This window comes from Spongiibacter sp. C9W, assembly GCF_057370015.1.
Map to the genome: position 1 here is coordinate 922747 of NZ_CM170672.1, position 113656 is coordinate 1036402.

At 54.8% G+C, this 113656-nt stretch carries 121 protein-coding genes and 2 tRNA genes (2 of these 123 running past the window's edge); 44 read left to right on the forward strand and 79 right to left on the reverse strand.

The genetic code is table 11. The features are described from left to right. The 11 genes from AC2Q8J_RS04365 to AC2Q8J_RS04415 all read right to left on the reverse strand — a co-directional run. Positions 1 to 1284: the 5' portion of a phage terminase large subunit family protein gene (locus AC2Q8J_RS04365; protein ID WP_486452203.1), read on the reverse strand. It extends 744 nt beyond the left edge of the window; only the first 1284 of its 2028 coding nucleotides appear in the window; the start codon lies at positions 1282 to 1284; its stop codon lies off the left edge, out of view. Further along, positions 1232 to 1747: a hypothetical protein gene (locus AC2Q8J_RS04370; RefSeq protein WP_486452204.1), complete on the reverse strand. Its 516-nt coding sequence runs from the start codon at positions 1745 to 1747 to the stop codon at positions 1232 to 1234. Before AC2Q8J_RS04370 ends, AC2Q8J_RS04365 begins: the two co-directional genes overlap by 53 nt. A gap of 112 nt (positions 1748 to 1859) precedes the next feature. Then, entirely contained in the window at positions 1860 to 2330 is a 471-nt protein-coding gene (locus tag AC2Q8J_RS04375; RefSeq protein WP_486452205.1) for a hypothetical protein, read from the reverse strand. Positions 2331 to 2339: 9 nt separating this feature from the next. Next, positions 2340 to 2684 (reverse strand): hypothetical protein, encoded by a 345-nt coding sequence (locus AC2Q8J_RS04380; protein WP_486452206.1) that lies wholly within the window; start codon positions 2682 to 2684, stop codon positions 2340 to 2342. Then, a complete protein-coding gene (locus AC2Q8J_RS04385; protein WP_486452207.1) occupies positions 2681 to 3169 on the reverse strand; it encodes a hypothetical protein in 489 nt (162 codons plus the stop codon). The genes AC2Q8J_RS04380 and AC2Q8J_RS04385 overlap by 4 nt, the downstream gene beginning before the upstream one ends. After that, a complete protein-coding gene (locus tag AC2Q8J_RS04390) occupies positions 3166 to 3630 on the reverse strand; it encodes a DUF5675 family protein (protein WP_486452208.1) in 465 nt (154 codons plus the stop codon). Before AC2Q8J_RS04390 ends, AC2Q8J_RS04385 begins: the two co-directional genes overlap by 4 nt. A gap of 253 nt (positions 3631 to 3883) precedes the next feature. Continuing rightward, positions 3884 to 4402, reverse strand: a complete 519-nt coding sequence (locus tag AC2Q8J_RS04395) for a hypothetical protein (RefSeq protein ID WP_486452209.1) — start codon at positions 4400 to 4402, stop codon at positions 3884 to 3886. Continuing rightward, positions 4399 to 5277, reverse strand: a complete 879-nt coding sequence (locus AC2Q8J_RS04400; protein WP_486452210.1) for a DnaT-like ssDNA-binding domain-containing protein — start codon at positions 5275 to 5277, stop codon at positions 4399 to 4401. The genes AC2Q8J_RS04395 and AC2Q8J_RS04400 overlap by 4 nt, the downstream gene beginning before the upstream one ends. After that, a complete protein-coding gene (locus tag AC2Q8J_RS04405) occupies positions 5265 to 5534 on the reverse strand; it encodes a hypothetical protein (RefSeq protein WP_486452211.1) in 270 nt (89 codons plus the stop codon). The genes AC2Q8J_RS04400 and AC2Q8J_RS04405 overlap by 13 nt, the downstream gene beginning before the upstream one ends. Beyond that, the gene (locus tag AC2Q8J_RS04410) at positions 5524 to 5862 is read right to left on the reverse strand and encodes a hypothetical protein (protein WP_486452212.1); all 339 of its coding nucleotides are present in this window, start codon (positions 5860 to 5862) and stop codon (positions 5524 to 5526) included. The genes AC2Q8J_RS04405 and AC2Q8J_RS04410 overlap by 11 nt, the downstream gene beginning before the upstream one ends. 199 nt (positions 5863 to 6061) lie before the next feature. Further along, positions 6062 to 6328, reverse strand: a complete 267-nt coding sequence (locus AC2Q8J_RS04415) for a hypothetical protein (RefSeq protein WP_486452213.1) — start codon at positions 6326 to 6328, stop codon at positions 6062 to 6064. 480 nt (positions 6329 to 6808) lie between these two features. Between AC2Q8J_RS04415 and AC2Q8J_RS04420 the strand changes: the two genes are divergently transcribed. From AC2Q8J_RS04420 to AC2Q8J_RS04500, 17 genes are all read left to right on the forward strand, one after another. Continuing rightward, positions 6809 to 7510 carry a LexA family protein gene (locus tag AC2Q8J_RS04420; protein ID WP_486452214.1) on the forward strand — a complete coding sequence of 234 codons (702 nt, stop codon included), beginning with the start codon at positions 6809 to 6811 and terminating at the stop codon, positions 7508 to 7510. A gap of 32 nt (positions 7511 to 7542) precedes the next feature. Then, complete coding sequence (locus AC2Q8J_RS04425) at positions 7543 to 8202, forward strand: hypothetical protein (protein WP_486452215.1); 660 nt, start codon at positions 7543 to 7545, stop codon at positions 8200 to 8202. Positions 8203 to 8381: 179 nt separating this feature from the next. Continuing rightward, positions 8382 to 8642: a type II toxin-antitoxin system HicA family toxin gene (locus tag AC2Q8J_RS04430; RefSeq protein WP_486452216.1), complete on the forward strand. Its 261-nt coding sequence runs from the start codon at positions 8382 to 8384 to the stop codon at positions 8640 to 8642. Further along, positions 8639 to 9127, forward strand: coding sequence for a type II toxin-antitoxin system HicB family antitoxin (locus AC2Q8J_RS04435; RefSeq protein ID WP_486452217.1), 489 nt, complete (start codon positions 8639 to 8641; stop codon positions 9125 to 9127). The genes AC2Q8J_RS04430 and AC2Q8J_RS04435 overlap by 4 nt, the downstream gene beginning before the upstream one ends. A gap of 25 nt (positions 9128 to 9152) precedes the next feature. Then, on the forward strand, positions 9153 to 9665 hold the full coding sequence (locus AC2Q8J_RS04440) for a hypothetical protein (RefSeq protein WP_486452218.1): 513 nt from the start codon (positions 9153 to 9155) through the stop codon (positions 9663 to 9665). A gap of 329 nt (positions 9666 to 9994) precedes the next feature. Then, positions 9995 to 10417, forward strand: a complete 423-nt coding sequence (locus AC2Q8J_RS04445) for a response regulator transcription factor (RefSeq protein ID WP_486452219.1) — start codon at positions 9995 to 9997, stop codon at positions 10415 to 10417. Beyond that, positions 10414 to 10602 (forward strand): hypothetical protein, encoded by a 189-nt coding sequence (locus AC2Q8J_RS04450; protein WP_486452220.1) that lies wholly within the window; start codon positions 10414 to 10416, stop codon positions 10600 to 10602. The genes AC2Q8J_RS04445 and AC2Q8J_RS04450 overlap by 4 nt, the downstream gene beginning before the upstream one ends. Further along, positions 10599 to 10820 carry a hypothetical protein gene (locus AC2Q8J_RS04455; RefSeq protein WP_486452221.1) on the forward strand — a complete coding sequence of 74 codons (222 nt, stop codon included), beginning with the start codon at positions 10599 to 10601 and terminating at the stop codon, positions 10818 to 10820. Before AC2Q8J_RS04450 ends, AC2Q8J_RS04455 begins: the two co-directional genes overlap by 4 nt. Then, complete coding sequence (locus tag AC2Q8J_RS04460; RefSeq protein WP_486452222.1) at positions 10817 to 11131, forward strand: hypothetical protein; 315 nt, start codon at positions 10817 to 10819, stop codon at positions 11129 to 11131. The genes AC2Q8J_RS04455 and AC2Q8J_RS04460 overlap by 4 nt, the downstream gene beginning before the upstream one ends. 8 nt (positions 11132 to 11139) lie before the next feature. Next, the gene (locus AC2Q8J_RS04465; protein WP_486452223.1) at positions 11140 to 11412 is read left to right on the forward strand and encodes a winged helix-turn-helix transcriptional regulator; all 273 of its coding nucleotides are present in this window, start codon (positions 11140 to 11142) and stop codon (positions 11410 to 11412) included. After that, positions 11409 to 11759, forward strand: coding sequence for a hypothetical protein (locus AC2Q8J_RS04470; protein ID WP_486452224.1), 351 nt, complete (start codon positions 11409 to 11411; stop codon positions 11757 to 11759). Before AC2Q8J_RS04465 ends, AC2Q8J_RS04470 begins: the two co-directional genes overlap by 4 nt. 16 nt (positions 11760 to 11775) lie before the next feature. Beyond that, positions 11776 to 12123: a hypothetical protein gene (locus tag AC2Q8J_RS04475; RefSeq protein ID WP_486452225.1), complete on the forward strand. Its 348-nt coding sequence runs from the start codon at positions 11776 to 11778 to the stop codon at positions 12121 to 12123. Positions 12124 to 12126: 3 nt separating this feature from the next. Next, positions 12127 to 12939, forward strand: a complete 813-nt coding sequence (locus AC2Q8J_RS04480) for a DUF2303 family protein (RefSeq protein WP_486452226.1) — start codon at positions 12127 to 12129, stop codon at positions 12937 to 12939. A 29-nt stretch (positions 12940 to 12968) separates the two neighbouring features. After that, positions 12969 to 13154, forward strand: coding sequence for a carbon storage regulator CsrA (csrA, locus tag AC2Q8J_RS04485; protein ID WP_486452227.1), 186 nt, complete (start codon positions 12969 to 12971; stop codon positions 13152 to 13154). 94 nt (positions 13155 to 13248) lie between these two features. After that, the gene (locus AC2Q8J_RS04490; protein ID WP_486452228.1) at positions 13249 to 13497 is read left to right on the forward strand and encodes a hypothetical protein; all 249 of its coding nucleotides are present in this window, start codon (positions 13249 to 13251) and stop codon (positions 13495 to 13497) included. Next, positions 13494 to 13775, forward strand: coding sequence for a hypothetical protein (locus AC2Q8J_RS04495; protein ID WP_486452229.1), 282 nt, complete (start codon positions 13494 to 13496; stop codon positions 13773 to 13775). The genes AC2Q8J_RS04490 and AC2Q8J_RS04495 overlap by 4 nt, the downstream gene beginning before the upstream one ends. 1 nt (position 13776) lies before the next feature. Continuing rightward, positions 13777 to 15219 carry a DNA cytosine methyltransferase gene (locus AC2Q8J_RS04500; protein ID WP_486452230.1) on the forward strand — a complete coding sequence of 481 codons (1443 nt, stop codon included), beginning with the start codon at positions 13777 to 13779 and terminating at the stop codon, positions 15217 to 15219. A 35-nt stretch (positions 15220 to 15254) separates the two neighbouring features. Here the strand turns inward: AC2Q8J_RS04500 and AC2Q8J_RS04505 are convergent, their stop codons facing one another. Then, positions 15255 to 15428, reverse strand: a complete 174-nt coding sequence (locus tag AC2Q8J_RS04505) for a hypothetical protein (RefSeq protein WP_486452231.1) — start codon at positions 15426 to 15428, stop codon at positions 15255 to 15257. Positions 15429 to 15628: 200 nt separating this feature from the next. Between AC2Q8J_RS04505 and AC2Q8J_RS04510 the strand changes: the two genes are divergently transcribed. From AC2Q8J_RS04510 to AC2Q8J_RS04545, 8 genes are all read left to right on the forward strand, one after another. Beyond that, a complete protein-coding gene (locus AC2Q8J_RS04510) occupies positions 15629 to 15832 on the forward strand; it encodes a DUF4224 domain-containing protein (RefSeq protein ID WP_486452232.1) in 204 nt (67 codons plus the stop codon). After that, positions 15829 to 16815 carry a tyrosine-type recombinase/integrase gene (locus AC2Q8J_RS04515; protein ID WP_486452233.1) on the forward strand — a complete coding sequence of 329 codons (987 nt, stop codon included), beginning with the start codon at positions 15829 to 15831 and terminating at the stop codon, positions 16813 to 16815. The genes AC2Q8J_RS04510 and AC2Q8J_RS04515 overlap by 4 nt, the downstream gene beginning before the upstream one ends. Before the next feature lie 10 nt (positions 16816 to 16825). After that, on the forward strand, positions 16826 to 17488 hold the full coding sequence (locus AC2Q8J_RS04520; RefSeq protein ID WP_486452234.1) for a hypothetical protein: 663 nt from the start codon (positions 16826 to 16828) through the stop codon (positions 17486 to 17488). 260 nt (positions 17489 to 17748) lie between these two features. Next, complete coding sequence (locus AC2Q8J_RS04525) at positions 17749 to 18771, forward strand: tyrosine-type recombinase/integrase (RefSeq protein ID WP_486452235.1); 1023 nt, start codon at positions 17749 to 17751, stop codon at positions 18769 to 18771. Then, on the forward strand, positions 18768 to 19469 hold the full coding sequence (locus AC2Q8J_RS04530; RefSeq protein ID WP_486452236.1) for a hypothetical protein: 702 nt from the start codon (positions 18768 to 18770) through the stop codon (positions 19467 to 19469). The genes AC2Q8J_RS04525 and AC2Q8J_RS04530 overlap by 4 nt, the downstream gene beginning before the upstream one ends. A 105-nt stretch (positions 19470 to 19574) precedes the next feature. Next, the gene (locus tag AC2Q8J_RS04535) at positions 19575 to 19940 is read left to right on the forward strand and encodes a hypothetical protein (RefSeq protein WP_486452237.1); all 366 of its coding nucleotides are present in this window, start codon (positions 19575 to 19577) and stop codon (positions 19938 to 19940) included. Next, positions 19940 to 20890, forward strand: coding sequence for a hypothetical protein (locus AC2Q8J_RS04540; RefSeq protein WP_486452238.1), 951 nt, complete (start codon positions 19940 to 19942; stop codon positions 20888 to 20890). The genes AC2Q8J_RS04535 and AC2Q8J_RS04540 overlap by 1 nt, the downstream gene beginning before the upstream one ends. 1023 nt (positions 20891 to 21913) lie before the next feature. Then, positions 21914 to 22615, forward strand: a complete 702-nt coding sequence (locus tag AC2Q8J_RS04545) for a hypothetical protein (protein ID WP_486452239.1) — start codon at positions 21914 to 21916, stop codon at positions 22613 to 22615. 183 nt (positions 22616 to 22798) lie between these two features. Here the strand turns inward: AC2Q8J_RS04545 and AC2Q8J_RS04550 are convergent, their stop codons facing one another. Further along, a complete protein-coding gene (locus AC2Q8J_RS04550) occupies positions 22799 to 23800 on the reverse strand; it encodes a hypothetical protein (protein WP_486452240.1) in 1002 nt (333 codons plus the stop codon). A gap of 1638 nt (positions 23801 to 25438) precedes the next feature. Beyond that, positions 25439 to 27925 (reverse strand): TonB-dependent receptor, encoded by a 2487-nt coding sequence (locus tag AC2Q8J_RS04555; RefSeq protein ID WP_486452241.1) that lies wholly within the window; start codon positions 27923 to 27925, stop codon positions 25439 to 25441. A 169-nt stretch (positions 27926 to 28094) separates the two neighbouring features. Between AC2Q8J_RS04555 and AC2Q8J_RS04560 the strand changes: the two genes are divergently transcribed. Further along, positions 28095 to 28427 carry a hypothetical protein gene (locus AC2Q8J_RS04560; RefSeq protein WP_486452242.1) on the forward strand — a complete coding sequence of 111 codons (333 nt, stop codon included), beginning with the start codon at positions 28095 to 28097 and terminating at the stop codon, positions 28425 to 28427. Between the two features lie 7 nt (positions 28428 to 28434). On the opposite strand, the gene AC2Q8J_RS04565 is transcribed toward AC2Q8J_RS04560, so the two are convergent. From AC2Q8J_RS04565 to gyrA, 14 genes are all read right to left on the reverse strand, one after another. Next, positions 28435 to 30207: an SLC13 family permease gene (locus AC2Q8J_RS04565; RefSeq protein ID WP_486452243.1), complete on the reverse strand. Its 1773-nt coding sequence runs from the start codon at positions 30205 to 30207 to the stop codon at positions 28435 to 28437. A gap of 1 nt (position 30208) precedes the next feature. After that, complete coding sequence (locus AC2Q8J_RS04570) at positions 30209 to 31180, reverse strand: DHH family phosphoesterase (RefSeq protein WP_486452244.1); 972 nt, start codon at positions 31178 to 31180, stop codon at positions 30209 to 30211. A 70-nt stretch (positions 31181 to 31250) separates the two neighbouring features. After that, complete coding sequence (gene pyrF / locus AC2Q8J_RS04575; RefSeq protein WP_288362913.1) at positions 31251 to 31952, reverse strand: orotidine-5'-phosphate decarboxylase; 702 nt, start codon at positions 31950 to 31952, stop codon at positions 31251 to 31253. 6 nt (positions 31953 to 31958) lie between these two features. Further along, complete coding sequence (locus AC2Q8J_RS04580; protein ID WP_486452245.1) at positions 31959 to 33122, reverse strand: lipopolysaccharide assembly protein LapB; 1164 nt, start codon at positions 33120 to 33122, stop codon at positions 31959 to 31961. A gap of 14 nt (positions 33123 to 33136) precedes the next feature. Continuing rightward, positions 33137 to 33427, reverse strand: coding sequence for a lipopolysaccharide assembly protein LapA domain-containing protein (locus AC2Q8J_RS04585; protein ID WP_204997051.1), 291 nt, complete (start codon positions 33425 to 33427; stop codon positions 33137 to 33139). A gap of 77 nt (positions 33428 to 33504) precedes the next feature. Further along, positions 33505 to 33798 carry an integration host factor subunit beta gene (locus AC2Q8J_RS04590; protein ID WP_027872800.1) on the reverse strand — a complete coding sequence of 98 codons (294 nt, stop codon included), beginning with the start codon at positions 33796 to 33798 and terminating at the stop codon, positions 33505 to 33507. 104 nt (positions 33799 to 33902) lie between these two features. After that, entirely contained in the window at positions 33903 to 35579 is a 1677-nt protein-coding gene (gene rpsA / locus AC2Q8J_RS04595) for a 30S ribosomal protein S1 (RefSeq protein WP_204997050.1), read from the reverse strand. A 140-nt stretch (positions 35580 to 35719) separates the two neighbouring features. Next, complete coding sequence (gene cmk / locus AC2Q8J_RS04600; protein ID WP_486452246.1) at positions 35720 to 36403, reverse strand: (d)CMP kinase; 684 nt, start codon at positions 36401 to 36403, stop codon at positions 35720 to 35722. Beyond that, positions 36400 to 37701, reverse strand: coding sequence for a 3-phosphoshikimate 1-carboxyvinyltransferase (gene aroA / locus AC2Q8J_RS04605; RefSeq protein WP_486452247.1), 1302 nt, complete (start codon positions 37699 to 37701; stop codon positions 36400 to 36402). The genes cmk and aroA overlap by 4 nt, the downstream gene beginning before the upstream one ends. Before the next feature lie 21 nt (positions 37702 to 37722). Further along, positions 37723 to 38619, reverse strand: coding sequence for a prephenate dehydrogenase/arogenate dehydrogenase family protein (locus tag AC2Q8J_RS04610; protein ID WP_424146724.1), 897 nt, complete (start codon positions 38617 to 38619; stop codon positions 37723 to 37725). Continuing rightward, complete coding sequence (gene hisC / locus AC2Q8J_RS04615) at positions 38616 to 39722, reverse strand: histidinol-phosphate transaminase (protein ID WP_486452248.1); 1107 nt, start codon at positions 39720 to 39722, stop codon at positions 38616 to 38618. Before hisC ends, AC2Q8J_RS04610 begins: the two co-directional genes overlap by 4 nt. Before the next feature lie 31 nt (positions 39723 to 39753). Continuing rightward, entirely contained in the window at positions 39754 to 40899 is a 1146-nt protein-coding gene (gene pheA / locus AC2Q8J_RS04620) for a prephenate dehydratase (RefSeq protein WP_286836916.1), read from the reverse strand. A 4-nt stretch (positions 40900 to 40903) separates the two neighbouring features. Beyond that, the gene (serC, locus tag AC2Q8J_RS04625; RefSeq protein WP_424146642.1) at positions 40904 to 41983 is read right to left on the reverse strand and encodes a 3-phosphoserine/phosphohydroxythreonine transaminase; all 1080 of its coding nucleotides are present in this window, start codon (positions 41981 to 41983) and stop codon (positions 40904 to 40906) included. A gap of 44 nt (positions 41984 to 42027) precedes the next feature. After that, positions 42028 to 44658: a DNA gyrase subunit A gene (gyrA, locus tag AC2Q8J_RS04630; RefSeq protein ID WP_486452249.1), complete on the reverse strand. Its 2631-nt coding sequence runs from the start codon at positions 44656 to 44658 to the stop codon at positions 42028 to 42030. A 242-nt stretch (positions 44659 to 44900) separates the two neighbouring features. On the opposite strand from gyrA, the gene AC2Q8J_RS04635 reads away from it, so the two are divergent. From AC2Q8J_RS04635 to AC2Q8J_RS04650, 4 genes are read left to right on the forward strand one after another with little or no spacing between them, the layout of a single operon-like run. Then, positions 44901 to 46229 carry a TRZ/ATZ family hydrolase gene (locus AC2Q8J_RS04635; RefSeq protein WP_286694884.1) on the forward strand — a complete coding sequence of 443 codons (1329 nt, stop codon included), beginning with the start codon at positions 44901 to 44903 and terminating at the stop codon, positions 46227 to 46229. Between the two features lies 1 nt (position 46230). After that, positions 46231 to 46950, forward strand: a complete 720-nt coding sequence (gene ubiG / locus AC2Q8J_RS04640; RefSeq protein ID WP_486452250.1) for a bifunctional 2-polyprenyl-6-hydroxyphenol methylase/3-demethylubiquinol 3-O-methyltransferase UbiG — start codon at positions 46231 to 46233, stop codon at positions 46948 to 46950. Continuing rightward, positions 46950 to 47612 (forward strand): HAD-IA family hydrolase, encoded by a 663-nt coding sequence (locus AC2Q8J_RS04645; protein ID WP_036255458.1) that lies wholly within the window; start codon positions 46950 to 46952, stop codon positions 47610 to 47612. The genes ubiG and AC2Q8J_RS04645 overlap by 1 nt, the downstream gene beginning before the upstream one ends. 11 nt (positions 47613 to 47623) lie before the next feature. Further along, positions 47624 to 48388 carry a YciK family oxidoreductase gene (locus AC2Q8J_RS04650; protein WP_286694881.1) on the forward strand — a complete coding sequence of 255 codons (765 nt, stop codon included), beginning with the start codon at positions 47624 to 47626 and terminating at the stop codon, positions 48386 to 48388. 12 nt (positions 48389 to 48400) lie between these two features. Here the strand turns inward: AC2Q8J_RS04650 and AC2Q8J_RS04655 are convergent, their stop codons facing one another. The 3 genes from AC2Q8J_RS04655 to AC2Q8J_RS04665 form a co-directional block, all read right to left on the reverse strand. Continuing rightward, positions 48401 to 49246 (reverse strand): HDOD domain-containing protein, encoded by an 846-nt coding sequence (locus tag AC2Q8J_RS04655; protein WP_286694880.1) that lies wholly within the window; start codon positions 49244 to 49246, stop codon positions 48401 to 48403. An 84-nt stretch (positions 49247 to 49330) separates the two neighbouring features. Further along, positions 49331 to 50506, reverse strand: coding sequence for a pyridoxal-phosphate-dependent aminotransferase family protein (locus tag AC2Q8J_RS04660; RefSeq protein ID WP_486452251.1), 1176 nt, complete (start codon positions 50504 to 50506; stop codon positions 49331 to 49333). Positions 50507 to 50604: 98 nt separating this feature from the next. After that, positions 50605 to 51990: an exonuclease domain-containing protein gene (locus AC2Q8J_RS04665; RefSeq protein ID WP_486452252.1), complete on the reverse strand. Its 1386-nt coding sequence runs from the start codon at positions 51988 to 51990 to the stop codon at positions 50605 to 50607. A gap of 104 nt (positions 51991 to 52094) precedes the next feature. Between AC2Q8J_RS04665 and AC2Q8J_RS04670 the strand changes: the two genes are divergently transcribed. From AC2Q8J_RS04670 to AC2Q8J_RS04680, 3 genes are read left to right on the forward strand one after another with little or no spacing between them, the layout of a single operon-like run. Then, positions 52095 to 52238 (forward strand): hypothetical protein, encoded by a 144-nt coding sequence (locus tag AC2Q8J_RS04670; protein ID WP_486452253.1) that lies wholly within the window; start codon positions 52095 to 52097, stop codon positions 52236 to 52238. A 12-nt stretch (positions 52239 to 52250) separates the two neighbouring features. After that, complete coding sequence (locus AC2Q8J_RS04675; RefSeq protein WP_486452254.1) at positions 52251 to 52829, forward strand: glutathione peroxidase; 579 nt, start codon at positions 52251 to 52253, stop codon at positions 52827 to 52829. A 20-nt stretch (positions 52830 to 52849) separates the two neighbouring features. Then, positions 52850 to 53875, forward strand: a complete 1026-nt coding sequence (locus tag AC2Q8J_RS04680) for a DUF3080 family protein (protein WP_486452255.1) — start codon at positions 52850 to 52852, stop codon at positions 53873 to 53875. A gap of 23 nt (positions 53876 to 53898) precedes the next feature. Here the strand turns inward: AC2Q8J_RS04680 and gspN are convergent, their stop codons facing one another. From gspN to AC2Q8J_RS04755, 15 genes are all read right to left on the reverse strand, one after another. Beyond that, the gene (gspN, locus tag AC2Q8J_RS04685) at positions 53899 to 54618 is read right to left on the reverse strand and encodes a type II secretion system protein N (RefSeq protein ID WP_424142979.1); all 720 of its coding nucleotides are present in this window, start codon (positions 54616 to 54618) and stop codon (positions 53899 to 53901) included. Then, on the reverse strand, positions 54615 to 55097 hold the full coding sequence (gene gspM / locus AC2Q8J_RS04690) for a type II secretion system protein GspM (protein ID WP_424142978.1): 483 nt from the start codon (positions 55095 to 55097) through the stop codon (positions 54615 to 54617). The genes gspN and gspM overlap by 4 nt, the downstream gene beginning before the upstream one ends. Further along, the gene (gspL, locus tag AC2Q8J_RS04695; protein ID WP_486452256.1) at positions 55094 to 56275 is read right to left on the reverse strand and encodes a type II secretion system protein GspL; all 1182 of its coding nucleotides are present in this window, start codon (positions 56273 to 56275) and stop codon (positions 55094 to 55096) included. The genes gspM and gspL overlap by 4 nt, the downstream gene beginning before the upstream one ends. Next, positions 56272 to 57252, reverse strand: coding sequence for a type II secretion system minor pseudopilin GspK (gene gspK, locus AC2Q8J_RS04700; protein WP_486452257.1), 981 nt, complete (start codon positions 57250 to 57252; stop codon positions 56272 to 56274). Before gspK ends, gspL begins: the two co-directional genes overlap by 4 nt. Beyond that, positions 57249 to 57857 (reverse strand): type II secretion system minor pseudopilin GspJ, encoded by a 609-nt coding sequence (gspJ, locus tag AC2Q8J_RS04705; protein ID WP_204997030.1) that lies wholly within the window; start codon positions 57855 to 57857, stop codon positions 57249 to 57251. The genes gspK and gspJ overlap by 4 nt, the downstream gene beginning before the upstream one ends. Continuing rightward, positions 57857 to 58219: a type II secretion system minor pseudopilin GspI gene (gspI, locus tag AC2Q8J_RS04710; protein WP_286694872.1), complete on the reverse strand. Its 363-nt coding sequence runs from the start codon at positions 58217 to 58219 to the stop codon at positions 57857 to 57859. The genes gspJ and gspI overlap by 1 nt, the downstream gene beginning before the upstream one ends. Then, positions 58216 to 58722, reverse strand: a complete 507-nt coding sequence (gene gspH, locus AC2Q8J_RS04715) for a type II secretion system minor pseudopilin GspH (RefSeq protein ID WP_374973552.1) — start codon at positions 58720 to 58722, stop codon at positions 58216 to 58218. Before gspH ends, gspI begins: the two co-directional genes overlap by 4 nt. Next, positions 58697 to 59140, reverse strand: coding sequence for a type II secretion system major pseudopilin GspG (gene gspG / locus AC2Q8J_RS04720; RefSeq protein ID WP_286694871.1), 444 nt, complete (start codon positions 59138 to 59140; stop codon positions 58697 to 58699). Before gspG ends, gspH begins: the two co-directional genes overlap by 26 nt. Positions 59141 to 59149: 9 nt before the next feature. Further along, entirely contained in the window at positions 59150 to 60367 is a 1218-nt protein-coding gene (gene gspF, locus AC2Q8J_RS04725; RefSeq protein WP_486452258.1) for a type II secretion system inner membrane protein GspF, read from the reverse strand. After that, entirely contained in the window at positions 60354 to 61835 is a 1482-nt protein-coding gene (gspE, locus tag AC2Q8J_RS04730; RefSeq protein ID WP_204997027.1) for a type II secretion system ATPase GspE, read from the reverse strand. Before gspE ends, gspF begins: the two co-directional genes overlap by 14 nt. Further along, positions 61835 to 64021, reverse strand: a complete 2187-nt coding sequence (gspD, locus tag AC2Q8J_RS04735) for a type II secretion system secretin GspD (protein WP_486452259.1) — start codon at positions 64019 to 64021, stop codon at positions 61835 to 61837. Before gspD ends, gspE begins: the two co-directional genes overlap by 1 nt. After that, positions 64018 to 64896, reverse strand: a complete 879-nt coding sequence (gene gspC / locus AC2Q8J_RS04740; RefSeq protein ID WP_027872825.1) for a type II secretion system protein GspC — start codon at positions 64894 to 64896, stop codon at positions 64018 to 64020. The genes gspD and gspC overlap by 4 nt, the downstream gene beginning before the upstream one ends. Positions 64897 to 65079: 183 nt before the next feature. Beyond that, positions 65080 to 65247: a DUF3012 domain-containing protein gene (locus AC2Q8J_RS04745; protein WP_204997026.1), complete on the reverse strand. Its 168-nt coding sequence runs from the start codon at positions 65245 to 65247 to the stop codon at positions 65080 to 65082. A 160-nt stretch (positions 65248 to 65407) separates the two neighbouring features. Continuing rightward, positions 65408 to 65581 carry a rubredoxin gene (locus AC2Q8J_RS04750; protein WP_027872826.1) on the reverse strand — a complete coding sequence of 58 codons (174 nt, stop codon included), beginning with the start codon at positions 65579 to 65581 and terminating at the stop codon, positions 65408 to 65410. Positions 65582 to 65718: 137 nt separating this feature from the next. After that, positions 65719 to 66579 carry a hypothetical protein gene (locus tag AC2Q8J_RS04755; RefSeq protein WP_486452260.1) on the reverse strand — a complete coding sequence of 287 codons (861 nt, stop codon included), beginning with the start codon at positions 66577 to 66579 and terminating at the stop codon, positions 65719 to 65721. A 37-nt stretch (positions 66580 to 66616) separates the two neighbouring features. Here AC2Q8J_RS04755 and AC2Q8J_RS04760 point away from each other — a divergent pair, with 37 nt between their 5' ends. After that, entirely contained in the window at positions 66617 to 67573 is a 957-nt protein-coding gene (locus tag AC2Q8J_RS04760) for a tRNA dihydrouridine synthase (RefSeq protein ID WP_486452261.1), read from the forward strand. Positions 67574 to 67580: 7 nt separating this feature from the next. On the opposite strand, the gene AC2Q8J_RS04765 is transcribed toward AC2Q8J_RS04760, so the two are convergent. The 10 genes from AC2Q8J_RS04765 to AC2Q8J_RS04810 form a co-directional block, all read right to left on the reverse strand. After that, the gene (locus AC2Q8J_RS04765; RefSeq protein ID WP_486452262.1) at positions 67581 to 68054 is read right to left on the reverse strand and encodes a DUF2505 domain-containing protein; all 474 of its coding nucleotides are present in this window, start codon (positions 68052 to 68054) and stop codon (positions 67581 to 67583) included. A gap of 76 nt (positions 68055 to 68130) precedes the next feature. Then, positions 68131 to 68541 carry a YeeE/YedE family protein gene (locus AC2Q8J_RS04770; protein ID WP_204997023.1) on the reverse strand — a complete coding sequence of 137 codons (411 nt, stop codon included), beginning with the start codon at positions 68539 to 68541 and terminating at the stop codon, positions 68131 to 68133. Then, positions 68538 to 68978, reverse strand: a complete 441-nt coding sequence (locus AC2Q8J_RS04775) for a YeeE/YedE family protein (protein WP_286837864.1) — start codon at positions 68976 to 68978, stop codon at positions 68538 to 68540. The genes AC2Q8J_RS04770 and AC2Q8J_RS04775 overlap by 4 nt, the downstream gene beginning before the upstream one ends. Before the next feature lie 98 nt (positions 68979 to 69076). Further along, complete coding sequence (locus tag AC2Q8J_RS04780; RefSeq protein WP_286694865.1) at positions 69077 to 70579, reverse strand: DUF3336 domain-containing protein; 1503 nt, start codon at positions 70577 to 70579, stop codon at positions 69077 to 69079. A 143-nt stretch (positions 70580 to 70722) separates the two neighbouring features. Beyond that, positions 70723 to 72033 (reverse strand): serine hydrolase domain-containing protein, encoded by a 1311-nt coding sequence (locus AC2Q8J_RS04785; protein ID WP_486452263.1) that lies wholly within the window; start codon positions 72031 to 72033, stop codon positions 70723 to 70725. Between the two features lie 159 nt (positions 72034 to 72192). Next, positions 72193 to 73854: a putative bifunctional diguanylate cyclase/phosphodiesterase gene (locus AC2Q8J_RS04790; protein ID WP_486452264.1), complete on the reverse strand. Its 1662-nt coding sequence runs from the start codon at positions 73852 to 73854 to the stop codon at positions 72193 to 72195. A 10-nt stretch (positions 73855 to 73864) separates the two neighbouring features. Then, positions 73865 to 75058: a sensor histidine kinase gene (locus AC2Q8J_RS04795; RefSeq protein ID WP_288362570.1), complete on the reverse strand. Its 1194-nt coding sequence runs from the start codon at positions 75056 to 75058 to the stop codon at positions 73865 to 73867. 2 nt (positions 75059 to 75060) lie between these two features. After that, positions 75061 to 76044: a DUF3369 domain-containing protein gene (locus AC2Q8J_RS04800; RefSeq protein WP_486452265.1), complete on the reverse strand. Its 984-nt coding sequence runs from the start codon at positions 76042 to 76044 to the stop codon at positions 75061 to 75063. Between the two features lie 4 nt (positions 76045 to 76048). Then, a complete protein-coding gene (locus tag AC2Q8J_RS04805; protein ID WP_486452266.1) occupies positions 76049 to 77266 on the reverse strand; it encodes a sensor histidine kinase in 1218 nt (405 codons plus the stop codon). Between the two features lie 149 nt (positions 77267 to 77415). After that, a complete protein-coding gene (locus tag AC2Q8J_RS04810) occupies positions 77416 to 78738 on the reverse strand; it encodes an ABC1 kinase family protein (RefSeq protein WP_486452267.1) in 1323 nt (440 codons plus the stop codon). A 176-nt stretch (positions 78739 to 78914) separates the two neighbouring features. Between AC2Q8J_RS04810 and AC2Q8J_RS04815 the strand changes: the two genes are divergently transcribed. Beyond that, positions 78915 to 79745, forward strand: a complete 831-nt coding sequence (locus AC2Q8J_RS04815) for an acetoacetate decarboxylase family protein (RefSeq protein WP_486452268.1) — start codon at positions 78915 to 78917, stop codon at positions 79743 to 79745. Here the strand turns inward: AC2Q8J_RS04815 and AC2Q8J_RS04820 are convergent. The 8 genes from AC2Q8J_RS04820 to AC2Q8J_RS04855 form a co-directional block, all read right to left on the reverse strand. Then, the gene (locus AC2Q8J_RS04820; RefSeq protein WP_286694857.1) at positions 79735 to 80406 is read right to left on the reverse strand and encodes a MarC family protein; all 672 of its coding nucleotides are present in this window, start codon (positions 80404 to 80406) and stop codon (positions 79735 to 79737) included. The two genes, AC2Q8J_RS04815 and AC2Q8J_RS04820, sit on opposite strands and share 11 nt — an antisense overlap. Continuing rightward, positions 80399 to 81427: a quinone-dependent dihydroorotate dehydrogenase gene (locus AC2Q8J_RS04825; protein ID WP_486452269.1), complete on the reverse strand. Its 1029-nt coding sequence runs from the start codon at positions 81425 to 81427 to the stop codon at positions 80399 to 80401. The genes AC2Q8J_RS04820 and AC2Q8J_RS04825 overlap by 8 nt, the downstream gene beginning before the upstream one ends. A 69-nt stretch (positions 81428 to 81496) precedes the next feature. Then, complete coding sequence (locus tag AC2Q8J_RS04830) at positions 81497 to 82126, reverse strand: phosphoadenosine phosphosulfate reductase domain-containing protein (RefSeq protein WP_286694855.1); 630 nt, start codon at positions 82124 to 82126, stop codon at positions 81497 to 81499. A gap of 133 nt (positions 82127 to 82259) precedes the next feature. Continuing rightward, a complete protein-coding gene (pepN, locus tag AC2Q8J_RS04835) occupies positions 82260 to 84911 on the reverse strand; it encodes an aminopeptidase N (protein WP_486452270.1) in 2652 nt (883 codons plus the stop codon). Positions 84912 to 84936: 25 nt separating this feature from the next. Then, positions 84937 to 85779 (reverse strand): DUF2797 domain-containing protein, encoded by an 843-nt coding sequence (locus AC2Q8J_RS04840; RefSeq protein WP_286837849.1) that lies wholly within the window; start codon positions 85777 to 85779, stop codon positions 84937 to 84939. Then, a complete protein-coding gene (locus tag AC2Q8J_RS04845; RefSeq protein WP_027872841.1) occupies positions 85779 to 86051 on the reverse strand; it encodes a YeaC family protein in 273 nt (90 codons plus the stop codon). Before AC2Q8J_RS04845 ends, AC2Q8J_RS04840 begins: the two co-directional genes overlap by 1 nt. 60 nt (positions 86052 to 86111) lie before the next feature. Further along, on the reverse strand, positions 86112 to 86954 hold the full coding sequence (locus AC2Q8J_RS04850) for a rhomboid family intramembrane serine protease (protein ID WP_486452271.1): 843 nt from the start codon (positions 86952 to 86954) through the stop codon (positions 86112 to 86114). Further along, entirely contained in the window at positions 86947 to 87840 is an 894-nt protein-coding gene (locus AC2Q8J_RS04855) for an NAD(+) kinase (RefSeq protein WP_027872843.1), read from the reverse strand. Before AC2Q8J_RS04855 ends, AC2Q8J_RS04850 begins: the two co-directional genes overlap by 8 nt. Before the next feature lie 66 nt (positions 87841 to 87906). Between AC2Q8J_RS04855 and AC2Q8J_RS04860 the strand changes: the two genes are divergently transcribed. Beyond that, on the forward strand, positions 87907 to 88800 hold the full coding sequence (locus AC2Q8J_RS04860; RefSeq protein WP_486452272.1) for a DUF1853 family protein: 894 nt from the start codon (positions 87907 to 87909) through the stop codon (positions 88798 to 88800). Here AC2Q8J_RS04860 and AC2Q8J_RS04865 read toward each other — a convergent pair. From AC2Q8J_RS04865 to AC2Q8J_RS04880, 4 genes are all read right to left on the reverse strand, one after another. Continuing rightward, positions 88737 to 89705 (reverse strand): 1-aminocyclopropane-1-carboxylate deaminase/D-cysteine desulfhydrase, encoded by a 969-nt coding sequence (locus tag AC2Q8J_RS04865; RefSeq protein ID WP_486452273.1) that lies wholly within the window; start codon positions 89703 to 89705, stop codon positions 88737 to 88739. The two genes, AC2Q8J_RS04860 and AC2Q8J_RS04865, sit on opposite strands and share 64 nt — an antisense overlap. Next, positions 89674 to 91020: a hypothetical protein gene (locus tag AC2Q8J_RS04870; RefSeq protein ID WP_486452274.1), complete on the reverse strand. Its 1347-nt coding sequence runs from the start codon at positions 91018 to 91020 to the stop codon at positions 89674 to 89676. Before AC2Q8J_RS04870 ends, AC2Q8J_RS04865 begins: the two co-directional genes overlap by 32 nt. A 181-nt stretch (positions 91021 to 91201) precedes the next feature. Then, positions 91202 to 91278: transfer RNA gene (locus tag AC2Q8J_RS04875), tRNA-Asp, on the reverse strand. A 23-nt stretch (positions 91279 to 91301) separates the two neighbouring features. Next, positions 91302 to 91377: transfer RNA gene (locus AC2Q8J_RS04880), tRNA-Val, on the reverse strand. A gap of 245 nt (positions 91378 to 91622) precedes the next feature. Between AC2Q8J_RS04880 and queD the strand changes: the two genes are divergently transcribed. After that, a complete protein-coding gene (queD, locus tag AC2Q8J_RS04885) occupies positions 91623 to 91988 on the forward strand; it encodes a 6-carboxytetrahydropterin synthase QueD (RefSeq protein WP_286694850.1) in 366 nt (121 codons plus the stop codon). 466 nt (positions 91989 to 92454) lie between these two features. On the opposite strand, the gene AC2Q8J_RS04890 is transcribed toward queD, so the two are convergent. From AC2Q8J_RS04890 to AC2Q8J_RS04925, 8 genes are all read right to left on the reverse strand, one after another. Then, positions 92455 to 93474, reverse strand: a complete 1020-nt coding sequence (locus AC2Q8J_RS04890) for a medium chain dehydrogenase/reductase family protein (protein WP_486452275.1) — start codon at positions 93472 to 93474, stop codon at positions 92455 to 92457. 75 nt (positions 93475 to 93549) lie between these two features. Then, positions 93550 to 95706 (reverse strand): PQQ-dependent dehydrogenase, methanol/ethanol family, encoded by a 2157-nt coding sequence (locus AC2Q8J_RS04895; protein WP_486452276.1) that lies wholly within the window; start codon positions 95704 to 95706, stop codon positions 93550 to 93552. A gap of 65 nt (positions 95707 to 95771) precedes the next feature. Next, entirely contained in the window at positions 95772 to 96347 is a 576-nt protein-coding gene (locus AC2Q8J_RS04900; RefSeq protein ID WP_486452277.1) for a lysophospholipid acyltransferase family protein, read from the reverse strand. A 126-nt stretch (positions 96348 to 96473) separates the two neighbouring features. Next, positions 96474 to 97304, reverse strand: a complete 831-nt coding sequence (locus tag AC2Q8J_RS04905; RefSeq protein ID WP_204997003.1) for a crotonase/enoyl-CoA hydratase family protein — start codon at positions 97302 to 97304, stop codon at positions 96474 to 96476. Continuing rightward, positions 97301 to 97864, reverse strand: a complete 564-nt coding sequence (locus AC2Q8J_RS04910) for a nitroreductase family protein (protein WP_286837744.1) — start codon at positions 97862 to 97864, stop codon at positions 97301 to 97303. Before AC2Q8J_RS04910 ends, AC2Q8J_RS04905 begins: the two co-directional genes overlap by 4 nt. Then, positions 97864 to 98376, reverse strand: coding sequence for an SRPBCC family protein (locus tag AC2Q8J_RS04915; protein WP_486452278.1), 513 nt, complete (start codon positions 98374 to 98376; stop codon positions 97864 to 97866). Before AC2Q8J_RS04915 ends, AC2Q8J_RS04910 begins: the two co-directional genes overlap by 1 nt. A 149-nt stretch (positions 98377 to 98525) precedes the next feature. Then, positions 98526 to 98951 (reverse strand): PilZ domain-containing protein, encoded by a 426-nt coding sequence (locus tag AC2Q8J_RS04920; RefSeq protein WP_486452279.1) that lies wholly within the window; start codon positions 98949 to 98951, stop codon positions 98526 to 98528. Positions 98952 to 99062: 111 nt separating this feature from the next. Continuing rightward, positions 99063 to 100943 carry a beta-ketoacyl synthase gene (locus AC2Q8J_RS04925; RefSeq protein WP_486452280.1) on the reverse strand — a complete coding sequence of 627 codons (1881 nt, stop codon included), beginning with the start codon at positions 100941 to 100943 and terminating at the stop codon, positions 99063 to 99065. 121 nt (positions 100944 to 101064) lie between these two features. Here AC2Q8J_RS04925 and AC2Q8J_RS04930 point away from each other — a divergent pair, with 121 nt between their 5' ends. The 3 genes from AC2Q8J_RS04930 (at position 101065) to AC2Q8J_RS04940 (ending at position 103476) form a co-directional block, all read left to right on the forward strand. Next, positions 101065 to 102084 (forward strand): GlxA family transcriptional regulator, encoded by a 1020-nt coding sequence (locus tag AC2Q8J_RS04930; protein ID WP_486452281.1) that lies wholly within the window; start codon positions 101065 to 101067, stop codon positions 102082 to 102084. An 88-nt stretch (positions 102085 to 102172) separates the two neighbouring features. Then, on the forward strand, positions 102173 to 103033 hold the full coding sequence (locus AC2Q8J_RS04935) for a CvfB family protein (RefSeq protein WP_486452282.1): 861 nt from the start codon (positions 102173 to 102175) through the stop codon (positions 103031 to 103033). After that, positions 103030 to 103476: a pyridoxamine 5'-phosphate oxidase family protein gene (locus tag AC2Q8J_RS04940; RefSeq protein ID WP_204996996.1), complete on the forward strand. Its 447-nt coding sequence runs from the start codon at positions 103030 to 103032 to the stop codon at positions 103474 to 103476. The genes AC2Q8J_RS04935 and AC2Q8J_RS04940 overlap by 4 nt, the downstream gene beginning before the upstream one ends. A 30-nt stretch (positions 103477 to 103506) precedes the next feature. On the opposite strand, the gene AC2Q8J_RS04945 is transcribed toward AC2Q8J_RS04940, so the two are convergent. Together AC2Q8J_RS04945 and AC2Q8J_RS04950 are read right to left on the reverse strand one after the other, a co-directional pair. Continuing rightward, positions 103507 to 106629, reverse strand: a complete 3123-nt coding sequence (locus tag AC2Q8J_RS04945) for an efflux RND transporter permease subunit (RefSeq protein ID WP_486452283.1) — start codon at positions 106627 to 106629, stop codon at positions 103507 to 103509. Next, a complete protein-coding gene (locus tag AC2Q8J_RS04950) occupies positions 106626 to 107876 on the reverse strand; it encodes an efflux RND transporter periplasmic adaptor subunit (RefSeq protein ID WP_486452284.1) in 1251 nt (416 codons plus the stop codon). Before AC2Q8J_RS04950 ends, AC2Q8J_RS04945 begins: the two co-directional genes overlap by 4 nt. 112 nt (positions 107877 to 107988) lie before the next feature. Between AC2Q8J_RS04950 and AC2Q8J_RS04955 the strand changes: the two genes are divergently transcribed. Then, the gene (locus AC2Q8J_RS04955) at positions 107989 to 108612 is read left to right on the forward strand and encodes a TetR family transcriptional regulator (protein WP_486452285.1); all 624 of its coding nucleotides are present in this window, start codon (positions 107989 to 107991) and stop codon (positions 108610 to 108612) included. Positions 108613 to 108631: 19 nt separating this feature from the next. On the opposite strand, the gene AC2Q8J_RS04960 is transcribed toward AC2Q8J_RS04955, so the two are convergent. Next, entirely contained in the window at positions 108632 to 111016 is a 2385-nt protein-coding gene (locus AC2Q8J_RS04960) for a CHASE domain-containing protein (RefSeq protein ID WP_486452286.1), read from the reverse strand. A gap of 359 nt (positions 111017 to 111375) precedes the next feature. Between AC2Q8J_RS04960 and AC2Q8J_RS04965 the strand changes: the two genes are divergently transcribed. The 3 genes in view from AC2Q8J_RS04965 to AC2Q8J_RS04975 are tightly spaced (at most 9 nt apart) and all read left to right on the forward strand, a layout consistent with a single transcriptional unit that may run on beyond the window. Then, on the forward strand, positions 111376 to 112509 hold the full coding sequence (locus tag AC2Q8J_RS04965; RefSeq protein ID WP_027872857.1) for an NAD(P) transhydrogenase subunit alpha: 1134 nt from the start codon (positions 111376 to 111378) through the stop codon (positions 112507 to 112509). 9 nt (positions 112510 to 112518) lie between these two features. Then, positions 112519 to 112803, forward strand: a complete 285-nt coding sequence (locus AC2Q8J_RS04970; RefSeq protein ID WP_204996991.1) for an NAD(P) transhydrogenase subunit alpha part 2 — start codon at positions 112519 to 112521, stop codon at positions 112801 to 112803. A 3-nt stretch (positions 112804 to 112806) separates the two neighbouring features. Beyond that, positions 112807 to 113656: the 5' portion of an NAD(P)(+) transhydrogenase (Re/Si-specific) subunit beta gene (locus tag AC2Q8J_RS04975; protein ID WP_286694835.1), read on the forward strand. It continues 518 nt past the right edge of the window; the window shows 850 of its 1368 coding nt (coding positions 1–850); its start codon is at positions 112807 to 112809; its stop codon lies beyond the right edge, outside the window.

A 113656-nucleotide genomic window follows, 5' to 3' on the forward strand; every position in this document is an offset into this window, starting at 1 on the left:
CCAGCTTTCAGCATCACGCCCCCATGCACGAATGATCACTGCCAAACGGTTGTGCTGAACGTCGATGCCGATCGTGACGAGCAGCCCTTTTTCGGGGCAGTGCAGTTCGTCGTGCTGCGAGTCAGGGTCTGCCAGCGCGCGCTCGCGATATACCTCAGCATCTTCGCGGCTGTCTTTCAGCTCGTAGGGCTTGCCGAGTTTTGAGTTCACAAACACGATCTGCTTGGTGTTGTCGCCAATCGCGGCGTAGTGCTCGGCTTCTAAGTAGTCTTTAACGAGCTCAACAACACCAACGCCTGGCAAGCAGCTGTACAGTTCGTTGAGATTGTAAAAGCCAGCCACACCGGCGAAGGGCTGCGTCGCCACCCAGCCGCAGTATGGGTCGCCCTCTTCCATGGCCGCTGCCACAGTGTTACGAATGTTTTCCTTGCGCTGGAAATCGTCCCACACGCTGCCGCAATGGGGGCAGCAGTACACCGCCATATCGGGGCGGTTGTAAGCATATATCGGGTGCTTCTCGCCGACGGGCTCATCGCCAGCTTGCCAACCATGAACGTATTCGAAGTCGAGTACGTGCTTTTCACCGCAGTCATGGCACGCGACGGGCAATTCGCGCTTGTCCGAAAGGTCTATGTATTGCCCAACTTTGCTGAATCCTTTCAGCGACGGTGTGCCGCCCAGAATTTTCTTTGGGTACCGAACGCGCTTGGTGCGCTCAAATAGCAGCTTGATCGAGTCGCCCTGATCGCCTACGTTGTCGGCGGCGTCATCAGGCTCTTCCACAAAAACGAAATCGGCAGTCGTCGACTTAACGTTCCCCGCGGCGTTGGACCCGAACATTTCCAGGAACCCGCCATCGAACTCTTTGCGCAGCATGCTGCCACCAGACTTGCGACTGCCGGTGAAATTGATACGACTAGCGATCTCTGGCGTTGCCTTGCCAATGGGGTTGAACTTGGTTTGGCTGAACTTCTTCGCAGCACTGTCGGTGGCAAACATCCCAAGAATGACCCCCGGGTGCCGACAAATGCGCTTAGCGATGTAACAAATAAGGGCTGTGGTCCACAGCACCTGTGCGGCTTTCTGGCAGTAAATCTCCGGTGTTGCCGGGTCATCAATTGCCGCAAAAATGCCGTACAAGTGAGGGCCGTAATACAGGTCAAACTCTCGCTGCAGTGCACCAGTTTCGCGAGGCAGCACAATGTTTTTCTGCGCCCACTGCGCCGTTGGCTCAGGTGGCGGTGGTACCAGCTGCTGTATCGTCTCCGATAATATCTTGGCCAAGTTCTGCCGCGCGTTTTGCAGCAGACTCAAGGGCAAGTCGGAAGGGAGCCCGGATAAACTCATCGTCAACGTCTAGCTGGTGCTGCGATCGCAGGCCTTCCAACACCTTACTTTCGGCGTTGCTCACCTGACTGCGCACCGTGCCAAATACCTCGCTCAAAATTCGGGAAACGTCCTCAGCGATTACCAGCGCACCCTCTCGCTCCAGACGGTCGTATTTCATAGCCAGAGTCTTTTCCCTGGACTCCTCGATTCGCGCTGTCGTCAGCTCACTAGCAGCCTCGCCCCCACGGCCGGCCGCCTCTTCTCTCAAGAGCTCGCAATAAACCTTCAGCCACTCTGCGTAGCTCAAGCCTTTCTTAAAGTCGCCCTTCTCACAGCGCTTTTGGATCGCCTGCCGGGAAACACCAACCAAGCCAGCGAAGCCAACTTGCGTTGCCTTGTCAGTCAGCGTGATCGACACCCAAACCCCCTCGCCATGACAACCCCCCTTAGGAGCCAGCCATTAATCAAAAAACGCGCCTCTTGCCGTCGAGGGGTGTGCCCCCGCCCGGAAGAACCTATACCCCCCCTGCCTACAGCTCTACACTGAAGACCAGCGCCGCACCCGCACCGAAATAGGCAAGCGTTGTCGACGCGTTATCGGAGATAGGTAATCGAGCCGTTGCCATTGCCCACGGGTGTAGCTTTTGCATTAATGGCCAGGCTTTGCCGAACTGACCGGCGAGCGCTGGGTTGACGATGTTGCTCAAGCTCGGCAACTTCTCTCGGTACCCAGTTACCAGCCCAACCTCACCACCCAACGCAACAGGCCCAACCGTCACAACGTGCAAATACCGCGTGAGTAAGAAGCTGTCCCAACTGTGTGAATTGCGCATGTAACGCAGATTCCAGTTACTACCAGCAATGCCCTCGCAGCCAATCAACGGGCCGTTTTCGTTGTAATCACCAGACTCAAAGTGAGTCACCAGCATGCCCACGTTCACCCGGTCACAGGCGAGCGTTGGCCCCGCTATTAAAAGCGCGAAAAGAATCAGAAATCGCATGGGTAACCTCTATGGTTTGACGGGAGCGCCGTATTGCAGAATGCGCAGAATGCGCTGAATGTCCTCTCGGGTTTGCCGCTGATGCTCGGCCTGGTTGGCCTGATTGGCCTTTATCGTGGCTACATCAATCTTGATGTCTTGCACATCATCACTAATGGCAGATTGCTTGCCGCTAAGCTCTGAGACCTTAGCCTCTACGCTCTTGATTGCCACCGCGTTCTGCTGGTCGCTCGCTGCCAACGCGTTGTAACCCATACCAAAAGCAAACGCCGCAGCAATAACAGCGCCAATGGTTTCAACGCTAAACAACCGCGCAAGGAAGCGCGTATCGGGTGAGCGGTGTGGGTTAGTCAAGACATCAGCCTCGTCTTCTCCGCACTGGACCGCGTCGTGCCAATCCAATACACAACGCTTGCCACCCACAGCGCAATGAGCTGACCACCGAAGTAATTCACCATATCGCGGTTCGCATCTGGCACATCCACCTGAAACAACGCCAAGCCATACACCAACGCCATCAGGGTCATCGCCAACGTAATCACCGCAGGCATCGGGCTGTGCTTATGATTCGCCCGTGCATTCTGCACATCCGCAATCTCAGCCTTTGCCAGCTCTACTGCCATCTGCTCAAGTTCGGCGCGATGATCCGCCTCAATTTGCTTGAGCTTAGCCACCGCATCAGGCCCACCAAGAGCCTTTGCGACAGACTCAGAACCACCATCAACACCAAGGCCAGCAGCAACAAGAGCACCAACAGTGCCGCCAGCAGGTCCAGCCAATACTGAGCCCAGCAGGGGCGCCACCTTGCCAATATCTTTTGCAATGCTCGACCAGCTCATGCCGCTGCCGCCCCCATATCTAAATCAACAAACGCAATCGTCAGATCGCCCTCAAACGCCGCGCCCACAACCATTCGATACAAACGCGTGTAGGCACTAACACTGGCCACCAGCCGCATTGCAGCGTGCGTGGTCACCACATCATCGCCCACCAGCAAGCACCCAGCCGTGTCCGCATCTGTGTTGCCGCAGTGGATCAAAATAAACTCAAAGCCAGGCACACCCTGCACATGCAACATGCCCTGATGAAACGCAGAAAAGCGCTTCGCATACCGGGCATGAAAACCGCCCACCGTTCGCAGCCCAACCGAATACACACCAGCAGGAATGCGCGTCTCGCCTGCCACCTTCACATCGCGCCGCTCATCCTCAAGGCCAAAGCACACCCGCTCGCCACCCACAAACACCTCAGACGCCGTCGAATCACCATCCGACAAAAAGCGCTCTACGCGAATATGCATGGCAAAGCCTCAACACAGCACAAATAAAAAAGCCCTCACGAAGAGGGCAATGGGGTCACACTGACAGACAGAGACGTTACAAACAAAAAAGCCCGACACGATGGCCGGGCTTCAATTACAACTCTTGCGAGCGTGCCTAAAAACTATCGTCTGATTCTCACATTCTCAACAGACAAAATGTCCGAAACTGTGGATAAGCAAGCTAAACCACTGAGCAACAACCAAGAAAAAAAACCGACTTTTTTCATAAACATCACGAATTAGCCACTTTACACCGGCTCAACTTGTCCTCCAGCGCAGCCAGCTCAGCATCCACACTCAACTCAGCGCTAGGCCGCAGAAGCCCCTCCAAGCGCTCATGAACCACATCCAGCCGCCTGTACATTGTCGCCAGCGACACACCCAGAAAACCCGCCTTCTCGTCGGCCGAGTGATAATCATCCACGTACACAACCTCAAGCAATCGCCGCCAGTCAGCCCCGAGGTCAGCACAAATCACCTGATCAAGCCGCTGCACATCCGCCGGCATCACCACCTTGCTTACCCCCTTACCAGGGCGCGTAGCCACCCCGTGCGCCGTTACCCCACCAGACAAACCAGCACGCAACACCGCCGCACGCTTGCGATCATTCCCGCGCCTTCGCGCCCGGCTCGGCTCCATCACCACCACCTGCGCACTCCCACTTGGGTACCCCAAGCCAGCCAAATCACACCCGCCCAAGCGATACGCTTCTGCCCAGCGCACCAACAACCGATCAATCCACGCGATCATTCATCCCCTCCCAAGCCATCAGCCCAACTTCGATCAGTGTGTTTATCAATAAATCCACCGCGCAGAACCTGCTTACCGTGAGCCAACCACTCATGACCGTTGCGCCTCCACTGCCATAAACAATGGCCCACAAAATGGCTGTCCCACGACACCCGCGTATCGCCTCTTGCTCCCCAGTAAAGCCGGTATTCAGTCAGAACCTCTTCCAGAAACGCCAACAACACCCCATGCGCCGCCAGCATCCCTCTCGCCTCATCCGAAAGCTCCCACTCATCAACCGGGTTTTTCACTACCGCAGCACGCCGCTGAAAATCGACAACATGCGCCCCAGTAGTAGAAGTAGTGTTTTTTAACGGAAGTACGGAGGTATGGGGCTCCTCCTGTGGTGCTGCTATGTGGTTGCTAGTGTTGTTGATGCCGCCAGAATCACACGCAACACCCTGATTACTGGGCACTTGTCGCGCATCTGCCTTTGTTGTTCCAACTGGGGTAGATGGTATGGGGTTCATATGGGGTTCCTCATGCGGACGGAACTCTGCATCACGGTTTGCAAGCGGCAGCCTGAACACCAATGGGTCGCTTCGACGCCGCTTCGGCAGGCGAACCACAAGGCCCGCCCGAACCAAACGCTCTACCTCGTTGCGTACCGCGTCCTTGCTTGGCATCGATCGCCCCCCAAGCCGACTCCCCCTCTCCGGCTCATACTCCAGCAGCTCTCTAAAACCCTGCAGGCATACGCGTCGCCGCAACCCCACTATGCCGTTCGAATAATCCATAAATGGCCGCAGCCCAAGCATATAAAGCACCCGAGTCGAACTGGGCAGAGCATCGAGCGCCTCTAACTCATCGTCATTAAGCCGTATTACGAAGGACATAACCGCACCTCCGCATCCGTCTCTAGCAGCAGCATGGACTTCTCCACACCGCCCATCAGCAGCTGCACCTCAAGCGCACTCAGCCCATTCGCCGACGCCGCCTTACCCAGGGCGTCATACACCACCTCGAGCCGGTTCATCGCCACAGTTTTGTACAACTGATAGGCGAGCCGCTCTTTATCCAACTGCGCCTGCAAGGCCTCCACCGTATTCAGCGCACCCTCAAGCACGCGCGGATCACTCTCTTCAACACTCACTGGCAGCCTCCAAACGCTTCACGCTTCGCCGCAAATCCTCTGCACCATGCCGTCGCACCGCCGCCTCGGTAATTGCCTGTGCCGCTCGCTCAGTGAGCGCCGCCGCCTCCGCATCGAGGGTGTCAGCCAATTCAGTAATTGCCGCCAACGCCGGATCGCAATCTTCGTCGATCACCCGCGCATCACCGTACTGAACGAAGTTCACAGCACCACTGGGCTCTCGGCTCCGATACTCACCGCCGGCATCACCCAGAAATGGTACGGCCTGCCCCACTAACTCCGCATACCACCGCATTGGGTCGACGCACTGCGTAATTAGCAGCCGCATCAAAACACCCCGCGCCGCTTCGCCGTATCCATGGCATCCTCAACAGCCTGAATGCGCTCGTTTTGCCTTGCCCATGCCAATGTTCGCGCCGCATGCCCTGTTGTCTGCAAATCCGGCCAAAGCGAAATATCATGTAACGCCGCAAGCGACCTCGCGCACGTCGCCGCAGAGGCCCTAAGTGGTTTTTTCGCCAGGCTTGTCATACGGCCTCCGCCATCAATTCAACCGCGCAATACACCTCAGCAGGCTCACTGCCGTGCGCCTTCCGCTCCGGGTCCAAACAGCTACCTACGTGCTTAGCAAGACCCTTCCGACAAAGCTGACGAATGGCGTTCTGCACCGTACCGTTGTGAACATTGCCGCCCAGCCCCATTCGCACCTCGTAAGGCGTAGCGCCCTCCGGGTATTTCAATAGCTGCCGATACACCCGCCGCTGTGCGGGAGTAGTAAGTTGAGACGTCGTCACGCGCCCTCCTTGATTGTCCAAAAATACGTAGAAACGCCACCACGAATTAGCGAACCGCTATTCAGGGACTGACGCCGAGACGCTAGAGATGAGTAAACTGGCTTCAAATTTGAAGGACTAGGTTGCCGCATGACCACCACCCGCATAGAGATCAGGCCTGAGCATCACGTCAGTAATCCGCGGGTCAGCTCCCTTCAACCGCGCGCAAATGCTGACCCCGGCGCGGCAATTGCCGTTGGCTACCTGCGACAAATACACGTACGAAGTGCCGGCATCTTTGGCCAAAGCCATCTTTTGATCACCACTCAAGCCCTTCCAATACTGGTAGAAACCGTCAGGCCTCCAAGCCAATTTTTTCGCCACTTCCACTGCGCCCCGCATAATCCAACACAGAAACACTTTAGTGTGCGCTTAACTTAACGTCAATAACTTTAGTTGACACTAATTGCTTGGAAGCACAATAGGGATAAAAATTCTCCAATGGCAAAAAACACCACCACCCGAGAAATTCGGCGCCTGCGCCTTCTAGCTGCTCTGAGGGAGTACGATGGAAGACAACGCGAGTTTGCCGACGCAGTTTTTATTTCCGAGAGCTTTTTAAGTCAGATGAAGAAATCAGCTGACGCCAAAGGCAGCGCCGCCGTGCCCGATGATGTAGCAAGGCGCATTGAAGGCATCATGGAGAAACCTCTGTTCTGGATGGACACCCCTACGGAACAACCGGTGTCTGGGGTTCGCGAAACGCCACGAAGCTATCAAAATGTCAGCGAAGCTCCTGAAACAAAGGGGTTTGTACCGATTATTTCTTGGGTTCAAGCAGGGCAATGGCAGGAAGCCGAAGACATGTACCAACCAGGGTACGCAGACGAGTTCATCCCCTGCCCAAAGCACCATAGCCTCCACACCTACGCACTGCGAGTCCAAGGCGACTCGATGACTGCACCCGTTGGTCGCAGCTACCCCGAGGGCGCGATCATTTATGTTGACCCAGACCAGCGAGGCAGCGCATCCCCAGGGGATCGCATCATCGCAAAACTGAAAAGCAGCTCTAGCGTCACCTTCAAGCAGCTTGCACAAGACGGTGATCGAGTGTATTTGAGAGCACTAAACCCGCACCACCCGCCACTTTTCGACGAGTTCAAGATACTTGGCAAAGTGATAGGTATGTGGGTAGACGACTAGACCACTACAACTCATGCGAAGGAGCGCATCCCATGCAACTTAGAAAGACACTTTTCGTGTATGCCCTCACGCTAACGCCCTTGCTGGCGGGTTGCGCCACCCACCCACCAACCCCCAAAAGAGAAATAACGCTCAACATCACCAGCAACATCGACGGCGCCCAGATTTTAGCCAAGATCAAGGGCAACACATCAAGCGTTGGGACGACCCCATTTAATGGAATTGCCTCATTACCCGCACAAACCTTCACCCTATTAATCGATGCTGACCCTCGGGTGTTCAGCCCAAAAACGACAAACAAGATTCTTGTGCCTGCAGGCACTGAGACAATAGAATTTCATGCGGAATTTACAGACTTGGCAGAAGTGGCCCGAGAGCGGAAACGGCAAGAAGTGGCCACACTGACGGCAGAATTTAACAGTCTGAGTGTGCCAATTAGAATGAAAGTAATTGAAATAATTGACGCATATGCAATAACCGCGTCTACCCCAAACTACTTAGTCAAGTCCAAAGCCAATGAGGCGAAAATGCTGCTAAATCAAGCTGCTGTAGAGTTCCCCGAGCTACGAACAACAAGCTTCTTTACGCATTTAAAACGCCTTCACACCAACGTCAACCTCTCGCTATTCTTAAAATCGGACGAAATCACACCGGCCATCGACTTTCTCAAGAAAATCACAGGCCAGCTATAGCGCCACTCTCCAACAACGCGAAGTACACAGGCAGCTATTTGCCAGACAAACCATTGAGGAACAGCACCGCGTGAACGCAGCCCCTCGGAATGTACATATTTGCAAGCCAGGTTGACTTTAGCTATAACTTTCAAGGAGAATCGCGCTGCAACTGAAATCTAGTTGCAGCCATGACACGTATGTCTAGATACAGCAAAATCAGGGAGAAGCTGTTTGCAGCAACGCCGCCGCGCAACTTCACATGGGAAGAGCTGAAGTACCTCTTCTGCAGCAACAGCTATGAAGTGCGCAATGGCGGGGGCTCCCGGCGAAAATTCGTCAACCAAGAAACTAAACATGTCGTCAATTTTCACAAGCCACACCCAGGGAATGAGCTAAAAGCGTACATGGTGAAGCTAGCCAAGGAAGCGGTACAAGAAATGGAGGAACGGCAGAAATGAAGAAAAACTACCTCAAATACAAAGGATATTTAGGCTCAACGGAAGTCTCGCTTGAAGACGGCGTTATGTTCGGAAAAATACAGTTCATCCGAGACATCGTCACCTACGAGGGAACAACAGTACCCGAACTAAAAGAGGCATTCGAAAGCGCGGTTGATGACTACTTGGCCGACTGCGAAGAACTCGGATTCAAACCCAATAAGTCGCTATCGGGAACGTTCAACATTCGCATAGGCGAGGCTCGCCATCAGCAGTTGGCTGAAGCCGCCTTCAAGAACGACAAAACCATCAACGACCTGATCTGCTCACTAATTGATTCAGGCCTGGACGCCAGCAACCATAAAGAGGTGCACCTGCACTTTCACAGCAAAAAAGAAATTCCTTTTAATACAGTTGGCAGCACCAGCAAGCGCCTACCTAAGCAGCCTACAGCCGCATCCGAAGGGCGCATGAGCTCTGAAATACCCTACAGCAGAATGCAGTAACTGCCCGTATTAGCAGGAATAAACAATGAGCAAAAACAGCCTTGACTGGCACACACTTTCCACTGGCACCGAGCACCTAAAAACGCTATGCAATGAGTTTAATGCAAAGAACACTGCATTCAGCCCAGAGAGCAACGGAACCGGACGGCTTCTGATTGACGTAAGCTCAGACCGAGTCCAATTCAAAGACGCTCTTTCATGTTCAGACGAATCTGAAGGCGAAGACTGCAAGCTGCGCCTGAACACTAAGATCAGCCTCGTCGGTGAAGACCAAGAATCTGACGACCAAGTATTCAATATCGACGCAGACTACACGGGGCTATGGCTTGTCCATAAGGAGATTGCAGAAAAAGCCAGCGAAAATGAGCGATGCCGCGAGGAGCTCATCAACTTTTTCGTATACCAGCTTTATACAAGCGTAAAAAGACACCTGGAGAATCAGCTAGAACACTTTGGCATTTCATTCCCGGGCACAGGCCTCCCCTCGTCACTCCCTCCCGAGGATGAATTTACCAGCGCGGTGGAATCCGACGAATAAACCAAGCCTCACCGCATAACACTACAACGAAACAAAGCCGCCCACCGAGGCGGCTTTTTTACACCAGCCCCACCCCAAAATAAGCAAGAACTAAAAAAACAGCACTAATCTCTTGCCTAAAACTTTAGTGTGCGCTACATTTTTTAGCGTGATTTAGTAAAGGCACCCATGGCAGATGGGGCGCAGCAGGCAACCAGCGCAGAGCCGCACCCCTTTTGCGGCGTTTTAACGGCTGGCACCGCCAATAATCTGCAAGCCGGAATTGAAGTTTTCCATAGCCGGTAGCCCCGCCGGTGGCGACAGAGGGGCAAAACTTAAGGAGGAGTTTTATGCACGAGCACACAGAGCAACACCTCAACTACCAGCCAGGCTATCGGCTGGCACCGCGAGAAGGCGAAGCGCTGGTATTAGGCGCCATCGGCAAAACCACCAAAGAAGCCGCAAAGATCATGAACGTAGCGCCCGCCACCGTGAAGGCCTACCAAGACCGCGCCCGAGAGAAGCTTGGCGCCAAGAACATTGCCCACGCTGTGAGCATCGCCTGGGAAAAAGGCCTGCTTACCGCAAAGCACCTGATGGTTAGCGCGCTGATTCTGTCAGCCGCCTTCGCACCGCTCGACGACAACAGCGACGACCTCCGAAGCAATGGCCGCGTAGTGCGCACGCAGCGCCAAGGCCGCAGCGGCCGCCGTCGCGAGAGAACATTCGACTTCTTGCCACCCGAAATTCAGCCAGAGGAATCGCCAGCATGAACCGCTCTCCCCTTACCCGAGGCACCACCAAGAAACTTGTGGGCAACAGCATCAGCGTTGAGCGCCAGCTGGCGCACCTGGAGCAACAGCAGAAGCTAATGGGCGCGGTATATGTTCGACGCCCCGGCGACCGCGTCAGCATTGTGTACGCCGAAGTGGCCAGCCACGGAGCCGCCCACAATTGAACCCAGAGCTACAAAGAGTGCTTAGCCTGCTGCATACAACCGCAGAGCGCATGGAAGCCATCGAGCGACGAATGGGCAGCCTGGAGCGCGGCCTGAGCCGCAACAAGCTAACAAGCAAAAGCGCTGAAAGAGAAGTAATGACACTGCGCCAGCAAGTCGCGCACAACAGCGAAATGATAACCCTGATTACCAAGGCAACAACGGAGCAAAAACCATGAACGCAGCACCGTTACCCCTACTGAAATGCGTGTGTGAAATGCACAACCTGCGCCACCGCGCCGTGGTAAACCGGCTAAAAAAAACGCGCTACCTCAAAACCGGTCAATTTGGCCTGGTGCCCGACTATGCCAACAGCGCCACCAGCGACCACTTCATCACCCGAACCGAGAAATACTGGATCCCCATGCCCGGGGGCAACCGCAAGTACTGCGAGCGCACCGTCATTGCCTGCACACCCGCAGGCCAAGAGCTGGTCGCCAAACTCTGCGCTGACCTCACCAAGCCAGACCAAAGCAGCGAATGCGCATAGGGGCCCGCATGTCACAACACGCACCCAGTACAACCCAAAAAGCCCTGATCAAAGCGCTAGAGCGCGCCGGCACCGCTACGCAAGCCCAGCTCTGCCAGGCCGTAAACCGGCGCCCCGCAACCGTGTCTGCAGCCATGACCCAGCTAGAACAAGCGGGGCTCGTCAACGCCACATGGCAAGGCCGCCCACGCGAAAAATATTACCGACTACCCCAAGCCAAGAACGCGCGCCGCATCGCTCGCAGCCCTTGGATCAACCCTCAATGGATGGAGGCAGTATGAAACCCCTAGACACCACAGAAAAAGCCTGTGTCGAAACCGCACTCAGCAAACTCTTGAATGGCTCCACCTTCTACATTTCAGACCTGAATAAAATCGGCGAAATGCTCGGTGTAGACCCCCAACGCTCACCGCGCCACAAATTTTTGGACGGCTTGCACTGCATAAAGTACGCGGAAATGAAGCCGGAGCTACGCAGAAAAATCCCCGAACTGGTATTGGAGTGCCTGCGCCCCGAGCTCATTGACCCAGCACAATTCCTTTTTGCCGTACTCGCAGAAGGCCGCCAGCTCCCAACCATAGAAGACCAATACATCGACCAACTACCCAGCCCCAAACAGGCTCACTAACCCGAGGACAGACACCATGAGCACGGACGTACACGAATTTATCTCAGATCTTAATGGCGGCGTTTTCGAACAGATGCTGTCGCGATGCCTAAGCGATGTAGCAGCAGGCGTCGTTGACCATGAAAAGAAGGGGGTCGTTCAAATCACCTTCAGCATGGAACGCATCGGCGGCAGCCAACAGGTCGCCATCGCCCATAAATTGAGCTACAGCCAACCAAAGCCTAACGGCAAGGTGGTCGAGGAACACACTACGAAGACCCCCATGCACGTTAACCGCGGAGGCAAGCTAACCCTTTTCCCCGAAAACCAGCACCAAATGTTCGACAAATCTGGTGCACCAAAAAGCCACAACGAGGAGCGCTAACCCATGGATAAATCAGCTATTGAAAAAATTCAGGAATCTGCACTACTGCCCGACCTGATCAAGCGAATTGACAACACCAACACGCCAGTCATCGCACTGCCAGACAATTTCAGACTGCACGACCTTGAGCAATACCTAGAAGCGCCCACTGCATTTCGCGGACTGTTCAAAACCCGTTTTATCGAAGAATTTGTATCGTACATCGATGCGCAAGAAGGTACTGAAGCGACTTGCTTTATCAGCGACAGCGACATGACCGCGTCAATAAAATTTGACCTGGGCGACATCAACTACCCTGGTCACGGGCACCACGAAGCAGCGCTGAAACTGGAAAAGACCGCACCGTTCGAGGCGCTACTTGAGTTCGCAGACTCGCACCATAACCAAAAACGTGTCGCAGAATGGCTGGAAGACTGGGCCCACTTGCTATCCGCTTACGCACCTAACGGCGATGTACTGGACATCAAGAAAGTAATCTACGCCGTCCGGAACATCAATATTGAAGCCATGCGGAAAGCCGCAAGCGAAGTACAGCAACTCTCAGAAAGCCGCTCCTCGCTAGAGTCGATTGAAGTTAGCAGCAAAGAGCAGCTACCCGCCCAAATTCACTGGCACAGCGAAACCTACCAAGGCCTGTCTAGCCGCACTATTGCCATGCGCCTGAGTATTCGCACATCAGAAACACCAACACTCTGCCTGCAAACAATCAAGATGGAAGAATGCAGAGAGGTAATGGCGCGAGAGTTTGCAGAGACCATCGCCAAAGAAGTGGGCGATGCCGCCAAAGTGCTCATTGGCACCTTTGGCAAGGGTTAAGCAAAAACCACCAACGGAAGGTAACCACCATGCTCATACTCACACGCCGCATTGGCGAAACCCTAATGGCCGGCGATGAAATCACCGTCACCGTGCTAGGCATCAAAGGCAACCAAGTGCGCCTGGGCGTAAACGCACCCAAGCACATCGCCGTGCACCGCGAGGAAATTTACGAGCGCGTGCAAGCCAACACCAACAAGGACACCGCAGCATGATCCCCGCGGCCTGCCTCGCAGCGCTTGTCTGGCTATTCGCCTGGCAAGCCTGTCGGTTGGCCGCAAAAGCGGACCGCACAATGGAAAACGAACAATGAAAATTACCGACGACACAGACTGCCTGCTTTTCGACGACCAGAACCCAAAGTGCAACCTCATCGTCGCCGAAACCCAAGGCCAGCTATTTGCCTTTGTCACATGCCTGGACCTCGGCCTGCCCCACAACCGCCTGACCGCCCCGCACCAAAAGCGCTACTGGGGAAAATTCGACTGGGCGCAACAGGAAGCGAGCATTCGCGAAATCATGCACTACGGCAGCAAATGGCCGGAGCTGCCGCAATGAAACCCATCGCCGTCTACCGGGGCACCACCAACCACGATGGCAAATTCGTCGGCCCCATCCAGCACCCGGGTAAACGCCGGTACCGGTACCGCGTAGACCTTTGGATAAAAACCGGCAACAGCGCCCTGCTGCGCGACGAAATCAGCACCAAAGAGCCCGTGCGCCTAAACGACCTGCTGCAAGACCAAGTGCTACCCAACATCGACAGCCTCATTGCCGAAGCCGACCAAGAAGGCGGTACCCAGCAATACGGCTTTGAAATTTATAAGTGGGGATGAAATGAACTACCGAACCACACCACAATATTCGATGAGCTTTGACGAGCTGCTGGTTGACAACTTCGCCGGAGGCGGCGGCGCCAGTACCGGCATTGAGCAAGCACTGGGGCGCCCCGTAGATATCGCCATCAATCACGACGAGCAAGCCATTAGCATGCACACCGTCAACCACCCCACTACCACGCACTACTGCGAAAGCGTGTGGGATGTAGACCCTCGCGAGGTGTGCAAAGGCCGCCCCGTTGGCCTAGCGTGGTTCAGCCCCGACTGTCGGCACTTCTCTAAAGCCAAGGGCGGCGCACCGGTGTCGCCACGAGTAAGAGGCCTCGCATGGGTCGTGTTGCGCTGGGCAGCCACCGTCAAACCCCGCGTAATCATGCTGGAAAACGTCGAAGAATTTACCACCTGGGGGCCACTTGTTCGCGACGAAAATGGCGACATGCGCCCCTGCCCAAAGCGTAAAGGACAAACCTTCAAAAGCTTCACCAATGCACTGAAGCGCCAAGGCTACCAGGTGGAATATAAACAACTGCGCGCCTGCGACTATGGTGCCCCCACCATTCGCAAACGCCTATTTATGATTGCGCGCCGCGACGGCCAGCCAATCAATTGGCCTGCACCAACGCACGGCCCCGGCTTAAAACCCTATCGCACAGCCGCCGATATCATAGACTGGAGCTTACCCTGCCCCAGCATATTCGCGCGCAAAAAACCGCTCGCAGAAAACACCCTCAAGCGCATCGCCAAAGGCATTCAACGCTTTATTATCGAGGCAGAGAAGCCGTTTATCACGAACGACGTAGCCCCCTTTTTAACCGAACACGCCAACGGCTCAGGGCAGCGGGTGTTCAATACTGAGGAGCCATTGCGCACTCAAGTCAGCAGCATTAAAGGCGGGCATTTTGCCCTATGCTCAGCATTCCTCGCCAAACACTACAGCGGCGTTACCGGCCACGGCGGAGAACAACCTATCGGCACCATCACCCAGCAAGACCACCACAGCGTCGTCACAAGCCACATGCTCAAACTACGGGGCAGCAATGTAGGGAGCCCGACCGACAGCCCCCTGCACACCGTCAGCGCGGGCGGCACTCACCACGCCGAAGTGCGCGCTTTCCTGCTCAAATACTACGGCACCAACATCGGCCACGACCTGCGCGAGCCCCTGCAAACCGTTACCAGCAAACACCGCTTCGGGCTCGTTACCGTGCGCGGCGAGCAATACCAAATCGTCGACATTGGCATGCGCATGCTGCAACCGCACGAACTGTTCGCCGCCCAGAGCTTCCCGACAGACTACATCTTCGACCGCGACGCCACCGGCAACGCCATCACCAAAACCCAACAAATAGCCAAATGCGGCAACAGCGTCTGCCCCCCAGTCGCCGAAGCATTAGTTAAAGCCAATATGGCAATCGCCATCCAACGTGAGGTCGCAGCATGAATTCGCACTCCAAACGACCGCTAGGGCCTGCGGCATTACTTTTCACCCGCTTCGGGGATTCCGTTTCTGCGACCCCAGTCTGCAAGTTCCTCGTGGTTTGTAATCACCTCTACCACAACTGGCGGAGCGTTCACAAACCGATCTTCGACTTGCAAGACTCCTCCAGAGTCGATCAGCGACAAGCTATCGTTGTATACCTCACTAAGCATGTATTCGCTCCCTTGAGCGCGCATATCATGGATGTCGTTTATATCGATACTTACTTTTTTGCACATATTTTTTTCCTCTCTAATAAATGGGCAACAAAATGCTGCCTGAGAGTATTTATGCAACCTAAGCGGTTAAATCGGCTGAAACCGCAAACATTACAAAATTTTAATTTTTAGATTCATGACAGCAGGCTGAAGCGATGATTTTTCTCACACCGCTAGAATTGGAGACATTGACTGGCTACGCGCCTAATCAGCGAAAGCGGATTTGCGGGTGGCTCGATCATCACGGGTACCCATACACTACCAACCGCCTAGGCCACCCAGTGGTGCTGCGCTCAGACGTAGAAAAGGGAAAATCTAGCTCCACCGAACCACGACTTGACTGGTTAGAATCCGCATGAGCCCGAAACGTAGCAAAAAGAACACTGGCCTACCCCACCGCGTAACACACAAAAACGGCGCCTATTACTACTTAAAGCCAGTAATTAAAGACGGGAGAAGCAGCACGCAGTGGATCAGGCTCGGCAAAACCGAGCGAGAAATGCACTTACGCATGGCAGAGTTAGCGTCAGAGGGAGTCGGCCTGACCTCAGCCATTATCCAACGCTACCGCGAAGAGATATTGCCCAAGAAAGCGCGAACCACACAGAGTGCACAGAACAAGCAACTGGATCGCATCAACAAAGCATTTGGCCACATGCGACCCCGCGATATCCGGCCAGCTCATATCGCCAAGTACCACGACCTTGTAGGCAAAACCGCCCCATATCAGGCAAACAGAGAGCTCGCTTTAATCACCCACGTGCTCAAATATGCCGTACGCTGGGGTAACCTGGACGAGAACCCTGCCCGAGAAATACAGCGCTTCCCAGAAGCTGCCAGAGAACGCTACGTAACACACGAGGAATACGTTGCCGTGCGCGACGCAGCACCGATCTGGATTCAAATACTAATGGATCTCGCCTATATCACCGGCCAACGCCGCGCCGACCTACTTACTCTCACCCGCAGCCAGATCGCGGATGACGGCCTCCTGATAAAGCAGAGCAAGACAAAAACCAACCTACTCATTGAATGGACAAGCGACCTGAAGGGAATTATCACCCGAGCACAAACCGAGCTTGCGCCGCCAGGTGTTTCGTCGGTGTACATAATCTGCGACAGCAAAGGTCAACGCCGCCGCGATGCAGCGTTCACAACCGCTTGGACAAGGCTAATGAACCGGTGCATTGAGCAAGGCATCATCAAAGAGAAATTCCAATTCCGCGACCTGCGAGCCAAAGCTGGCTCAGACAGCTCAGGCGAGCACCTAGGCCACAAATCCACTACCATACTGAATCGACACTACAAACGCCTGCCGAAGCGGGTGAAACCGACTCAGTGAATGGACTCGAATGAAAAAAGCTGAATACATCGGAGTTGCATTGCTATCAGCGTTAGCTTTTACCGTCATTGCCACTTATTTCGCAAATTTCCACGCAGGCTTCTCCCGCGACCAAGGAGATTGGGCAAGCTTTGGAACCTACTTGGGCGGCACGCTCTCCCCAATATTCGCTGCTGCCGCAGCCTATATGGCGCTTTTAACGCACAGAAACCAGCAGAACCGGCACGCGGCGGAAGAGTTGAGAGACGCTGTTGAGAAGCAAGAGGCGATGATAGAGAAAGAGCTTTCTCTGACTGACATAAACATCGCTGGCAAAAGACATTCGGAGGAATCGCTGCTGACTGTCCTAACGCATCCCACCGCGTATATGGACTATGTGGAAGCACTCCCCAAGTTCGAAGACTATCAGTCGGCCTTAAAATCTTTGGAGCAAGGCCACGCGACCAGCTTTAAGGCCGGATATGCGGAACTCGTTTACTCTCTCACAGTTCTTTCGGCCAGGCTTCGTCACTTCGACCAAATGCTTCTAGCTCTCACCAAGGTCTCAAAGAGCAACGCTCTCGAAACTATATATCGATATAAGTACGCGCCGACCATCCGTGCCTTGCAAAAGCGAGGGTGGTACAAAGGCGAGTGGCTGAGAGAAACCAAATTGCCCCCAAATTCTGTCTAATAGCGAAAATCATCCCGTGTCAAATCAATGCTTTATAATCCCCCACCCATTAGACAATTTCCGCCTAAGCTGCTGATTTTGCAGAATAGTGACAATAACTGTTAATCATTGGGTCGCTGGTTCGAGCCCAGCAGGCGGAGCCAAATTTCTGAAGTAAATTCATAACCTTGCGGTTATTTGTTCGTTTTGGCATTCGATCAAATTAACCGGCCATCACAAAACCAACACAGTTGGTGCTGTGGGCCATAGTGAGGTGACGAATGGCTTCTATTCGAAAACTTGCATCTGGTAACTATCAGGTGCAAGTTCGCAGGGCGGGTATGCCTCCCATTACCCGCACCTTCCCTACCAAGAAACTAGCATTAGCATTTGCCGCGAAAGTCGAAGGTGACAGCGCTCTAGCACGTGCTCTCGGCAAAGCCCCCGCGTATATTCCCGATTTTCGCCAACTCAGCGATATGTACGAAAAACAATATACTGGTCGGGATGCCAGCAATCTTGGCCGCCTCAAGTGGTGGCGGGATCGGCTTGGGGACATCCCCGTCACCAAGATTGATGAGTTTACTGTTGATGATGCCCTGATGGAGCTTCACGCCAAGGGGTTAACAGGCTCAACACTCAATCGCTACAAAGCTACCGCTTCAGCAGCATTTAACTACTTTATTCAACACCCAGATTTCAAACGCGCAGGATTCACAAACCCGGTACGAAAGGAATCAGTAACGCGCTTCAAGGAAAATCCCAGCAAAGACCGTTTCCTGAGCAAGGACGAGCAGCAAAAGCTATTGCAATCGTGTCGCGAGTCTAACTGGGATAAGCTTTATCTTCTCGTGCTGATGGCCCTCACCACGGGAGCCCGGCGAGGAGAGCTGCTTGGGCTAGCGTGGTCAGATATTGACTTAAAGTCACGAGTGGCATCCTTGAAAGAAACCAAAAACGGAAAACCGAGGCTCCTTCCAATAACAGGAGCAGTGGTCGAAGAATTACTCGTACATAGGAAAGTAGGCAGTGGGCTAATCTTCGAAAGCACCGTCAGCCCAGACAAGCCTTACGAAATCAAAAAGCCGTGGGCTAAGGCGTTGTCCGCTGCTGGGATTGAGCACTGTCGATTCCACGATTTACGTCACACCGCCGCGAGTAATCTGGTACGGGCTGGAAGGTCACTGTTTGAAGTAGGAACGCTTTTAGGCCATTCATCAGCAAACATGACGGCAAGGTACAGCCACCTTGCGATACATGACACGCAGACTATGGTCGATTCTGTAATGGGAGAATTAAAATGAATAAAGATCCAGCGGGTAAGTCACATGGTACGAATACCTTTTGGTCGATACTGGAGCTAATACTAGATGACGACCCCACCACCAGCATAGGCATGGATATTTCCGATTTAGCTACTGCGGTTGAAACCAGCACATTTTACATTTGGGATCGTTTCCAAAGGTTCAGGCAAATAACTCCAGACACAACCGACGAGTACTTGATTCGATACCGAGACCAAGTGCTCAATGAACTTGCTGGAGGCATTGAAGGTGTTGAATATAACGAAAATTACTATAGAGGGCTGCAAGATACCGCCTGCTACCTAAATTTAAGTGGCTGGAGGGTTAGCGACCTACCAGACTTTTCCGCGCTCAGGAAATCATGGCAGAAAAAAAATGCTGGCGGGCATTTACCCCCTCCGAAGCCGAAACTTCCCCGATCTGATGCCGGGATTTATAAAATTACATATTCGGCTTTACTGTATGCCACCGATGGTGACGTAGATTTCTTGAATGAAATCGCGGACGAAAAAACCCACTCTGGCAATACCGAGACTCTGAAGAAAAAACTAAATCTCGGGCAAATGGACTATGACACTTTCAAGCCGTTTATCGATAAAGCTGTAGCTCACGGAAAAACCGATTTTCCCAAAGACCAACTCGACGAACTACGGACGCTGGGTAAACACAGGGATAAGACGAAAATATCAAAAAAATAACCCGAAGTTCGGAGATACCTTCATACCTCCGGACTCATCCTCCTCCATTCCAAGCAAACTAACTCCTGCCAAAACGGACAATAAACCGTAAACACAGGAGTAATCATGAATAAAGACGAGTTTGAACTGCCGCCTGAGGCAAAAGCAGCTGCTTGTTACCCAAAAAGCGATGGCGCGCCGAAAGGACTTGAGTACTATATTCAACTGGCTCAGAAAAAAATGGAAACAAATGACCGTTTAGCGAAGGAGCATCTTACCAGTAGGCAGCTATCCATCTCCTTGGACGAGTTAGAAACTTTCCCAGAATTCCACCAGAAACGTCCGAATATTTCCCAAAACCAATTGGAATGGATTTACCGCCATCGAAAGCATAATGGCTTTGCTAAGGCCTTCAAAAAAATTGGCAAGCTTCGATATGTCATTGTGCCAGTTTTCACTGCGCTTCTACTGAGCAATGAAGGTGACGGCTGATGGAAACAAAAGTCGACTCCAAAACAGATTTTCTAGCACTTTCCCGGTATCAATCTCATAAGCAAATACCGGAAGAAATACGTAAGCAACTAGAAAATGATATTCGCAACCTTAGCCGAACCCAGCTTCGCCACAAATATAGTTCTGAGTACAACTCATGGAGAAATGCAAAACAGCGGTGTCGCAACGGCAAATGTACGTTTTCTGAAGATTGGGTAGAATTTCCAGCCTTCCTATGGAGCGAAGGCCCTGCACCAGAGGGACAAACGAGCCTCGATAGAATCGATAATGGCAACCTCCATTACGGCCCCGGTCTTTGTCGCTGGACTAGCCCCTCAGTTCAGAATTCCAATAAAAGCAACAATGTCTACATCGAATACGATGGCCGCATCGAGAACGTCGCCTACTGGTCAACGCAGACAGGTATAGCGGTATCAACACTGTATCAGCGAAAAAAAAGCGGGTGGTCTGATCGTGAGGTAATTGAAGGCAAAGGAGCAGAGAATCGATCATCTTCTAATCGCCCTTGGCCAGAAGATAATCACGAGGTATGGGAGCGACAGTTTTTGCTAAGGGTGATGCGTGAGCCTATGAGTCCTCTGAGATTCTTGTCAGAAACCGCTATGGCAGCGCTCGAACGTCTCAGCAACTTCTCGGCCAGCATCCCTCCAGACCCGGAGACCGGACGACAACCCGACGATATTGCCGATTATATCGACAAGGCGACGAACCTGTGGATAGCACGCTACGAATTAGCTCAAACCCACACGGACTACAAGCGCTGGGAAGCCAAGCTGAAACGCCTGAGCGCCAGCGGAGAAGCTGGTATCTCCATGAGGGAATTTCATCAACTGAATCCCCCGCCAGACATTACAGCTTTTCATCGCCTGACGGGTGACCTCCCCAAGGATAGGCCAGCGGCCTTCAAGGAGGTGTACCCACCACGATAGGACATACTGCGGGACACCGCGTAGGACATACACAGAAACCTAACTACCTATTTTACATGAGGATTTTCCAGATGACTGGGACACCGAAGAAACCAAAATCAACCACATTCTCACCCGAGTCTGTCGAGAAGTACGGTGAAATGTATAAGTACAAGCTCAAGGGTTATTGTGACCATGAGCAGGTCGAGCTTCTGACCGATTCACCATCGAAACTGGAGGAAGGACGGCGAAGACTTTGGAAGACGATGTATGGCTCAGAGCCCCCTGTTCTCAGCTAGGCTCCAAGGTATGCACTCAATTGCACTGGCGCTTTCCAATGGCTAGTGCAATTGGGACTGCCAGATGAGCTTGTTTACCCTGACGAGAAAGGCAGTAAACCGTTTGACGAACACCGCCAATACCGCAACAATCACCCCCCAGTTTCAGCCAGTCGCTGGGGCATCGCACCGCTGGGGTTTCATCCCCCTGCACGATGGGAGAAGGAGCTACCCTGACACCCCGCCGATAGTGCGTCCCGCGCGCGCTGCATTGCAAAATCATAAGACAAGCCCGACAGTCGAGCGGAGGTACCACCCCCGCCATGTTGGGCAAAATACGAACAATCTGGGGATACCACGTGTCACGACTAACGGACTTGATAGCGCAGGCCAAGCCTAAAGACCCGCAGCTAGGCCATGACCTTGAGCGGGAGTTCAAAACCCTGTCTTCCCGCCTACCTTTCGGGCTGAATTTCGAACGCCATCGCCCGGAGATGAGGTGGACGTTGTATCAACGTAAAGCGGACGCGAAGGGTTTGTATACTCGTATCGCAACATCCATAACAACCGGGGTAGTCTTTGCTAGGCATAGCGCACCAAGCCAGTGATGAATACAAGATCATGCACCCGGACTTCCTATTTTTCGCTAGGTGGTGATAGGGAGATAGTGGTAGACAAGATCAGCGGAACTCTGCGGGCCTAGACCTGAAAAACGGAGATGTACGTGCAGCGATCATATACTCTAACCCAACCATGAGGGAGCGATATGGGCAAAATTTGCAAGAAATGTGGGTATGCGAGACTTCCCAGCGATAACGTGCCGGATTATGAATGTCCGAAATGTGGGGCCATCTACGCAAAGGTCGATGAGTTTCTGAGGAGAAAGGCCGCAGAGGAAAAGGCGAAGGCCGATGCTGACGCAAAGAAAAAGGCGGCAAAAGAGGAGGCGCAACAACAGCTACAGGCACTTAAAAAGGCAGCTAGTGAGCTAAAGAGTGGTCTTTCTGGCGCGGCGGAAGCTCCCAGTGACGCAGGCTCTCCGCGAGTTGAGGCACAACACTCTCGGCCCCGGCAAGCACTGGTCACTAAAACCTATAAAGGCAGCCAAGAGAAAGCGACCGCTCTATTTCAGAAAGATGCCGAAATTATGGCAAGGCAAGGCTATTTTCCGACCTCCCAGACATGGGCGCCGGGACAGTATGGATGTGGCGCGTTTTTACTTGCATTATTTCTCTGCCTAGTAGTGATTGGTTTTGTTGTTTTTGTATACATGTTGATAGTTAAACCTGACGGCACGTTGACAGTGACGTATGAAGCCAGAGGGCAATTAGGCAGTTCGCAACGCGAAAACCTAGACTCATCTGAAACCAAAACCTGCCCTAGATGCGCTGAGGATATTAAAGCGGCAGCGGTTGTATGCCGATATTGTGGGCATGAATTTGGCCATTCAGCCATTACCCCCAAGTGAGGTATTAGGTCACTAGTGGAGTTAGCACTATCTCGAAATTTCGACTGTACAGGCTATACGGTTCAGTCGGCACCCTAAATAACTAACATATTTGGTCAGGGGTGGGAGGGGCCAACCAAAAAACACTCAAGTCTCAACATGGTACGATAACCCTGAATATGCCGGAGATCGATTAACCTACTACTATTCTCCGTCATAGGTAGCATAACCTATGACTCGGTAGGCTGATACTCCATTCATTGTTGCTGTCGCGAGGACATAAGCGCAGTCATGATAATCCCAAATTACTATCAGGGTTTCATTCCCTTGATCGTCTACCCGATCACCATAAACTATAGGACGACGTGGAACCTTGCCTCTTATACTTAGCAATGTGTCAGAAGTTTCTCCAATCTCCACCAAATCATTCCCTAACTCGCCCTTCATACAGTCATCATACTTTGATGCATAAATGCCTTCGTCAGTGATATAAACGCCGACCTGAAGCATACGAAGTTCCCTCTGCTTTTGGCGTTTTAGCTCCGCCAAGCGGCGCTTACTTTCATTTTCCCGGTTTTCTCTCGCGATGGCCTTCAGTCTATCGCCTTCCCTCTGGTTCGCTTCTGCGGCTAGTTTGCGACTTTTTTCTTCGTCTAGTATCAATTGGTAACGGATGGCTGGCTTTTCTAAACGTGCAATCAAGGAGATTTGTTCGCACAGCTCGTTTACGCCGTTATTGCACAGGTGTGACCAAGGGCCATAAATGTACCAAGCGTCTTCGTCAGATAGCTGGATGAGCTTTTTTACCGGCTTATCGTAGCTCGAGAGACCGTACTTATCTGGTGGGGATAGCTCATAGTTAGCTATTTGCTTTTCCTTCAGCTTTAGATACCGGCTCAAATCTGCCAGCATTGGCTCATCTGTTTGATTTTTATGTATTTTTTCAACGACACGAGACAAATGAGCAATTTCATTTTCTGGATCATCTCTGCCCACACCTTTGGTTGTTTGTGACTCACTATCGACGATTAATTGTCTACTCTCTACTTTGGAGCATGGGGTGGATTGATATACCGTGGTAGTCTCGCCATTGGTCGTGACTTTGCAAGTGTAGACTACTGCGGCATCCACTCCCGATGACGTCGAGAGTAGAAATGCGCATAGAGAAATATAGTTGAGGAAAATCTTTCTGATATGTGAAGTCATTTTGAGCAGCATACCTTTGCAGCGGGGAGTGTCCTTACAAATTGGGGTAGCCTGATTATCTCAATGAAAGCTTGCCTCCCGCAACAGCAGCACATTTCCATCACACAAACAGGCCCTGACAGAAACAATTACCCTCAAGCCGACTCTCGCAACTTGTTGAAATTGCTGAGGCTGAAGGAGTATGCTTGAGCCGGAATGTGCCAAAAGCGGACTGTTAATCATTGGGTCGCTGGTTCGAGCCCAGCAGGCGGAGCCAAACAAGTAAAAGGGCTACATCGCAAGGTGTAGCCCTTTTTTGTTGTTTGTCTAATAGCTGTCTAATAGACAATCCAAAAAGTGCTCATTCTCCCCCCAAAGCAAAAGCCTCTCCGCTGGTCTACTATCAAGGCAGATCATGAAGGATCGCAGATGCTATTACTCGCCAGACGTCCAGGCGAAGCGCTCGCATTAACGGCAAATCACTACGGCTCAAAGCAGTCCAACCGGACAGGGTTGAATCGGAAATAGAGACCTTGAAGAGCCTCAGACCAAGCAGGAGAGCATGGAAGCCAAAGAACTGCTCCCAACGCTAATCGATCACGACGCAAAAACACCCCAAACTAAGCGCTGGCGCCAACCTTATATCAACGAAAATCCAGTTTTACTGGCAAATACACCAGCAGTAAGTCGGTAATCACGTAGCGTTTTATTTGCGGATCGAAGTAGATGACCAAACAAAACGACTGGTAACCTAAAGACGCTGAATCAGGAAACTGAGTCGGCAGAATTGAAAAAGGGAGCCGCCCGCCAAGACCGCTCCCTTTTCATGAAGTGCGATGGTTACAAGGGGTTTACCCATTGCAACCACACATCCTTTCAGCCATCGAGTATAGGTCGATGCGTGTGGCTTAGCAAATTCACCCCTCCGCCAACCTGGAAGAACCCAGGTTTAAGAATCCGGAGATGATTATGCGTAAGTGTAATGAACCAAAACTCGTGGAAGTAGCACCGTACTCTCGTCGTCGACTTGGTCGCTGGGAGAGCGTTGTGGGACACACTCGAGGCTATCCAAGACGCTAAGCACTCTCACCAGGGCAGTTTACTGCCCCTTCCAACTAGCACCAAGATACTTTTTTGCCGCCATAGTACTTGGCAACACTGAATTATTTGTGGCTCTGGCGGCCTCTTTTTCCGCCAGGCATTTCCCCAGCAGTTCGGGCGTGTCGATGCTCTTTATTCTTATGAGCATGCTCTCCCAAATTATCGCTGATCAAACCTAAAGTTTGCTCTAAATGGGGAGAAGTCGTAGAGGTGTTCAGCAAGCTCAACCATTAAAACCATACTCGTTAGGCCGAGAGCGCACGCGGATTATCAACAAAAAAGCTGTATCCATCCCATCAAAGGTTGGCAGAACACTTCGGAACGCACGATTGCTCAATTTTTAATAGTTAGTCAGCCTATTTTTTACCCCGGACCTCACCTGCACAAAACCGACGGTATCGTACGCGGGCTTCCGAAAACTCCGCGGACAATACGACAATCTTGCGCTAAAACGGATTTTTTCCGATTTTTATACGCGCTCGATACCTCGCATCAGCTTATAAGACGTCAGCATAGTAACGTCGGGGATTCCACAAGCACTGCACTACCGCAAACTTTTCACCAATGATAATTCGCCTGCAAGGCAATGCTGCGGGGTGATTCGAGAAAGGCGTAGTGCCCCTTTGAACCGAATATCGTGTAGGACGTGGGGGTATCGCTGGCATAGGTGATAACGGTTTCATCCGTGAGGTTTTTACCCACGAGAGCGACATCCCAGGTTTCATCAATAGCGCCAATACCAATGCGCCCATTCCATTTCACATAGCCGTCTTGGTCTACTGCAGGATCGAGGTTTTGCGCCGGGTTGTAGTCGTCGGTAAATATCGCGTCCAGGCTAATTGCCATACCCAGCGTATCGCTGATGGGCACCCGCCATACCGCTAGCAGATTGCCAGCCCAATCGGCAACGTACTGGTTAGTCATGCCGCTGTAATCACAGTTAATACCATCAGCAGCGGTGGGCGCCTGGCCCGCCAAACACTGACCGTTTTCGTAGTCTTCAAACTCGAAATCAAGCAGTGCGAGAGCGCCAGCCAACATCAGAGTCTCGGTCACCTGCCAGCGCCCGTCGAGCTCTATGCCCTGAGTTACCGCACTGGCGGCATTGCCGACATTAAAGCCGAGTGTGCCGTCAAAGATGCTGACTTGAAGGTTGTCGTAGCGGGTATTGAACAGTGCGATATTAAACTCTGCGGCGCCGTCAAACAGTGACATTTTTGCGCCAAGCTCAATACTTTCCGACTCTTCTTCTTCGTACTCAAAGGTACCAATCAATACCGGACGAGGACTCGGATCCGCTGGAGCATTGGGGTTGCGCGGAACCGGCTCTGCACTGGGCGAGGCGTTGGAACGAGCGTCGTATCCACCAGATTTGAAGCCCCGGCTCCAGGTGATGTAGGTCATCACATCCGGGGTGACGTCGAACTGGAGGTTAATGGACGGCGATAGCTGGGACTCCGTTCGCTTGCCGCTAAGGTCGTGGCGCTCGGCGGCAAAGCTGATCGCGGCAACGGTATCGGTCTCGCCGAAAGGGCGGTCGCTGTAGTCCAGGTTGCCGAAGCGAAACTCGCGGCTACCGGTCTTGCGCTCATAGGTGTATCGCCCACCAAACGTTAGGCGCAGGTCGTCGCGCAGCTTCCAGGTCGCTTGCATAAAGCCTGAGCCCAGCAGGGAGTCGCTGTTAAAATCACGTGGTGAGGTTAAACCCGCTATCGCATTACCGGCATCACCAATGCCGAGAATTTCCTCCGGCGAGCCACCCAAGGGATTTGGGTCGCGATCACCCCGCGCGCCCCCTTCTGTGGCATCAGCAGCGTTGAGCAGTTGCACGATCAGGTCTGAGTCAACGATGATGCTGTCGAAAAAATACAGCGAGTTCTTCTGAAAATACAAGCCAGCGATGTATTCCCAGTTGCCGTCGATGGGGGACATCCAACGAAACTCCTGACTGAACTGCTCATAGTCTTCCTGTAGTACCAGCTTAAAGCCCTCGGCGGCGGTAAAGTCACAGTCGCAGAGATCGTCGTATTCATAGGCAACGTAGGCCGTCGTCGCAGTAAACTGATGGCCACCGCGAAACCAATCGGCATTGACCGTCACATTGATGGTGTCGTTGTTGCTGTAGTCACCGTTTGAAGAGCGCTTAAAGTCCTGGAAGTTATTGCGTACAGAGTCGTGACTATCAATATCCAACACTCCCGGTACTTGGGTGCTATCGGCTATCTCGGCGTAAGTACGCCCGGTAAACAACGGATTTGTGCTTTCGGAAGGCTGGTCGTTAATGATCTCCACTTGCCGGCCGAGCACATCAAAACTACCAATCTCGATTTTCGCACTCAGGCTCAGCTCGTCTGAGGCTTCCCAAAGTACTTTGAGGCGGACGGTTTCTTCTGAATAGTTAGGCTCGTCTCGACCCAAGGTGAGATTTTCTATATACCCACCAAACTCGCGTTTTCGCGCTGCAAAGCGCAAGCCTATCGCGTCACTGATGGGCCCGGACAGGGCAAGATCGATAACCTCCTCATCAAACTCCGGCTCGTAGACCGCCGACACAAAACCCTCGAATTCGTCTCCCGGGCTGGCTGTGATAATGCTAATCGCCCCGGCAATACTGTTTTTTCCGTACAGGATATTCTGCGGGCCTCGCAGCACTTCAACGCGGGCAAGGTCCAAAAACGGCGCTCTCGCTAACTGGGCGCGGCCGTAGTAAACGCCATCCAAATACATGCCCACCGACTGTTCAAACCCCTGATTAATTCCAGAGCCGATACCGCGAATATATATGGCTGTGCCAATACCGTTCTCTGACATGGTCAGATTCGGCACATAGGCTTGGAGGTCTTGAATCTTATTCAACCCTGCCTCCAACAGTTTCTCGCCGGATACCGCATTGACTGAAACAGGCACATCTTGAAGGCTCTGCTCTCGCAGCTGCGCTGTCACGATGACCTCTTCCAAGGTCGCGGAATGCAAGCTAAATGACAGAGGAAACAAAATAGCGGCGCAGGCCAAGCCCTGCACGACCGATAGCAATCTAGGAGACATAGTCACTCCACAACGGTTTATTGTTATTGTTCAGTGGTGGGGATCAGTATAACGACACAATAAAAGCAATCAATGCCATAGCAGCCTCAAACTAGTCTCCGCTGTGGAGGCTCCCGGTTCAGGCACTAACGCGGTACACTGCCCCTGGCAATGGGCTGCTGAGGTAGGAATGAAATATCTGATAATAACGATGGCGCTGCTTCTGCCGTATTCAGGAATGGCAGAGCCCACCTTTAGCGACGGCCATACGGCGATGCAACGTTACTTTGAAAATACCCCGGCCTTTGCTACTCACAAGGCCGTATGGCTTCGCTACAACCGGCTGATGCTCAGCGCGAATACTGAGCGGATCAAAGCCAAAAGCCTGGCCAAAACGGCCTGCCAGCTACTGGTACAAAATGGCTTCACGAATATTGATGTCGCCGTTGCCGTGACCGACCATCGTAAACTCGAGCAAAACAACAATGTTAAGGGCGTTACTGAGCGATACTGCCAGCGCTGAACAGCGATTAAAACGGCCAGACGAGTGGGACGATCAGCAGCGTCATTGCGCCTACCAGCGCCGTTAACGGCACCCCCATTTTGAAAAAATCGGTAAATCGATAGTTCCCAGGGCCGTACACCATCAGGTTAGTTTGATAGCCAATCGGCGTGGCAAAACTTGCCGATGCAGCCATCATCAAGGTTACCGCAAAAGGTAATAGACTGACCTCTAGCTGCTGACTGGCCGCCAGGGCGATGGGGAACACGATAACGGCCGCAGCAAGATTGGAAATCACCGCGGAGAACAACGCTGTCACGAGAAAAATTGCCGCCAATGTCGCGACCGGCGAACCCGCAGCGATGTTAACGAGACCTTCCGCTATGGCTGACGCCGCGCCGGTTTTATCCATCGCCCCACCCAAAGCAATCGAAGACGCGATTACCAATAGCACCTGCCAATCGACACTTCGGCGGGCTTCATTCGCCTGTATGCATCGTGTCAGGATCATTAAACTCGCTGCCAAAAATGCGGCTTTAAGCATCGATAACCAGCCAAATGCGACACTGAGAACCATCCCCAACATGATCAGCGAAGCACGCAGGCGATGCTCATGACGAACAGGGCGAGAATTTTCAATGGCGCTCACCAATAGAAAATCGCGCGAATAACGCTGGTTGCTAACAAAGTCCTCATGGGCTTCGAGCAAAAGCGTATCGCCCGCCTCCAGCTCGATATCCCCTAACTTTCCCTTTAGTTGCTCGCCATTGCGGGACACCGCGATAACAACGGCACCATAATGATTACGAAAGCGCATATCACGCACGCGCCGCCCCAGTTGAGGGAAGTTGTGCGAAATCACCACCTCCACTAAGCAGCGGTTTAGATTGCCGGCCTCAAGCTTAAAGACCTGTTTCTCCGCCAGTTTTAAACCGTGAACATTTTTTAAGTCAACAACGGAACGGACGTCTCCAGCAAATACCAACTGATCATTCGCAAGCAATTTTTCATTAGGCGAAACAGCGGTGATTATTTGCTGAGCACGCACGATCTCGACGAGAAACATACCCGGCAGTTGCCGCAGTCCCGCTTCTTCGATGCTTTGCCCCACCACTGGACTCCCCGGCTCGACCAACATTTCGACGATGTATTGACGAGTATCACCAAAGCGCTCGTCCTGGCCACCACGATCAGGCAGTAACCGCCTAGAACATAACAGTATGAACAGAATCACCAGCACGGTGCAGGGCACACCGATCCAGGCCAGTTCAAACATGCCCAGCCCTTGCTCGGGGAGTACCTGCAGCATCATGCCGTTCACCACCAAGTTGGTGCTGGTGCCAACCAGGGTACAGGTACCGCCAATAATGGCGGCGTAACTCAGCGGCATCATCAATTGTGAGGCCGACAAGCCATTGCGCTTTGCCCAGTCCCGCACCGCGGGGATTAACATCGCGACTACCGGCGTGTTATTCAAAATACTGCTAAATACCGCCACCGGCGTCATCAAACGCAGCTGTGCAGCACCGGCCGATTTGGGGCGCCCCAGCACGTTGTTGGAAATCCAGCTCACCACACCGGTCTCTGACAGCGCTTGGGCGACAATAAACAACACGCCCACTGTGACCATACCCTCATTGGACATGCCCGCCAGCGCTTCTTCCGGCGTTAGGACGCCCAGCAGCAACAGCACGGTGACACCACCACACAGCACCATGTCAGCGGGTCGCCGGCTGAAAATCAGTGCCGTCAAACAGGCGGCGATCACTGCCAGTGTCAGCCAAGCATCCAGGGTGAGCATTTTAGTCAGCTAGGCTCCGGTAGAATGTCTCGAACTGCTCGCAAAAATGTTCGAGCGTATCACCGGCCAAGTCGTTAATACCCGCCGCTGCGGCTCGTCCGCCACCTGTTGGGAATTGACGGCAAAACTCATCAGCGCCGCGCTTGTTGTTGAGCGGCGCGCGAATGCTAACCAGATAGTTACCATCGGCTTTTTCAGTGAGCACCGCATGGGCCCGGTCCGGGTGAGCGTTGGCAAGGTCGTTGCTGTATACACCACTCACGCGGCGCGCCCAGCGCTCATTGGGTAATACGTAAACCGCCGCAATATCACTGCTGCGAACCGGCGGCAATTGCGCGGCGGCGGTCATATCACTGTGGTAGCCCGACTCCAGCTTGCTATACGTGCCTGCCGAATCGGCAATAAAGTCGAGGGGATTGCTGAACGGTAGCAACTCTGCAAACAGCTCTGTGGGTGTGAAATGGAGATCATCCAAACTGGCGCCGTAGCCGTTGTAGTTGAGATAGATTCCCAGGTTCTCAAGTTTTTCGAGATCCGCCTCGGCAACATTTTGCTGTGCAGCCAAGGTTTGCGCGCTCTTGCGCAGGTTGTCGCCATAAGCGCCGACAATTGCCCACAGGGCGTATTCACCTTGCAGATGCCCGTTTACCAGTAAGCTGGTGCAGACGTCTGCAGCGGTATTGATTTTTGTAGACAGCTTCGCGTGCTCCGGAATATCTCCAGCAAAGTGGTGGTCGACGTAGAACACCTCTGCCCCATTGGCCAGCAATGCCGTTAACCCTTCCCGGTTTTTATCAAGCGACACGTCCAACACGGTTACCCGGTCCCCCTCACCAGCCTCTACTCGATCAAGCAAGGCGATATCCCGCTTAACACCGCTGACGAGTTGGCTTTCCTGGGGGTCGGCTAACCTTAACTGCACCAGCGCACACAGTCCGTCAGCATCACCATTAAATACATCAATTACCGCCATTACTGCTCTATTCCCTGTATTCGTAATTCAATTTGAAGAGGCATTATCACCGATCGACGTGCGAGTGAGCTCAGACACCGAGTGCTCGGTTAATATCACGTAGCGCGGCCAAGGGTTCGGCGGCACGACTAATTGGACGACCAATAACCAAATAGTTGCTGCCCATTCGCACGGCGTCCTCCGGCGTGGCAATGCGTTGCTGATCATCGCTAGCACTATCGCGGGGGCGAATACCCGGCGTAACCAGCAAGAAACCATCCCCACGCTCTGCTCTGAGTTTCTCGGCTTCCTGTGCAGAGCAAACCACACCGTCCATGCCACTGTCTTGGGCCAAACGGGCGAGATGACTCACTTGCTCAGCGGCGCTGCGCTCGACGCCCAGCTCTGACAGCTCATTCTCACCCATGGATGTCAGTACCGTCACCGCAATAAGAATCGGCGCCTTGTCACCATAGGGCTGCAAGGCCTCACGCGCCGCCTTCATCATTGCCGAGCCGCCGCTGGCATGAACATTGACCATCCACACACCGCGCTCAGCCGCCGCTCTCACAGCCGCCGCCACAGTGTTGGGAATGTCGTGGAATTTCAGATCCAGGAACACCTCGAAACCGCGTTGGTGCAGGATATCCAAGACCTTAGGTCCAAATAGGGTAAACAGCTCTTTACCCACCTTGACGCGACACTCGCTGGGGTCAAGCTGATCAACAAGTTTAAGAAGCTCTTCTTCCGTTGCGACATCGAGTGCAACCAGTACAGGAGAATGCGTGGTCATGGAAAGTTAATCGCCTTGGCTACTACGGATGGGCGCAATAGTACCCCACTGCTCGCAGCTGGGACACAGCCAGTGTTGTTTCCGACCCGAAAAGCCGCAATGTCGACAACAATAACTGGGTCGACTTGCACATAAACTATGTAACTCGGACACAATCTCTCGCCCGGATTCGCTTGCGTCCAACTCCCGCTCAAGCAGCGCCAACAGTAATTTTATCGTCGGCCGCTGAGACACCGCGTCTTTAAGGTAGGCCCGCGCCGCTTCAAGGCTCTCGAAGTCTTTCGCCACCTCGTTGTGCAAGGTTGAGCTCTGCGTCACCTGTGCCAGCGCACGCAGCGCCTGAGAGTATGACGGCGCATCGGCAAGACGACTGAAAGCATCACGAAACAGCGGCAGTATTTCGCTGGCATAAGCGGGTTGCCCCTCCGCGACAGCGTGCAATAAATTCAGTGCATACTCGGGCTGTTCGTCCATTACTAACTTCGCCAATGACATTGCCGCCCGCGGGTTTTCGGCGTCGGCCTCCCGCGCTTTTTGCAATATCGATTTCGCCTGAGTCCAATCTCCAGCAGAGGCGCGTTCGTCGGCAAGCTCACAATAATAGTGACTCAATGCCACCGAAACTTGTGGATCGCTGTCAGTTTTTTGTTTAAGTAGCCAGCCACGCTTGGGCAAGCGTCGCCTCGCAACGGCAATCGCCTTTTCCCAGTCTTTCTCGGCCTGATAGATTTGCTGGAGGTAGTCGAGTGCCTCGGCCTCGTTCTCACTCGCCTCCGCCACCAAGTCCCGCAATAGTCGCTCAGCCCGGTCGTGTAAGCCTGCGGATATATAATCCTTAGCCAGCTCCAGATGCACCTGCTGCAAGCCACTTTTGGGAAGGTTGGGTCGCGCCAACAGGTTCTGGTGAATCCGCGTAGCCGCTTCCAATTCGCCCTTGCCACGCATTAATCGCGCCAAGGAAAGATGGGTATCGAGGGTCTGCTCATTGACGGCAATGGCCTGAATGAATTCATCAACAGCCGTACCAGGCTGCTCACTGAGCAGAAAGCGCAGGCTGTGGTAATAGGCGTCATCACGATCTTTTCCCGCCCCCCCCGAACGACTCTGCGAGCGCCTCCCCAACAGCCAACCCAGCGCTGTGGCAAAGAACAATAAGGTAAAGGGTAGCATTAGCTCCATTGCTGCTAGCGGCTAGGACCGGCCTCCACAGGCGGGGTTGAAGGCTGCCGCAAGCTGCGACGCAAACGCATTCTGCTCGCCTGCAAGCGCAACACTAACAGCGATGCAGATAACATCCCGCAGACACCGCCGGTAAAAAAGGCGGCGATCATCCAAGTCGATATACGCTGTTCCGGCAACTCCATAATGAGGATATTGAGCGGGACCAACGCTGTGTTCTCGATGCTAAAAAGCAGTCCAAATGCAATAACAGCAACGATGAGCAGCAATAGGAAGATGGACTTAAGAATCTGCATCTGACATGACACCCATAAAAAAACGGTATGGCCAAAGACCATACCGTTTCTGTTTAGAGAAGGCTAGCTACGCTGCCTTAGCTCGAGATCAAACTCTGGTTTACTCGCTCACGAAGCTCTTTACCCGGCTTAAAATGTGGAACATATTTTCCCGGTAACTGAACCGTTTCGCCCGTTTTAGGGTTACGGCCCATGCGAGGCTCGCGATAATGCAGAGAGAAGCTACCAAATCCCCGAATTTCAATCCGGCTGCCAGTCGCCAATACTTGAGACATATGCTCAATCATGGTCTTCACAGCCAGTTCAATATCCTTGTGAGATAACTGCGGCTGACGCTCAGCCATCAGCTCTATCAACTCAGATTTGGTCATTGCTTAATCCCGTCAATTCCGACATCAAGCCTAGCTTAGCACTTTTTTGCTTATAAGCCAGTATGTTACGGGCATTCACAAGGGAATGCCCGCAGCATTAGGACTTAGTCCTTGCTTTCCATCTGAGCTTTGATCAGGTCACCGATAGTTGCAGGGGCAGCTTCAGTTTCCTTCTCGCGCAGGGCTTTAACCGCTTCTTTCTCGTCTTCCATGTCTTTCGCTTTGATAGACAGGCTCAGAGCGCGGTTCTTGCGATCTACGCTGATGATCTTAACTTCAACTTCTTCGCCTTCTTTCAGCACATTGCGCGCATCTTCAACGCGGTCACGGCTGATTTCAGACGCTTTCAACACACCTTCAACTTCTTCGGCCAGCACAACAACTGCGGCTTTGGCGTCAACTTCTTTAACAGTACCGGTCACGATGCTACCACGATCGTTGACGGCAACGTAGTCAGAGAAGGGATCTTCTTCCAGCTGCTTGATACCCAGAGAAATGCGCTCGCGCTCGGGGTCGATAGACAGGATAACGGTCTCGATCTCGTCGCCTTTCTTGAACTTGCGAACCGCGTCTTCGCCGCTCTCGTTCCAAGAGATGTCTGACAGGTGAACCAGACCGTCGATGTTGCCGTCCAGACCGATGAAGATACCGAAGTCAGTGATCGACTTGATGGCACCGCTGATGCGATCGCCTTTAGTGAACTGAGAACCGAAGGCATCCCATGGGTTCTGCTGGCACTGCTTAATACCCAGAGAAATACGACGACGCTCTTCGTCGATATCCAGGATCATCACTTCTACTTCGTCGCCTACTTGTACGACTTTAGAAGGATGGATGTTTTTGTTGGTCCAATCCATTTCAGAAACGTGAACCAGACCTTCAACACCCTCTTCGATCTCGGCAAAGCAACCGTAGTCAGTCAGGTTAGTGACCTTGGCTTTCACGCGGCTGTTTTCTGGGTAACGGGTTTTGATTGCCACCCAGGGATCTTCGCCCAGTTGCTTCAGACCCAGAGATACGCGGTTGCGCTCGCGGTCGAACTTGAGGATGCGAACGTCAATTTCATCGCCAACGTTAACGATTTCGCTTGGGTGCTTAATGCGCTTCCAAGCCATGTCAGTGATGTGCAGCAGGCCGTCGATGCCGCCCAGATCTACGAATGCACCGTAGTCGGTCAGGTTCTTAACGATACCTTTAACAACCATGCCTTCTTGCAGAGATTCCAGCAGGGCTTCGCGCTCTTCGCTATTAACACTTTCCAGAACTGCACGACGAGAAACAACAACGTTGTTGCGCTTCTGGTCCAGCTTGATCACTTTAAATTCGAGTTCTTTGCCTTCCAGGTGAGCGGTGTCGCGCACGGGGCGTACATCAACCAATGAGCCGGGCAGGAACGCGCGGATGCTGTTGATGTCGACGGTGAAACCACCTTTTACTTTGCCGTTAATGATACCGGTTACTGTTTCTTCCGCCTCGTAGGCAGCTTCCAGTGCGGTCCATGCTTCGGCGCGCTTTGCTTTCTCGCGAGACAGACGGGTTTCACCGAAACCATCTTCAACAGACTCCAGTGCAACCTGCACCTCGTCGCCAATTTGCAGAGAGAAATCGCCGCCTTCAGCAACGAATTGATCGCGAGGGATAACCCCTTCCGACTTCAGACCAGCGTGTACGGTTACCCAGTCGCTGTCGATATCGATAACTACGCCGGTTACGATAGAACCGGGCTTCATATCGATCGTTTTTAAACTTTCTTCAAACAGTTCAGCAAAGCTTTCGCTCATTAGTCATTACCTGAAATTAGCAGTGGTATAACCACCATATCGCCGCATTACCAGCTAACGCGGGTCAGTTTTTTAAAGTCCTTCCGACGACTAGCTGGCTTTAACACCGCCGGAAACACCCTTAGAAACAACTACTGCGCTCAACACGCAGAAAAACGCGCACTCACTTCCGTGAGTACCCGCTCAAAAACTTGCTCGATCCCCAGTGAGCTGCTGTCTATCAGCACCGCATCGTCCGCTGGCTTAAGCGGTGAATGCTCGCGCTCAGAGTCACGCCGATCACGCTCTTGGATCTCTTTTAAAAGGGTCGCGAGGTTAACACTATCGCCCTTGTCTTTCAACTGCTTGTAGCGACGACGTGCGCGCTCCTCGGCACTGGCGGTAAGAAACACCTTCAATGGTGAGTCCGGGAAAACAACGGTTCCCATATCACGGCCATCGGCAACCAGGCCTGGCGCTTGCACAAAGTCACGCTGGCGCTGCAGCAATGCCTGTCGAACAGCGGGCAGCACCGCAACCTTCGACGCCAGCAGTCCAGTGGTTTCAGCACGAAGCTCACCGCTGACATCCACACCCTCTAGCATCACCCGACTCGGCTCACCGGCTTGGCCAGGCAGGAAGGCAACATCTAAATCCGCCGCCAAAGCCGCCACCGCCTGTTCATCGGAAAAATCCACTTGATGTTTATCAGCCGCCATCCCCACCAGGCGATACAACGCGCCACTGTCGAGTAAATGCCAGCCCAACTTGAGTGCCAGCATCTGACAGAGCGTGCCTTTGCCCGAACCACTGGGGCCATCAATACAAATCACGGGAAGGGTCATTTGCACACCTCAATCCGCATACCGACTTGCGTCGCCAACTCAACAAAGTTGGGGAAGGAGGTAGCGACGTTGTCGCAGTCTTCGATATGAATGGTATCGCTTGCTCGCAGCGCAGCGACAGAGAACGACATAGCAATGCGGTGATCGTGATGGCTATTCACGCGGCCACCGCCTATCGGACCGCCATCGATAATGATGCCGTCAGGCGTCGCCTCCGCATTCACACCCAAAGAGACCAAGCCATCGGCCATGACTTGAATGCGGTCACTCTCCTTTACCCGCAACTCTTCCGCGCCGCGCAGCACGGTACGCCCCTCGGCGCAGGCCGCGGCGACAAACAGCACGGGGAATTCGTCGATGGCTAAAGGCACTTGCTCTTCAGGAATGTCGATGCCCTTGAGCGGTGCGTAGCGAACACGTATATCGGCAACCGGCTCACCGCCTACCTCGCGCTCATTGCTCAGGGTAATGTCGCCGCCCATCTCCCGCAGAATATTAATAATACCGACGCGGGTAGGGTTAATACCCACATGCTGCAGCGTTAAATCTGCACCGGGAGCAATACTGGCCGCCACCATGAAAAAGGCCGCAGAGGAGATATCGGCAGGCACATCTATATGTACCGCCTTCAAGCGATGCCCCCCGCTCAACGTTGCCGTGGCACCGTTGACTGCCACCGGATAACCAAAGCCTTTCAGCATACGCTCGCTGTGATCACGGGTTGGCGCAGGCTCGGTGGTGCGCGTTTCGCCCTCGGCATACATACCGGCAAGCAAGACACAGGATTTCACCTGGGCGCTGGCCATAGGCAACACATAGTCTATCGCCTTAAGCTGTTGGCCACCGCGCAGGGTTAAGGGCGGACGCCCGCCTTCTGCGGTTTCAACCACCGCGCCCATTTCACGCAGCGGCGCCGCCACACGCTCCATCGGTCGTTTACTTAACGACACATCGCCGGTCATCGTCACGTCAAACGGTTGCCCCGCCAGCAGGCCCGCCAATAGGCGCATGGAGGTACCGGAATTACCCATATACAGCTCGCCCGCTGGCGCCTGAAGGCCGTCTCGACCGACACCGTGGATCGTCACGCGACCGGCATCAGGCCCCTCTATCTCGACACCCATCGCTTGAAAGGCCTTCAGCGTGGACAGCGCATCTTCACCCTCAAGAAAGCCCTCAACGGTGGTTGTGCCGTCGGCGATAGCACCGAACATAATGGAGCGATGGGAGATCGATTTATCACCAGGAACCCGAACGGTGCCGTTCACCGCACCACCGGGTTGAGCTAGAAATTCCACAAGTATTGTCTCTGCTGTACGTTAAGATTTAGTTTGCTTGCGCCCGACCATGTACTGCCCGAGAAAGTGCTCATCTCGCGCCTGTTTGGCGCGACTAAAGACTTGTTTAATCGCGGGGCCATCCGAGTCCGCAATAAGCTGGCGAACCTCGGTCAAATGATCGGCAAAGGTATCCAGGCCGTTAAGAATCGCTTGGCGGTTCGCCAATACAATATCGTGCCACATCGTTGGGTCGCTGGAGGCGATGCGCGTAAAGTCGCGAAATCCCCCGGCAGCGAAACGGAAGATATCGGCGGCGCTGCCACTGGCAGCCAGCGCGTCAACCAGGGTGTAGGCCAATACGTGAGGCAAATGGCTGGTCGCCGCCAGCACGGCGTCGTGCTCATCAACCGCCATATCGACAACTTCTGCCCCGGCGTGTTGCCACATTTCGCGAACTGTCGCGACGGCATCAGCATCATTACTGTCCAGCGGCGTGAGAATCACCCGATGATCGACAAAGAGATCCGTCTTTGCCGCCTCTACGCCGCTTTGCTCAGACCCGGCAATCGGGTGAGCCAATACGAAACGCGCCGGCAGCTCACCGAACACTGACTCCGCCGCGCGAAGAATATTTCCCTTTACACTGGCCACATCAGTCACAATCGTGCGCTCGCTGAGCAGCGGCGCGAGGTCGGCCATCACTTGCTCGGCAACCAGCGTAGGCGTAGCAATGAGTACCACATCGGCATCGCGAACCGCCTCGGCTAAATCCAGCGTCCAGTGATCAATCACACCCAGGGCCAAGCCGCGCTCTAATGAGGCGGCGCGCCGCCCCGTTGCCCAAACATGTTCGACAACACCCTTGGCCTTCAATGCCTTGGCCAACGAGCCGCCCATTAAGCCAAGGCCAATAATGGTTAACTTGCCAATCTTCACGCCGGAGCCAACACCTCTTTCAGGGCACTAATAAAGCGCTGATTTTCTTGCTCTAGGCCGATCGACACCCGTAAGTGCCTCGGCATACCGTAAACACCAATCGGACGCACAATCACGCCCTTCTCAAGCAAGGCCTGGTAGTACGGCATAGCATCGCTGGGCATTTCGACGGTAATGAAATTACCCACCGAAGGAATATAAGGCAGGCCGAGCTCATCAAAAGCGGCGACAAGCTGCTCTCGTCCCGCGGTGTTTACCTCGCGGCTTTGCTGCAGATACTCGTGATCGCGGTAAGCAGCGGCCGCGGCTGCCATTGCCGGCACACTAACATTGAAGGGTGCGCGCACACGGTTCAGTAAATCGGCAATATCGGGGTGACTAATTGCATAACCTACCCGCAATCCGGCCAGCCCATAGGCCTTTGAAAACGTCCGAGTGACAACCAAATTTGGGTAGTCCGCTAGCATCGCAATGCTATCTGGGTACGCCGCTTCATCCACGTATTCGCAGTAGGCTTCATCCAACACCACCACAACGTTCTCGGGAACCGCTGCCATAAACCCGCGCAGGGCTTGCTCATTGAGCCAAGTGCCTGTCGGATTATTCGGATTGGCGATAAAAACCAGCCGCGTTGTGTTATCGATCAACGCCGCCATCGCGTCAAGGTCGTGCCCCCAGTCTTTGGCAGGCGCAATTCGCGCTTGGGCACCAGCCGCCTGCACCGCAATGGGGTACACAATAAAGGCATACTGCGAAAACACAGCGCTGCTCTCGGCATCCAGAAATACTCTGCCGAGCAGATCCAACACGTCATTTGAACCGTTGCCCAGGGTCAGCTGCGCGGACTCCACACCCAGGGACTCCGCTAGCAGCGACTTTAAGGCAAAACCGCCGGCATCCGGATAAAGGTGGAGCTGTGCTGCCGCCGCGGCATAGGCAGACAGCGCCGAGCCAGGCGCACCCAGCGGGTTTTCGTTGCTGGCCAACTTTACAACGTCGCTCAGGCCGAGCTCGCGCTCCAATTCCTCTATCGGCTTGCCGGGCTGATAGGGCTGTAAACCCTGAATACCTTCGTTGGCCTGGGCAATAAAATCGCAGGTCATGCTAGTGCCTCTGTAAATCGAGTGCCAAGGCTTACAAAGCCGCCTTGGGGTATGAGCCAAGAATTTTACACATCACCGTTTGCTGGGCGATGGTATCGAGAATATCGGCTACTTTCGGGTCATTCTGATGGCCTTCAAACTCGATAAAAAAGACGTAAGTCCAGGTCTCCGTCCGCGACGGGCGGGTGTCGATGCGGGTTAACATGACATTAGCCTGCTCGAAGGGTTCGAGCAGTTTGAACAGGGCGCCGGGGCGGTTGTGGGCAGACACCACAATCGACGTTTTATCCCGGCCGCTGGCAGACACATCTTCCTTGCCAATCACCAAGAACCGCGTGGTGTTGTCAGGCTGATCTTCAATATTCACCGCCAGCTTGCTCAGGCCGTATTGTTGCGCCGCCAGGTCGCCGGCTATCGCAGCAATGCCCTTTTGCTCCGCAGCCATTCTTGCGGCTTCGCCATTACTGCTGACCGCGACGCGTTCAACATTTGGGAAATTTGCATCCAGCCAGCGACGGCTTTGTGCCAATGCCTGCTGGTGCGCACAAATTCGCGTAATCGCTTGTTCGCTGCCACCTTCACCGACCAACAAATTGAGCCGAACCCGCAGTTCCACTTCACCACAAATCTTCAACGGCGAGTTCATGAAGGCGTCGAGGGTATGAGACACCATCCCCTCAGTGGAGTTTTCCACAGGAACAACGCCGTAATGGCACTGCCCGGATTCCACCTGTGAAAACACACCGTCAATGGTCGCCTGGGGAACACTAATTACCGCATGGCCGAAGTGCTTGAGCGCTGCCGCTTGGGTGAACGTGCCTTCCGGCCCCAGATAGGCCACTTCCATGGGTTTTTCTAAGGCCAAACAGGCCGACATAATCTCCCGAAAGATATAGGCAACCGTATCGTCTGCCAGCGGCCCCTGATTTGCTTCCTTAACCCGCGCCAACACTTGCGCCTCGCGCTCGGGCCGATAAAACAGTAGCTGCTGGGCACTGCTGCTGCCCTTGTCTGACTCAAACTGCTTCGCGGCCTCAAACTCACGCTGTTTCACTTCGGCGACCTGTTGCGCGCACCGTGCTCGTCGATTGAGTAAGGCGTGAATTTGACTGTCGATGCTGTCGATGTCTTGACGCAATGAGTTCAGATCAACCGGCTTATCTTCGGGCTTCGTCATGACCTTAGCCGTTCTCTCTGGCGAAATCTTTCATGTAATCGATCAATGCATCAACTGCGGCCTCGGGCACAGCATTGTAGATGCTCGCACGCATACCGCCGACCGAGCGGTGGCCCTTCAGGTTCAGCAAACCAGCGTCGTCTGCACCGGCCAGGAACGCTTTATCGAGGCCACTATCCGCCAGCACAAAAGGCACGTTCATCAACGAGCGACTCGCCACTTCAACGGGGTTACTGTAGAAGCCGCTGCCATCGATATAGCCATAGAGCTTTTCGGCCTTGCGGCGATTCACCGCTTCCATTGCTTCCAAGCCACCCTGTGCCTTGAGCCATTTAAAGACCAGGCCCGACAAGTACCACGCCAGCGTAGGCGGCGTGTTGTACATGGAGTCGTTATCGGCGGCGGTTTGGTAATCCAGCATGGTTGGCGTGATCGCACGTGACTTACCGAGTAAATCTTTGCGCACAATCACAATGGTCAGGCCTGCCGGACCGATGTTCTTTTGCGCGCCGGCATAGATAACACCAAACTGATTCACATCAATGGGACGAGACAGGATGGTCGATGACATATCCGCAACCAGCGGTGCTTGCACCTCAGGCGTCCAGAAGAATTCGACACCGCCAATGGTTTCGTTCGGGGTGTAATGCAGGTATGCCGCGTCGTCGCTGAGCTGCCAACTGTCGAAAGCAGGAATGCTGGCAAAATTATTAGCCTCTGAGCTGGCAACAACATTTACGTTGGCATAACGCTTGGCTTCTTTAATGGCTTTTTTAGACCACTGCCCGGTGTTCACATAGTCAACCGTGGCACCCTCTTCGCACAGGTTCAGTGGCACTGCTGAAAACTGTGAGCTGGCGCCACCTTGCAGGAATAACACCGCATAGTCGTCGCTGATGCCCATCAGTTCACGCAAATCTGCTTCTGCTTCACTGGCAATAGAGACCATCTCTTCTGAACGGTGACTCATTTCCATCACCGATAAGCCGCGGCCTCTCCAATCCAGCAATTCATCCTTCGCCTGGCTCAGCACTGCCTCGGGAATTGCCGCAGGTCCTGCGCAAAAATTATAAACACGCGCCATTGTTTACTTCGCTCCAACCATGTTTAAAAAATATGTAATCCGCTTTATTCGGCAGCCGGGCTGTTGTTGTCTGCGTCATCAGCAGCAGGGGCCTCACCAGCGGGCGCCTCAGCACTGAGCTCAACATCCTCAACCACATCGTCTACGTCTTGCTCTGCGACACGCTGTACGCCGACTAAATGCTCTTCGTCACGCAAACGAATCACCTTCACGCCCTGAGTATTACGGCTGAGCAAAGAGATCTCATCGGTGCGGGTACGCACCAAGGTTCCCTGGTCGGTGATCAGCATCAGATCATCACCATCAAATACCTGTACGGCGCCAACCAGTGCCCCGTTACGGTCGCTCATCGTCATGGCGATAACGCCGCGATTTCCTCGGCCTTTACAGGGGAAATCGTCTACATCGGTTCGCTTACCGTAACCGTTTTCTGACACCGTCAGCACCCGCCCACCGGTCTTGGGAATGATCATTGCGATGACCTGCTGGTCGTCGTCCATACGCACCCCGCGCACACCGCGCGCGGTACGACCCATGGCCCGTACATCGCCCTCAGCAAAGCGCGCCGCTTTCCCGCCGCTGGTCAGCAACATGACATCGTTGCTGCCGTCGGTAATTTCAGTGCCGATCAGCACGTCCCCTTCATCCAGCGCTAGCGCGATCAAACCGACGCTACGCGGGCGGGAGAAGGCCTCAAGAGGCGTTTTCTTAACGGTGCCGTTGGCGGTCGCCATGAAGATAAAGTAGCCCTCGGTATACTCGTGAACCGGAAGGATAGAGGTAATGCGCTCATCCTCACCCAGTGGCAATAGATTGACCATCGGGCGCCCGCGAGAATTGCGGCCTGCAACCGGAATTTGGTAGACCTTCAACCAATACACTTTGCCTATATTACTGAAGCACAAGATAGTGTCGTGGGTATTGGCCACCAACAGGTGCTCGACAAAGTCCTCTTCTTTTACTGCCGTCGCCGACTTACCCATCCCGCCGCGACGCTGCGCCGCGTAGGCATCAAGCGGCTGCGACTTGGCATAACCGCCGTGGGAGATGGTCACCACGCGGTCTTCTTCAGGGATCAGATCTTCGTGGGTTAAATCGAGCTGAGACGCAACAATTTCGGTGCGGCGCTCATCGCCAAAATCCGCAACAACTTGCTCTAACTCGCCACGAATAACGTTCAGCAGCACCTGCGGATCGGCCAAAATACTCAAATACTCGGCAATTTCTGCCAGCTTTTCCTGGTACTCGGCCAACAGTTTTTCATGCTCAAGCCCGGTGAGCTTTTGCAGACGCAGCTCAAGGATGGCTTGAACCTGCGCCGGCGACAGCCAATAGTTGCCATCGCGAACGCCGTACTGCTCTTCCAGCTCATCGGGGCGGCAGGCATCTTCACCGGCTCGCTCGAGCATGGCACTTACTTCACCGAGCGCCCAACCGCGGGAGATCAGGTTTTCTTTGGCTTCTTGCGTCGTCGCCGACGCCTTGATCGTGGCAATCACCTCGTCGATATTCGAAATCGCTACCGCAAGACCTTCCAACACATGACCGCGCTCACGCGCTTTGCGCAGCAAATACACAGTGCGCCGCGTTACCACCTCACGGCGGTGGCGAACAAAGTACTCAAGCAGCTCCTTGAGGTTGAGAATGCGCGGCTGATTGTCCACCAAGGCGACAATATTGATGCCAAAAACATTCTGCAGCTGTGTTTGCGCGTACAGATTGTTCAGCACCACCTCGCCGCTTTCGCCGCGCTTCATTTCAATCACAACGCGCAGGCCGTCTTTGTCAGACTCGTCGCGCAGCTCGGCAATACCTTCAATTTTTTTGTCTTTTACCAGCTCGGCAATTTTCTCGATCAAGCGCGCCTTGTTGACTTGGTAGGGCAGCTCGGTAATGACGATGGTGTCTTTGTTGGTTTTTTCATTGCTGATTACTTCAGCGCGAGAGCGCACATAAATCCGACCGCGACCGGTTCGGTAGGCATCTACAATGCCGGCTCGACCGTTGATGATCGCCGCCGTTGGGAAGTCCGGCCCTGGAATATGCTCCATCAATTCATCAATCGAAATGTCGGGATTGTCCAACAGCGCCAAACAGCCGTTAACCACTTCGGTCAGGTTGTGGGGGGGGATATTCGTCGCCATACCAACGGCGATACCCGAGGAACCATTGACCAACAGACTGGGAATTTTGGTGGGCAATACGGCAGGGATTTGTTCAGTACCGTCGTAGTTAGGCACCCAGTCGACCGTTTCTTTATCGAGGTCGGCAAGCATCTCATGGGAGATTTTCTGCATGCGAATCTCGGTGTAACGCATTGCCGCCGCGTTATCACCGTCAATCGAGCCGAAGTTACCCTGGCCATCCACCAGCATATACCGCATGGAAAATGGCTGCGCCATGCGGACAATCGTGTCGTAAACCGCCGAGTCGCCGTGTGGGTGGTACTTACCGATCACGTCACCAACGACACGAGCAGATTTCTTATACGCTTTGTTCCAGTCGTTGCTCAGCTCGCTCATCGCGAACAACACCCGACGGTGCACCGGTTTGAGGCCATCGCGCACATCGGGCAAGGCGCGCCCAACAATTACGCTCATTGCATAGTCGAGGTAGGACTGTTTCAGCTCATCCTCGATATTTACCGGCAGAATTTCATTTGCATTGTCAGCCATGAATAGCAAGCATCCTTATTGTCAGCGACCCTTGAGCGGCAGCAGCGCCGCCCAATGCGCGTTTTTACTGCCCTGCCGCCCAACCAATCTGGCGGTGGCCAAGCGGGAAACAAAGCGAGAATATTAGCATATTCCAAGTGTGCATAGACAGCGTATAAAGGCCGAATATCAGCGTCTTATCGTCACAACTGCACACAGGAACAGGTATACTTGCCGCTTTCACGCTAGGAATGTCTTACACCATGAGCCGTGCCGCCCTCGACCGCATTGACACCCTGATCTCCGCTCGCTGGATATTACCCATGAGTGAAGGCTGTCCTCTGCTTGAAAACCACGCACTGGCCATTACCGACGGCTGCATCAGCGGCATTCTCCCAGAGGCCGAGGCACGTGGCCTTTCCGCACATGAACACATCGCGCTCGGCGACCAGCTGCTGATGCCCGGCCTCATTAATGCTCATGGCCACACCGCCATGAGCCTGTTTCGCGGCATGGCGGATGACCAACCCCTTCAACAGTGGCTCAACGAGCATATATGGCCGGCCGAAGGCCAATGGGTGGGCGAGGAATTTGTTCGTGACGGAACGGCACTGGCCATTGCCGAGATGCTACGCGGCGGGACAACCACGTTTAGCGACATGTACTTTTTTCCTGAAGCCGCCGCCGAAGTCGCACGGCGCGCCGGAATACGCGCGCAACTGTGCTTTCCCATCTTCGACTTCCCCAGCGCCTGGGGTAGCGGCCCCGATGAGTATTTTCGCAAGGGTTTGGCCTTGCGCGACGACTACAAGCACAGCGACCTGATCAATATTGCCTTTGGCCCCCATGCCCCCTACACCGTCGGTGATGAGGCGATGAGCAAGGTGGTGATGTTTGCCGAAGAACTCGACTGCGCCATACAGATCCACCTCCATGAAACACAGCACGAGGTTGACGACGCGCTCAAACAAACCGGCCTGAGACCTATCGAAAGGCTGGCCAAATTGGGTCTATTGGGGCCGCGCAGCCAGTGTGTGCACCTCGCCTGCCTCAACGATGACGATATCGCCCTGCTAGCCGAGCACCGCAGCCACGCGATTCATTGCCCCGAGTCCAACCTCAAGTTAGCCAGTGGCTTTTCACCGGTGGAAAAAATGCGCAATGCCGGCATTAATGTCGCCCTCGGCACCGATGGCGCGGCCAGCAACAACGACCTGGATATGTTTGGCGAATTGCGCACCGCCGCCCTGCTTGGCAAAGCAGTCGCCGCAGATGCCGCTGCAGTGCCGGACCACTACGCTCTGCAAATGGCCACTATCAACGGCGCCCGTGCACTGGGCATCGACCACATTACCGGCAGCCTGGAGCTCGGCAAACACGCCGATGTGATCGCAATCGACCTGACCGACCTGCCACAACAACCCATTTACACACCCGTTTCGCAACTGGTGTACACCAATATTAGCCATTGCGTGCGCCACAGCTGGATCAAAGGCCGACGTATGCTGGATAATGGCGAACTAACCACGCTGGACAGCCGCGAAGTTATCGAAAAAGCGCAGTACTGGCGGCAAAAAATCAGTGGAGAGTAGCATGCAAGCATCATCACAACACAGCAATGTCGATCCATCAGAAATCGCCAAGTTCGAGGAACTGGCTCATCGCTGGTGGGACCGCAACAGTGAGTTTAAGCCACTGCACGACATCAACCCGCTGCGGGTAAACTACATTGATGAACGCTCGCCGCTCGCAGAGCAGCGCGTGATAGATATCGGCTGCGGCGGCGGCATACTCTCGGAGTCAATGGCCTTGCGTGGCGCCAAAGTCACCGGTATCGATATGGGTGAGGCGCCGCTGAGCGTTGCGCGTCTACATCAACTGGAGTCGGGCGCCAAGGTTGAATACTTCCAGGCCACCGCAGAAGAAATCGCCGAAGACCAGGCCGGCCACTACGACATCGTCACCTGCCTGGAAATGCTTGAACACGTGCCGAACCCAGCATCGGTCATTCGCGCCTGCGCCAAATTATGCAAGCCCGGCGGCAACCTCTATTTTTCAACCATAAACCGCAACCCCAAAGCCTTTGCGCTCAGCATTGTCGGCGCCGAGTATATTCTCGGGCTGCTCCCCAAGGGCACCCATGAATACAGCAAGTTCATACGGCCCTCTGAACTGGCCGACTGGCTGAGAGAAAATGATCTTCAGCTACAGCACATGACCGGACTGACCTACAACCCGCTGCTCAAGCGCTATCGCCTGAATGAAAACGATGTCGATGTGAACTATATGGTTCACGTTAAGAAGCCGCTGTAATGCTAAAAGCCGTTTTATTTGACCTTGATGGCACCCTGCTCGACACCGCGGCCGACTTTACCCGCGTTCTCAACGGCCTGTTAGCCGAGCATCAGCGACCGTTGCAAGACTACAATTCAGTGCGGTGCTGCGTCTCTGAAGGCGCGCGCGCGGTGGTACGACTGGGCTTTGGGCTCGAGCCAGAAGACCCGGCTTTTGCACCACTTCTGAACGCCTTTCTAGACCGCTATGAGGCCTCGCTGTCAGAGGAAACCAGCCTTTTTCCCGGCATGGAGGGCCAGCTCCAAAAATTAGAGAGCCGCGGCATCGCCTGGGGCATTGTTACCAACAAGCCCGCGCGCTTTACCACGCCGCTACTGAAACAGCTGGCCTTGACCAGTCGCTGCGCGACCGCGGTTTGCCCGGACGATGTGAGCAACCGTAAACCTCATCCAGAGCCGATGTACCTGGCCTGTAAGCACCTCGGTATTCGCCCCTCAGAAGCCATCTATGTCGGCGACCACCGCCGCGATATTGATGCGGGACGCAATGCCGGCATGAAAACGATCGCCTGTCGCTATGGCTATGTCCCTTTGGGAGAGGATATTGGCGACTGGAAGGCCGATATTATTATCGACCACGCCCAACAACTTGATGACGCCCTTCAGCAACTGCAAGCCTAAGAGGACAATCCGTGCCACAACGCCTACCTGTAAATTTCACTGCCGATGCAGCGTGTTTGAAAGATAAAGTTATTTTGGTCACAGGTGCCGGCGACGGCATCGGGCGCGCGGCAGCACTGAGTTTTGCAAAGCACGGTGCCACGGTCATCTTGCTTGGCAGAACCATAGAAAAACTCGAAGCGGTGTACGACGAAATCGAAGCCATGTCGGCGCCACAAGCCGCCATTTACCCCATGCACCTGCGGGGCGCCGCTGCACACGACTACCAGGAGTTGGCCGACACCATAGAGCGGGAGTTCGGCCGCCTGGATGGCCTGCTTCACAATGCCAGCATTCTCGGCCAGCGGCGCTCACTTGCCCAAACCACGCTGGACAGCTGGGAAGAAGTTATGCAGGTCAACGTGAACGCGCAGTTTATGATGACGCAAGCATTGTTACCCGTACTCGCAGCATCGAAAAATGGATCGCTGGTGTTTACCTCATCGAGCGTGGGGCGCAAAGGGCGCGCTTTCTGGGGCGCGTACTCGGTTTCAAAATTTGCCACCGAGGCGATGATGCAAATTCTTGCCGACGAGGAATACGACTTAAATGGCACTCGGGTGAATAGTATTAACCCAGGGGCCACGAACACCGAAATGCGCCGCAGCGCCTATCCCGGTGAAAACCCGACCGATAACCCCTCCCCCGAGGCCATTATGCCGCTCTATCTCTATTTGATGAGCGACGACAGCCGCGAGGTGAACGGGCAACAATTCGACGCCCAGCCAAAAGACTAGGCCAAGGTAGCATTAAGCCCTAAGCAGGTCCTGCATTTGCTCGATCTGCTGTTGGTAGCTCTCGTCCATCTCACCGGGATTGACCGGTAGTCCCAAGCGCTCAAAGGCGGCAACGCCCGCCCATTCAACTTGACCAAAGGGGTGCTCTGTACCGGCGTAGGTGTGCAAATTGGCAACCGTGACGAGGTCAGCGTAGTCGGGCCGCTCCAAGTGACGGCTAAAATCCAGGTGCGCCTCGGGGACAATCACCAGCTCGTCGGGAAAGCCCCACGACTCAAGAATGACCCGCCCCAATTCCGGTGTCAGCGCAATCAACACCTGGTCGAGCAACTGCGGATGGTCACGGATCACCCCCCGCCCCACGGCGTAGGAAAGAATAGGCAATGCACCAATCTGGTGGATCACACCGGCAAGCGTGGCAAGTTCTGGTTTCAGGTGACGCTGTGTTTTCGCCAGGGTATGGCAAATGGCGGCAACATCTGCGCTGTGCACCCACACTGCGCGCATCCGCTTGTTCAATGCATCTTTGTTCGACAGGAAGATTTGCTGCATCGCCAGGGTCGTAACCATGGTCGAGGTATAGGCCAGACCGATTCGCGAAATCGCACCTTTCACATCGTAGGTGGGCTCAAGGCCCCTTAGCAATGAGCTATTCGCAACCCGGATAAGACGCGCGGCGATGGAGCTGTCATGCTCGATGATCGCCGCCAGGATCGGAATCTCAACGTCTGGGTCACTGGCCGCTTCACGAATTTCCAGCGCGACCTCGGGAAGCGTAGGCAGGCTTACCGCATCGTCTTCGATGGCGCGGAGCAGATCTGCGCGAATTTGTTCGATAAATTGTCCGCTAGTGCTCAAGCGACAAACTCCTGTAGACCGATTTTTTCACCTCAAGCCTAGCAGAATCTGTGTTGAGCACTATCGGCATAAACCGAGACGAATTTAGGCCTGCGCGCGTGCTGCCGCGAGCGCTGCCTGGGCGTCACAGTCGTAACCCTGGGCTTGCATGGCCTCGGCCAATGACGCCAGCAGCAGTTCGATGTTCTCCATCCGTGCGCTGTAGCCCATCAGGCCAATTCGCCATACTTTGCCTGCAAAGTCACCCAGCCCGGCGCCGATCTCCAGGTTGTGGTCGGCGAGCAATTGCTGACGCACAGCCGCATCATCCACCCCTTCTGGGATGTACACGCTGTTCAGCTGCGGCAAGCGGCTGTCGGCATCCACAACAAAACGCATACCGAGACTCTCCAAGCCCGCAGCGAGTGCATTGTGCATGCGGCGGTGGCGAGCCCACGCGTTCTCCAGCCCCTCTTCCTGCAGCATGACCAACGACTCGTGCAGGCCATACAGCGCATTGACAGGAGCCGTGTGGTGATAGGCGCGCTTACCGCCTTCTCCCCAGTAACCCAGAATCAGGTTCATATCCAGGAACCAGCTCTGCACGGGGTGCTTGCGAGCCTTGATGGCCGCAATGGCAGCGTCACTAAAACTGACTGGGGACAAACCTGGCGTACACGACAGGCACTTCTGGCTGCCGGAATAGATGGCGTCGATTCCCCAGTCGTCAACGCGCAATTCCACGCCGCCGAGAGAGGTAACCGCATCGACAATACTCAGGCAGCCATACTGACGCGCCAGGGCACACAGTGTTTTGGCATCACTCAGGGCGCCAGTAGACGTTTCCGCGTGAACAAATGCCACGACTTTTGCCTCGGGGTGCGCTTTCAGCGCTTCTTCGAGCTGGGCCGGATCAACAGGCTTCCCCCATTCCCCTTCAACGGTTACCGCCGTTGCGCCGATGCGGGTCACGTTCTCGCGCATGCGGGTACCAAATACACCGTTGATACAAACGATAACGGTATCACCTGGCTCTACCAAGTTAACAAAACACGCCTCCATACCGGCAGAACCCGGAGCGGAAATCGGCAAGGTTAATTCGTTTTCGGTGTTAAAAGCGTATTTAAGCAGGCTCTTCAGCTCGTCCATCATTCCGACGAATAATGGATCAAGATGCCCCAGGGTTGGGCGGCCAAGTGCCTCAAGAATGCGTGGGTGAACGTCTGAGGGCCCCGGCCCCATCAACGTGCGCACAGGAGGGTGGAAAGAAGAAATGCTCATAATCGGCCTTTTCAAAGTCAGTCAAAAATTCAGGGGCACCCCAGCAGGGCGACCAAGGCAAAACCATGGCGCTATTGTAGGGCATCCGCGCACGCGCTTCACGGCTTTAGCGACTGCCATGTCAAACGCTGACGAAAAGACTGCAAAATGCGGTAATGATCGTAGTCAAAGGGCTGAGCTGCGAGCACGCGTTGTTCGCAGTCATCGCTCTCCGGGCGGCAATCGCTGAAAGTACCGAAATAACGCCAGCGATCAACCAGATGCCAGTCGACACGGCTATCATCGCTACTCGGCTCAACAATAAGTACTGGGCCGTCATAGGGCCAACTCTCCACACAACGCAGGGCGAGCTTCTTTTTAAGCAGCGCATTGTATTGTTCTGGCGATTGCTCGCCACAGCAGGCGCCAGCGCAGTGGCCCAGCTGGTATGAAAAGCAGCTGCCGCCTCGCTCCAAGCCCAGGCGTTGTGGGCACAAGCCATCACTTTTGACAAAGTCACGAAGCAACTGCTGCGCCTGCTTGCGGTGCTTAAAAAGACAGAATTCCGTCTCTGGTAATGGCTGATCTGGCGCCAAAAACTGCAGGCCGATATAACCATCCTCGTCTGGCTGCAGGCTCGCAGCACAGAGCTCGCGCTGGCGGCGCAGCTGGCGGTTGTGCAGCGGCATTGTCGTTTTTATTTCTGCACTTTCCTGAAGCAACGCCCCCAGTTCACCTGCGGTCTCGCTACACTCAATGCGGCGCAATTGCTGCGCCATGCGCATGGCCTTGCCTTGGCGGCCGCCCGCACTAAAGTGCGATAACACCCGGCTGCGCATAGCGATACTTTTCCCCACATAAAGCAGCGCGTCATTTTCGCCAAAGAAGCGGTACACACCAGGCCGATCAGGGATCTCATCCAGCATTTCAGCGGTGATATGCACAGGCAGGGACGGTATTTTTAACTGAGCGTGCACTTCCGCCGTCACCCGCTCCTCCCCCAGGTCGGCGATCGCAAATTCTAAAAATGCCTTCATGGCAAGCACATCCGCCATCGCGCGATGGCGACAGTCTCGCTCGTAGCCAATTTGGCTGCACAACGCATCCAAACCATGTTTCGGCCAATCTGGGTACAAACTGCGGGCCAGCTTCAATGAGCAAAGCACTTTGGGTTTGTAGTCAAAGCCCAAGCGTCGAAATGCCTGTTTAAGGAATGCAGCATCAAAGCGCGCGTTGTGGGCTACCAGCACTGCCCCGTCAAGGTATTCCATCAGCTGGGGCGCCAGCGACTCAAAGCTGGGCGCATCGACCAGCATCTCGGGCGTAATGCCAGTGAGTCGCTGGATAAAAGAGGGAATGTCGCGATCAACACGCAGCAGCGATTGCCAGGCGTCTTGCTCTTCAGCGTCGCGAATAATCACCGCAATCTCGGTGATTTCATCACGCGAAGCAGACGCACCCGTTGTTTCCAGGTCCAGCATGGCCAGGCGCATGTTTGACAGCATAACCCTCCCCACGGTGATCGGCGGCGCCACCTTACATCGCAATTACACTAACTTCCGTACACCTCTACGTAACAACTCGCAAACCGATAGCAAAGAGGTACACAATGATTAATAGATTATGCGACTATTTTATCCGATTGTGGCAAGCGGCCCAGCCGGTTATGCACGCGGTTGTACCGGTGCCGATCAAATCGCAGACTGCAGCGAAGAACTGCCATCGCAGCATCGACGAAGATGCAGAATTTTAAGGAGCGCGCGATATGCTTGCCTGCCCAGGGAGACTTCTCACTACCATCGTACTGCTGCTGGGCAGCCTAGCGGTGCAGGCCAAGCCCTCCGCAGAGGAACATTGGCAATGCCCGGCCAGTTTGAACAGCGAATTGGCAACACTCGAAGCGGGGACATTGCAACTTTGCGACACACTTCGTTCTGCGAAGGCGGTCGTCATCGTCAATACCGCCAGTTTGTGCGGCTACACACCTCAATTTAAGGGTCTGGAAGCGCTATACCAGCGCTACAAAGACCAAGGGCTACTTGTACTCGGTGTACCAACGGCGGACTTCGGTAATCAGGAGTATTCAGACAGCAAACGCACAGCGAAAGTCTGCCACGCAAATTTTGGTGTGAGTTTCCCTGTTTTCCATCGCGGTTGTATACGCTGCGAATCGCCCCACCCGCTGCTAGCGCTCGCGCAGGACAGTAGTGGAATCTCGCCAAGCTGGAACTTCTTCAAGACCGTATTCGACCCGCGAACCGGTATTGGCCAAACCTTCCCGTCGGCCGTGACGCCGCTTTCAGAGGAACTCGTCAATGCCGTCACCGCCATTTTGGATCAATGAGGGCGGTCCTTCGCGGCCTCGTGGCCGCGACCTTTTCTATTGTCGCCGCATGCAGCAGCCACAACGACCCCCATGCCGCCGCATGGCAGCGCTATATTGACGGATTACAGCGAGTGCTTGAGCGAGAGGCTGAGGCGCGTAGCGTTAGTCGCCCTCGCTACCCTCATCCGGCATCGGTAACGCTGCCGATCAATGGCGACGACATCAACCTGCTTGAGTTTCTGCGTTTACGCCGCTGCGCACTGTCGCAAACGCTAGCTGAACAGAATAGTATTTTGGGCCGACACCGCGATAGCGCCACCGACCTGGTGTTTAGCTTGCGATTTCTCGACGAGGTAGAACCCTGCATTGCCTATCTGAAATCGGAAGACGATAACGCCCTTGCCACCACCCTGGCAGCGGTGAGAAATCACAAACAGCAGCAACTCGCCCACCGGCTTGCCAACGCACTGCTCGGCGGCGGTGAATACCGCCAACTTTGGAGCAGCTCACCAGACCAGCGCCAGGCTTACCCCGATGCGACTCAGGATCAGGCCACTCGCGCTTTGCAACGCTGGCAGCACCTGCAACAGCAGTGGTTGAGCGGGCAAGGCTTCGACGCGCACACCGACGTTGTCGCCATACTGGAAACGATACGCGCCGGGCTCGGCGGTGAAATGCTGCACTTCCAGGCCCAGGCACTGGCCGGCCTGCAACAGGCCAATGCACTCCTTCAGCAACGTATTGATGGGAGACCACTGTGCTTGCAAGGCTCACCGACGCCGCGCGCTCAGCGCTACGCCGCGGTGCTGCACAGGCAGTTTATCGGCTCGATTCAAGTACTCGCAGCGCAGAGCTATCGTCATCAGCAGGCGCTGCTAACGGCAACGCGGGCTATCGAGACCACGCTGGCCGAGCATCTTGGCGACACCGCCCTGCCCGCCACCTACCGTCAGTGGCAAACCGAGCGCGACGCGCTGCTCAACGCGGTGACAGCCAGCCACCGTGAGCATGTTTCGCTAAGCTCGCAACTCCTTAAACAATGTGGGCTTTCTGCAAGCGACTAGCCGCCCGCATAACGATCAATCCCTTACAAACGCAGCGTGAAGTCCTTCCCGTTGCGCGGCCGCCCAAACATCTGGCTGAGGCTGCGATAAATATCACTCTGCGGTGGTGGCGTTAAACTAATTTGACCGCGAGGTACGCCGCGCGCATCAAGCGTTACGGTGCCACGTAGGCGGTGAGGATTCGCCTCATCGATGACGATCCGCAGTCTACCGGCATCGCAACTGACCTCGGCCCGAATCTGCCCCAGGCTTTCCAAACCGTCGATATCACCGCTTAACTGCCCTATTTCCACATTCCCGGTAAGCGACTGACACCCCTGAGCAGTCAGACTTGCCTCAGACGCCTGCGCATTGAATACGCCGTCAAAGCCCATCGCAGGTACCTGTATCGCCTCGAGCACAGGCGCCAAACGCCCTGTGGCAGTCAGCCCCGAAATCAGTAACGCATCCCCCTTCACACCTGCCGTTAACGATACGTTGGCGGGCTCAGCAACAGATAGAGCAAGAGGCTTGCCGGAAAAACTCTGCAGGGGAGACAGCTGCCAACTTACGCCGCGAAGCGTGACACCCTGAACACCGACATGACTGAATTCCCCTCGCCAAAGCGAGCCCTTGGCAACACCCAGCTCAACGCCAGCTAACTGCTCACCCGCTACATCGCTTAGCAGCCAAGCGGGCGCTCGCCAAACAACGCCGACGATAAAAAACAGTATGCAAACAACAATTATCGCTAAGCGCTTCAAGCCTCGCCTCCTAATACCACTCGCAGCGACACTTTACCCGGCACATCTAATCGGCTCATTGAGACGGTGTGCAAGGGCATGCCCGACGCGACCAGAGCATCGATAAAACGCACAATATTGTTGTAGTCGCTATTGCTAACCTGCACCGCATAGCGGCCACCGCTCTGCGGCTCAATGCGGCTGATGGCAACTGTATATTGCCTGGCAGCGCTGGTGATTTGTTGCTGGGTAGAGCCGGTTACCGTTGTGACTTTACGACCACTGCGTTGCGCCGCGCGCACTTTTGCTGCCGCATCTTGCATCCATAAATACGCCTCTCGACGCTGCTCTAATCGCTCAGACGACTGCTGCTTGGCACTGATCAGAGGCTGCCAGACGGCCAACCATATTAGCAGTGGGACACCGGCAATCAGCCCCGCCAGCAGAATTGTGCGCTCTCGCTCGTTGCGGCTCTCAAACCAATTCATCAACGCGTTCATTGCGCTGCCTCCCGCAGTTCAAGCTGCCCACTAATCCCCTTATCCAACTGCCCAAAGGCGCCCCGCTCCACCTCAAAACCCTGAGAGGCGAGTGCCGCTACCCAGCGATCGACGCCGTCGTAGCTGTCTGCTTCGACGAGAATTTTGATCGCGCTATTGGCATAGGTCATTTGCTGAATACGCAGGGATACATTGCCTTTACTGGCATTGGCAATCCGCTCCAGCCAGGGAAGGAAGTCACTGTCGCTGCGCACGCCCTCCAGAGCATTTAACTGACTGCGCATTTGACTACGCGCGTTCACGACTCGAGCACCGGGGAAAACATCGCGATAAGTATCCACCATGCCTTGCTCATACAGTTCGATCTGGCGACGGTTATCACGAACGTCCAAGGCCAACTGAATAAAATGGGTGAACAGCACCGTTAGTAGCAGTAGCGCTGGCCAGCGAAATTGCTTCCATTGCGCCGCACTCTCATCGCGCAACGCGTAGGCGCCGCTGAACAAGTTAATTGGCCAGGGCTGCCACAATTTGGCAATCATCGCTAAGCGATGCTCAAAGACCTGTTGGCCTTGCTCATTCAAACCCTCAGGCAGCTCAGTACCCTGCAGGTGGTATATTTGCGCGGAGGTATCTTGGCCTGCCGCCAGTTGCCACCAGTAGCTGAGGTTATCTTTGGCGATGGCAATTGCCTGCTGCCCAATATGGGCGACTGCTCGCGTGTCATCGATCAGCGCAACATTGGCGGGCAGCGCGGCGTAATCGGGTACCACCGATTTAATTTTCAAGCCGCTGTTGGCCAGCAGGCCGTGCCAGAGGTCCATGTATTGCCGGTCAACCACCAGCACATCGGTGGATTCATTGGCACGGATAGCACCACAGGCCAGGTGAACGTTTTCCAGGTCACTGCACAGCTGCTCTTCCAGCAAAAATGGTAGCGCCGATAAGCCAACACGGCCCCCTTTTGGCAGCACAACCCGTTGCCAGCTTACCCACTCGCCCGGCACCACGACAAAGCAGGGCAGCGAAGCGAAGCGCTCGGCCAGTGTGGCAAGTGCGCTGGCTTGCGCATCGACAACACCACTGTCGAGCACTTGCTCGGCCTCGGTGTCCCACTGGAGCCATTGCACTGTAGGCTCATTGGGCGCCGGCATTGATAGCAGTAATCGTTCGCTCAAAAAACTTCTCCATATTCCCGCGCATAGGCATAGGCTTTGCCATTGCGAAGTACAAAGCGACTGTATAAGCGCAGTCGGCGCTGCTCGTAAAACACATCGGCCAGCCCGAGAAAGTAACTGGACTTCACCCCCAGTCCCGCCTGGAACTCCGCGGCGACCTGTTGCCCCTCTGGAAGACCCAAGCTGGCAATAAAACTCTCAACGGATGCCCAACCTTCCGCAGGACGCTCAGCAATAAGTCGCTGTATCTGCTCCACGGCCAGCAGGTTGCCAATAGCTGCCGCCAATAATGGGGCATCTTCCTCGCCCAGCGTATTAATATTCAAGCGGGTATCAAACTCGGGCAGCGCACATAAAAAGGGCCGCAGTGCCTCCTGCTCCTCCGCGTCAAAATCGGCGAATAAGCCCAGCTCACTCACCGAATCAATGGCCTGATTGGGCGGTAGGTAGGGATAATCCTCACCACTGTAGCTCAAATCTTCCGCCCCAAAAGGGCCCTCTGGCGAGAAGTCGCTATCCACCCAGTCGCTTAAGCGCTGGCCGATATACTCAGCGCGCTGAACATCGACGTCCACATTCAGCAGCAACAACTCAAACACTTGTTGCGCGCCGCTCTTCTGGCCACTCTGTTCGCTGCCATCAGGCCGGTGCAGGCGATTGACATTAAAGCAAGCCTGCTGATCGTCGATAAGCCCTGCGATAGAGCCGCCCTCCACGGGGAAGACTACATCGCGACGCGCCCAGTTCTGATTCAGTGCGATAACGTCCTCGCCCGCCACATCTTCCAGCGACATCGCAGCGATGTACTCGCCGCCCAGCGCATACCAATAGGCCTGATCCATGTAGCGTTGATTCAATAACCGCTGACTGCTGTAGCGCACTGATTCCACCAGGTTCACTGACAACACCAACATAATGGCGACCATCAGCAATACCATTAGCAGCGCCGCACCGCGCTGCGTCGACGGCAGATTCATGGCACCAACTCCGGCAGCACAACATTCATCTCGATGCCTGGCCATGGGCCAACATCCAACTCGACGCGCAGACCCTTGGGCTGCAAGGCATTTAACTGCGTGCTGGGCGGCCAGAAATTGGTCCAGCGACTGCCGTCATAAAAACTGACAACAAAGCGATCCACCCCCTCGAGCATCACGCGTTTTTGCCAGGGGCTATTCTGTGTTGGGTCGGCAACGCCCGCGCTGTGGCGCTGCAACTGGCCGTCTTCAAGACGGTATTGCACGCGTTCCAGGGTGCTGGCTAAACGCTGCCCCGGCAATACACGGCGGCCACCGTGAACAAACTCCAACTCACTGTTTTCACCAATCTGTTCAGCGACGATTCTTGCCCCCATCGCGTCACCTTGTTCATCCCGGGGAATCCGCGGCGTAAGTTGCTCCAAATCCCGGCGCATCATCTGCAGGGCCAGTGCCAGGCGCTCCAGCTGGTATTGGCGCTTAGCGACCTGCTCTTGATTCGACAGTGCGCCATTCAGCATGGCGCTGGCCATCGCGCCCAATAAGGCCATGATGCCGATGGCAATCAGTAGCTCGACAAGGGTAAACCCGCCCTGCCTGCGCATTACTGGTCCACCTTTTTCGGCATATAGGCGCTGCGGCTGGCTAGGGTGTCTTCGTCGCCAGAGAGCTGAACACTGATATCCACTCGGCGAATAGCGGGATCCGGTGTATCACTCAAGCGACGACGCCAAACAAAATCGTAACCCGCAAGGCTTTTCTCCCCCAGATTACGGTTCCCGTAACCCTCCCGAAGAATGTCTATCAGCAGGTTTTGTGCGAGCAAGTCGGCAAATTGGCGCTTCTCCAACTCACCGGTGCTTAGGGTCGCTTCGCTCAGGCTCTTGCTCAAGGCCACCGCCGCCGTGGCAAAAATCATCAGCGCAACCATAATCTCAAGCAGTGTAAACCCGCGTTGATTCCTCACCGCGCCGCCTCCGGTCGCAAGCGGTCATCAACACTGATAGAGCCGCCATCGGCAGATAATAGGCGCCATTGAAATGGACTGGTCTGGCCGTCGCCCAAAAACAATATCTGGGGTGTCAATACGCGCCGGTCATCACCCTCAGGCAGATTTAATGGCTCGCCTGCTAACAGGATTTCACTGCGCAAGTCGTCGTCTATCTCCAAAGGCTTGGCCAATGGCCCCTGGGTAATGGCTGACCAGCCGTCGGCATTGCGGCTCAGAAAGCGGCCTTTCTCGCCATCCCACAACAAGCCCAAACTGCGGCCACTAAACACCGCTTCTGCCCTTGCTGTACGCAGCGCCAGCAGAATTACCGCGCGATTCTCTCGCAGCAGTTCTTCGCCACCTCTGCTGGGCAGAGTCAGCACGGCAACACCGCTCATCAGGCCAATAATAAAGATAACGACCAACAGCTCCAGCAAAGAGAAGCCGCGTTGACTACTCCTGCCAGTTGACGATGTCACGGGCTAACTCCTCACCGCCCTCTTCACCATCAGCTCCGGTGGAATACAGGTCGTAGGGGCCGTGCTCACCGGGCTGGATGTAATTATAGGGGTTACCCCAGGGGTCCTCAGGCAGGCGCTTAATATAGCCATTGCTGCGATAATTTTTCGGCGAGGGGCCCGTTTCAGGCCGTTTAACCAGCGCCATCAATCCTTGATCGGTGGTTGGGTAAACGTGGTTGTCCAGCTTGTACATATCCAGTGACTGTTCCAACACCGCTATATCCGCGCGGGCCTTCTCCACCATCGCTCGGTCCTGGTTTTGCAGTACATTCGGAGCAACAACGGCCACCAAGAGCCCCAAGATGACGATAACGACCATGATTTCCAACAGTGTGAAACCCTGTTGGCGGCGAGAACTCAATGCACGCGACTCCACGTCGACCTCCTAAAACTGAGTAAGGTTATTCAATTGCAGTATCGGCAGCAGAATTGCCAACACGATCGCTAAGACTACCAGCCCCAAAACCACGATTAACAGGGGTTCAAAAAGGCTGACAAACATTTGCACACGAGCCTGAAGCTCGCGCTCCAGGTTGGCGGCGGCGCGCTGAACCATCTGCTCCAATTCGCCACTGGATTCGCCACTGGCGATCATATACACCGCCATTGGGGGCAATTCCGCTTCATCCTGCAAGCACCGGCTAAAGCTCTTGCCCTCGCGCACCTGCTCGCGCACGCGATCCATGCTTTGTTTTAAATGCTCATTGCCCAGCGTTGCACAGGCCACTTTCAGCGTTTCCAAAAACGGCACCCCCGACGACAGCAAAATCGCCAGCGTACGCAGCATGCGCGCCGCGTCCAGCTCCAGCATCAGCAGTCCCCAAAGCGGCACCTTCAATACCCAGTGATGAGCTCGCAAGCGCCGTTGCGGATCGCGCATCCATAGATAAACGCCCGACGCGACAGCCGCTATCGCAAGAATCATCACATACCAGTAGCTGGCGAGGCCGTCGCTGATGCTAATCAGTGCCCGTGTTAAAAACGGCAGCGTCTGATCGTAGTGTTCAAACTGCGCGGTGACCTTTGGAACAACATAGGTCATTAGCGCGGTAATGACGCCGATGGCGACAAAACACAATACCACGGGATAGAGCGCCGCCTGCACAATCACACCCCGCAGCTTTTGGCTGTCTTCGGTGTATTCTGCAAGCTGATTTAACACCTCTGCCAAATCACCGGATTTTTCGCCAGAGCTGACCAGTGCGCGGTAAACAGAATTAAAAACGTGGGGGTGATCGTTCAGGCCATCGGCGAGCGAGTGCCCCTCCAATACCCGCGAACGCAATTCCAGAATTATGCGCTTGAGTGCCTCTTTGCGACTGTGCTTTGCCGTCGCCGCCAGGGCCTCTTCGACCGGTATTCCGGAATGTATCAGTGTTGCTAAGTGGCGGGTGAACAGCGCCAGATCGGCAATACCGATGCGCGGCCGCGACAACGACAGGCCACCCTTACCGGAAGATTTATCGCGCGTGGCTTTTACTTCTACCGGAAATAACTGCTGATCCCGCAGGGCTTGCCTTGCCATGCGGATCGAATCGGCTTCGACGATGCCCTTGCGACTGGCGCCGCCAGCGTCGAGTGCTCGGTACTCAAAGGCCGGCATCGGCACCCTCGCGAACGCTGCGCAACAATTCGTCGAGGCTCGTTTGGCCTTCGAGTACCAGCCGCCGCCCCTCTGACATCAGCGTTGTCATTCGGGCACTGGCATAGCGCTGAATCTCCTGCTCGCCGGCGCGATTGTGGATCATTTCCGCCAGTTCCCTGTCGATCACCAACAATTCATAGACGCCCTGGCGACCGCGATAACCAGAGTGCTGGCACGCTTCGCAGCCACCGGCATTGTAGGCTTGCTGACCCTCTAACTGGGTATCGCCCAGCAGGCGCGCTTCCGTCGCATCCAGCGTTATTGGCTGGCGGCAGGACTGACACAAACGACGCACCAGGCGCTGTGCCAATACACCTTTTAAGCTCGACGCAATCAAGTACGGCTCTACACCGATGTCGACCAGACGCGTAATGGCGCCAATGGCGGTGTTGGTGTGCAGGGTCGATAACACCATGTGACCGGTTAGCGATGCCTGTACGGCAATTTCGGCCGTCTCTTGGTCGCGGATCTCGCCGACCATCACAACATCGGGGTCTTGGCGAAGAATCGCCCGCAGGCCCCTCGCGAAGGTCATACCCACTTTGGCATGCACTTGCGTCTGACCGATTCCTTCAATGTCGTACTCCACCGGGTCTTCCACGGTGAGAATATTCCGCTTGCGGTCGTTCAAGGCCATCAACCCGGCATAAAGCGTGGTGGTTTTACCGGAGCCGGTCGGCCCGGTCACCAGGATAATACCGTTGGGCTGATGCAACAGGTCGGTCAGTTTCGCCAGCGTTCTCTCGGGCATACCCAGATGAGAAAGATCGATTCGCGCAGCCTGTTTATCCAGCAAGCGCATCACCACACGCTCGCCGTAATTCGATGGAATGGTCGACACCCGCACGTCCACCGAACGACCGGCGATCCGCAGTGACACACGACCATCCTGGGGCACGCGCTTTTCCGCAATATCGAGGCGAGACATCACCTTAATACGCGACACCAGCAAGGGCGCGAGGCGGCGGTTGGGTGTTAATACTTCTTGCAGAATGCCGTCCACTCGCAAGCGAACCGACATGGTTTTCTCGTAGGTTTCAATATGAATATCGGAAGCGTCGCGCTTTAGCGCTTCACCAAACAAGGCATTGATCAGGCGGATAACAGGGGCGTCATCCTGCGCGTCCAACAGGTCCTGAGACTCGGGAATCTCCTCAGCCAAGCGGTCAAGGTCCACTTCGTCGCTGATATCGCCCATCGCCGACATCGCATCGCCCTGCTGGCGCTGAAAAGCCTCGTTAATCTTCTCTTGCAGCGCGTCCTCATCACATAGCGCCATTGAAAAAGACGTATTCAGTGCGCGCTGAACCTCTGCTAAGGCAGACGCTGGCGTGGTGCGGCAAACCAACACCTGAGGGCCGTGCTCGCCGTCCTCCACTAACAGGCGATTAGTGCGCGCAAAAGCGTAACTTAACGGGCGCGACATCAGGCTTGGCCATCCTCAGCGCCGTCGCAGCGGCGCGGCATCCTCGAGCCTGCGCGTACCCGGCGACTGCATTCGTCCTTGCGCCACTCTATGGGCTCGGCCGTAACCGGCGCTTCCTCTGCTGGGCTGGCAGCGGCGCCCTGCTGCGCTGGTGGTTGCGGCGCTGGTGAATTCTGCGGTGCGGGCTCAGTGTCGGCGGCTGGCGATGCCTTAACCGGCGGCTCAGCCAGGGTTTCGCGGGGCAGCAAATCTACCGGCGACGGTTCCAGGCCGGACCATTCTGGTAACACCGATAGCTCGGTGAATGGGAACAAGGAAATACCGGATGCAGCTTTAGCTAACTGCTCGGTGCGAATAAAGTTGTACTTTCTGCCACTGAGTTCAGAGAGTGTTGCCTGGTCACGGACGATCGTTGGCCGGATAAACACCATCAAATTGCGCTTGGACATGCTGGTGTTGTCCGCGCGAAACAATCTGCCCAACAAGGGGATATCGCCCAACAACGGCACCTTCGCCGTCTGCTCATTGACCTGATCATCAATAAGGCCGCCCAGCACGATTGTTGCGCCGTCGTTCACCAGTACTGTCGTTTTAATGGTGCGCTTATTGGTAATAACATCGGCAGCATTGGTTGCCGGGCTGAGCGAGGATACCTCCTGTTCGATGGTCATTTGCACAGCATCGCCATCGTTAATCTGCGGCGTCATCAGGAGCTTGGTCCCCACTTCTTGCCGCTCGATGGTCTGGAAAGGGTTGGTATTTGTGGAACTGGCGGTTGAACCAGTGATCACCGGAATTTCCTGCCCCACCAGAATAGACGCCTCTTCATTGTCCAAGGTGAGCAGGCTGGGCGTAGAGAGAATATTTGACTCTGAGTCACTCGCCAACGCCGAGACCAGGGTAGCGAAGCTAAAGCCATCCGACAGTTTCCCCAGACCGATGGCAGCGCCCTTGACCGTCGATGCCGCTGCCGCCGCAGCATCGCTGCCAGCCAACAGACTAATGATTCCCGGTGTGCCGCTGGTACCGGATGCACCGCCGCCGAAATTAATGCCGCCTGCGGGTGTGCTGCCCTCTTGAGACCCTCTGAACAACCACTGCACGCCTAACTCTTTGGCCTTGCTGTCCGTCACTTCAATAATGATGGCTTCGACCAACACCTGGGCACGACGGATATCCAGGTCGCGAATGATTTTTTCCAAGTCAGAGATAATATGTGGGCTACCCGACATGACGATGGAGTTCGTCTGCTCGTGGGCTTCAATGTTAATTGACGAAGATACACCCGGCGCCGCATTTCGGCCCGCGCTTTGCTCATCTTTAACAATGGTGTCGCTTATGCTTTTCAGAACTTTTGCCAGTTCATCCGCTTTGGCGTACTTCAGGTACTTAACGCGTATATTTGATTGGCTGGACACCTCGCTATCAAGGTCAGCGACAAGCCGGCGCAAGTAACTACGCGCCTCGTCGTCACCAAACAGAATAAGCGTATTCGTCCGTGGGTCCGCCGCGACAACAGGTTTGGATGATCCCCGTTTGCGCGTTTGTTGCGACAGCACTTTGTTTAAAACGCGCTCCACCTCTTCCGCCGACGAATTACGCAACACCACGGTCTCCATCAACTGGGAGTCGACAGAGTTAACGGCCGAGATGATCGACATCAAACGGCGAACATTGGATTCGCGATCGGTAATCAAGATGATATTGGCATCGGAGTAACTGGTGATTACCCCGACTTTATTGTCGACAAGCGGCCGTAATGACTTCACCAGCTCGTCGGAATCCGCATTTTGCAGCTGCGCGATGCGGGTAATGATGGACTCACTGCGACCCACTGCGGCAGAGGAACGCTGAACCTCAATGCCTTCTATTTTCGCCGCTTGATTTGGAATAACTTTGAGCACACCGTCGCCGGCCTCGACCGCAGAGTAACCCTCTACCCCGAGCTGCAGCAGGAAGATTTGATACAGTTCATCCGCATCGAGCTTTCTGTGGCTCTGAACGCTGACCTTGCCCTTCACTCGGCTGTCTACAACAATGGTTTTGCCCGTCAATTTGGCAACCGTGTCGATAAATTCACCGATATCCACATTTTGCATGTCGAGTTCGAAGCGTTCGGCATAAGCGGCTTGCGGCGGCGCGGCCAGTACCACCAGCAGTGATAGGCTCAGGAGAAAAGTTTTCATATATCCAATCTTTTACTCAAAATCGTATTGTTGCGCTGCACAAGCAGCTCGAAGGATTGCGTGGTTTCCATCAGCTTCATTAATTCGGTAGTCGGCAACTCTGACAACGACTGGCCATTCACCGATAAAACGACATCGCCTGGCTTCAAATCAAGCAGTTTAAAAAGGCGTGGATCACGCCCCGGTTTCATCTCGTAGCCAATCAGCTGCTCGCCCTCCATTACCGGGCTCGCGGCAAAAAAGCGCGCCAAACGCAGCGGGCTATTTTGAATTGTCTGCCGCGGGTCGCCGATAAGATCGCGAATTTCAGCACGATTCAGGTCGATCACATCGCCGTTCGCCGCTGAGGGAGTGGCTGTTGCGCTAATCCCCTGGCTCACGCGGCGTTTTTGCAGTTCAATTTTTTCCTGCTTGCGGTTGTTCTCAATCACAATGTGGTCAGGCATTACCGCCAACAGTTTCACGGCCCCAGCGACTTCTATCTTTTCCCCCACACCGTAGGCTTTAGTCTTGCTGCCGTGGCGCAGAATCGCCACGCCACTGTCTTTGCTGCCGGCAACAACGCCAAGCACAGTAATTTTCAGACGGCTGCGCTTGATATCCTTCTGGATCGTCTGTTCATCCACCGCCGCCTTGGGTGGCTCGCCAAACAGGGGGACGGCTAGCAAAGACTGGACACTGTAGTCAGGGCCATTGCCTGTAGCAACATCAACCGTGGCAACGCTGGCCGGGGGCAACGTTGGCGTGCGCAAGATGCTGGCGACACTCCAAAATAGCTCGGTCAGCAACACAATCAACAACACTAAAAGCAAGGCGCTGATGGCGGAGCGCAACTGGGAGCTACGCAAAATTTTTACTACCGCCAATTTATCCACAGTTGTACATCATCCCTACCGTTGTAGCTAAGCGACGCATAGTAGAGAAACAGTGTGACATTTTTCTTACCACGAACGACGCTTTTGCAAGGTTTTAGCCGGAGTCAGCCAGGCTTGCAATGCCCTTTTCATCAAACCGTCATCAAAACCGGGCAAAGCTACCCGGCCCGGACAGGCTTATCACTATTTAAATACGCAGTGTTTGGTGTAGTCGCTTGCTTCGTTGACGCTCCAATCACCTTTGGGCTTTTCCTTCATCGCCGCGCACCATGCCTCGGAACCCACTTCGGGAGCACAGGCGGCCGCCAACAACAGTGAAGATAATAACAAGGCTTTTTTTATCATTTGCATAGTTACCTCTGGTCTTGGACAGTTGAACGACGCTTTTGCGCCAAATCCGGCCTAGTGTAACAGAGGCAATGTGCGAGGCGCACAGTGGAAGGTAATTTTTGAGGGGTGCTGCACTCTGCTGAAAATCAGCGGCAGAGTGCAGTGTCGGTGATGCAGGTGGCTAAGCCTCAACCATATCGAAGTCAAACTTACTAATACCACAATCGGGGCACTCCCAGTCCTCGGGAACATCGTCCCAGCGTGTGCCAGCGGGAATACCGTCATCGGGAATACCCTCTGCCTCATCATAAATGAAGCCACAGATAACACATTCCCATTTTTTATAGTCGCTCATCGTTCTCTCCGTACAGTGCTGCGGGGCAGCTGAGTCGCCGCTATTGTTTGGCTCAGTATACTACCCGAGAGGCCGACAAAATATTAAGGAAAGTCAATCATTTCGCAAGAAAATGCGCACTGAATTCTGCGAAGCAACTACTCGGCTGCGAGGCGAATCATTGCCTGAACGGTCGCTGGCAAGGACACTAATACTATCTTGGTGCTCTGTTGCTTCTGCGCCAAAGTAATGGTGATCGCCTCCACCTCGTCGAGACGCTCATACAAGTCGCTCAACGCCTCGCTATCGCTCAGCGCAATGCCATTGACGGCGTGCAAGCGATCGCCGCTACGAAGCGGCATCCGGGAAAAAAGGCGTTCATCTTTGCCCGGGTAAAGGTAGTACTCCCGCTCACCGGAGTCCGACTTCTTACGCTCTACTTTCACCGCCCCGCGCAGCGACAGTGGCGAGGTATACAAGCGCTCAAGGTATTCAGCAACCAATGTGGTGACAGCATTGTTGCCACGCAGATCAACGGTCTCCACCCTCGCTGCTGGCTGGGGCCTGCCAGTCGCCAGCGGCTTATAGTGGAAGCCACCGCCGCCAATGGGCAACAATTGATACGCCCCACAACTGTCCAGCAGGAGGCTCGCGTCCAGAATTTCTGCAACGCGCAGGCAGGGCGCCGCCAAGGTATCACCCGACCGCACAAAGCGCTCTTGCCCGTCAACCGCAACCAGGGCCTGTTCGCCCCCCTGCGCGTGTTGCACGGCCAAACCCACGACGACTCTGCGGGTCTCGGGCTCCTCACCAAACCACTGCGCGTCGTCGGCGTTAAAGATTTCTGACTCTTCGGCCAGCGCTTCAGCATCCGGCGCTATCGAGTAGGCCTGAACCACAGCCAGCACTACGCCGGCTATAACGGTCAGTAGCAATATCGACAATATGCCGGAACGTTTAGTCACTGCCATGGTAAATTCCCCAAAGATGCCGGCAAGCTCGCTATAATGCGCCGACATTGATCACCTATTTTACGTTTCTCAGAGCATCCACGCCATGCAAATTCATCTTGCCCCGATGGAGGGTGTCGTCAACGCACGCATGCGCGCACTGCTGACCAGCGCAGGCGGCATCGACCGCTGTATTACCGAATTTGTTCGCGTCACCAATCAACTGCTGCCGCCAAGGGTGTTCCATCGCCTCTGCCCTGAACTGCAACGCGACGGCAAAACCCCCAGTGGCGTTCCAGTGTACGTTCAACTGCTGGGCAGCGAGCCGTTACCGATGGCCGACAACGCCGCGCGCGCGGCGGAGCTGGGCGCACTGGGCGTCGATCTAAACTTCGGCTGTCCAGCTAAATGCGTCAATCGCCATCGAGGCGGTTCTGTGCTGCTGGACGAGCCCGAGCTGATCCACAACATCGTGGGTGAAATCCGAGCGGCTCTCCCCAAGCACTGTCCTTTGACCGTAAAAATCCGCCTGGGTTACCGCGACCGCAGCCGATTTTTGGATGTCGTCGCCGCCATTGTCGACGGCGGTGCCCAGCAGCTGACAGTGCACGCTCGCACGCGCGATGACGGTTACACGCCGCCCGCCCACTGGCATGAAATCGCCCCGGCAGGCGAGCGTTTCGCAATCCCCATTGTCGCGAACGGTGAAATATGGAGTCCTACAGATGCCGAGAAATGCCTAAATGACAGTGGCTGCAACGATATTATGCTGGGCAGAGGAATTCTGTCGCGCCCAGACCTCGCCCTGTCGATTAAAGCCGCGCAGGCTGGCGATGGCTACCAGGACAAAGACTGGCAGCAGATATTTCCAATGGTGCGCGAGCTATTTCAGGACAGCCTGGTCAACTGTGCGCCGCGCCATGTTGGCGGGCCCGTGAAGCAGTGGCTGGGATATTTGCGCCGCCACTACCCAGAGGCCGCAGGGCTATTCGAAGAGATTAAACGCCTGCGCGCGCCGCAGGATCTGCAGGCTGCATTACTGGATCGCCAGCAAGCAGCCTGAGAAGGCCTCAGCCAAGATCTGACTTGAGGTAGTTCAACTCATCCACCGCACCGCTATCGGTCTGGGACAAGACGAATTTCTCAACTTTGCCACCAACCAGGGGGATCTTTGCCTTGCAGCGGTGGCTAACGCGGTATTCACAACCACTACCTTTTGGCTGAAGCGACATTTCTGCAGACAGCACCACCGGCTGGCCGTCTACGGTAATCTGAATGGTACCGGACCATCCGTCACCATCGGCCTGCCACTCTTCGACAAATTTGAGCGTTTGCTTCGAGTTAAAAACCTTAGCCAGTACTGACGGCAACTCCCTCGTCACTTCACGCGTCATATGCACAGTAAGCGTGTCACCGTGATCCTCAATTTCGCAATCGGCGCTGAGTTCACCCAGCGCTAAACTGCGTTCCACACGAAAATCAGGGTCTTGAAGTCGGTTCCATACCGTTTCCAGATCCTGCTCAAATTGCAAACTTACCGTCATGAGCACTCCCATCGCGCTAGGCGCTTATTTTTTAAGAGCCTGCAGTTTACACTCAATCCGGCACTTTCCACAGGCGCTATCGCGACATAAACTGCCGCTGAAGGATCATGCCGGCAAGCATTGCCAGGGCAAACACAACAAAGTGACCAATACCGCTGAGTATCGCTACCAGTGCCGGAGCGGGACAAAGACCACTCAAGCCCCATCCCATGCCAAACAGCACGGCTCCGGCCACAAGCTTGCGGTCAATATCCTTGCGTTCGGGCAAGTGAAAACGCTCAGCAAATTTCGGTTTACCCGCTTTAAAAACGAAAAAATAGGCGGGTGTTGCAACTACAAGCGCTGCGCCCATAACAAAGGCTAAACTCGGATCCCACACCCCGAAGAGGTCGAGGAAATTCTGTACCTTGGCCGGATTGGCCATTCCGGAAATCGCAATACCAGCGCCAAACAAGGCCCCCGCCAACACTATGACAATATTCTTCACAGGCCTTCTCCCAGTACATGGCGCATCACAAATACCGTAACAAAGCCGCTCAACATGAATAGGCACGTGGCGACAATCGAGCGCCAGGAAAAACGCGAGATGCCGCATACGCCGTGACCAGAGGTGCAGCCTGAGCCCATAGACGTACCGACACCAACGAGTACGCCTGCGGCAACCAGCACCGGCGTCGACACCAGGGGCTGAATATCGTCTAGTGCCCCACTTAGCGCCGCTGTTGCGCCCGCGCCAATGAATAACCCCAGCAGGAACAGCAGTCGCCAGTTACGCTCCTCACCGTGTTCCAAGGCTGCCCCGGCAACGATTCCGGATATCCCGGCAATACGGCCCACAGACCACATAAGCAAAACGGCTGACAAGCCAATTAAGGCGCCACCAAAAGCTGATATATAGGGGGTAAAGGTTGTAGCTTCGACCATACTACTCTCCGTTGTTAGGCAGGCCTGAGGAAAGCAAATAGTACGAGCAGCCCCGCTGCGGTTCAAGCTCAAGCGGGGCTTAGCGGGAGATTAATGACTTAGGCGCGACGGCTTCGCGGCATCTCTGCGCCGAGGTGGTGTTGGTGATTCTTACCCAGTCGCACCATCTCTTCATCTTCATAGCGTTCCAAAATATCTGCCAACTTCCGGCTGATCTTGGTACTGGTACGAATCATTTCAATTTTCGGCCAGGTCGCTCGCTCCCCTTCTTTGATAAAGAAGCGCAATTGATCTTCTGTCAGCTCATTGAGAAGCTTGCGCGGATCAAAAAAGCGGTAGCGCGGGATAATATTAATGTCCCCTGTGTACTCTTGACTGATGACCGCATTGGCCATATTCGCCAGCCGTCGCACCTTTGGTGAGGACTTAAAGTATTTTTGAATCAGGCCGTTGCTAACCTTGTACCACTCTTTAAGGCTACGCATTGTGAAGTGCCGCAGTGACTTAACGACACCCGCCTGATCCGACTTCGCATCGTGCAACATCCACAGCACAATGGGATTGGTCTGGCTGACAATAAAGTGGTTCACGCCGTACAGGCGGGATAAACGCTTAGCAGGCAAATCGTCACTGAAGGAACCATCGATCCAACGGCGCGTCGCCAAATAGGGCTGGGGATGTCCGTGGACGTTTTTCGCCTCTAACATCACTGGCGGAAATACGCCGGGTACTGCACACGATGCGAGAACCGCTTTGCGAATATAGACGTTGGGCGAGGCAACCGCATTGAGTAGGCGAGAAGTCTGGTGAACATCAGACGGCGAGACCGAAATGTTAATGTGGCGACCGGTTTTTTCAAAGGCCTCCTGGAAGGTCATATCCGGTACCAGCTTGGCGATCTTCTCCTTGAGCATGCGGTGATTGATGCGAGGAGTCGTGCTGGACAGGTCGTTGTTGACCAGCTCCATTTCTAAGCGCAATTCCTGCAACAAGTTATCGGTATCGAGGAAATACCCCAACTCTTCGTCAGTTTTTGTGCCGAGCACGGCAGCGATCAGCGAGCCGGCACTGGCGCCGGAAATAACGTCGGGCAAAAGGTCTTGTTCGATCAGCGCCTTAACCACACCAACGTGGAAATTGCCCAGTATCGCCCCGCCACTGAGCATCAACGCCGACTTCCCGTAACACTTATTCGCGCGACGGAAAAAGTCCAAGCGCTCCACAAAGCCGGGCTGATCACAGTCCAAATTACTCAGGTGATCCAGGGCATCGACAATGGCATCGACGTAGTCGCCAATCAGCTCCTTGGTGCCAAATTTTGCACGGGAGTACAGCACGGGCTTACCCATGCCACCCATATTGCCGTGTATCCCTTCATTGAGGGTGAACAGCAGCCCAATATTGTCGTTATTCTCGCGAAAATACCTGAGACGCTCGAGTCGAGAACGAATCGAGGCGTAATCGTACAAGCTAGTCTTGTCTATCTTCTTCCAGTGAGCCCGACCCGAGCTGCGATCGTGTTCCTGAGCCAGCGACTTCCACTCATCAAAGCTGGAGGCTTCCTGCAATTTCTTGTCGAGCTTCTTAATTGTAGAGGGCATGGTCTTCCTGTTTTAGCCGTGTACCAGGGCAATAACACATCACCGTAGCAGCTTGTGTGCGAACTGAGTATCAGCACTGATGCTTAGTTCACTAGTGCCAGTTAGTTATACAATAATAACAGAGTCGGTGAACAATAAAATGACTAGGTGTTCAACGAAAATCGCGGCATTTTACTGTTCAATATCTCCATGTTCTTGCATGGCGCGCAACGCGTGCTGATTCCGTCCACCAAGCCCAGCAAGCTCAGTATATGATTGCCCACAACGGGCTTGCCGGTATTGAGAATGGACACCGCGATATCCCGCTGGGGGTCTGCCCAACAAAGGATATTAGAAAATCCTAAGTGCCCGTAAGCGTAGGGTGTATTACGCCCGTACACGCCAATGTGACGGCCACCTAACATAGCGCCAGCACTATATCGCATGGGAATAATCAGCGAGCGATCAAATTGTGGGCGCGCCGCCTCCCGTGTAAGGCGGTTGACTGTCAGCGGCGATAACACCTGCTTACCCTGCCATTCCCCTTGTTGCACCAACATTTGGAAAAAACGACTGGCTTCTTCAGCCGTTGCGTACAGGTTGCCCGCTGGGATTTGCGCGTTTAAGAAGTCTGCGGTGTTGGACAAATGCACAACGGAATCGACATCCGTTCCCAGCACCTTCTCTAAATGCCGGCCTACCGGGCCGATATTCGCCATACCACTAATATAATTTTTAGCGACGTGGTGGTGGTCCGCTTCTTCTAGCCCGTAACGGAAAAAGCGCATGCCCATAGGCTTGCGGATCACTTCATCCAGGTAGGTATTAATGTCTTTGCCCGTGCATATCCGAATAAGCTCGGCGAGCACGAAACCACCGGTGATTGCATGATAGGCAACGACCCTGCCGTCTTCACATAAGGCCGGTTCCGCGCAGATTTTCTCCAGCGCGGCCTGCGGATCAAAAAGAATCTCCGTTGGCGTGCCCGGTGGCACACCCGGAACGCCCGCGCGATGCGCCAATAGCTGGTAAATGGTGATATTCGCCTTCCCGCCCTGAGCAAATTCGGGAATGTAGTGGCTGACCGGATTGAGGAGGTCAATCAGTCCATCTTCAGCAAGCTTGTGGATCAGTACCGCCGTTACCACCTTGGAGGCGGAAAATAAGCACACGGGGGTATTCAGCTCGGCAACCTCGGGTTCGCCGCTTTCCAAGCCGCGCGCGTAGCCAATACTGCGATTAATCAAAAGCTTACCGTTGCGACGAAGGGTCATGCTAACCATCGGGTGCATACCGCTGCGGTGTAAAGCCTCGGCTTTCTGCCATATCGCATCGACATCGCCTGCTTCCATTCCCGTCCCTTCGGGAGAAACTTCAGCGCTATCAATAATCGCTTTACTCGTGGCGAGGTACTCGGCACCCGGCGCACGAAAAATCTTGTTACTCAATGACTTGCATTGCTTGGAAAGCAGCATAACTACACTCTTTGGTCGACACAGCGCCCCGGAAATCAGGTTACTGCACAATAACGCATAGTTATAGCATGCCAAAAGAGTGTGAACTAGAGCCGAAATGGAGTAGAAATCCGGGCATTTGAGCAAACTGTGGCAGGAATTTCAGGCAAACCGGGCTTATCAGGAGTTCGCCTGTGCCCTGCCATCTAACAGCGGCGCTGGGCGACCGTGCAAATACCCCTGACTAAAATCGACACCTAAGTCACGCAGCTTGTCTTGCACTGACTCTCGCTCGACAAACTCCGCAATAGTCCGCTTGCCAAGCACATGACTGATGTCATTGATAGATCGAACCATGGCCTCGTGCACGGGGTTGGTGTCCATATCGTGGACAAAGAGCCCATCTATTTTGACAAAATCCACCGGCAGCTCTTGCAGATATCCGAAGGACGACATGCCCGTACCAAAGTCATCGAGTGCGAACTGCCCTCCCAATTCATGCACGCGCTCAATAAAGCGCGTCACTACTGAGTAATTGGTGATCGCAACCGTTTCAGTAATTTCGAAACAAATCAGCCCCGGATCAACATGACCACGGCGAAGTTTTCTATAGACAAACTCAAGGAAGGCTTCCTGACACAGTGACTGCCCGGAGATATTAACCGAAAACATATTTTCGCCAGGCTTTAACTGTGGATTCGCGCGAAGGTATGCAATGGCGGCATTGACAACCCATCGGTCCACCTGCGGCATAAGGCCAAAGCGCTCCGCCGCTGGCATGAATTGCCCCGGGCTGAGCAGCTCGCCTTTGTACTTCATGCGAAGCAACAACTCACTATAGCTTAGCGCTGAGGTGTCATCACCCAGCGATACGATGTGCTCGCGCACCAGACAAAAGTCGTCGTTGCTCAGGGCTTCGTTTATACGATGCACCCAATCCATCTCGTCATGCAGGCGACTAAGGTTCTTATCTTGTACATCGTATATGTGAACGCGATCTCGGCCATTATCCTTAGCGGAGTACATCGCCACATCGGCCTGACTCATCACGGTCTGACGTTCCAGGGAATACTGGTCAATAAGGACAACGCCAATACTTACCGATACGCGGTGGCTGATATTGCCCCAGTTGAAATTGATGCGCTTAACGGCCTTAACCAAGCGTGTGGCAATAGCGCGTGCTTCAAACGCGTCAACATTGCTCAACAGCACACCAAACTCGTCGCCCCCTAAACGGTAAAGTAGGTCGCCGGTAAACAATTCATCTTGAATACACTCCCCAACCACCTTAATCAGGTTGTCACCCGCGCCATGCCCACTGGTGTCGTTGATCAGCTTAAACTGGTCAATATCGATGTAGAGCAATGCATGAGTGCGGGAGCTGGTGGCAGCATCATTCACCAAGTTATCAATGCGGTGCTCGAATTCCTTTCGTCCTTCCAAAGAGGTTAATGGGTCGAGGTGGCTCACCGCACCGGCGTTGTCGAGATTCGACAAGGTATGAAATGCAAGCATGAGACTGTAACCCACTTGCTCTCCCGCCCCATCGTGGACGGGCGACACACCCGCCGCTAGCTCGGCTTCGTGCGCGCCTCCCTCTGCCAATAAACGCAGTCTCGCCTCATGACCCTGCGAGCACAGGTCTTTCAGCGAGGCCGCCGTTAACATGCCGCCGGCCTCATCCTTTAACCCGAGCGCTTCGCTGACCGGCTTGCCACACACATTGCTACTCTTTACCGCTAATAGCTGCTCAGCCGCGGGGTTGAGATAACAGATATTAACCTCGCTATCCGTGCACAGTATCGCCTGTGAGAGGCCCGAAACGATCCAGTCAGCACGCATCGCTCGCCCCTTACTCGCTCAGAGGGATGGTGAAGTAAAATGTCGACCCCTTGCCGACCTCAGACTCCAACCAGATTTTCCCACCGTGCCAGCGCACGATTTTTTCGCATATCGCCAGCCCCACACCAGATTCCTTGGAGACACCCTCGGTGCTATCGCGATGGAACAGGTTAAACAAGCTACTATGCTGCTCAGGGCTGATACCTCGACCGGTATCCGTCACCGAAAACAACCAGTTCCGCTCGTGGGTAACGGCATTGATATAAATGTCCGGTGCATGACCTTCTGTGAAGCGAATGGCATTGCTGATCAGGTTCTGGAATAGCTGAACCATTTGCCGGTGGCAGGCGTGAATCGTGGGCAATGTTTCACAGTGGAGATTGGCGCTGCTAGCGCGAAACTCAGCATCGAGATTCACCAACACCTCGTGGATCACTGCATTGCAGTCTACGGTTTCGCGGCTCTCGTTGAAACGCCCAACCGACGTCAGGGCAACGAGCTTATTCAACGCCGATTGCATCGCATAAATATTTTCCCGCATATCCATGACATCCTCGGCAATTGCAGCAGGCAATGCCTCCTGTTTTTGCGAGGACAGGCGACGAATCGTACCGACTACTTCGTTTAACGGCACCTGCAGATCTCTTGCCGCTAAGTGAGACAACTGCTCAATTTCATTGACTAAGCCGATAAGCTGGTGACGACTTCGCGCCAGGGAAACCAGGTCGCGATAGGATGACAACGCCGTGTAAATGACCGAGAACAAACGGTCTTGAGTGAGCTCGGTTTTCGCGCGGTAGTCATTGATATCATAGACTTTCAGCACCCGCCTTTCCGGAGCCAGACCGGGCTGCCCGGTTCGCAGTACAATGCGAACAAAATGGTTGCCAAGGTCCTGACGAATATATTGCGCCACATCCAAACCGGCACTGTCCGTTTCCATCACAACGTCCAGCAAAATAATTGCCACATCGGGGTTCTCGCGAATCATGGTCTTCGCTTCAGCACCCGAGTAGGCGCTGATAAACTCCAACTGCCGGCCGCCAAAGGTGAAGTCATGCAATGCCAAACGCGTCACTACATGGATTTCTTCTTCATCGTCGACAATCAGGATCTTCCACGTTTTTGACGCCTGATTTGGTGTCTGATTCTCACCCTGTATCGTGGTGTCTGCCGCCAGCATTAGGGGGTCATCGATAGCCACTGTTATCTCCCACTCCCGTCATCGCCCTTTCCATCTCGCAGGCTGTCTATTAATTCCACGTTATCGTGCGCGATTGCCACGTTTCTTACAAAAAGCTCGATCATCTGGATATCAGGAACCGAAAAATTATCTCGCGCGGACACGTACAATAATTGCTCGGTTCCAGCCTGTGTTTGGTAATAGCTCACCCAGTAATTGTCGCCATAGTTATTGGATTTATTTTCAAAAGCAATTCGCAAGCGCTCACCGGTTAGTTGGTCGAAGGCGTCACAACTCACTTCACCCTCGAAATTGGTAAATTTACCTGCTGAGGCCAATATCTGTAGTTTACGCTCACGGGCTTCAGCTACGATGCCCGAGGCTCGAATCAGCATCGCATCACGATTTAGGTATAACAAAGCGATCATCTGCTCAAGCACACCGTCGTAAAAGGCGTGCATTTGCCTGCGCTCAAAAATTGCCGCGGAGGCTTCGATGACCCGCAACAATCCACGTCGATTATTATCTAGCGCGCTGAGATCCCTGAAGGAGCGCAGGGCAGTATAGACGGTGGAAAATAATTTCTGGCGGGTGAGTTCGGTTTTTTCCTTGTAATCATTGATGTCGTAGCGCGTAATTACCTCGTGCTCAGGCGCCTGCCCCGCTTGCCCCGTGCGCAGGATGATTCGCACCAAGTTATTGCCGAGCTCTTCACGAATATAGCGCGCCAACTCCAGCCCGGCATGATCGGTTTCCATGACCACGTCCAACAAGATCACGGCGATATCGTCGTGTTGTTGAAGTAGCGTCTGCGCTTCGGCAGCCGAATACGCGCTGATCATCTGCAAACCGCGCCCGCCTAGCTCAAAATCTTCCAGGGCGAGCCGCGTGACTGAGTGCACGACTTTTTCGTCGTCAACTACCAGCAACTTCCAGGGGTCACTATGTCTGCTGCTAGCCACAGGACTATCGGCAGCCAGTTGTAATTTATCGTTTTCTTGCGACACGCTTTTATCCATTTTCAGTTTGCGCTCTCGGGTGGATATTCGCGGGGAAGCGGATTCTCACCTCCACACCACAACCAGGCTCGCTGTGCAATTCAATGCTGCCTAGCAATTGCCCAGTTACCAAATTGTAGACGATATGCATGCCTAAACCGCTTCCGCCCCTGCCTCGCCGGGTGGTAAAGAATGGTTCAAAGACCTGCCCCAAGTGCTCTGGAGCGATTCCCCGTCCATCATCGCGATAGACCAACTCGACCTCCCCGCCATCGTGGCGAACATCCAGCTGCAGGTGACCCTCCTCCCCTCTTTCATAGCCATGGGTAATGGAGTTCATCACTAAGTTAGTCAGTACCTGAGACAAGGCGCCCGGATAATTAAACACCCGGATATCATCATTAACTGACATGTCGTAGCGCAGCGAGGTGCCCTTAAGCTGAGGACTCAAACTGCGCCAAACCTCAGACAAATAAACCCCCAAATCAAATTCACGCAGACCATCCGCACTTTGATCAACAGCAACCTGTTTAAAGCTGCTGACGAGTTCCGCCGCGCGACTGAGATTACTGAGCAGCAATTCACAGTGCTGCTGGGTATTGTCGAGAAAGTCATTCAGCTCCCGGTGTCCCAGCTCGCCAGCCTGGTATTTATTGCGCACGTCGATGATTCGGCTACTCATACTGGACACTGCCGTAACACCAACACCTACCGGCGTATTGATCTCGTGCGCAACGCCCGCAACCAGCCCACCCAAGGATGCCATTTTCTCAGTCGTTACCAGCTGCTCCTGCGCCGCTTTTAAACGCCGCAGCGTCGCTGCCAGTTCAGCATTGCTTACCGCAACCTCACTCACCTTTAGTTCGAGCTCACGCTGCGCCGCGACAAATTTCGCTTCTCTGGAAGCCATCGCGGCAAGCATTGCACTCAGCCCCTCCCCCAACTCCTTTAACTCGCCCTTGGGGACCTCCAAGCTAGGCGCCGCGCCATTTGCCTGTTCAATATTTCGCAAGGTATTGGCCAAACGCAGCAACGCAGAGAAATGAGGGCGGCTCAAAACGTAAAAGGTGGCGTAACCGAGAGCCAGAGAAAGAAGGGAAAAAACGGTGATTTGCGCCAGATCGACATGCTGCTTTGCTAACACGAGCAAAATCGATAGCACGGCGACAGTGACGAGCAGAGCGATTAATGCCGATGCTCTCAACGTGAGGACTGGATAGCCGCGACTCAATCCACATCCTCCCTTCCGTTAACTGGTATGACTGCCCGCAAAGCCTATCTGCTTCGGCCTTTTATGTGACGTAGTTAACAGCGGCGGCGGCGCAAAAAATATCGTGTGTACTACCTACCCGATAATAGCCTTACCGTTAGCTAGCGGCGCTACATGTTGAACATCATATCCACGCGTTCATCGCGAAATAAATCAACACCGGGTGCCAACAACTCCATATATCGATCAAAATACAGGAACTGCTTTAATAGCATCGTGAATGAACGCGGGAAACGAATTCCGTAGTTTCTGGCGATACCACCTAAGTCACTCAACAACGCGTTCACACCATCGCCCGTGTTGTTCTCCAATACCCGCACGGGGTCCAGCGCATTCAGGTTGGTAAATAGCGCGGTAATATCCTGCGTGAGCGCCTCTACATCCACCTCGTCGCGTGTGATACCAACGGCCACCATCGCCTCGGCCATCATTCGGTAGTTCTGCGAGCTTACACCGTTAAATAGCGCAAACATCGCCTGCCATGCCTCCGGCTGGATACGGCCCACCATACCAAAATCAATGAAGCCGACACGGCCGTCGTCAAGCAGCAGTAAATTTCCACTGTGCAGATCGGCGTGGAAGAAGGAACACTGAGTCAAACTGGCAAACCAGGTATTGAGGGCATTAAATAGCCCTTCACTGGGGTCTCTCCCGCCCAGAAGGCCTTGATCGGTTAGCGCACAACCATAAAGCCGTTCCATGGTCAGCACGCGCGCAGAAGATGCCTTCGGATAGGGTTTGGGCGCAGTCACCCGGTCATTGCCTGTTTCTACTAGAAAACGCCGAAAAACGTTAAGGTTCCCCGCTTCCTTGACGAAATCGCATTCATCGATCATCGACTGGTACATCTCTGCAACCAGCCCCGCCACCGCATCGCGATCTGTATTGGGAACAATCAGTTCGAGTACCCGCGTGAGTACATATACCGTATTCATGTCAGTCGTCAGTACAGCCCGAACGCCTGGCTTTTGCACTTTAACAACGACATCTTCGCCCGTTTTCAGGGTTGCCGCATGGACCTGCGCAATGGACGCAGACGCCAGCGCTGTTTCATCAAAACGCCGATAAACCTCCTCCAGCGGGCAACCCAGCTCCTGTTCAACGATCTGCCTGATCTTCGTGAATGGGATCGCCGGGGTTTGATCCAGGCAGGCCTGGAACTCATCGACATAATCTTTCGGGAAAATGGACGGTGAACTCGCAATGAACTGACCAAACTTTATGTACGTAGCGCCCAGCGCTTCGAACAGCTCGCGCAACTCCGCCGGTTTCGGCTGGCGCCACTGAAGCAACCATTTCAGCGCCTGAGGGCACACGGTAGCGACCGTTTGCGCAAACCGCAGTGATCCGCGAAGCCCCAATTCCGCGATACCGATATTGCGGCCAGCGGAAAGCTCGGGAATCAGTGGTTTAAACCGTGGAATTGTAGCCATCAATGCATCCTCTCTACCTGCGTGAGCACAGGACTCTCGGCACTATTATCGCCTATTGCACTGCTGCGGCATAGCGAACAGCCCCCGACAATGTGCCATTACAGCACTGTAATGTCGTAACACTCACCGACTGGCTACAATCTAGCCATCGAAATAACAATAAACTGGGCTCAGACATGCAAGACACCGCTATCCACGCAACCGAACAAGAGGTTGAAGGCAAACACACCAACGATGTATGCAAGCACATTAGCGACGGCTGCTACGACATTGATGGTAAGCAGGTCGACCTGCCTGTGCTGGTTAACGACGCCGCTATGTTGATGAACATTTATACCGTAGACAGCCAAAAAGCGCAGGCATTGATAGCAGATACCGGTTTCAAAGTAGTGGAGCTCTGGCCTGGCAAAGCACTCATGCAGCTTCTTGCCGTGGATTATCGGGAAAACGATCTGGGGGACTACAACGAGGCGGCCATTGTCTTCCCGGTGCTAACGCCAGGAGAGTCGCAGCCACTGCCGGTTTTCGGCGCAATGTGGCGCGTTATGCGCGGCAAACTCGCCAACTACGTCTACAGAATGCCGGTAAACCAAGGCTTTACCACCCATGCCGGGCGCTATATTTGGGGCTTTCCCAAATGGGTTACCGATGTTGATGTGCACTTCAATGAGCACGAGGCACGCGCCCGCTTTAACGACGACGATCAACTGGTCTTCGAAATCAGTGCAAAAGCCGGCGGAAAGAGCAAAGCGCCGGCACAAGAAGCGCCATCGCTGGCCGTGCGCAACGGCAAAGCCTGGAAGACCGTGGGCATTACCGAAGGCGAAGGCCTGCGATTCAGCATGGGGGGAAACCCGCCTAGAATTGGCGAGGAGCACTCATTGGCGAAGACTTTGCGCGTACTGGGCTTACCGAAAAAACCGCTGTGTAGTGTGTCGATGGCACGCGCCAAACTTCGCTTTGAGGGCCCCGAGGCAGTGGCGATCGGCCAGCCTTTCAGCCGCTAATCTGCTGGGGCGCTGACACGGCGCCCAACAGACCACTTTGGGCAATGCCGTCAAATAGAAACTGCATTGCCAAGGCACACAACAGAACCCCAAACACACGGCTCACCATGTGCATACCGGTGACGCCAAGCAGTGTTTGCAAACGGCTCGCCAGCAATAGCGCCGCCAGTGTCACCAGTAACACCAATAGTAGCGCGAGCGCCACCGCGCCCTGCTGGAGATAATCTCCCTCGGCGTGGGCCATTAGCAGAATCACCGCGCCAATTGCTCCAGGTCCGGCAATTAATGGTGTTGCCAGGGGGAACACGGCAATATCTGCCTTCGCTTCCGCCTCTTTCCGCTCTTCTCGCGTTGTTGTGGTGGCGCCGCTGCCATTTGCCGCCACCATATCAATACCAATCAGCAGCAATAGCACACCACCGGCAGCCCGCAGCGCGGCAAGAGATATGCCGAGAATACTCAGAATCCACTCACCGAGCAGCGCGAAAAGAAACAAAATGACCGAGGCCACTAACACGCCTCGCATGGCCGTCAGGCGGCGTTCTTTCGCATCCAGATCCCCAGAGAAAATGGCGAACATCGCCGCGACATCAATGGGGCCGATCGTTGCGAAAAAGGTGGTAAACGCAACACTGAATGCTTCTAACACACCACTAGGCACGAGTGATCGCTCGCTTGGCGCCGCTCACCGCATCGCGAATCAATGCGGGGCCGCGGTAGATAAACCCGGTATACACTTGCAGCAGGGACGCACCCGCCGCCACTTTTTCGGCCGCCGACGCATCGTCACTAATACCGCCTACCCCGATGATGGGCAGACGTCCGGCCAACTCGTCGCTTAATATTCTCACCACCGCGGTGGATGCCTCACGCACGGGTGCGCCACTCAAACCACCCGCCTCATCACCGTGGGGCAGCCCAGCCACCCGCTCACGGGCGATCGTGGTGTTTGTGGCGATCACCGCGTCGATGCCCGCTTCAACAAACGCCTTGGCAACATCTCGAACATCAACCTCAGCCATATCCGGTGCGATCTTCACCGCGATCGGCACATAGCGACCGTGCTCTGCTGCCAGCTCAGCTTGCGCACTCTTTAGCGCCTTCAACAGCTCGCGCAGGGGTTCACCAAATTGAAGGTCTCGCAGCCCGGGTGTATTCGGGGACGACAAGTTCACCGTTACATAACTGGCCAATGGATAGACTTTGCGCAGGCAATGCAAATAGTCATCTACCGCTTGCTCGGCAGGCGTATCTTTATTCTTCCCGATATTAATACCGAGCACACCGTCGTAACGGCTGGCCTCGACGGCGTTAACCAGCGCATCGACACCGTCGTTATTAAAGCCCATACGATTGATAATGGCCTGGGCGGCGGGCAAACGAAATAACCTCGGCAAGGGGTTACCGGGCTGGGCACGCGGGGTGACCGTACCCACTTCAATAAAACCAAAGCCCAGTGCCGCCAGTGCGTCGATATGGCGAGCATTTTTATCGAGACCCGCGGCAAGGCCAACCGGGTTGGGGAAGCGAATACCCATAACCTCAACAGGACACGATTCCGGCTTAGCACTGAGCACCGCGGTAAGACCCAGGCGGTGCGCAAGGTCTAACGACTTTAGGGAAAAATTGTGGGCAGTCTCCGCTGACAGGCGGAACAACAGGGGGCGAATCAACGAATACATGTGGGGGCCCTTATAAAATTTGGCGCCAGCATAGCGAAATGCGGCGCCGGGAAAAAGCCCGAGCCTCGATCACGCCGAGGTATGCAAACCACACTCGCGGTTTTCCGCGACCTTGGTGGGGTCAAAATAATGCTTGCAGCTGGGCAGCTGGTGCTCGGCCATATAGGCCTGAACGTCGTCTTCTGTCCAATAAAAAATTGGCGCCACTTTCAAGATGCCCCGCCCGTCCCAGGACAAAACGTCCAAACTTTGACGAAACGCCGTCTCTTCTTTTCGAATTCCGGTGAGCCAAATTTTCGGCTTAATCTCTTCGAAAGCACGATTAAACGGTTCAAGCTTCACCTGTCGCGTAAATTCGCGATGTAGCTCGGGGTTATCGTCCGGGTGTGGAATGCCCCCCATCAAGGCGTTGCGACGCTCTGCCGTCATTTCAGGGATATACACCTTCAAGTTGGGCTTTAGCAGCTTGATCAATTTTTCCGCCACGCGGTAGGTGTCCGGCACGTTGTAGCCACTGTCGGCCCACACAATCGGCATACTCGGATCCACATCAGTGATCAGCTTCAGCATCACAGCGGCATTCGGCGAGAAGCTCGTAGACGACATCGCCGGCTGCCCCAGCGATACCGCCCAGCGGATAATCTCTTCCGCGGGCCTGTCGCGCAGCTCTGCATTCAATGTGTCTATATCAATGTCCATGATCGTCTTCACTGCCAATATTACGGTTGGCAACTTTACCACATGATTGCAGAAAAACAATAAAAAGCTATAAAAATCAGTCAGTTATAACAAATGCGAATATTGTTATAACAAAATCAATTTTTATAGCGCACTAGTCTTTCAGGCTTTTAGACACAACCTCATAGACATCGCTGCTCAGTTCCGGCTCCGCCAGAATACGCTCCAGCTGGCCCCTCATACGTTGTTGTACCTCAGGCGTATATTTCCGCCACTTGCTCAGTGGCCCCAATAACCGCGAGGCGATCTGTGGGTTACGTTGATTGAGCTCAATGACTCTGTCGGCGAGAAAGGCATAGCCTGCGCCGTCTTCGCTGTGGAAATTCACCGCATTTTGACCACAGAACGCCCCCACCAATGCCCGCACTTTATTGGGATTGGCGGCATCGTAGGCGGGGTGTGACATCAATTCGACTACCCGCTCAAGGGTGCCGGGCAGGCGGCACATCGCCTGTACCTGGAACCACTGATTAATCACCAAGGGCTCGTGCTGCCAGTCTTGATAAAAGCGCTGCAAGGCGTCTGACTTGTAGGGCATATCGCTGTTTACGATCGCATTTAATGCCGCACTTCGGTCGGTCATATTGCGACTGGTTTCAAATTGCTCGCGCGCCATTTCTGGCCCATGCGAGGTATACATCAAATAGGACAGCGCTGCATTTTTCAGGCTTCGGCGAGCAATTTGCTCAGCACTTGGTCGATAGGCCTCATCACTTGCACAACGGCGATAGGCCGCCTGCAGCGGTTCAACAAGCGCGGTAGCAATACCCTTGCGCAAGGCTTCACGGGCCTGGTGGATAGCATGCACATCGACCGGCGAAATCAACTCTGCCAAGTACGCTTCCGAGGGCAACTGCAACATCAGCGCTACCATTGCGGGGTCGAGCTGTGCGTCCTCTAAAAGTTGCTGGCAGGCATCCAGGTAATCTTGCGCAACCTCAGCGGCCTCTCCAGCAGCTTGCGCCGCAAGGGCATTGCGAATTTCCGCCAACCCGAGCTGCTGGCTGGCGTCCCAACGACAAAAACCATCGCTGTCGCTCTGCATGATACGCAACAGGTCAGCACGCTGGTAGTTCATGCTTAACTTCACTGGCGCCGAGAAACCGCGCAATAAACTGGCAACCGGCGACTCGATGACATTCTCAAAGACAAACTGCTGTTTGGCCTCGGTAACATCGAGCACCATCTCAGTGTTGTCCGCCGTCTCAGTATCTTGTGGCTGCCCCTTAAGCTGCAGTGGAAGCTGCCCTGCTTCGCCGAGTAAGGCCACTTTAAGAGGGATATGAAAAGGCGCCTTTTCCGCCTGCCCGGGCGTGGCAGGGCAGGACTGCGTAACGCTGAGCGTGTAGCGTTGGGCCTGCGCATCATAGTCGCCCTGCACTGAAAGCTGGGGAGTACCCGCCTGGGAATACCAAAGGCGGAATTGGCTTAGGTCCACGCCACTGGCATCTTCCATTGCCTTAACAAAGTCTTCGCAGGTAACCGCCTGGCCGTCGTGGCGCGCAAAATACAAATCACTACCCGCGCGGAAGCGCTCAGGTCCCAGCAAGGTATGAATCATGCGAACGACTTCGGCACCCTTCTCGTAGACGGTGACCGTGTAGAAATTGGAGATTTCAATAAAGGAGTCGGGGCGCACGGGGTGGGCCATCGGGCCCGCATCCTCGGCAAACTGGGCGGTACGCAGCAGCGTAACGTCTTCGACGCGTTTTACGGTCGGCGATCCCATGTCAGCGGAAAATTCTGCATCCCGGAAAACGGTGAAGCCTTCCTTCAAACTAAGCTGAAACCAATCCCGGCACGTCACGCGATTCCCAGACCAATTGTGGAAATACTCGTGGGCAACAACCCCTTCCACACGCTGAAAGCCTGCGTCGGTCGTCGTTTCCGGCTTTGCCAACACGCAGGAGGTGTTGAAGATATTCAGGCTCTTGTTTTCCATCGCGCCCATATTGAAGTCATCGACGGCGACGATATTAAACAGCTCGAGATCGTACTCCCGACCATAGACCTCCTCGTCCCAACGCATCGCATTTTTCAGCGACTGCATGGCGTGATCGCACTTATCGAGGTCTTTCTCTTCTACATAAATGTGCAGGGCAACATCACGACCACTCATGGTGGTGAAACTATCGCTGATACGCGACAGCTTTCCAGCCACCAGGGCAAATAAATAGGCGGGTTTCGGAAACGGGTCGTGCCACACACTGCGGTGAAGGCCGTTGTCGAGTGCTTCGGTAGCGGTGCAGTTGCCGTTGGACAGCAGCACGGGGTAGGCATCCGCGTCAGCAATAATTTCTACATCGAACACCGACATCACATCGGGTCGATCCAGATAATAGGTAATTTTGCGAAAGCCCTCTGCCTCGCACTGTGTGCAAAACATACCGCTGGATTTATACAGCCCCTCCAGCGAGGTATTTTTTTGGGGATATATTCGCGTTTTGCACTCCAGCTCAAAGGCCTCGGGCACACGATGGATACAAAGCAGCTCGCCCTGTTGCTCCCAGTCGCCCTCGGGTAAAACATCCCCATTAATCGCCAGTGACAATAACTCCAGCTCAGCACCGTGCAACTCCAGGCTCTGCGAAGCCGTCTCCGCGGCGGGGTTGCGCCGCATTGTCAGGCGCGATGTTACCTCGGTAGAGCGCTCACCCAGATGAAAACTGAGGGACGTTTTGTCGATCAAATAGTCGGGAACGCGATAGTCTTTCAGGTAAATCGTACTGGGCTGCGCGTCGCGCATACTGCTCTCCTCAAAGGCGGATGATCTACAGAGCCGGACTGCTCAACTCCAGCTGGTAACCGCCGTATTTACGAATATTAATCACACCGGTATCAAAGATCAGATACTGACCTTTAATTCCCATTAAGGTGCCTTCTGCAAGGGGGACTTTGTCGAGATTAAATGACTTCACCTTGGTGGGATATTCCACCACGGGATAGCGAATATGCTGAACGTCCGCATCATCGATAGTTTGGATAGCCTGCAGACCGAAGCGCTTCTGCAGTGCGTCGATCTCGTCGCCACAGACTTCCGCGAGCTGGTCGCGGCGCGCGTACAGATCCTGTTCAGGAGGGGTGCCCTTCAGCATCGCCTGCCAGCTGGTTTTATCGGCCACATGCGCCTTGTAAGCGCTTTCGACCAGGCCGGACTGCAATCGATTGCTCACCCGAAAAATAGGCAGCGCCGCCACTGCACCTTGATCGATCCAGCGCGTCGGTAGCTGAGTACCGCGGGTAATTCCCACCTTCACCCCCGACGAATTCGCCAAGTACACAATGTGGTCGATCATGCAGTGCGCTTCGCCCCACTCAGGCTCTCGGCAACTGCCTTCAAAATAGTGGCACTTTTCGGGGCTGACAATACAGCTGTCGCACTGCGCCAGGCGCTGAAAACAGGGATAGCAGTACCCCTGGCTGAAACTTTTCTTGGACAAGCGACCGCAGTGCACACAGTGAATTTGCTGTTGGTAGGCCAGCGTCACTCGACTGCCAATAAGCGGATTCATTGGCACCGACTGCTGCCCCAGCGTCAGTGTGTATTGGGCTTCGTTATCTTCCAGAGCGGTACGCATTTTCGATGCCGCCCCGGCTACATTCGACAAAGCCATCAGGAGTCGGCCCACTTTATCGGCTTTTCAGCGCCGTTATCGCCGTGTCCGTCGCAGCTATCCCCCTCGGATTTACTGCCTTTATCAATGTACCCCACCCGCTGCTCTTCGGGCTTGCGGCGGTGGTCGTAGGCGATAACCGCATCCATACAATGCGCTCGCTGCTCGTCGGTTAACACGCGGCCATCCGGCCATTTGCCAATTTCCAGCGCGCGCTTAAGCGAGGCATAAATTGCCGGATCCAAGTTATCGATGAGTTTTTCAAAATCCATAGCGCCCTCCACAGGCCGCTCGTGAAAGACGAGAATTATAACAGAGTGAGTAGTGCTGGCTTATACGCTTTTGCGCCGCAAAAACGATGCGCCAATGCCGAGCAATACGCCCATAATCAGGCCAGAAAGGTGAGCAGTGTTGGCGATTTCCCCCAGCCCGAGCAGGCGGGTAAAGCCTGCCATACACACCACAAGCCACACCAGCATGACCACGGCAACGCCCTTTACCAGTGGCAGTGACTCGGCTGGCCGCAGTCGATTCCAAACAATGATATAGCCAAGCAAGCCGTAGATAACGCCCGACATACCGCCAAATAGCGACACCGACATCATCGCCTGCGCCATGTTTGAAGCCGCTGCAATAAGTATCACCATCGCCAGCAGCGTCACACTGCCCTGCCGCTGCTCAATCATCCCGCCCAATTCCCATAACCACAGGCCATTAAAGGCAATATGCAGCAGACCGAAATGAAGAAACATCGGGGTTAACAGCCGCCACCACTGCCCAACTGGCCAGTCGGCGACAATCTTACCCGCGCCGAGATCCAAGGGGTAAAAGCTCAGCGAAGACACCGCCCGAAAGCTGCTATCCACAGCCGGTAACAGCGCCCCCAGAATACTGAGTAACAACAACACCGCCACCGCAGGCCGCTGGCGAAGTGAGCGCGACTGCACTGACTGAGGCGCTGCCACTGAGTGGCGAGTAATGTGCAGCTCGCCACTGCGCAACTTTTGGTAGAGCTCTGCCACAACGGCAACCTGTTCCTCATCACCGACGCGAAGAATTTGACTCCCTCCCTCTTCAGCAATGTGGTGAGCAACACCCTGCTGCCACAACAAAGCAGAAAAGTCGGCTAAATTCTCATCGAGAGGAAGGCGTAGCGCGATATAGTACTCAGTCATCGTCATCCCCGGCAGGCAGGTGCGCCCCCCAGCCCAATTTATCGCGACAACTGGCATAAAAGCTGTGATCAAGCGGGTGGATGAGCTTCATACGGTGCGGCTTTTTACGCACCGTAATCACATCGCCCGGCTGACTGGTCATGCGCAACTGGCCGTCGCACGTTACCGGTGGCTGCGCGGTGTTGCAGTCGCACACCACCATGCTTATTTCGCTTTTTCCATCAATGACGATAGGGCGACTGCTCAGGGTGTGCGGGAACATTGGCACGATGACGATTGCATCCAAACGCGGGTGCATAATGGGGCCACCGGCAGACAGCGAGTACGCGGTAGACCCCGTGGGTGTTGAGATAATTAAACCATCGGAGCGCTGGCGGTAGACAAACTCGCCGTCGACAAATAGCTCGAACTCCATCATATGGCCGCTGGTGCCCGAGTTGAGCACCACATCGTTGAGGGCGTCGCCTTTACCTACGCGCTCACCACCGCGCATCAGTTCCACGTCCAACAGGAAGCGCTTTTCCAGGCGGTAATGGCCATCCAATACCGCGCCAACTTGGCTCTCTATTTCATCGGGTGAAATGTCGGTGAGAAACCCCAAGCGGCCGCGGTTCACGCCAAGCACCGGGGCATTGTGTCGCGCCAAGGTCCGCGCGGCGCCCAACAAGCTACCGTCGCCGCCCACCACAATGATCAAGTCGCAAATTTCACCGATCATCCGGCGACTGCAAACCCGGAGGCCATGACCAGACATTAAACCGGCGATTTGCTCGTCGAGTACGGCGCTGAGCTCTCTCTGCTGGAGGTAGTCCAACAGGCGTTTAAGCGTGACGGCGACACCGTTGCCTTCTCGGCCGATGACCCCTATATTGCGGAACTGTTCCATAATTACTGCTGCCATGCGCGGGGCCGCCATTATAACCAGCCCACGTGAATACAATGCAAACCTTGTGTGCGTCTGAGCAAACCAGGATACCGATCTATCAAGCCATTAGACCTACAGCACTTCGTCTCGCCCTATACTCGCGCCCTGGCATGGGCTTGTTTTTCAGCGCCGCTGGTCAACATCGGCGACCACCCAGCGCTTGCGCTCACCCCCGAGCGAATGGCATGGCTGCAGTCGCTGGACAACGACGACCAACCACTGCGAAAACACCTACAAGAGCGCTGCAAAAGCCCACGCTTAGGGCTGGTCTTCGAGTCCTTGTGGCACTTTTTTCTCGAACAGGATCGCAGCACCGAACTGATCGCTCACAACTTACCCGTCCGAAATGCCCGCGGCCGAACCCTGGGCGAGTTCGATATCCTCTATCACGACCACACCCTGCAGCAGAGCTTCCACCTGGAGCTGGCGGTTAAGTTCTTTCTCGCCACGCGCCCGGGTGACATTCCGCTATCGGCGTGGCTGGGGCCCAATAGCGCAGATCGCCTCGACCGCAAGCTCGAGAGACTGCAAACTCACCAGCTACCGCTAGCTAACAGCCCGGAGGGCGCGTTAGCCATGTCAAATGTCGGTATCGAGCACTGCAAAGCGCTACTGAGGGTGGCTGGCGTCCTGTTTTATCCACAAGGGAAACGCGCAACAAGCGCCTGTCTCAATAACGACCATCCCAAGGGAACGTGGTTTTCGGTTCAGCAATTCACCACGCAGAAAACCGAAAAAGAGCAGGCAACATGGCGCCTATTAGAAAAGCCTCACTGGCTATCGGCAGACTACCAGCAAACCCAGGGCATCGAGAAAGCGATCGCGCTGGCGACCAAGCGCCCGCAAATGTTGATAAATCAAAAGTTAGAGCGTTGCTTCGTTGTCCCCGAGCATTGGCCGCTAATCCCCAACACAGATTGATTAAAGAGTGCTGGGTGGCCACTTCTCCCCTGCAAGCCCCCCGAGTGAATAACCAGCACCCGGGACTCCCTCGCTAACTCACCGCGCTTATGCATCGCGTCGACGGCAAAGCAAAGCTTTGCGGTATAAACCGGATCAAGCGGCACACGCTGCTGTGCTTCAAAGCGCAGAATAAACTCGCTCAGCTCACCACTGACACGACCAAAGCCCTTACCCGCAAAACGATGGTCCAGGTGCCAGTTTTTTCGCGGCGAACCTAAGTCGTCAAGTATTTGCGCAATATCGCGCGCCATAAAGGCCTCGGCCTTGAGAACGGGTATACCCAATATACGTGTCGAGCCCGCAACCGCCGACGCCAATCCCGCAAGCGTTGCGCCCGTTCCACAGGCCGTAACAATCAATGAATAGTCAGCACCACAGTCTGGCAGCAGCGCCGCGATATCCGCGCAACCCGATGCGCCGAGCGCATTGGCACCGCCCTCGGGAATAAAATACGGACGATCAAAGCCGCGCAGGAGACTGGCGATATATTCAGGATCATGCCGTCGACGGTAGTCACTGCGGCTCAGATGAACCAGGCGCATACCCCAGCGCCGAAGGTCTGCCATGCAGGGCGTCACTTGAGCCTCATCCGCGCGAATGAATGCCGCCGTCGGCCAGCGATTGTGGTGCCCCCATGCCGCCAAGGCATGCAAATGATTGGAATACGCGCCACCCAGGCTCACCAAACACCGCGCACCCTGCTTTCGGGCTACGGCAATATTTTCGCGCAGCTTGAACCACTTATTCCCAGGGGCCAGCGCATCAAAGCGATCCAGACGCAGCATATCCACTTTGGGAGAGTGATAAGCATCAAGCGGTTGAATAAGGGGCTCAGCCACCGCGATGATCTTTGCAGCGGTCACTCTCCCCTTCGCGGAATAACTTGGGGCGCATTACTTTAATCAGCGGTTGCCCACAGTATTCGCCGGCGGGATTTTGGTGGCGACAAATCGGCAGCCGGTAATGCTGCAACCAACGCTGATAGCGCTCCACACTCACCTCGCAGCGGTGGGCGGCAAATGACTGCGGGTCGCGCAAATACGATGGCATTTCTTCTCGGTCGATCACCAGGTGCTCAATACCCGGGTGATAGGCAACAAACACAACGCCTTTCTCAGCCATATCTTGCAGCATTTTGCTGTCGTCATTGAGCAACAGCTCTCGATTCTGCTCTCGCAATCGGCTCAGCTCACTGCGCAGCTCCACAATCTCCGTGGAGCGCTGATAGAGCTCATTTTCACGGCGATTCAAGCGCTCTTCAAATTCCACCGCCTGCTGCTGCAGTTTAAGCTTTAGCTCCTTCTCATAGCTTTTGCGCAATTTCTCTAATTCTTCGGAATAAGCACCCTGGCTGCCTGCCGATTCCAGTAAACCTTCATATTCGGTTTTTTGCTCATCGAGCAGCTGTTGCTGCTTATTTAGGCTGGCCTCAAGTTGACGCCGCTGCGCCACCTCGCCCGCTAGCATCTCTTTTAACGCCGCAAGCTCGTCATTTTTTTCCGCTAGTTGGCGACTGAACTCCTCTTCAGCGGTCTCAAAACGTGACTGATGCTTTTGCTGCACTGTTGCCAGGCGCAACTGCTCCGCGCTCTTTAAGGCCTTGAGTCGCTCCCGATAGCGACGATGGAAGATGGGGGTAGCCGAGTCCGCCGCCACGGAAACCGACGGCTCCGCATCCCCCCCCTGCGGGGGTACATGGCGGCGAAAAAAATCCGATACCGTTGTTTGCTCGGGCCCGGTGTTCAGGGCATCGCTGACAATACCCAAGCGGTTGCGCTGCACCGCGGCGACCAGAGCCGAAAAGGTCTGGTGCCCTTCCATTACTGGATCCCAGAGTTGATTGCGATACCAAGACACCGGGCAAGCGCTGTGACAAGCAACTTTCGTAACACCCCCACCCAGGTCGGGGCCGAAACTGGCATGATCAAGTAAGTGGCGAAGCGGGATGTTCCAATTTCCGGTGATACGGCCGCGCTTGTCAAAGCTGATGACAAAAAAAACCGCTCCGGTAATTTTCATTTCTGTGTTGATTTGTACAAACACCGCCTGCAATTGCTGACCAGCAAAATCCGGCACACCGACAACGTCGTCCAGCACCGCTTCGAACTCGGCGAAGAACATCTCCTTCACAACCTCGCCGTCGCGAATAAACATAATGGCTTCGGTAAGTGCCGACACAGAACTCTCCACAACAAATCTTCACTAGCAGTAATATAGCGCTAATCGGCGACACAAAGGGCACACGACATAGAATTGTGACACAACAGATTGCGGAGTTTACAACTTGAAAAAGAAGATAGGTATAGAAGAAAGGAGGTCTTTTGCATGGCGCTAAAGAGAGGCTTTAGCGTGTTAAAGTTGGCGGACCGGACGGGACTCGAACCCGCGACCTCCGGCGTGACAGGCCGGCATTCTAACCAACTGAACTACCGGTCCGCATACTTTAAACAACCTCGATTTGGTGGGTGATGACGGGATCGAACCGCCGACCCTCTGCTTGTAAGGCAGATGCTCTCCCAGCTGAGCTAATCACCCCTCTCAATCGAGTGAGGCGCATTCTACAGTAATCGCTTTTCTTGTCAAACCTCTCCGATAAGTTTTTTTAAAATTTTATGAAAAAAACGCTATCCAACTGATTTCGCTTATTTTTCGTACAAAAGGAAGCTCATTAATTGTTCATTCTGCACAGCAAATGAACAATTGGATTTAGCTGCGTGCTGTACAGCTTATACACAGCTGATTACCATAGCCGCCCCACTCGTTCAGCCAGAGATTAATCTGTGGAAATTTTCAAAGAATTTACTTTTGAAGCCGCTCACCGCCTACCCAACGTTCCCGAAGGGCACAAATGTGCACGACTGCATGGGCACAGTTTTCTATTACGCATAGTGGTCGGCGGGGAACCTGATAGCCACACTGGCTGGATTATGGACTTCGGTGATATCAAAGCTGCCGTTAAGCCGATTATCGACCAATTGGATCACTACTATCTCAACGATATCCCCGGCCTAGAGAATCCGACGAGTGAAAACCTGGCGATCTGGATTTGGCAGAAGCTCAAGCCGCAATTGCCTGCGCTACTTCGGGTCGAGATGCGTGAAACCTGCACCAGCGGTTGCAGCTATGCGGGCCCTGGCGCGCGCTGATATGCACCATCTATGAGCATTACCGTGCGCCACACTGCAACATGGTGGCGTTTGGTAACACGTTACATAAATCAACTATTGACGTAACACTTATTCACAGTTAGGGCTGCTGTAGCAAATGTGACAAGCTTAGCGCTCAAAAGTCATACAAAAAATCACAAAAACACCACAACCTATTGTTTTTATTGACTTTTGTAATAATGGCTAAATTTTGAACAATTTGTTACAAGGCCGATTCCATCGTACCTAGCGCCACAAACTGACAACTTACCCACCAACTTATCCACAGATTATGTGGAAAACTGGTAACCTCAGTGCAAAACTTCAGGCGTTACCATAGGGAATACGTTAGACACAATCGCGCGCCCCGAATTTATTCAACAAATTTGTTATATGGGCAGCGCATGTAAGGGTAAATACGGATAAGCCGGGGCGACGGGGGCCCCCGGCGATGACAGGGGTGGGATCAGGCCATCTCGAGCACGACTTTTCCGGCAATTTCACCCCGGTCAAGACGCTGATGGATCTCAACAATGTCATCCAAGCGTGCGCGCTCGGCGATAACCGGCTGCAACTCTCCCGCAGCCAGCATGGCAAACAAGGCGCTTACATCGGCGATAAAATCATCGGGCTGTTTCTCACGCCGGGTTTGAATATTGTAGAACCGCGTTTTCTTGCCATCGGGCAGCAACTTCCACAGACCCAGTAATTTGGCAAAGCCAAATATCACACTGGGCACGCTCTCCTCTCCCGTTGTCAGTTGCAGGGCGCCAAAGCCCACCAGACACCCCCCTGACTTAAGGCAGCGGTATGAGCGCGACCAGTTTTTTCCGCCGATGGTGTCAAAGACCGCATCGACGCCTTCGCCACCTGTTAAACGCTTTATCTCCGCCTCAAAGTCACTGCTGCGATAATCAATATGGGTTGCCCCAAAACGCTCAATCACCTCTTTTTTAAACGCTGAGCCCGTGCCATACATTTTTAGCCCCATATGGCGCCCGAGCTCCAATAACGCCGTGCCCACGGCACCGCCGGCAGCGTGAATAAGGCAGCTCTGCCCCTCGCGCATATTGGCCTCGCGGGTCAACATTTGGTAGGCCGTTGTATATGACAGAATCATACACACTGCCGACGCCGCATCTAAATTAGGCGGCGCGGGCACGACCTGGCTTGCGGGAACACAGAGATACTCGGTGTAGCCGCCGATCACTGGCATATCCGCCACCGCATCGCCCACCGCAAAGTCGCTAACCCCGTCACCAACGGCATCAACAACACCAAACCAGTCGTAACCGGGTGTAAAAGGCGGCTTCTCCTTCACGCCAACGTACTGCCCTTGGCGAATAATGGTGTCTGTAAAGCCGGTGCCAGCAGCCAGCACTTTCACGCGTAATTCGCCAACGCCGGGCTCAGGGAGTGCCGCTTCTCTTTTGATGACCAGTTTCTCCGGGTCACCAAAGGCTGTTAATTCCACTCGCCGGTACATACCTTTTCTCCTGTCGCTGACACTCAAACTAAAAAGAGGCCATTCGGCCTCTTCATAAGGGCTTGCTAAACGACGCTACGTCAGTAAGCCAACCAACCAGGCCAAACCAGAAAAGAACCAGGCTTTAATATCGCGCCACCACTGTGGTTGCTCACGAAGTTCTTTATTGATATTCGCCTGCTCAAGAATATACGCGTGAACGGCGTAGGCCTGCTCCTCGTTGAGTACATCGCCAAAGCCGACCATCCCGAGCTTACTCATTACCCCATCAAGCACGATGGCATTGAAATTGTCATGAAATGCCCGAGGCAAGTGACGAAGATCAGGGATCGCGCCATTCGAAATAACTTCTGTGCCGTGGCACGCGCTGCAGTAGGCGTAATAGAGTTCACGGCCTTCGTTTAATACGGCCTCGTCTTCGGTCAGTCTCGGCGGCGGCTCGTGAAGCTGCTTTTCAGGATTGTCGGGCAAGGCACCCGAGGCGCCCAGCTTAAACGTAAGCACCCGGCTCGGTGGCGGCGCATGTTCTCTTTCCAGGCCGGCAATCAAGCCGAAGGCACCGCCCCATCCGACCAAAATAGTTACGTACTGCTCACCGTCTATTTGGTAGCTGACTGGGGGCGCCATAACGCCGGTTTTCGCATCGAAGGTCCACAGTTTGTTACCGGTTTTAGCATCGACGGCAATCACCTCGCCCTCGGCAGTGCCCTGGAAGACAAGGCCGCCTGCGGTCGCCAACAATCCGCCGTTCCACGTCAACTTATGAGGTAGCTCCCACGCCGCACTTTGGGTCTTCGGATCCCACGCCAGCAGCGAGCCACGCGTCATTTTGGTGGTCATCAGCTGCGCCAAAATTGGGTCCGGCAGCGGCGGCTGTTGCAGGGGAATACCGAGGTTCCACTGCCCCCAGCGATGCAAGTAGTCCTGCACGTCTTCGTACTGGAACAAGCTGCTGATCGCAGGAATATACACATAACCCGTCTCGGGGCTGTAGGCCATTGGCTGCCAGTTGTGCGCCCCCATTGATGAGGGACGAATCAATTCAGGGCCGTCTGGGTAGCGGGCAATGTCGGTTTCTACCGGCCGCCCTGTCGCCATATCGTAATGCGTTGCCCAATTCACATCGGCATAGGGCTCGGCAGAGAGTAATTGGCCATTCTCGCGATCAATCACGAAGAAGAAGCCATTTTTCGGCGCGTGCCAGATCACTTTACGCGTTGCGCCATCCACCTCCATATCGGCAAGCATAATGTGCTGAGTCGCCGTGTAGTCCCATGTTTCAGCAGGCGTTTCTTGGTAGTGCCAGAGGTATTCACCACTGTCGGGGTCCAGGGCAACAATGGACGAGAGGTAGAGGTTGTCACCCCCTTCGGGGCTGCGAACGCGGTGATTCCAGGGGGAGCCGTTACCCACACCAATGTACAGCTGATCCAACTCATCGTCGTAGACAATGCTGTCCCACACGGTGCCACCACCGCCGTACTCCCACCACTTGCCCGTCCAGCTCTCAGCTGCTTTGCGCATTGCTTCGTTTTCAAAGCCATCGGCGGGGTTGCCGGGAACGGTATAAAAGCGCCAGCGCAACTCACCGGTGTCGGCATCAAACGCACTGACAAATCCGCGCACGCCATATTCAGCCCCGCCGTTACCAATAAATACCAAGCCTTTCGCAACGCGAGGCGCTCCGGTAACGGTGTAGGGGTAGGCCTTGATATCGGCGCTTTGCACCTCCCAAATCACCTCGCCGCTGGCAGCATCCAAGGCAATCAAACGCGCATCCAGACTGCCTACGAAGACTTTCCCTTCGTAAACGGCAACACCTCGGTTAACGACATCGCAGCAGGCCATTTTTGCCCACTCGCGAGGCACTTTCGGGTCATACTTCCACAGCAGCTCGCCACTGCGCGCATCGAGTGCGTAGACCACACTCCAGTTGCCTGTTACGTACATCACGCCATCAACAATGATGGGCGTTGCTTCCAAGCCCCGGTTGTATTCTGTGTCAAACGACCAGGCGAGCCCGAGGTCGCTGACATTGTCGCGGTTAATCTGCGCAAGTTCGCTGTAGCGTTGCTCTCGGTAGTCCTTGCCGTAGCTGAGCCAGTTTTCATCAGGATTGCTGGCGATCTCGGCGGTACCCACCTCTTTGGCGGTAAGGGCAAATGCCGAGCTACCAACTACCATACTAGCGAAGGTCAGCAGTAACGCTGCCCAGCGATATCGATCTGTCATAGTGAGCCCCAGTGACTGTCGTTTATTATTGATTTATGTCGAGAATGGGGCCGTGACGCTCGCGTCTACTGCTTTTTAAGCCCGCGCATTCCCTTATAAAAATTGGCAATTTCTGCCAAGTCAGCATCGTAATCCCCGGTAGGGAAAAATGCCGGGCCCAAGCCCATTGTTTTTGTATTGCTATCCAAATAGCCCAGGATCACCGGTACACCGGCGGCTTGCGCGATATGGTAAAAGCCACCTTTCCAGCGGTTCACCGCGCTGCGTGTGCCCTCCGGGGTAATAATCAACATCATCTCGTCGCGCTGACTGAACTCTTCAGCCATCTGCTCAACCATATTGTGGTTTTTGCGACGGTCGACGGCGATACCACCAAACCACTTCATAATGGCGCCGAGGGGGCCGCGGGGAAACAGGGTGTGTTTTCCCATCCAGTGGACATCCAGCCCCAGAACGAAGGCGATCACCATCATGGTTGGAAAGTCCCAGTTACTGGTATGCGGCACCGCGATCAGCACACATTTTTTGTGCTCTGGCTTTTCACCCAATATTTTCCACCCCAACAGACGCGTGGTGAGCTTGAAAAACGGCCGGAGGAAAAAGCGGATCAGCGCACTCTTGAAAATCGTATTTTTTTGCATTGATTATTATCACCGAGGCAGCATCTAAGGCGCTGCAGGTTACAGGTAGTTTACCAACAGAAGAAAGGGGAACAAGCTCGGTCGAGCAAAATCCCCCTTTCCTAAACGAATAGTAATCTTGGCTGACTAGTCTTTAAAATCTGGCGACTCGCCGTTTGCCGCGGAGATTGCCAGCATCGCGTCTTCTTGGCTGAGCATTCCCGCATTCCATGTGGCGACGTAGTTCAGGGCATCTTCGACACTGTGGTCGCGACTGTAACGGATCATTTCCTTGGTGCCCCGCACGGCCAGGGGTGACTTGCGAGCAATGCTCTGCGCCAGCTCTGATACCGCCTCGATCATTTCCTCGTAGGAGTTATAGGCGGTATTGACCAGCCCGATACGCTCCGCTTCCGCCGCACCCACGTTGCGACCGCTCAGCGCCAACTCGCTAACACGGCCAGGGGAAATGAGCTTGGGAAGACGCTGCAGGGTGCCTACATCGGCAACGATGCCGATATCGATTTCCTTGATAGAGAACTGTGCATTATCAGCACAGAAGCGCATATCACAGGCGCTGACCATGTCGATACCGCCGCCGACACAGTTCCCCTGAATCGCCGCAATTACTGGCTTTCGACACAGTTCAATGGCCGTTAAATTGGCCTGTAAGGACTTGATATGGCGCCGAAACCATTCGATGCGACGACCCAACTCGGGCTGTTTCGCCATGACCTCAGCCAAACCGGCAAACATTCCCAGATCGATACCCGCACAGAAATTCTTGCCCTCGCCGCACAATACAACAGCCCGAACGCTGCTCTCACCATCACACCACTCAAAGCACGCTTGAAGCTCGCTCCACATCGCCTCATTCATGGCGTTGGCTTTGTCGGGGCGGTTTAGCGCAACCCACGCCACATGCTGCTCCATACGCAGCGCCAGGGTTTCATATACGGGGGGTTCAACAATATTCATAGTCCAGTCCACTTCTCAACAAATTCGTTCGGCGCCACTGCGGGCAAGGGTTTGGCTGCGCCATCGCGACTGCCGACGTATAAAAACCCAATGACTTCTTCGTTTTCTTGCATACCCAGACCAGCCATAACCTGGGGGTCGAAGGCGTGGTCGCCGGTGCGCCAAATGGCCGCGTAGCCCAGCGCCTCAAGCGCCAACAGACTCGCATGTGCCGCGCAGCCAGCGGAAAGTAATTGCTCAATTTTTGGCACCTTTGGGTGCGCTTGCACGAGCGCCGATACCACCAGAATCATTGGCGCACGCAGGGGTTGGCGGCGAAAACGCTGCAAATCCGCTTCGCCAAGTGTCGGGTTTCGGCGTTTGGCAGCATCGGCGTAGAGCTCGCCAAGCCGTGCGCGCGCATCACCCTCTATCACTCTGAAGCGCCACGGCCGCAGGCGGGCGTGATCGGGGGCACGGGCCGCTGCGGCAAACACGTCGGCCATTTCGCTTTCACTCGGCGCCGGCTCAGCTAATTTGCTGGCAGAGTTTCGCTGTTGCAACAACTGTAACGCGTCCATCACTGCCCCTCTCCGACTGCCTGAATCTCAGCGTGGTTAACCGGCTCGTCAGCCCGGGATTCATAATAGGCTTTCATATTGAGGCTAATGGTGCGGATGATTCCGCGAAAGGCGCCGGCCATCAGGCGACGATACAGGAGTCGCCCAAAACCTCCCCACCGCATATCAAACATGAGACTGGTCGTCAGCGCGGTTTGGCCATGTCCGGCGTCTTCGAGGCGATAGCGAAACTGGGCTTTTTTAAAGGGCGCGGCAGGCCCTTTATTCTCGCGGTGCAAGCGGATAACAAAGCCACTACCTTCACTCCACTCGGTAACGGTTTCATCCATCCAACGGCCCATTTTTTGGTGTACCCGACGGCTAGCACCGACGCCATGCCGCTGTTCACCATGGAGCTCACAGCGCAGCACACCGGGAACATAGTGATGGGCCAACGTCAGATCTTGCAGCAGCGCCCAGGCTCGATCTCTGGGCAGTTTAATCAGCACCCGAGAGCTCGCTTCGTGATTCATCTATTCTCGTCCTCTATTCTCGCATCCCTGACGGGACGAGTATTCAATCATGAATCCCGCGTTCTGTCTTGCTCGACACAAATGTACCGACATCTTGACGACATCTGGCGATAGGAGGTTTTTTTGGGGAAATGGCGGGGAGGACGATCTCAGCCCATGGCAAAGCGTTTATCGAAGTCGGCCGCAAAACGGTCTATCCACTCCGCAGCAGCCTCTTCACCAGTGAGTGTGCGCCCTTCATTTTCGGCAACCTGTTGGCGATAGGCCTCTATCTGACAGACCTGTTCCACCATGCGAGCCCGGTAGGCGTCGCGACCCGAGCAGAACTCAATACCCAATTGGTATTGTTGGCCACGGCGGCGACACCACACCACGCGGCCCAAGCCGGTGTAGTCAAACGACAGCGACGGCACGCGAAACCGGATATCACAACCGGGCTTTACCGGCGTTTCAACCTGGCAACACAGGCCCGCAACACTGACATCGCATGCTTGAGCAGGACAAACGCCCGGCTCTTCGATAACTTCGACATCAACCGGAATATTACTTGGGTGGCGTAAATACTCTCGCATCATGCTCCCCCTTTATCTGCCGATTTCTACACCGTCAGTTGGCCAGAAAAAAACGCGCAGCAGCATCCGTAGTTGCCGGAGGGTATTTAGCCGATATCCGAGGGGTAACGATTCTTACTGCGCATCCTCACTGGCCAGCCAGGATGTGTAGGGCGATGTATTGGGCAGTTCCACGCGCTTCAGCCAGCCGGCAATGCCGATACTATCGGCCTGTATTTCCAGGTCATTAGATTCAAGCACTCCCTCGCCAAACTGGTAACGCACCGACAACTCACCGCGAAGCGCCGCTTCATCATAGGCATTCGCTTGAGCAACAGACTCTTCTCGGCGCTCGCAGTAGCCTTTCCAGGCGTGGCTGCCGTGACGCCCCCGCAATAGGCGCTCAGTAAATTGCGGCGACAACAGGCACACACTGGCGTTGTTACCACCAAAGCCTTTGGCATTAAGAATTGCCGCATCCATGCTGTCTTCTTCAAGTTCGAGGTGCGACATGGGCAAGTGCAGGTTGCTGCGCTGCACATCGTCGGCAATGTGGTCAATGGTGGTGATACCCGGCAGGATATTGTCGCGCCATATACCCAGGCTGGAAACTAACTGATCGCCGGAGGCCGCGCCGATACTGTGACCCAGGTAGGCTTTAATCGCGGCGACAGGCCAGCGCTCAATCCCGAAGGCCTTGGCGGTTTCGTTAAGGATATGCGATTCACTCACACGGTTCTGCGGCGTGCTGGTGCCATGCGCCTGAACGAATGAGCGCGTCTTCAGCGCGTGCTCGCCAATAATCGCCCCTGCCGCTGAGGTTGCCTTGGCAACAGTGAGGTAATTCCCCACGCCCGGCGATGAAATGGACTTCTTATAGCCATCGGCATTTACAAAGACCTCGGGCACCGCGGCATGCACCTGCGCGCCCAACTCAAGGGCCAGCGCGTCGTCAAACAACACGACGAACTGACTCGCCTCAGCAATGGTAAACCCGCAGTTGCTGCTGAACGGTCGACTTGCCCTGCGGTAATCCGCTTCGCTACGCCCCGAACCGGCGTCCAACTTAAGCAAGTCAGCATCCGTGGCCAAGGCCCCCATGGTGGCGTAACCATCCATCACCCGCGGATCTATTCCCGCTTCTGCTGCCCCCACCACCGCAACGCGCACGGCACCACTGCGGATATCTTGCACGGCCTGACGCAGGTTGTAGAAAAACGTCGCACAAGCTCCCAAGCTGGGCCCAGTGCCACCGACATTCCCCAACACGTAGGCACTGACAAAATCGGCGGGCATATCGGCTAAGCCCAGTGCCAGTTGCTTGGAGCTAACGCGGCCACCGTTGGCACGCGCGGCCAGCAGACCGCCAAAGCCCGCATCATCGAGCTGCGCCATTGCCGAGCTGGCGTACACAGATATTTGGTCAGGGTGGACACTGGCGCGCACCGTATCCCAATCGACCCCCATCGACTGCAGGGCATCGGACGCCCCGAATACTGATAATTGCAAGCCCCGCGGATGGTTGCGGGCACTGTAGTAATTGCTGGGATCAAAGCCCGTTGGCAGTTGCCCCGCACTGGAAACATCCATTTTGCGATGCGTCGGCAACAGCATATCCAGTCCACCGTCGAGGGTAACCGCCACCTTACCGCCACCGATATCACGCAGCGCCCAGCCCTCAGGCACACGTTCGGGCAATTGCTTGGCGGAGGTCACAAACTCAAACTGCCCCGCTCCCCCTTCTAGGTGCAGTCGCTTGTTCCAGGCTACCTGCTCGACATCAAACGCCGCGGACTCGATTTTGCGAATCAGGGTATGGGCCAGTATATGTTGGCGGCGTTCCGCCTCTGGCATGCGTTCATCCACGCCCATCAAGGCAGCAAGGCTTTGCAGGGTGCGCTGCTGCGCCGCCAGCGGCAGTGCATCAAGCACCAGGCGGCGATAGCCGTGATGAAAAGAACTGCGCCCTGCAGGATTAACGCCGCCAAAACCAACAACCACGGGTAAATGACTCACTGACACACCACCTCTACAACACGACTCGAATTTTCAAGCCAGCAGTGTACGTAGCCAATCCCGAGCATATAGTGATAAATTAGCCATTAAATATGGCATTAACGACAACAGTGTCAACATTATGCAACGTCAACGACATATAGGCCTACTCGGCTTTAATCATGCCTTAGCCACCAGCCTCTGCCTGCCAATGGAGCTGCTGCAGTCCTGCAACCACCTATTTCTCAGCCGGCGGCAGAGCGCCCCTGCCAAACTATCGACGATTAGCCTGGAGCCCTCCCCTATTAGGGTTTCCGGGGGAATTCAGCTGGACGTCGATGAGGTATTGAGCGACGAGCGCCCGCTAAACGACTGGCCTCAGCCCGATATTTTGATTATTGCCAGTCGCTGGCGTCACCCGCTTCGCGGTGGCCCGCAGCGCCGGGATGTACAGCAATGGCTTCGCCAGCTGGCCTTGCGCGGCTGCGAAATTTGCGCCGTTGGTAACGCCAGCTACTTTCTCGCCGAGGCCGGTTTGCTCGACAACCGACCGGCGACCACACACTGGCACTATTTCGACGACTTCGAGCAACGCTACCCCAATATTCAAATGCAGCGCGACCACTTAATCACCCAAGCTGGCTCGCTGTACTGCACCGGCAGCGTGAATAGCGCCGCCGACCTAATTATCCACCTCATCGATCGACACTGGGGGCCGGAGATTGCACAGCGGGCAACACAGCAATTTTCGCCAGAAAGCCGCCAGCCCTTCGCCAACCAGGCCTACCGGGGCGAACACAGCGCACGCCACGGCGACGAAGTGATCGCCCTGGCCCAAAGCTGGATGCATCGACACCTCGCCAACACGATCAACATGAAAGAACTGGCTGAGCGCAGCGGGCTAAGTCAGCGCAGTTTTCAGCGCCGCTTTCACCACGCCTGTGGTCAGTCACCCCTGCAGTACCTGCAGCGGCTTAGGCTGGATGCCGCGCGAGAATTACTCAAGAATACCAACTTGGCTATCGAGGACATCAGCCCGCTGTGCGGCTATAGCGACGTCAGTTACTTTGGCAAACTGTTCAGGCAGTACTATTCCATGACGCCGGGGCAGTTTCGCCGCAGTGTGCGACGCAAGCTATTTGCCATCGATAGCGGCGACTGAATACTCATCAACACAGAGCAGAACAACACTGGCGACGCCCTCTATCAAGCGTCATAATCGCGATCCATTGAACCGCCGAGGAAATACCATGCCCGCTATTGGACGCATGAACACGCTCACCGTCAACCGTATTACCAGTGCCGGCACCTATCTGGACGGCGGCCAACTCGGCGATATTTTTCTCAATGCCCGCCAAAGCCCGCAGGACTGTAGCGTTGGCGACGCATTGGAGGTTTTCGTGCTGCACGACAACGACGGCAGCTTGATCGCCTCCCTACAACGCCCCGAGTTGTTATGTAATGAAGTGGGACTGTTGCGGGTTAGCGCGATCACTACTGTGGGCGCCTTCCTCGACTGGGGGCTGAATAAGGAGCTATTGCTCCCCCACAGCGAACAGCTTGGCACCGTGCGAGAGGGTCAGGCGGTATTAGTCATGGTATACACTGACCTGCGCGGCAGACTGGTCGCCACGATGCGACTGGACAAACATATTGCCGACAGCCTGCACAACCTCCCCGATAATGCGAAGCATCGACTGAACAGCGGCGACCGCGTTAGCATTCACGTCGCGAACAAAACCGAGTTAGGCTATAAATGTGTCGTAAACCATTGCGTCTGGGGACTGCTGTACGACAGTGAACTGAATAAGCCACTGCGTCGTGGCGAGCGCTTATCGGGATGGATACAGCGCGTCCGCCCGGACCAGCGCCTGGATTTGACGCTGAACAAGCCAGCCCGGGAGCGCGCGCCCGATATCGCCGAACTCATATTGCGGCAGCTAGACGCCAATGACGGCTTCCTTGCACTCGGTGACAAAAGCCCCCCCGAGGCGATCAAACGCATTTTCGGCGTCAGTAAAAAAGCCTTTAAACAAGGCCTGAGCCGGTTATATAAAGAACGAAAAATTATTATCAGCGACCGCGGAATCACCCTTAACAAGGGTGAGTGAATCGCGATTGTATAGAGGGCACCCTTCCCATGCAGGACACCAGCTTTGTCGAGACCGCCACCATTCCCCTGCGCCTGAGCGCCATCGATAGCGATGGGTTTCCGGTGGTTTGCTCACTGTGGTTTTACTATCGCAATGGCTGTTTCTACTGCGCCAGCCATCGTTCATCAAAGATTATTCGGCTGCTGGAAGCCAACCCCAACTGCGGCTTTGAAGTCGCGGTGAACTCCATTCCTTATCGCGGCGTAAGAGGCAAGGCCGTTGCCGAGCTAACCAGCGACAGCCAGGGCGAAGTACTGTCGTCACTAATCGAGCGCTATCTCGGCGACAGCAACCGCGACCTGGCCAATTGGCTGCTAAGCCGCAAGGCCGATGAAGTGGCGATCTGTCTGCACCCCAAAACCTTCTCCAGCTGGGATTTCAGCGCGCGCATGACAGACTAAATCGCGAAGCGTTTTTATTTACCACGGCGATTACTCACCACCGCGCTTCAAGCGCTCGCCCAAGCTGGCCATCAGTACGTAAAACAGCGGCACAAAAACCGTGGCCACAAAGGTGGCCATCAGCATGCCGCCGATCACACTTGTCCCCAGCGCGATACGGCTAGCGGCGCCGGCACCACTGGACAGTGCCAGCGGCAAGCAGCCCAGAGTAAAGGCCAGTGAGGTCATAACAATAGGACGAAAACGCAGGCGAACCGCTTCCATTGCGGCGTCCACAATAGCCATGCCTTTGTCGCGCTGCTGCATGGCAAACTCAACAATCAAAATGGCGTTCTTACTCGCCAAGCCTATCAAACACACCATGCCGATCTGGAAGTAAATATCGTTATCCAGGCCGCGCAGCCATGCCGCAAGTACCGCCCCAAGCAAGGCAAAGGGCACCGACATTACCACCGCGGTCGGCATCAACCAGCGTTCGTACTGCGCCGCCAAAATGAGAAAGACGATCACAATCGCCAGGATGAAGGCTTTGCTGGAATTACCGCTCGACGACTTTTCCTGGTAAGCGCTGCCCACCCAGCCAATGTTAAAGTCCCGACCCAGCACCTCCGCAGCAACGCGCTCTAGCGCCGCAATGGCCTCACCGGAGCTGTAACTGGGTGCAGCCGACCCCAGCACTTTGGCGGCATTAAAGCCGTTGAATCGGGTGACCGCATCGGGGCCCACTACCCGCTCTACAGTTAATAGCGAGCCCAATGGAATCAAGCTGCCTTCCTGCGAGCGCACAAAGACTTTCCCCAAATCGTCCGGGGACTGCCGAAATTCCTCTTCGGACTGCAAATTCACCTGAAAGCTGCGCCCAAATAGCGTGAAGTCATTCACGTACAAACTGCCAAAGGTCGCCTGCATTGTGCTGAACACATCGGCAACAGGAACACCCAGACTCATGGCTTTTTCCCGGTCTAGCGTCAGCTTGTACTGCGGTGTATCCATTTGGAATGTGCTGTATACGCGGCTCAACTCCGGCTGCTGGTTCGCCGCCGCCACCAAGCGCCAAACGGCGGCGTTTAAGTCTTGCAGGCTGCCGTCGCCCCGATTTTGCAGGTAAAACTCAAAGCCCCCTGTGCTGCTCAAGCCGATAATGGGCGGCGGGTTGAACGCCATCATTCGCCCGTCGAGCAGGTCCGCACCCAAAGCAGGTATAGCGCGGGCTTGCGAAATAGAGTCCAGGCCCGGTTGCTCGCGCTTGGACCAGTCGTCAAACATTATGAAAGACGCTGCAGCATTCGTCTTCAGCGTGGAGGCGAGAATATCGAAGCCGGAGAAGGTCATGATGGACTTGACCCCCGGCTGATCCAGAACGCGCGTAGCCATCGCGTCTGCTACCGCACTGGTGCGCGACAGGGAAGCCGCCGGAGGCGTGCTGTAGGCCATCATCACATAGCCCTGATCTTCGGCAGGCACCAGGCCCGCTGGCATACGTGAGAAGACCAACAATGTGACCGCCACAAGCAGGACAAACAGGCTAGACGCCCGCCAGCGATGACGCAGAAAACTGGCGGTAATACGAATATATAGCTCACGCAGCCAGTCAAAGGCGCGCTCAAACCCGGCAAGGAAGCCGTGGCGCGGCTCCTCGCTGTGGGCGTGTTGCTTTAACATTAGCGCGCAAAGTGCCGGAGTCAGGGTGAGCGCCACGATCCCGGAGAGCACCACCGACACCGTGATCGCCACAGCAAACTGCCGGTACATTTCCCCCGTTAAACCGTCGACAAAAATCACCGGCAGGAACACCGCAGATAGCACTAACACGATGGCCACCAGGGGGCCGCTAACCTCTTCCATCGCCTGGCGCACAGCGTCCATGGCCGAGCATTTTTGCTCCGCCATAATACGCTCGACGTTTTCAATCACGATAATCGCGTCGTCGACAACAATACCGATGGCCAGGATCAAGCCGAACAGCGTTAGCAGGTTGATCGAGTAGCCGAGAATATACAAACCGGCGAAGGTTCCCACGATCGATACCGGGATCGCCAACAGCGGAATAAACGTGGCGCGCACATTTTGCAGGAACAAAAACATCACCAGGATCACCAGCAGCAATGCCTCGAAAAACGTGGCAACCACCTCCTTGATCGAATGCTCTACAAATACCGTCGCGTCAAAAGCCAGTTCTATATCCACACCATCTGGAGCGTTTTCTTTAACCTTGGCCATGACTTGTTGGGCGGCCTTGGCGGTTTCCAGGGCATTGGCACCGGGGCGAAGATACATCGCCACGGGGACCGCCGGTTCGCCGTTAAAACTACCGCGAAAGGAGTAATCTTTCGCACCCAGCTCAACCCTGGCGATGTCCCCCAAATGCAGGCTGGCAGAATTTGGCTCGGCGCGAATAATGATGTTTTCAAACTCTTCTACCGTCGCCAGCCGTCCTTGCGTGCTCACGGCATAGGTAAAAGGTTGATCGCTGGACACGGGCTCGGCGCCAAAACTGCCCGCCGCAAAATTGGCATTTTGCTCACGAATGGCTCTGGCGACGTCTGCCGGTGTCAGGCCCAACTCAGCCAGTCGGTCAGGCTGAAGCCAAATACGCATGGAATAGTCGCGCGCGCCCATCAACCGTGCGCTGCCAATACCCGGCAGGCGGCGCAGCTCGTCGATAACATTGAGCAGCGCATAGTTGCTTAAATAGATGGCATCGTACTGGGGCAATTCTGACGACAGCGAAAATATCATCAGGATATCGGTCGAGCGTTTATCCACCGTAATACCCAAACGCTTTACGGCCTCGGGAAGGCGGTTTTCGGCAACCGCAACACGATTACTCACATCAATCGCAGCCTGGTCTGGGTCGGTGCCAGTCGCGAAGGTGATATTGATACTGACCCGGCCCGCCGCAGAGGCCTGGGTATTCATGTACAACATCCCTTCCACCCCGTTCAGCTCCTGCTCCAACGGGGCGGCCACGGTTTCAGCCAGGGTTTCCGCATTCGCGCCGGGATAGGCGGCGGTAACAACGATCTGTGGCGGCAGGATTTGCGGGTATAGCGAGATCGGCAACTGACCGACCGCCGTGGCACCGGCGATCAAAATTAGCAGTGACAGAACAATCGATAATACCGGCCGTTCGATGAAAAAACGCGCGCTCATTGCACGACCTCACTGACTGGCTGAGACAGTGCCCCCACTTTCAACCGGGCGGGTTGGTCTGCAAAGTTGGGCTTGGGGCCGTAGTTGTGGGCTAATTCTATTCGCTGAGGCGCCAGTAACGATGACGGTCGCACGCGCACCAAGCCCTCTACCACCACTTCTTCACCCGCCTTTAAGCCGGCATCGACAATGCGCCCACCGTCCACTTCCAAACCGAGTCGCACCTGTCTTACCTCGGCGCGTTGCTGCGCATTCACTACATAAACGAAGCTGCCCTTCGCATTTTGCAGCACGGCCCGTTCGGGCAACACCAGGGCATTGCGGCTGTACAACCCCTGCAATCGCACCCGTACAAATTGCCCAGGCAGCAAGCTGCCGTCTGGGTTAGCCACGGTCGCGCGAAACTGCACGGTACCCGTACGTCGATCAATGGTGCTGTCGCTAAAATCGATATGCCCCAGGTGTGGGTGCTGCTGGTTACCGGCCGTCTCTATCAGCACGGCGCGCTGGCTCTCGTCGTAACTCAACTCACCATCCTTGAGCATACGCCGCAGTAGCAGCACCATTTCATCTGGCAGGGAAATGTTTACCCACAGCGGGTCTAACTGGGTAATGGTTGTGAGCAGACTGTTATTCGGCCCGACCAGCGAGCCCTCGGAAACCCGCTCACGACTTGTCATGCCTGATATTGGCGCCCTCACTTTGCAATAATCTACATTGATCTGCGCAGCGCGCACTTCGGCCTCTGCCAGCTGCACTGCTGCCCGGGCCTGCTCCAGCCCGGACTCGGCATCGTCCCGGTCGCGCTGGCTAATGGCGTTGCTTTGAATCAGCTCGCTGGCACGTCGCCAACGGCGCTCTGCCGACGACAAACTGGCTCGCGCGTTCGCCAGCTGAGCACGGCTGCGGCTCAGCGCAACTTCAAAAGGCGCCGCATCGATCTCGTACAGTAATTGGCCCGCCTCGACCCGCGCGCCCTCGGTATAGCGCCGATGCAATAAGATGCCCTCTACCCGCGCGCGAACCTGAACCTCTTTCGAGCTTTCCATGCTGCCCGGGTACTGCCCTCCAACGGGAACATCTTCAGCTTTCAGAACGACCGTCTTCACTGGCTGTGCGCGCTCCTCTGGCGCTGGCGGCGGCGTTTGATCGCACGCAGCAACAAGCAACAGCGTTGTTACGGCAACCAGCACGTGGCGAAAATGGCGTGAATTTCCGATGCTGAGCAGCGGCGCATAAGCGTTCATAGGGGGGACTTCCGAGCCAATCAATCAGGCCGGGTACTTTACATACATGCGTGCACGTATGTAAAGTACCCGGCAATTACAAAACGGTTATTTTCAACGGCAAGCACACCCTATGAGACGTTCGAAAGAAGACGCGGAAGCCACCCGAGAAAGCCTGTTAGGCGCCGCCGAACAGATGTTTGCGGAACAGGGTATTCACAACACCCGGCTCAGCGATGTGGCAAAGGCAGTTGGCGTGACACGAGGGGCCATTTACTGGCACTTTAAAAATAAGGATGAATTGATCAGCGCAATCATTGATCGCCTGAGCACGCCACTGGAAACGGCGATGCAGGCTCTGCTCAAAGAGGCGGCCTCGGGCACCATGACCCTGGACGCGCTGGCAGAGACCCTGGTGTTTTCTTACCAACGCTTACTGGAAGTACCTGCGGCAGAAAAAATCACCCGTTTCGCCATGCGCTACAGCCTCTGCAATGAATCCCCGGTTGTCAGCGCCCAGCTCACTCGAAATCGAGACCAAAATATCGCCCGGCTAACGCAGATTATCGGTTACGCACAGCAGCACGAGCTTGTGCGCAAGGATCGCAGCGCCCGCCAATTGGCACTTTATATTCGCGCGCACATTATGGGCATCTACCATCAACACCTGTCCTCATCGGAGCTTTACCCCAATGGACTCGAGGATATTCGCTTGTCGATCAAGCTGCTGTTCGAAGGCCTGAAAGCCGACGCGTAATGTGTCGCGCCTGGGCTTGTTATGCCTTCTCAGGGGGCGCCGCAGCGTCCAGGCTCAATGGCAAACTGATAGTGAAAATACTGCCCTCGCCCGGGGTTGAAGAGACGGCAATTTCACCGTCGAGTTGTTGGCGAACGATACTGTAAACCAGATGCAAGCCGAGTCCAGCGCTCGCCGCATTGGAGCCGCGACGGGTAGTAAAGAACGGCTCAAAGATACGCTCGCGCACCGCATCCGCCATCCCCTGACCATCATCACTGAAGCGCAAGACAACGGCCTGCTCCGCGCGCTCCACCGACAGGGTAATTCTCCCCTGCTGCCCCGCAACAAACGCGTGACTCAGCGCATTGTTCATCAAGTTGACGATAACCTGAGTCAATCCTCCCGGGACCGTTTCGATATAGATGTCGCGGGGGCACTCGAACGTCACGTCGTGTCCTGCGCGACGATAACTCGGAGACAGGTGCAGCAACACATCGTGAAGGTAGTCATGCAAGTTAATTTGCCGGCGATCCTCGGAGGACTGGTCCACAGACACCTGCTTAAAACTGCCTATCAAATTTCCGGCACGCTGCAGGTTATCCAGCACCATGGTTGCCGCTTCATTCATGCGCAGCAAAATGGCATTGCGGCGCTGCTTGTCCGCTTCGTCAGGCACCAGCTCTGTAAAGGCCTCAAGTCGCTCCAGGTCGGCCTTAAATGTGGACTGCGCGGTGATGGCAATACCGATGGGGGTATTCAATTCATGAGCAAAACCGGCAACCATTCCGCCCAGCGCCGCCAGTTTTTCTGCTTCGACCAGCTGCCCTTGCGCATCGCGCAACTGTTTGACGGTTTCCGCCAACTCGCGCCCGGATTCATCAGAGTGATACTTTGCCCCGGTCAACACCAGCAGCGACATCCCCAACAATCCAACAAACAATAATCCGGTGGCCAACACCCCCCAGGGCATCACCGAACGACTGTCGACCAAGAATTGCTGATTGCCACTGATCTCGAGACGCCAGGTTTGATCGGCGAAGCCCAGCTTCCACACACGCCGAAATATCTCGCCTTTGCCATCACTCTCGCGGCCATCTGCGGCAAAAAGAAGCTGGGGCTTGCTTTCAGCACTTAATAGCCGCAGGGAAATGCCCTGCAAACTCTCGCCCTGTAGGGCCGCGGACATCAAATCCCCCAGGCGAAACACGCCGGCAACATAGCCTTCCAACGCCCCATTTTTTATCACCGGGAAATAGACAACCTCGCCCAGCTGTTGCCCCCGCTCTTGTATCAAGCGTATCGGCGCTGTCGCCGAGGGCTCACCACTGGTGGCGGCCTTCATTAAGGCATTGCGGGCAATCGGATTAGAACTGATATCGTAGCCATAGGCACGGCGGTTGTTGCTTAGCGGTTGTATATGGCGAATCACCACATAACTTTCGCGGCGCGACGCCCGCATCCGCGTGCCATTGCGATCGACCTCCGTAAACACCACGGGCTCGCCAAGCTCCTGGCTCATTAGGCGCTCGAGCTCACCCCTTTCTGAATGAGCTATCACCCGATTCCAGGCAATACCCTGGAAGCCAGGATTGCGCTGCAAGGCCCCCTGAACAAAACGCCTGAAGTCCTCCGGCGTCACCTCAGATGACGACACAAAGAACGCCTGCGCCGCGTACAAGCTCTCAAAATAACTGTTCAACACCGCATCGCTACGCTGATACAGCTGCCCTGCGTGTCGCTCAAAGGCCGTTTCCTGACGAGCCAGCTCCCAACGGCTGGCAAATACATATAAAAGAACAATGACAACAGATGCCAATAACTGCACCCAAGGGAGCACACGGTTTCGACTTCGCCAGATGCCCCGAGGCTGGGCTCGGTAGACAAATATCAACGGGGCCACCAGCATCACCCCGAGGCCATCCCCCACCCACCAGGTAAACCAGTTGTAGGGAATGTTTCCTGCCGCTAGCGCGCCAGCCTGCCACAGTGCCGCAGTCCCCACACTGGCGTTGAGCATGCTGCCACCGCCGCACACCAACACAATAAACTTCAGCACATCGCTACTGGTATCCAGGGTGATGGGGTAACCAATGAAGCGGCGCAACAAATACACCGACACCACCGCCTGCACGGCGGCACCCAGCGCAATAATAAAAGGCAGCTGGGCGGACGCTGCCCACGCCGCTATGCCTTCCCCCCACACCAGAGCCTCGTAGCTATTTACCGCGAACGAGCCCAGCGCGACAGCAGGCCAAAATCGGTAGCCGTGCAGGAGTATCACCACCAGCGCAATACCCGCCGAGGGCCAAATCGCCGTGGCATACCCAGGCGGGATCGCCAGCAACAATGCCAAGCGCCCAGCTAGAAAATAGCCGAGCGCCGTGAGCACGAAGACCTGCAGCGACGCTTTAGATATCTGCATTAGATGTCTGCACGTTGAGCGCTCAGACGCATGATTGACCTTCCTCCTACCGCGCACGCGGCAATGCCGCTGCCGCCGAGCTTTCGCCCACCACAAACCGTTAATACAACCGTAGTCTAGAGAAAAGCCCCCAGCGAACTAATAGGTAAATTCGCTTAAAACACCCTCGGGGTATCGACATCGAGGATCGACGCCATCAGCCAAATGAATTAGGCCATAATGAAAATTTATAACAAATTGAAGCAATTAGCTTAAATTAGCGCACCGCGGTTTTATCGCTTCTTGGCGCTCAATGTAATATGCTATGCCGCTTTTACAAAACGCAACACCAAACCAAAATCAACAATGGATCTTTAAAGATGCTCTTAGGAATTCCAAAAGAACTCGCCTCTGGGGAGAATCGAGTTGCGATCATTCCGAGCGACGCCAAGAAATTGGTCCGCGCGGGAGCCGCAGTTCAGATTGAAGCGGGGCTCGGCTTGGGCAGCGGTTTTAGCGATCAGGAATACGTCGATGCCGGCGCAACCGTTGTCGCAGACCGCAATGCGGTACTCTCTTCAGCAGACGTTGTCTTGCGCATTAGCAAGCCCTCTATTGAAGAAATCAAGCAACTCAAAGCCGGCTGCATTCACGTCAGCTATCTGGACCCTTTCAACGAGCACGAGCTGATTAAGGCCTTCCGCGACCAGCAAGTGACGGCGATCAGCATGGAAATGATTCCACGCAGCACGCGCTCACAAAAAATGGACGCGCTCAGCTCCCAGGCCAGCCTGGCTGGTTATGTGATGGTGCTGCTGGCAACCACTAAACTGCCACGAATCCTGCCAATGATGATGACGCCAGCCGGTACATTGAAGCCCGCTACCGTATTCATCATCGGTGCCGGTGTTGCCGGTCTGCAAGCCATTGCCACCGCAAAACGCCTGGGCGCCAAAGTCGTTGCCTTTGATACCCGCGACGTCGTTGCCGAGCAAGTTCGCTCGCTGGGCGGCAAGTTCCTCGAAATCGACCTCGGTGAAACCGGGCAAACCAAAGATGGTTATGCCGTCGAGCTCACTGAAGAGCAGCGTCAATTGCAGCTCGAAGGTCAGAAGAAACAGATTGCCGAGTCCGACATCGTTATCACCACTGCCCAGGTATTCGGTCGCAAGCCGCCTGTACTGGTCACCAAAGACATGGTTGCTGGCATGAAGCCCGGCAGCGTGATTGTCGATATGGCCGCGGAAACCGGCGGTAACGTCGAGGGCTCTGTAGCCGGCGAAACCGTTGAAGTGGACGGCGTAACAATCATTGGTAATGGCAACTGGGCTAACTACGTTAGCCGCGACGCCAGCCAAATGTACTCATCCAACCTTTTCAACTTGGTTGACGAAGGCTGGGATAAAGAAAAACAAGCGATGGTTATCGACTTCGAAAACGACATTCTGCAGGGCTGTGTGATTACTCACAGCGGCGAAATCGTTAACGACACCATCAAAAACCTGATTAAGTAGGAGACAAAGATGGAAATTGTATTTCTTGCTTTCATCTTGATGCTGTCGATATTTCTCGGCTTCGAGCTGATCAACAAAGTACCCGCAACGCTGCACACTCCGCTGATGTCGGGCTCAAACGCTATTTCCGGGATCACCCTGGTCGGTGCACTGACCTCAGCTGGTGCCGAGCACACTCAGCTGGCAACCATTCTTGGTACTGCCGCTGTCGCGTTTGCCACCATCAACGTTATCGGCGGCTATATGGTTACCGACCGTATGCTGGCCATGTTTAAGAAAAAAGAGGACGCATAAACCATGGGTACTGAATTGCTGGTCAATCTGTCCTATGTGGCAGCGGCCGTACTGTTTATTTTTGGCCTTAAAATGCTGGGCTCACCCGCCACGGCACGTAAAGGTAACCTTGTATCAGCGGTAGGTATGTTTATCGCTGTGGTCGTCACCCTGCTCGACCAAAGCATTATCGATTACAAGTGGATCGCCGTTGGTATCGCCGTTGGCGGTATTATCGGCGCCGTTGTTGCGCGCTCTGTCGCCATGACGTCTATGCCTGAGATGGTTGCGCTGTTTAACGGCTTTGGCGGTATCGCCAGTTTGCTGGTTGGCTGGGCCGCTCTGTACGGTATGGACGCCAGCACCTTCCAAATGATTACGATCGTTCTGTCGATCCTGATCGGTGGCATCACTTTCACTGGCTCTTTGATTGCCTACGGCAAGCTGAGCGAGAGAATGCCTGGGCGCCCACTGGTATTTGCTGGCCAGCGCTTTTTCAACATCGCGCTGATTGTTGCCATCATTGCTTGCTCAGTATTGTTTGCCATGAATCCCGACGTAAGCCTTTACCTCTACTTGGTAATTGGCCTGTCGTGTTTGCTGGGTGTCATGCTGGTAATCCCCATCGGCGGTGCCGATATGCCAGTGGTTATCTCCCTGCTTAACAGCTACTCGGGCCTTGCGGCCTGTGCCGCGGGTTTCGCGATCAACAACATCATCCTGATCGTTGCCGGTTCGCTGGTTGGCGCAAGCGGTATCATCCTGACTCAAATCATGTGTAAAGCCATGAACCGTTCACTGAGCAATGTATTGTTCAGCGGCTTCAGTGCGGTTGCAGGTGGTGGTGGCGCTGCCAAAATTGAAGGCGAAGCCA

Bases quoted from the DNA above. Each gene is read 5' to 3' on its own strand.
- AC2Q8J_RS04515 (WP_486452233.1), top strand. From the start codon at position 15,829: ATGAGCCCGAAACGTAGCAAAAAGAACACTGGCCTACCCCACCGCGTA.
- AC2Q8J_RS04590 (WP_027872800.1), bottom strand. From the start codon at position 33,798: ATGACCAAATCTGAGTTGATAGAGCTGATGGCTGAGCGTCAGCCGCAG.
- AC2Q8J_RS04825 (WP_486452269.1), bottom strand. From the start codon at position 81,427: ATGTATTCGTTGATTCGCCCCCTGTTGTTCCGCCTGTCAGCGGAGACT.
- AC2Q8J_RS04500 (WP_486452230.1), top strand. From the start codon at position 13,777: ATGAACTACCGAACCACACCACAATATTCGATGAGCTTTGACGAGCTG.
- rpsA (WP_204997050.1), bottom strand. From the start codon at position 35,579: ATGAGCGAAAGCTTTGCTGAACTGTTTGAAGAAAGTTTAAAAACGATC.
- AC2Q8J_RS04890 (WP_486452275.1), bottom strand. From the start codon at position 93,474: ATGTACCGGCGAGTGGAATTAACAGCCTTTGGTGACCCGGAGAAACTG.
- AC2Q8J_RS04445 (WP_486452219.1), top strand. From the start codon at position 9,995: ATGCACGAGCACACAGAGCAACACCTCAACTACCAGCCAGGCTATCGG.
- AC2Q8J_RS04755 (WP_486452260.1), bottom strand. From the start codon at position 66,579: ATGTCGGCGCATTATAGCGAGCTTGCCGGCATCTTTGGGGAATTTACC.
- AC2Q8J_RS04435 (WP_486452217.1), top strand. From the start codon at position 8,639: ATGAAGAAAAACTACCTCAAATACAAAGGATATTTAGGCTCAACGGAA.
- AC2Q8J_RS04945 (WP_486452283.1), bottom strand. From the start codon at position 106,629: ATGAGCGCGCGTTTTTTCATCGAACGGCCGGTATTATCGATTGTTCTG.
- AC2Q8J_RS04460 (WP_486452222.1), top strand. From the start codon at position 10,817: ATGAACGCAGCACCGTTACCCCTACTGAAATGCGTGTGTGAAATGCAC.
- gspJ (WP_204997030.1), bottom strand. From the start codon at position 57,857: ATGCGCAGGCAGGGCGGGTTTACCCTTGTCGAGCTACTGATTGCCATC.
- AC2Q8J_RS04930 (WP_486452281.1), top strand. From the start codon at position 101,065: ATGCAACGTCAACGACATATAGGCCTACTCGGCTTTAATCATGCCTTA.
- AC2Q8J_RS04490 (WP_486452228.1), top strand. From the start codon at position 13,249: ATGAAAATTACCGACGACACAGACTGCCTGCTTTTCGACGACCAGAAC.
- gyrA (WP_486452249.1), bottom strand. From the start codon at position 44,658: ATGGCTGACAATGCAAATGAAATTCTGCCGGTAAATATCGAGGATGAG.
- AC2Q8J_RS04495 (WP_486452229.1), top strand. From the start codon at position 13,494: ATGAAACCCATCGCCGTCTACCGGGGCACCACCAACCACGATGGCAAA.
- AC2Q8J_RS04520 (WP_486452234.1), top strand. From the start codon at position 16,826: ATGAAAAAAGCTGAATACATCGGAGTTGCATTGCTATCAGCGTTAGCT.
- AC2Q8J_RS04920 (WP_486452279.1), bottom strand. From the start codon at position 98,951: ATGATGCGAGAGTATTTACGCCACCCAAGTAATATTCCGGTTGATGTC.
- AC2Q8J_RS04440 (WP_486452218.1), top strand. From the start codon at position 9,153: ATGAGCAAAAACAGCCTTGACTGGCACACACTTTCCACTGGCACCGAG.
- AC2Q8J_RS04565 (WP_486452243.1), bottom strand. From the start codon at position 30,207: ATGCTCACCCTGGATGCTTGGCTGACACTGGCAGTGATCGCCGCCTGT.
- pepN (WP_486452270.1), bottom strand. From the start codon at position 84,911: ATGCGCGACGCGCAGCCCAGTACGATTTACCTGAAAGACTATCGCGTT.
- AC2Q8J_RS04385 (WP_486452207.1), bottom strand. From the start codon at position 3,169: ATGAGCTGGTCGAGCATTGCAAAAGATATTGGCAAGGTGGCGCCCCTG.
- AC2Q8J_RS04965 (WP_027872857.1), top strand. From the start codon at position 111,376: ATGCTCTTAGGAATTCCAAAAGAACTCGCCTCTGGGGAGAATCGAGTT.
- AC2Q8J_RS04785 (WP_486452263.1), bottom strand. From the start codon at position 72,033: ATGCTGCTTTCCAAGCAATGCAAGTCATTGAGTAACAAGATTTTTCGT.
- AC2Q8J_RS04475 (WP_486452225.1), top strand. From the start codon at position 11,776: ATGAGCACGGACGTACACGAATTTATCTCAGATCTTAATGGCGGCGTT.
- AC2Q8J_RS04760 (WP_486452261.1), top strand. From the start codon at position 66,617: ATGCAAATTCATCTTGCCCCGATGGAGGGTGTCGTCAACGCACGCATG.
- AC2Q8J_RS04670 (WP_486452253.1), top strand. From the start codon at position 52,095: ATGATTAATAGATTATGCGACTATTTTATCCGATTGTGGCAAGCGGCC.
- AC2Q8J_RS04895 (WP_486452276.1), bottom strand. From the start codon at position 95,706: ATGACAGATCGATATCGCTGGGCAGCGTTACTGCTGACCTTCGCTAGT.
- AC2Q8J_RS04960 (WP_486452286.1), bottom strand. From the start codon at position 111,016: ATGCAGATATCTAAAGCGTCGCTGCAGGTCTTCGTGCTCACGGCGCTC.
- AC2Q8J_RS04560 (WP_486452242.1), top strand. From the start codon at position 28,095: ATGAAATATCTGATAATAACGATGGCGCTGCTTCTGCCGTATTCAGGA.
- AC2Q8J_RS04635 (WP_286694884.1), top strand. From the start codon at position 44,901: ATGAGCCGTGCCGCCCTCGACCGCATTGACACCCTGATCTCCGCTCGC.
- AC2Q8J_RS04470 (WP_486452224.1), top strand. From the start codon at position 11,409: ATGAAACCCCTAGACACCACAGAAAAAGCCTGTGTCGAAACCGCACTC.
- AC2Q8J_RS04540 (WP_486452238.1), top strand. From the start codon at position 19,940: ATGGAAACAAAAGTCGACTCCAAAACAGATTTTCTAGCACTTTCCCGG.
- AC2Q8J_RS04545 (WP_486452239.1), top strand. From the start codon at position 21,914: ATGGGCAAAATTTGCAAGAAATGTGGGTATGCGAGACTTCCCAGCGAT.
- AC2Q8J_RS04905 (WP_204997003.1), bottom strand. From the start codon at position 97,304: ATGAATATTGTTGAACCCCCCGTATATGAAACCCTGGCGCTGCGTATG.
- AC2Q8J_RS04580 (WP_486452245.1), bottom strand. From the start codon at position 33,122: ATGCTACCCTTTACCTTATTGTTCTTTGCCACAGCGCTGGGTTGGCTG.
- ubiG (WP_486452250.1), top strand. From the start codon at position 46,231: ATGCAAGCATCATCACAACACAGCAATGTCGATCCATCAGAAATCGCC.
- AC2Q8J_RS04845 (WP_027872841.1), bottom strand. From the start codon at position 86,051: ATGGATTTTGAAAAACTCATCGATAACTTGGATCCGGCAATTTATGCC.
- AC2Q8J_RS04410 (WP_486452212.1), bottom strand. From the start codon at position 5,862: ATGCGGCTGCTAATTACGCAGTGCGTCGACCCAATGCGGTGGTATGCG.
- AC2Q8J_RS04970 (WP_204996991.1), top strand. From the start codon at position 112,519: ATGGAAATTGTATTTCTTGCTTTCATCTTGATGCTGTCGATATTTCTC.
- gspF (WP_486452258.1), bottom strand. From the start codon at position 60,367: ATGCCGGCCTTTGAGTACCGAGCACTCGACGCTGGCGGCGCCAGTCGC.
- AC2Q8J_RS04480 (WP_486452226.1), top strand. From the start codon at position 12,127: ATGGATAAATCAGCTATTGAAAAAATTCAGGAATCTGCACTACTGCCC.
- AC2Q8J_RS04465 (WP_486452223.1), top strand. From the start codon at position 11,140: ATGTCACAACACGCACCCAGTACAACCCAAAAAGCCCTGATCAAAGCG.
- gspM (WP_424142978.1), bottom strand. From the start codon at position 55,097: ATGAACGCGTTGATGAATTGGTTTGAGAGCCGCAACGAGCGAGAGCGC.
- AC2Q8J_RS04775 (WP_286837864.1), bottom strand. From the start codon at position 68,978: ATGGTCGAAGCTACAACCTTTACCCCCTATATATCAGCTTTTGGTGGC.
- gspE (WP_204997027.1), bottom strand. From the start codon at position 61,835: ATGTCGCGCCCGTTAAGTTACGCTTTTGCGCGCACTAATCGCCTGTTA.
- AC2Q8J_RS04400 (WP_486452210.1), bottom strand. From the start codon at position 5,277: ATGTCCTTCGTAATACGGCTTAATGACGATGAGTTAGAGGCGCTCGAT.
- cmk (WP_486452246.1), bottom strand. From the start codon at position 36,403: ATGACCCTTCCCGTGATTTGTATTGATGGCCCCAGTGGTTCGGGCAAA.
- pheA (WP_286836916.1), bottom strand. From the start codon at position 40,899: ATGACGAAGCCCGAAGATAAGCCGGTTGATCTGAACTCATTGCGTCAA.
- AC2Q8J_RS04790 (WP_486452264.1), bottom strand. From the start codon at position 73,854: ATGCGTGCTGACTGGATCGTTTCGGGCCTCTCACAGGCGATACTGTGC.
- AC2Q8J_RS04450 (WP_486452220.1), top strand. From the start codon at position 10,414: ATGAACCGCTCTCCCCTTACCCGAGGCACCACCAAGAAACTTGTGGGC.
- gspD (WP_486452259.1), bottom strand. From the start codon at position 64,021: ATGAAAACTTTTCTCCTGAGCCTATCACTGCTGGTGGTACTGGCCGCG.
- pyrF (WP_288362913.1), bottom strand. From the start codon at position 31,952: ATGACCACGCATTCTCCTGTACTGGTTGCACTCGATGTCGCAACGGAA.
- AC2Q8J_RS04420 (WP_486452214.1), top strand. From the start codon at position 6,809: ATGGCAAAAAACACCACCACCCGAGAAATTCGGCGCCTGCGCCTTCTA.
- AC2Q8J_RS04855 (WP_027872843.1), bottom strand. From the start codon at position 87,840: ATGGAACAGTTCCGCAATATAGGGGTCATCGGCCGAGAAGGCAACGGT.
- AC2Q8J_RS04525 (WP_486452235.1), top strand. From the start codon at position 17,749: ATGGCTTCTATTCGAAAACTTGCATCTGGTAACTATCAGGTGCAAGTT.
- serC (WP_424146642.1), bottom strand. From the start codon at position 41,983: ATGGCGCGTGTTTATAATTTTTGCGCAGGACCTGCGGCAATTCCCGAG.
- AC2Q8J_RS04840 (WP_286837849.1), bottom strand. From the start codon at position 85,779: ATGGCTTTGTCGAATGTAGCCGGGGCGGCATCGAAAATGCGTACCGCT.
- AC2Q8J_RS04915 (WP_486452278.1), bottom strand. From the start codon at position 98,376: ATGAATCACGAAGCGAGCTCTCGGGTGCTGATTAAACTGCCCAGAGAT.
- AC2Q8J_RS04645 (WP_036255458.1), top strand. From the start codon at position 46,950: ATGCTAAAAGCCGTTTTATTTGACCTTGATGGCACCCTGCTCGACACC.
- csrA (WP_486452227.1), top strand. From the start codon at position 12,969: ATGCTCATACTCACACGCCGCATTGGCGAAACCCTAATGGCCGGCGAT.
- AC2Q8J_RS04850 (WP_486452271.1), bottom strand. From the start codon at position 86,954: ATGACTGAGTACTATATCGCGCTACGCCTTCCTCTCGATGAGAATTTA.
- AC2Q8J_RS04910 (WP_286837744.1), bottom strand. From the start codon at position 97,864: ATGGACGCGTTACAGTTGTTGCAACAGCGAAACTCTGCCAGCAAATTA.
- AC2Q8J_RS04570 (WP_486452244.1), bottom strand. From the start codon at position 31,180: ATGGCGGTAATTGATGTATTTAATGGTGATGCTGACGGACTGTGTGCG.
- AC2Q8J_RS04550 (WP_486452240.1), bottom strand. From the start codon at position 23,800: ATGACTTCACATATCAGAAAGATTTTCCTCAACTATATTTCTCTATGC.
- AC2Q8J_RS04530 (WP_486452236.1), top strand. From the start codon at position 18,768: ATGAATAAAGATCCAGCGGGTAAGTCACATGGTACGAATACCTTTTGG.
- AC2Q8J_RS04815 (WP_486452268.1), top strand. From the start codon at position 78,915: ATGCAAGACACCGCTATCCACGCAACCGAACAAGAGGTTGAAGGCAAA.
- AC2Q8J_RS04900 (WP_486452277.1), bottom strand. From the start codon at position 96,347: ATGCAAAAAAATACGATTTTCAAGAGTGCGCTGATCCGCTTTTTCCTC.
- AC2Q8J_RS04765 (WP_486452262.1), bottom strand. From the start codon at position 68,054: ATGACGGTAAGTTTGCAATTTGAGCAGGATCTGGAAACGGTATGGAAC.
- gspK (WP_486452257.1), bottom strand. From the start codon at position 57,252: ATGAATCTGCCGTCGACGCAGCGCGGTGCGGCGCTGCTAATGGTATTG.
- AC2Q8J_RS04425 (WP_486452215.1), top strand. From the start codon at position 7,543: ATGCAACTTAGAAAGACACTTTTCGTGTATGCCCTCACGCTAACGCCC.
- AC2Q8J_RS04375 (WP_486452205.1), bottom strand. From the start codon at position 2,330: ATGCGATTTCTGATTCTTTTCGCGCTTTTAATAGCGGGGCCAACGCTC.
- AC2Q8J_RS04660 (WP_486452251.1), bottom strand. From the start codon at position 50,506: ATGAGCATTTCTTCTTTCCACCCTCCTGTGCGCACGTTGATGGGGCCG.
- AC2Q8J_RS04780 (WP_286694865.1), bottom strand. From the start codon at position 70,579: ATGCCCTCTACAATTAAGAAGCTCGACAAGAAATTGCAGGAAGCCTCC.
- AC2Q8J_RS04535 (WP_486452237.1), top strand. From the start codon at position 19,575: ATGAATAAAGACGAGTTTGAACTGCCGCCTGAGGCAAAAGCAGCTGCT.
- AC2Q8J_RS04675 (WP_486452254.1), top strand. From the start codon at position 52,251: ATGCTTGCCTGCCCAGGGAGACTTCTCACTACCATCGTACTGCTGCTG.
- AC2Q8J_RS04395 (WP_486452209.1), bottom strand. From the start codon at position 4,402: ATGATCGCGTGGATTGATCGGTTGTTGGTGCGCTGGGCAGAAGCGTAT.
- AC2Q8J_RS04505 (WP_486452231.1), bottom strand. From the start codon at position 15,428: ATGCTTAGTGAGGTATACAACGATAGCTTGTCGCTGATCGACTCTGGA.
- AC2Q8J_RS04750 (WP_027872826.1), bottom strand. From the start codon at position 65,581: ATGAGCGACTATAAAAAATGGGAATGTGTTATCTGTGGCTTCATTTAT.
- hisC (WP_486452248.1), bottom strand. From the start codon at position 39,722: ATGACCTGCGATTTTATTGCCCAGGCCAACGAAGGTATTCAGGGTTTA.
- AC2Q8J_RS04955 (WP_486452285.1), top strand. From the start codon at position 107,989: ATGAGACGTTCGAAAGAAGACGCGGAAGCCACCCGAGAAAGCCTGTTA.
- AC2Q8J_RS04745 (WP_204997026.1), bottom strand. From the start codon at position 65,247: ATGCAAATGATAAAAAAAGCCTTGTTATTATCTTCACTGTTGTTGGCG.
- AC2Q8J_RS04555 (WP_486452241.1), bottom strand. From the start codon at position 27,925: ATGTCTCCTAGATTGCTATCGGTCGTGCAGGGCTTGGCCTGCGCCGCT.
- AC2Q8J_RS04665 (WP_486452252.1), bottom strand. From the start codon at position 51,990: ATGCTGTCAAACATGCGCCTGGCCATGCTGGACCTGGAAACAACGGGT.
- AC2Q8J_RS04430 (WP_486452216.1), top strand. From the start codon at position 8,382: ATGTCTAGATACAGCAAAATCAGGGAGAAGCTGTTTGCAGCAACGCCG.
- AC2Q8J_RS04390 (WP_486452208.1), bottom strand. From the start codon at position 3,630: ATGCATATTCGCGTAGAGCGCTTTTTGTCGGATGGTGATTCGACGGCG.
- AC2Q8J_RS04935 (WP_486452282.1), top strand. From the start codon at position 102,173: ATGCCCGCTATTGGACGCATGAACACGCTCACCGTCAACCGTATTACC.
- AC2Q8J_RS04585 (WP_204997051.1), bottom strand. From the start codon at position 33,427: ATGCAGATTCTTAAGTCCATCTTCCTATTGCTGCTCATCGTTGCTGTT.
- AC2Q8J_RS04830 (WP_286694855.1), bottom strand. From the start codon at position 82,126: ATGGACATTGATATAGACACATTGAATGCAGAGCTGCGCGACAGGCCC.
- AC2Q8J_RS04510 (WP_486452232.1), top strand. From the start codon at position 15,629: ATGATTTTTCTCACACCGCTAGAATTGGAGACATTGACTGGCTACGCG.
- AC2Q8J_RS04810 (WP_486452267.1), bottom strand. From the start codon at position 78,738: ATGGCTACAATTCCACGGTTTAAACCACTGATTCCCGAGCTTTCCGCT.
- AC2Q8J_RS04950 (WP_486452284.1), bottom strand. From the start codon at position 107,876: ATGAACGCTTATGCGCCGCTGCTCAGCATCGGAAATTCACGCCATTTT.